General features: G+C 67.7%; 115 protein-coding genes and 4 tRNA genes (2 of these 119 running past the window's edge). 78 read left to right on the top strand and 41 right to left on the bottom strand.

The window, feature by feature from the left end; translation table 11 throughout:
- Window positions 1–721, top strand: the 3' portion of a protein-coding gene (locus E6G92_04440; protein ID TMJ19065.1) for a methionyl-tRNA formyltransferase. 185 nt of this gene lie to the left of the window's left edge; the window shows 721 of its 906 coding nt (coding positions 186–906); its start codon lies beyond the left edge, outside the window; the stop codon is at window positions 719–721.
- On the top strand, window positions 718–1,467 hold the full coding sequence (gene truA / locus E6G92_04435; protein TMJ19064.1) for a tRNA pseudouridine(38-40) synthase TruA: 750 nt from the start codon (window positions 718–720) through the stop codon (window positions 1,465–1,467). The genes E6G92_04440 and truA overlap by 4 nt, the downstream gene beginning before the upstream one ends.
- Here truA and E6G92_04430 read toward each other — a convergent pair.
- From E6G92_04430 to E6G92_04375, 12 genes are all read right to left on the bottom strand, one after another.
- Entirely contained in the window at window positions 1,409–3,355 is a 1,947-nt protein-coding gene (locus E6G92_04430) for an amidotransferase 1, exosortase A system-associated (GenBank protein ID TMJ19063.1), read from the bottom strand. The two genes, truA and E6G92_04430, sit on opposite strands and share 59 nt — an antisense overlap.
- 13 nt (window positions 3,356–3,368) lie before the next feature.
- Window positions 3,369–4,871 carry an exosortase A gene (gene xrtA / locus E6G92_04425; GenBank protein TMJ19062.1) on the bottom strand — a complete coding sequence of 501 codons (1,503 nt, stop codon included), beginning with the start codon at window positions 4,869–4,871 and terminating at the stop codon, window positions 3,369–3,371.
- Window positions 4,868–6,061, bottom strand: a complete 1,194-nt coding sequence (locus E6G92_04420) for a TIGR03087 family PEP-CTERM/XrtA system glycosyltransferase (GenBank protein TMJ19061.1) — start codon at window positions 6,059–6,061, stop codon at window positions 4,868–4,870. The genes xrtA and E6G92_04420 overlap by 4 nt, the downstream gene beginning before the upstream one ends.
- Window positions 6,058–7,059 carry a FemAB family PEP-CTERM system-associated protein gene (locus E6G92_04415; protein TMJ20706.1) on the bottom strand — a complete coding sequence of 334 codons (1,002 nt, stop codon included), beginning with the start codon at window positions 7,057–7,059 and terminating at the stop codon, window positions 6,058–6,060. Before E6G92_04415 ends, E6G92_04420 begins: the two co-directional genes overlap by 4 nt.
- Before the next feature lie 23 nt (window positions 7,060–7,082).
- On the bottom strand, window positions 7,083–7,928 hold the full coding sequence (locus E6G92_04410) for a DUF3473 domain-containing protein (protein TMJ19060.1): 846 nt from the start codon (window positions 7,926–7,928) through the stop codon (window positions 7,083–7,085).
- A 13-nt stretch (window positions 7,929–7,941) separates the two neighbouring features.
- Window positions 7,942–9,009 (bottom strand): general secretion pathway protein, encoded by a 1,068-nt coding sequence (locus tag E6G92_04405; protein ID TMJ19059.1) that lies wholly within the window; start codon window positions 9,007–9,009, stop codon window positions 7,942–7,944.
- A gap of 21 nt (window positions 9,010–9,030) precedes the next feature.
- Window positions 9,031–10,725 carry a hypothetical protein gene (locus tag E6G92_04400; GenBank protein TMJ19058.1) on the bottom strand — a complete coding sequence of 565 codons (1,695 nt, stop codon included), beginning with the start codon at window positions 10,723–10,725 and terminating at the stop codon, window positions 9,031–9,033.
- The gene (locus E6G92_04395; GenBank protein ID TMJ19057.1) at window positions 10,718–11,695 is read right to left on the bottom strand and encodes a hypothetical protein; all 978 of its coding nucleotides are present in this window, start codon (window positions 11,693–11,695) and stop codon (window positions 10,718–10,720) included. The genes E6G92_04400 and E6G92_04395 overlap by 8 nt, the downstream gene beginning before the upstream one ends.
- Window positions 11,692–13,227 carry a chain-length determining protein gene (locus E6G92_04390; GenBank protein TMJ19056.1) on the bottom strand — a complete coding sequence of 512 codons (1,536 nt, stop codon included), beginning with the start codon at window positions 13,225–13,227 and terminating at the stop codon, window positions 11,692–11,694. Before E6G92_04390 ends, E6G92_04395 begins: the two co-directional genes overlap by 4 nt.
- Before the next feature lie 3 nt (window positions 13,228–13,230).
- Window positions 13,231–13,881 carry a polysaccharide export protein gene (locus E6G92_04385; GenBank protein ID TMJ19055.1) on the bottom strand — a complete coding sequence of 217 codons (651 nt, stop codon included), beginning with the start codon at window positions 13,879–13,881 and terminating at the stop codon, window positions 13,231–13,233.
- A 164-nt stretch (window positions 13,882–14,045) separates the two neighbouring features.
- On the bottom strand, window positions 14,046–15,278 hold the full coding sequence (locus tag E6G92_04380; GenBank protein TMJ20705.1) for a pyridoxal-dependent decarboxylase, exosortase A system-associated: 1,233 nt from the start codon (window positions 15,276–15,278) through the stop codon (window positions 14,046–14,048).
- A gap of 8 nt (window positions 15,279–15,286) precedes the next feature.
- A complete protein-coding gene (locus tag E6G92_04375; GenBank protein ID TMJ19054.1) occupies window positions 15,287–16,783 on the bottom strand; it encodes an acyl-CoA ligase (AMP-forming), exosortase A system-associated in 1,497 nt (498 codons plus the stop codon).
- 55 nt (window positions 16,784–16,838) lie between these two features.
- Between E6G92_04375 and E6G92_04370 the strand changes: the two genes are divergently transcribed.
- Genes E6G92_04370 through E6G92_04355 form a run of 4 tightly spaced genes read left to right on the top strand, consistent with a single transcriptional unit; the run spans window position 16,839 to window position 19,591 of the window.
- Window positions 16,839–17,831, top strand: a complete 993-nt coding sequence (locus E6G92_04370) for a GNAT family N-acetyltransferase (GenBank protein ID TMJ19053.1) — start codon at window positions 16,839–16,841, stop codon at window positions 17,829–17,831.
- 37 nt (window positions 17,832–17,868) lie between these two features.
- Window positions 17,869–18,147 (top strand): acyl carrier protein, encoded by a 279-nt coding sequence (locus E6G92_04365; GenBank protein ID TMJ19052.1) that lies wholly within the window; start codon window positions 17,869–17,871, stop codon window positions 18,145–18,147.
- A complete protein-coding gene (locus tag E6G92_04360; GenBank protein TMJ19051.1) occupies window positions 18,144–18,812 on the top strand; it encodes a hypothetical protein in 669 nt (222 codons plus the stop codon). Before E6G92_04365 ends, E6G92_04360 begins: the two co-directional genes overlap by 4 nt.
- Window positions 18,719–19,591, top strand: coding sequence for a hydrolase 1, exosortase A system-associated (locus E6G92_04355; GenBank protein ID TMJ19050.1), 873 nt, complete (start codon window positions 18,719–18,721; stop codon window positions 19,589–19,591). Before E6G92_04360 ends, E6G92_04355 begins: the two co-directional genes overlap by 94 nt.
- 144 nt (window positions 19,592–19,735) lie before the next feature.
- Here E6G92_04355 and trxB read toward each other — a convergent pair whose 3' ends face one another.
- A complete protein-coding gene (gene trxB / locus E6G92_04350) occupies window positions 19,736–20,716 on the bottom strand; it encodes a thioredoxin-disulfide reductase (GenBank protein ID TMJ19049.1) in 981 nt (326 codons plus the stop codon).
- A 58-nt stretch (window positions 20,717–20,774) separates the two neighbouring features.
- On the opposite strand from trxB, the gene hppD reads away from it, so the two are divergent.
- Both hppD and E6G92_04340 read left to right on the top strand, forming a co-directional pair.
- Entirely contained in the window at window positions 20,775–21,824 is a 1,050-nt protein-coding gene (gene hppD, locus E6G92_04345; protein ID TMJ19048.1) for a 4-hydroxyphenylpyruvate dioxygenase, read from the top strand.
- Window positions 21,825–22,011: 187 nt separating this feature from the next.
- A complete protein-coding gene (locus E6G92_04340) occupies window positions 22,012–23,238 on the top strand; it encodes a hypothetical protein (protein ID TMJ19047.1) in 1,227 nt (408 codons plus the stop codon).
- A gap of 134 nt (window positions 23,239–23,372) precedes the next feature.
- On the opposite strand, the gene E6G92_04335 is transcribed toward E6G92_04340, so the two are convergent.
- Window positions 23,373–23,708, bottom strand: a complete 336-nt coding sequence (locus E6G92_04335) for a hypothetical protein (protein ID TMJ19046.1) — start codon at window positions 23,706–23,708, stop codon at window positions 23,373–23,375.
- A gap of 393 nt (window positions 23,709–24,101) precedes the next feature.
- On the opposite strand from E6G92_04335, the gene E6G92_04330 reads away from it, so the two are divergent.
- From E6G92_04330 to E6G92_04320, 3 genes are all read left to right on the top strand, one after another.
- A complete protein-coding gene (locus E6G92_04330) occupies window positions 24,102–24,854 on the top strand; it encodes a hypothetical protein (protein ID TMJ19045.1) in 753 nt (250 codons plus the stop codon).
- Window positions 24,855–25,055: 201 nt separating this feature from the next.
- Window positions 25,056–25,436, top strand: coding sequence for a hypothetical protein (locus tag E6G92_04325; protein TMJ19044.1), 381 nt, complete (start codon window positions 25,056–25,058; stop codon window positions 25,434–25,436).
- A gap of 247 nt (window positions 25,437–25,683) precedes the next feature.
- The gene (locus E6G92_04320) at window positions 25,684–26,184 is read left to right on the top strand and encodes a hypothetical protein (protein ID TMJ19043.1); all 501 of its coding nucleotides are present in this window, start codon (window positions 25,684–25,686) and stop codon (window positions 26,182–26,184) included.
- Here the strand turns inward: E6G92_04320 and E6G92_04315 are convergent, their stop codons facing one another.
- A complete protein-coding gene (locus tag E6G92_04315; protein ID TMJ19042.1) occupies window positions 26,185–27,216 on the bottom strand; it encodes a phage portal protein in 1,032 nt (343 codons plus the stop codon).
- Window positions 27,217–29,049 (bottom strand): hypothetical protein, encoded by a 1,833-nt coding sequence (locus E6G92_04310; GenBank protein ID TMJ19041.1) that lies wholly within the window; start codon window positions 29,047–29,049, stop codon window positions 27,217–27,219.
- A gap of 188 nt (window positions 29,050–29,237) precedes the next feature.
- On the opposite strand from E6G92_04310, the gene E6G92_04305 reads away from it, so the two are divergent.
- From E6G92_04305 to E6G92_04255, 11 genes are all read left to right on the top strand, one after another.
- Window positions 29,238–30,104, top strand: a complete 867-nt coding sequence (locus E6G92_04305; protein ID TMJ19040.1) for a GPO family capsid scaffolding protein — start codon at window positions 29,238–29,240, stop codon at window positions 30,102–30,104.
- Window positions 30,105–30,161: 57 nt separating this feature from the next.
- Window positions 30,162–31,283 (top strand): P2 family phage major capsid protein, encoded by a 1,122-nt coding sequence (locus tag E6G92_04300; protein ID TMJ19039.1) that lies wholly within the window; start codon window positions 30,162–30,164, stop codon window positions 31,281–31,283.
- A gap of 35 nt (window positions 31,284–31,318) precedes the next feature.
- On the top strand, window positions 31,319–32,074 hold the full coding sequence (locus E6G92_04295) for a terminase (GenBank protein ID TMJ19038.1): 756 nt from the start codon (window positions 31,319–31,321) through the stop codon (window positions 32,072–32,074).
- Between the two features lie 155 nt (window positions 32,075–32,229).
- Window positions 32,230–32,706 (top strand): head completion/stabilization protein, encoded by a 477-nt coding sequence (locus E6G92_04290; GenBank protein ID TMJ19037.1) that lies wholly within the window; start codon window positions 32,230–32,232, stop codon window positions 32,704–32,706.
- A gap of 17 nt (window positions 32,707–32,723) precedes the next feature.
- Window positions 32,724–32,921, top strand: a complete 198-nt coding sequence (locus E6G92_04285; GenBank protein TMJ20704.1) for a phage tail protein — start codon at window positions 32,724–32,726, stop codon at window positions 32,919–32,921.
- Between the two features lie 2 nt (window positions 32,922–32,923).
- Window positions 32,924–33,277 carry a hypothetical protein gene (locus tag E6G92_04280; protein ID TMJ19036.1) on the top strand — a complete coding sequence of 118 codons (354 nt, stop codon included), beginning with the start codon at window positions 32,924–32,926 and terminating at the stop codon, window positions 33,275–33,277.
- Window positions 33,278–33,386: 109 nt separating this feature from the next.
- Window positions 33,387–34,016: a secretion activating protein gene (locus E6G92_04275; GenBank protein TMJ19035.1), complete on the top strand. Its 630-nt coding sequence runs from the start codon at window positions 33,387–33,389 to the stop codon at window positions 34,014–34,016.
- Window positions 34,013–34,222 (top strand): hypothetical protein, encoded by a 210-nt coding sequence (locus E6G92_04270; GenBank protein TMJ19034.1) that lies wholly within the window; start codon window positions 34,013–34,015, stop codon window positions 34,220–34,222. Before E6G92_04275 ends, E6G92_04270 begins: the two co-directional genes overlap by 4 nt.
- Window positions 34,219–34,653 carry a hypothetical protein gene (locus E6G92_04265; GenBank protein TMJ19033.1) on the top strand — a complete coding sequence of 145 codons (435 nt, stop codon included), beginning with the start codon at window positions 34,219–34,221 and terminating at the stop codon, window positions 34,651–34,653. The genes E6G92_04270 and E6G92_04265 overlap by 4 nt, the downstream gene beginning before the upstream one ends.
- Window positions 34,654–34,727: 74 nt before the next feature.
- Window positions 34,728–35,408: a phage tail protein gene (locus tag E6G92_04260; GenBank protein TMJ19032.1), complete on the top strand. Its 681-nt coding sequence runs from the start codon at window positions 34,728–34,730 to the stop codon at window positions 35,406–35,408.
- A complete protein-coding gene (locus E6G92_04255) occupies window positions 35,405–35,884 on the top strand; it encodes a phage virion morphogenesis protein (protein ID TMJ19031.1) in 480 nt (159 codons plus the stop codon). Before E6G92_04260 ends, E6G92_04255 begins: the two co-directional genes overlap by 4 nt.
- Here E6G92_04255 and E6G92_04250 read toward each other — a convergent pair.
- Complete coding sequence (locus tag E6G92_04250) at window positions 35,881–36,171, bottom strand: DUF2158 domain-containing protein (protein TMJ19030.1); 291 nt, start codon at window positions 36,169–36,171, stop codon at window positions 35,881–35,883. The two genes, E6G92_04255 and E6G92_04250, sit on opposite strands and share 4 nt — an antisense overlap.
- Before the next feature lie 11 nt (window positions 36,172–36,182).
- Here E6G92_04250 and E6G92_04245 point away from each other — a divergent pair, with 11 nt between their 5' ends.
- The 11 genes from E6G92_04245 (at window position 36,183) to E6G92_04195 (ending at window position 46,450) form a co-directional block, all read left to right on the top strand.
- Window positions 36,183–37,091, top strand: coding sequence for a baseplate assembly protein (locus tag E6G92_04245; protein TMJ19029.1), 909 nt, complete (start codon window positions 36,183–36,185; stop codon window positions 37,089–37,091).
- A gap of 2 nt (window positions 37,092–37,093) precedes the next feature.
- Window positions 37,094–37,714 (top strand): phage tail protein I, encoded by a 621-nt coding sequence (locus tag E6G92_04240; protein ID TMJ19028.1) that lies wholly within the window; start codon window positions 37,094–37,096, stop codon window positions 37,712–37,714.
- A gap of 3 nt (window positions 37,715–37,717) precedes the next feature.
- On the top strand, window positions 37,718–39,196 hold the full coding sequence (locus tag E6G92_04235; protein ID TMJ19027.1) for a hypothetical protein: 1,479 nt from the start codon (window positions 37,718–37,720) through the stop codon (window positions 39,194–39,196).
- Window positions 39,193–39,678 (top strand): hypothetical protein, encoded by a 486-nt coding sequence (locus E6G92_04230; protein ID TMJ19026.1) that lies wholly within the window; start codon window positions 39,193–39,195, stop codon window positions 39,676–39,678. The genes E6G92_04235 and E6G92_04230 overlap by 4 nt, the downstream gene beginning before the upstream one ends.
- Window positions 39,675–42,422, top strand: a complete 2,748-nt coding sequence (locus E6G92_04225; protein TMJ19025.1) for a hypothetical protein — start codon at window positions 39,675–39,677, stop codon at window positions 42,420–42,422. Before E6G92_04230 ends, E6G92_04225 begins: the two co-directional genes overlap by 4 nt.
- Window positions 42,419–42,934, top strand: coding sequence for a DUF4376 domain-containing protein (locus E6G92_04220; protein TMJ19024.1), 516 nt, complete (start codon window positions 42,419–42,421; stop codon window positions 42,932–42,934). Before E6G92_04225 ends, E6G92_04220 begins: the two co-directional genes overlap by 4 nt.
- 148 nt (window positions 42,935–43,082) lie before the next feature.
- Complete coding sequence (locus E6G92_04215; protein ID TMJ19023.1) at window positions 43,083–43,931, top strand: DNA adenine methylase; 849 nt, start codon at window positions 43,083–43,085, stop codon at window positions 43,929–43,931.
- Between the two features lie 129 nt (window positions 43,932–44,060).
- Window positions 44,061–44,360: a hypothetical protein gene (locus tag E6G92_04210; GenBank protein ID TMJ19022.1), complete on the top strand. Its 300-nt coding sequence runs from the start codon at window positions 44,061–44,063 to the stop codon at window positions 44,358–44,360.
- Entirely contained in the window at window positions 44,357–44,596 is a 240-nt protein-coding gene (locus E6G92_04205; protein ID TMJ19021.1) for a hypothetical protein, read from the top strand. Before E6G92_04210 ends, E6G92_04205 begins: the two co-directional genes overlap by 4 nt.
- A gap of 10 nt (window positions 44,597–44,606) precedes the next feature.
- Window positions 44,607–45,140, top strand: a complete 534-nt coding sequence (locus E6G92_04200; protein TMJ19020.1) for a hypothetical protein — start codon at window positions 44,607–44,609, stop codon at window positions 45,138–45,140.
- A 2-nt stretch (window positions 45,141–45,142) separates the two neighbouring features.
- Window positions 45,143–46,450, top strand: coding sequence for a cadherin repeat domain-containing protein (locus tag E6G92_04195; GenBank protein ID TMJ19019.1), 1,308 nt, complete (start codon window positions 45,143–45,145; stop codon window positions 46,448–46,450).
- On the opposite strand, the gene E6G92_04190 is transcribed toward E6G92_04195, so the two are convergent.
- Entirely contained in the window at window positions 46,437–47,099 is a 663-nt protein-coding gene (locus tag E6G92_04190) for a hypothetical protein (protein TMJ19018.1), read from the bottom strand. The genes E6G92_04195 and E6G92_04190 overlap by 14 nt on opposite strands.
- 116 nt (window positions 47,100–47,215) lie before the next feature.
- Between E6G92_04190 and E6G92_04185 the strand changes: the two genes are divergently transcribed.
- From E6G92_04185 to E6G92_04135, 11 genes are all read left to right on the top strand, one after another.
- The gene (locus E6G92_04185) at window positions 47,216–47,797 is read left to right on the top strand and encodes a phage baseplate assembly protein V (GenBank protein TMJ19017.1); all 582 of its coding nucleotides are present in this window, start codon (window positions 47,216–47,218) and stop codon (window positions 47,795–47,797) included.
- Complete coding sequence (locus E6G92_04180; protein TMJ19016.1) at window positions 47,794–47,982, top strand: hypothetical protein; 189 nt, start codon at window positions 47,794–47,796, stop codon at window positions 47,980–47,982. The genes E6G92_04185 and E6G92_04180 overlap by 4 nt, the downstream gene beginning before the upstream one ends.
- Entirely contained in the window at window positions 47,979–48,350 is a 372-nt protein-coding gene (locus E6G92_04175) for an oxidoreductase (protein ID TMJ19015.1), read from the top strand. The genes E6G92_04180 and E6G92_04175 overlap by 4 nt, the downstream gene beginning before the upstream one ends.
- A 15-nt stretch (window positions 48,351–48,365) precedes the next feature.
- Complete coding sequence (locus E6G92_04170; GenBank protein ID TMJ19014.1) at window positions 48,366–49,481, top strand: phage tail protein; 1,116 nt, start codon at window positions 48,366–48,368, stop codon at window positions 49,479–49,481.
- Window positions 49,482–49,527: 46 nt separating this feature from the next.
- A complete protein-coding gene (locus E6G92_04165; protein TMJ19013.1) occupies window positions 49,528–50,112 on the top strand; it encodes a phage major tail tube protein in 585 nt (194 codons plus the stop codon).
- Between the two features lie 90 nt (window positions 50,113–50,202).
- A complete protein-coding gene (locus E6G92_04160) occupies window positions 50,203–50,475 on the top strand; it encodes a phage tail assembly protein (protein TMJ20703.1) in 273 nt (90 codons plus the stop codon).
- Window positions 50,476–50,483: 8 nt separating this feature from the next.
- Entirely contained in the window at window positions 50,484–50,609 is a 126-nt protein-coding gene (locus E6G92_04155; GenBank protein TMJ19012.1) for a GpE family phage tail protein, read from the top strand.
- A 3-nt stretch (window positions 50,610–50,612) separates the two neighbouring features.
- Window positions 50,613–53,192: a phage tail tape measure protein gene (locus E6G92_04150; protein TMJ19011.1), complete on the top strand. Its 2,580-nt coding sequence runs from the start codon at window positions 50,613–50,615 to the stop codon at window positions 53,190–53,192.
- Window positions 53,083–53,544, top strand: coding sequence for a winged helix-turn-helix domain-containing protein (locus E6G92_04145; protein ID TMJ19010.1), 462 nt, complete (start codon window positions 53,083–53,085; stop codon window positions 53,542–53,544). Before E6G92_04150 ends, E6G92_04145 begins: the two co-directional genes overlap by 110 nt.
- Window positions 53,535–53,912, top strand: a complete 378-nt coding sequence (locus E6G92_04140; GenBank protein ID TMJ19009.1) for an oxidoreductase — start codon at window positions 53,535–53,537, stop codon at window positions 53,910–53,912. The genes E6G92_04145 and E6G92_04140 overlap by 10 nt, the downstream gene beginning before the upstream one ends.
- A gap of 163 nt (window positions 53,913–54,075) precedes the next feature.
- On the top strand, window positions 54,076–55,140 hold the full coding sequence (locus E6G92_04135) for a phage late control D family protein (GenBank protein ID TMJ19008.1): 1,065 nt from the start codon (window positions 54,076–54,078) through the stop codon (window positions 55,138–55,140).
- A 37-nt stretch (window positions 55,141–55,177) separates the two neighbouring features.
- Here the strand turns inward: E6G92_04135 and E6G92_04130 are convergent, their stop codons facing one another.
- Window positions 55,178–55,612, bottom strand: coding sequence for a helix-turn-helix transcriptional regulator (locus E6G92_04130; GenBank protein TMJ19007.1), 435 nt, complete (start codon window positions 55,610–55,612; stop codon window positions 55,178–55,180).
- 56 nt (window positions 55,613–55,668) lie between these two features.
- Here E6G92_04130 and E6G92_04125 point away from each other — a divergent pair, with 56 nt between their 5' ends.
- The 13 genes from E6G92_04125 to E6G92_04065 all read left to right on the top strand — a co-directional run bounded on the left by E6G92_04125 (window position 55,669) and on the right by E6G92_04065 (window position 64,764).
- Window positions 55,669–55,998, top strand: a complete 330-nt coding sequence (locus tag E6G92_04125) for a hypothetical protein (protein TMJ20702.1) — start codon at window positions 55,669–55,671, stop codon at window positions 55,996–55,998.
- Window positions 55,995–56,309: a hypothetical protein gene (locus tag E6G92_04120; protein TMJ19006.1), complete on the top strand. Its 315-nt coding sequence runs from the start codon at window positions 55,995–55,997 to the stop codon at window positions 56,307–56,309. Before E6G92_04125 ends, E6G92_04120 begins: the two co-directional genes overlap by 4 nt.
- Window positions 56,306–56,824, top strand: a complete 519-nt coding sequence (locus E6G92_04115) for a hypothetical protein (protein TMJ19005.1) — start codon at window positions 56,306–56,308, stop codon at window positions 56,822–56,824. Before E6G92_04120 ends, E6G92_04115 begins: the two co-directional genes overlap by 4 nt.
- A 31-nt stretch (window positions 56,825–56,855) precedes the next feature.
- Window positions 56,856–57,182, top strand: coding sequence for a hypothetical protein (locus E6G92_04110; GenBank protein ID TMJ19004.1), 327 nt, complete (start codon window positions 56,856–56,858; stop codon window positions 57,180–57,182).
- A gap of 103 nt (window positions 57,183–57,285) precedes the next feature.
- Entirely contained in the window at window positions 57,286–57,714 is a 429-nt protein-coding gene (locus tag E6G92_04105) for a hypothetical protein (protein TMJ19003.1), read from the top strand.
- Window positions 57,704–57,910, top strand: a complete 207-nt coding sequence (locus E6G92_04100; GenBank protein ID TMJ19002.1) for a hypothetical protein — start codon at window positions 57,704–57,706, stop codon at window positions 57,908–57,910. Before E6G92_04105 ends, E6G92_04100 begins: the two co-directional genes overlap by 11 nt.
- Entirely contained in the window at window positions 57,907–58,152 is a 246-nt protein-coding gene (locus E6G92_04095; protein TMJ19001.1) for a hypothetical protein, read from the top strand. Before E6G92_04100 ends, E6G92_04095 begins: the two co-directional genes overlap by 4 nt.
- Window positions 58,149–59,954, top strand: coding sequence for a hypothetical protein (locus E6G92_04090; GenBank protein ID TMJ19000.1), 1,806 nt, complete (start codon window positions 58,149–58,151; stop codon window positions 59,952–59,954). The genes E6G92_04095 and E6G92_04090 overlap by 4 nt, the downstream gene beginning before the upstream one ends.
- A complete protein-coding gene (locus E6G92_04085) occupies window positions 59,951–60,199 on the top strand; it encodes a hypothetical protein (GenBank protein ID TMJ18999.1) in 249 nt (82 codons plus the stop codon). Before E6G92_04090 ends, E6G92_04085 begins: the two co-directional genes overlap by 4 nt.
- Window positions 60,196–60,459 (top strand): hypothetical protein, encoded by a 264-nt coding sequence (locus tag E6G92_04080; GenBank protein TMJ18998.1) that lies wholly within the window; start codon window positions 60,196–60,198, stop codon window positions 60,457–60,459. The genes E6G92_04085 and E6G92_04080 overlap by 4 nt, the downstream gene beginning before the upstream one ends.
- The gene (locus tag E6G92_04075; GenBank protein ID TMJ18997.1) at window positions 60,452–62,116 is read left to right on the top strand and encodes an ATP-binding protein; all 1,665 of its coding nucleotides are present in this window, start codon (window positions 60,452–60,454) and stop codon (window positions 62,114–62,116) included. The genes E6G92_04080 and E6G92_04075 overlap by 8 nt, the downstream gene beginning before the upstream one ends.
- Window positions 62,113–62,322 carry a hypothetical protein gene (locus E6G92_04070; protein TMJ18996.1) on the top strand — a complete coding sequence of 70 codons (210 nt, stop codon included), beginning with the start codon at window positions 62,113–62,115 and terminating at the stop codon, window positions 62,320–62,322. Before E6G92_04075 ends, E6G92_04070 begins: the two co-directional genes overlap by 4 nt.
- A gap of 807 nt (window positions 62,323–63,129) precedes the next feature.
- Window positions 63,130–64,764: a recombinase family protein gene (locus E6G92_04065; GenBank protein TMJ20701.1), complete on the top strand. Its 1,635-nt coding sequence runs from the start codon at window positions 63,130–63,132 to the stop codon at window positions 64,762–64,764.
- Here the strand turns inward: E6G92_04065 and E6G92_04060 are convergent.
- Window positions 64,721–64,797: transfer RNA gene (locus E6G92_04060), tRNA-Met, on the bottom strand. The genes E6G92_04065 and E6G92_04060 overlap by 44 nt on opposite strands.
- A gap of 153 nt (window positions 64,798–64,950) precedes the next feature.
- Here E6G92_04060 and E6G92_04055 point away from each other — a divergent pair.
- Window positions 64,951–65,373, top strand: coding sequence for a DUF3775 domain-containing protein (locus tag E6G92_04055; GenBank protein TMJ18995.1), 423 nt, complete (start codon window positions 64,951–64,953; stop codon window positions 65,371–65,373).
- Window positions 65,374–65,559: 186 nt separating this feature from the next.
- Here E6G92_04055 and E6G92_04050 read toward each other — a convergent pair whose 3' ends face one another.
- Window positions 65,560–66,060, bottom strand: a complete 501-nt coding sequence (locus E6G92_04050) for a 2'-5' RNA ligase family protein (protein ID TMJ18994.1) — start codon at window positions 66,058–66,060, stop codon at window positions 65,560–65,562.
- A complete protein-coding gene (locus tag E6G92_04045) occupies window positions 66,057–67,991 on the bottom strand; it encodes a potassium transporter Kup (protein TMJ18993.1) in 1,935 nt (644 codons plus the stop codon). The genes E6G92_04050 and E6G92_04045 overlap by 4 nt, the downstream gene beginning before the upstream one ends.
- 157 nt (window positions 67,992–68,148) lie before the next feature.
- Between E6G92_04045 and ald the strand changes: the two genes are divergently transcribed.
- Complete coding sequence (ald, locus tag E6G92_04040) at window positions 68,149–69,249, top strand: alanine dehydrogenase (GenBank protein TMJ18992.1); 1,101 nt, start codon at window positions 68,149–68,151, stop codon at window positions 69,247–69,249.
- 134 nt (window positions 69,250–69,383) lie between these two features.
- Here ald and E6G92_04035 read toward each other — a convergent pair whose 3' ends face one another.
- The 6 genes from E6G92_04035 to E6G92_04010 form a co-directional block, all read right to left on the bottom strand.
- Window positions 69,384–70,058, bottom strand: a complete 675-nt coding sequence (locus tag E6G92_04035) for a tetratricopeptide repeat protein (GenBank protein TMJ18991.1) — start codon at window positions 70,056–70,058, stop codon at window positions 69,384–69,386.
- Window positions 70,019–70,513, bottom strand: a complete 495-nt coding sequence (locus E6G92_04030; protein ID TMJ18990.1) for a cytochrome c-type biogenesis protein CcmH — start codon at window positions 70,511–70,513, stop codon at window positions 70,019–70,021. Before E6G92_04030 ends, E6G92_04035 begins: the two co-directional genes overlap by 40 nt.
- Window positions 70,513–71,040: a DsbE family thiol:disulfide interchange protein gene (locus tag E6G92_04025; GenBank protein ID TMJ18989.1), complete on the bottom strand. Its 528-nt coding sequence runs from the start codon at window positions 71,038–71,040 to the stop codon at window positions 70,513–70,515. Before E6G92_04025 ends, E6G92_04030 begins: the two co-directional genes overlap by 1 nt.
- Entirely contained in the window at window positions 71,037–72,956 is a 1,920-nt protein-coding gene (locus tag E6G92_04020) for a heme lyase CcmF/NrfE family subunit (GenBank protein ID TMJ18988.1), read from the bottom strand. Before E6G92_04020 ends, E6G92_04025 begins: the two co-directional genes overlap by 4 nt.
- Complete coding sequence (ccmE, locus tag E6G92_04015) at window positions 72,953–73,390, bottom strand: cytochrome c maturation protein CcmE (protein ID TMJ18987.1); 438 nt, start codon at window positions 73,388–73,390, stop codon at window positions 72,953–72,955. Before ccmE ends, E6G92_04020 begins: the two co-directional genes overlap by 4 nt.
- 124 nt (window positions 73,391–73,514) lie before the next feature.
- Complete coding sequence (locus E6G92_04010) at window positions 73,515–74,237, bottom strand: heme ABC transporter permease (protein ID TMJ18986.1); 723 nt, start codon at window positions 74,235–74,237, stop codon at window positions 73,515–73,517.
- A gap of 134 nt (window positions 74,238–74,371) precedes the next feature.
- Here E6G92_04010 and E6G92_04005 point away from each other — a divergent pair, with 134 nt between their 5' ends.
- Entirely contained in the window at window positions 74,372–75,199 is an 828-nt protein-coding gene (locus E6G92_04005; GenBank protein ID TMJ20700.1) for a DMT family transporter, read from the top strand.
- Between the two features lie 44 nt (window positions 75,200–75,243).
- Here the strand turns inward: E6G92_04005 and E6G92_04000 are convergent, their stop codons facing one another.
- Window positions 75,244–76,293 carry a Glu/Leu/Phe/Val dehydrogenase gene (locus tag E6G92_04000; protein TMJ18985.1) on the bottom strand — a complete coding sequence of 350 codons (1,050 nt, stop codon included), beginning with the start codon at window positions 76,291–76,293 and terminating at the stop codon, window positions 75,244–75,246.
- Window positions 76,294–76,322: 29 nt separating this feature from the next.
- Window positions 76,323–76,399: transfer RNA gene (locus E6G92_03995), tRNA-His, on the bottom strand.
- Between the two features lie 293 nt (window positions 76,400–76,692).
- Between E6G92_03995 and E6G92_03990 the strand changes: the two genes are divergently transcribed.
- The 5 genes from E6G92_03990 (at window position 76,693) to clpX (ending at window position 84,433) form a co-directional block, all read left to right on the top strand.
- The gene (locus tag E6G92_03990) at window positions 76,693–77,073 is read left to right on the top strand and encodes a GFA family protein (GenBank protein TMJ18984.1); all 381 of its coding nucleotides are present in this window, start codon (window positions 76,693–76,695) and stop codon (window positions 77,071–77,073) included.
- Between the two features lie 93 nt (window positions 77,074–77,166).
- Window positions 77,167–77,586, top strand: a complete 420-nt coding sequence (locus E6G92_03985; GenBank protein ID TMJ18983.1) for a hypothetical protein — start codon at window positions 77,167–77,169, stop codon at window positions 77,584–77,586.
- A 487-nt stretch (window positions 77,587–78,073) separates the two neighbouring features.
- Window positions 78,074–78,718 (top strand): ATP-dependent Clp endopeptidase proteolytic subunit ClpP, encoded by a 645-nt coding sequence (gene clpP, locus E6G92_03980; GenBank protein TMJ18982.1) that lies wholly within the window; start codon window positions 78,074–78,076, stop codon window positions 78,716–78,718.
- 202 nt (window positions 78,719–78,920) lie between these two features.
- Window positions 78,921–82,397: a class I SAM-dependent DNA methyltransferase gene (locus E6G92_03975; GenBank protein TMJ18981.1), complete on the top strand. Its 3,477-nt coding sequence runs from the start codon at window positions 78,921–78,923 to the stop codon at window positions 82,395–82,397.
- 776 nt (window positions 82,398–83,173) lie between these two features.
- Window positions 83,174–84,433, top strand: coding sequence for an ATP-dependent Clp protease ATP-binding subunit ClpX (gene clpX / locus E6G92_03970; protein TMJ18980.1), 1,260 nt, complete (start codon window positions 83,174–83,176; stop codon window positions 84,431–84,433).
- Between the two features lie 16 nt (window positions 84,434–84,449).
- Here the strand turns inward: clpX and E6G92_03965 are convergent, their stop codons facing one another.
- Window positions 84,450–85,154: a hypothetical protein gene (locus tag E6G92_03965; GenBank protein ID TMJ18979.1), complete on the bottom strand. Its 705-nt coding sequence runs from the start codon at window positions 85,152–85,154 to the stop codon at window positions 84,450–84,452.
- A gap of 13 nt (window positions 85,155–85,167) precedes the next feature.
- Window positions 85,168–85,713 (bottom strand): hypothetical protein, encoded by a 546-nt coding sequence (locus E6G92_03960; GenBank protein ID TMJ18978.1) that lies wholly within the window; start codon window positions 85,711–85,713, stop codon window positions 85,168–85,170.
- Between the two features lie 167 nt (window positions 85,714–85,880).
- Between E6G92_03960 and E6G92_03955 the strand changes: the two genes are divergently transcribed.
- The 4 genes from E6G92_03955 (at window position 85,881) to E6G92_03940 (ending at window position 89,947) form a co-directional block, all read left to right on the top strand.
- Window positions 85,881–88,289 (top strand): endopeptidase La, encoded by a 2,409-nt coding sequence (locus tag E6G92_03955; GenBank protein ID TMJ18977.1) that lies wholly within the window; start codon window positions 85,881–85,883, stop codon window positions 88,287–88,289.
- Between the two features lie 134 nt (window positions 88,290–88,423).
- A complete protein-coding gene (locus E6G92_03950; protein TMJ18976.1) occupies window positions 88,424–88,699 on the top strand; it encodes an HU family DNA-binding protein in 276 nt (91 codons plus the stop codon).
- 62 nt (window positions 88,700–88,761) lie between these two features.
- Window positions 88,762–88,836, top strand: a tRNA-Val gene (locus tag E6G92_03945).
- A gap of 58 nt (window positions 88,837–88,894) precedes the next feature.
- Window positions 88,895–89,947 carry an NAD(P)-dependent alcohol dehydrogenase gene (locus E6G92_03940; protein TMJ18975.1) on the top strand — a complete coding sequence of 351 codons (1,053 nt, stop codon included), beginning with the start codon at window positions 88,895–88,897 and terminating at the stop codon, window positions 89,945–89,947.
- A gap of 13 nt (window positions 89,948–89,960) precedes the next feature.
- Here the strand turns inward: E6G92_03940 and E6G92_03935 are convergent, their stop codons facing one another.
- The gene (locus tag E6G92_03935; protein TMJ18974.1) at window positions 89,961–90,488 is read right to left on the bottom strand and encodes a hypothetical protein; all 528 of its coding nucleotides are present in this window, start codon (window positions 90,486–90,488) and stop codon (window positions 89,961–89,963) included.
- 133 nt (window positions 90,489–90,621) lie between these two features.
- On the opposite strand from E6G92_03935, the gene E6G92_03930 reads away from it, so the two are divergent.
- Window positions 90,622–92,505, top strand: coding sequence for an ABC-F family ATP-binding cassette domain-containing protein (locus E6G92_03930; protein TMJ18973.1), 1,884 nt, complete (start codon window positions 90,622–90,624; stop codon window positions 92,503–92,505).
- Between the two features lie 97 nt (window positions 92,506–92,602).
- Here E6G92_03930 and E6G92_03925 read toward each other — a convergent pair whose 3' ends face one another.
- Both E6G92_03925 and E6G92_03920 read right to left on the bottom strand, forming a co-directional pair.
- Window positions 92,603–94,399 carry an acyl-CoA dehydrogenase gene (locus E6G92_03925; protein ID TMJ18972.1) on the bottom strand — a complete coding sequence of 599 codons (1,797 nt, stop codon included), beginning with the start codon at window positions 94,397–94,399 and terminating at the stop codon, window positions 92,603–92,605.
- Window positions 94,400–94,571: 172 nt separating this feature from the next.
- Complete coding sequence (locus E6G92_03920; protein ID TMJ18971.1) at window positions 94,572–94,994, bottom strand: MerR family DNA-binding transcriptional regulator; 423 nt, start codon at window positions 94,992–94,994, stop codon at window positions 94,572–94,574.
- 113 nt (window positions 94,995–95,107) lie between these two features.
- Here E6G92_03920 and E6G92_03915 point away from each other — a divergent pair, with 113 nt between their 5' ends.
- Both E6G92_03915 and E6G92_03910 read left to right on the top strand, forming a co-directional pair.
- The gene (locus E6G92_03915; protein ID TMJ20699.1) at window positions 95,108–96,565 is read left to right on the top strand and encodes an amidophosphoribosyltransferase; all 1,458 of its coding nucleotides are present in this window, start codon (window positions 95,108–95,110) and stop codon (window positions 96,563–96,565) included.
- A gap of 10 nt (window positions 96,566–96,575) precedes the next feature.
- Window positions 96,576–97,286: an SDR family NAD(P)-dependent oxidoreductase gene (locus E6G92_03910; protein ID TMJ18970.1), complete on the top strand. Its 711-nt coding sequence runs from the start codon at window positions 96,576–96,578 to the stop codon at window positions 97,284–97,286.
- A gap of 194 nt (window positions 97,287–97,480) precedes the next feature.
- Here E6G92_03910 and E6G92_03905 read toward each other — a convergent pair whose 3' ends face one another.
- The 3 genes from E6G92_03905 to E6G92_03895 all read right to left on the bottom strand — a co-directional run bounded on the left by E6G92_03905 (window position 97,481) and on the right by E6G92_03895 (window position 101,925).
- Window positions 97,481–98,734 (bottom strand): class I SAM-dependent methyltransferase, encoded by a 1,254-nt coding sequence (locus tag E6G92_03905; protein ID TMJ18969.1) that lies wholly within the window; start codon window positions 98,732–98,734, stop codon window positions 97,481–97,483.
- 9 nt (window positions 98,735–98,743) lie between these two features.
- Window positions 98,744–99,766, bottom strand: coding sequence for a 2-oxoacid:ferredoxin oxidoreductase subunit beta (locus E6G92_03900; GenBank protein TMJ18968.1), 1,023 nt, complete (start codon window positions 99,764–99,766; stop codon window positions 98,744–98,746).
- A 281-nt stretch (window positions 99,767–100,047) separates the two neighbouring features.
- Window positions 100,048–101,925 (bottom strand): 2-oxoacid:acceptor oxidoreductase subunit alpha, encoded by a 1,878-nt coding sequence (locus tag E6G92_03895; GenBank protein ID TMJ18967.1) that lies wholly within the window; start codon window positions 101,923–101,925, stop codon window positions 100,048–100,050.
- Window positions 101,926–102,013: 88 nt separating this feature from the next.
- Here E6G92_03895 and E6G92_03890 point away from each other — a divergent pair, with 88 nt between their 5' ends.
- The 5 genes from E6G92_03890 to E6G92_03870 all read left to right on the top strand — a co-directional run bounded on the left by E6G92_03890 (window position 102,014) and on the right by E6G92_03870 (window position 107,179).
- The gene (locus tag E6G92_03890; protein TMJ18966.1) at window positions 102,014–103,012 is read left to right on the top strand and encodes an alpha/beta hydrolase; all 999 of its coding nucleotides are present in this window, start codon (window positions 102,014–102,016) and stop codon (window positions 103,010–103,012) included.
- The gene (locus E6G92_03885; protein TMJ18965.1) at window positions 103,009–103,485 is read left to right on the top strand and encodes an RNA pyrophosphohydrolase; all 477 of its coding nucleotides are present in this window, start codon (window positions 103,009–103,011) and stop codon (window positions 103,483–103,485) included. Before E6G92_03890 ends, E6G92_03885 begins: the two co-directional genes overlap by 4 nt.
- 213 nt (window positions 103,486–103,698) lie before the next feature.
- The gene (locus E6G92_03880; protein ID TMJ18964.1) at window positions 103,699–104,907 is read left to right on the top strand and encodes a hydrolase; all 1,209 of its coding nucleotides are present in this window, start codon (window positions 103,699–103,701) and stop codon (window positions 104,905–104,907) included.
- Window positions 104,904–105,929 (top strand): arginine N-succinyltransferase, encoded by a 1,026-nt coding sequence (locus E6G92_03875; GenBank protein ID TMJ18963.1) that lies wholly within the window; start codon window positions 104,904–104,906, stop codon window positions 105,927–105,929. Before E6G92_03880 ends, E6G92_03875 begins: the two co-directional genes overlap by 4 nt.
- A complete protein-coding gene (locus tag E6G92_03870; GenBank protein TMJ18962.1) occupies window positions 105,929–107,179 on the top strand; it encodes an N-succinylarginine dihydrolase in 1,251 nt (416 codons plus the stop codon). Before E6G92_03875 ends, E6G92_03870 begins: the two co-directional genes overlap by 1 nt.
- Here E6G92_03870 and E6G92_03865 read toward each other — a convergent pair.
- Window positions 107,176–108,792 carry a hypothetical protein gene (locus E6G92_03865; GenBank protein TMJ18961.1) on the bottom strand — a complete coding sequence of 539 codons (1,617 nt, stop codon included), beginning with the start codon at window positions 108,790–108,792 and terminating at the stop codon, window positions 107,176–107,178. The two genes, E6G92_03870 and E6G92_03865, sit on opposite strands and share 4 nt — an antisense overlap.
- 99 nt (window positions 108,793–108,891) lie before the next feature.
- Window positions 108,892–108,968: transfer RNA gene (locus E6G92_03860), tRNA-Arg, on the bottom strand.
- 103 nt (window positions 108,969–109,071) lie between these two features.
- Between E6G92_03860 and E6G92_03855 the strand changes: the two genes are divergently transcribed.
- Window positions 109,072–109,566, top strand: a complete 495-nt coding sequence (locus tag E6G92_03855) for a hypothetical protein (GenBank protein TMJ18960.1) — start codon at window positions 109,072–109,074, stop codon at window positions 109,564–109,566.
- Between the two features lie 108 nt (window positions 109,567–109,674).
- Here the strand turns inward: E6G92_03855 and E6G92_03850 are convergent, their stop codons facing one another.
- Window positions 109,675–110,022 carry the 3' portion of a gamma carbonic anhydrase family protein gene (locus tag E6G92_03850; GenBank protein ID TMJ18959.1) on the bottom strand. The gene runs 195 nt beyond the window's last position, so 348 of the gene's 543 nt are visible here — the last part of the coding sequence; its start codon lies off the right edge, out of view — the gene reads right to left on this strand; the stop codon is at window positions 109,675–109,677.

Here is a 110,022-nt window from a genome sequence, read left to right as displayed (position 1 = left end):
GGCCTCGCTCAAGGGCGCCGAGGAGCAGCAGGCGTTCATCGCCCTCGATCTCGACGCGGCGGTGGTCGCCGCCTACGGGCTGATCCTGCCCGAGCCGATCCTCGCCGCCCCGCGCCACGGCTGTCTCAACGTCCACGCCTCCATCCTGCCCCGCTGGCGCGGCGCCGCACCGGTCCAGCGCGCGATCCTCGCCGGCGACAGCCTGACCGGCGTGACCATCATGCAGATGGAGAAGGGCCTGGATACAGGGCCGATGATGGGCATTCTGCCCGCTGCGGTGGACGGCAAGACGGCGGGCGAGCTGACCGCGGAGCTGGCCCGGACCGGCGCGGTCCTGATGCGCCGAGTCCTCGAGCTTCTGCCCGAGGTCGGCCGGGTGGCGCAGGACGAAGCCAACGCGACCTATGCGCCGAAGATCGCCAAGGAAGAGGCGCGGCTCGACTTCAGCCGGACGGCGGTCGAGGTCGAGCGGCAGGTGCGTGCGTTCAACCCTGCCCCAGGGGCGTTCTTCGAACATGAAGGCGAGCGAATCAAGGTGCTTGCGGCGACTCTCTCAGACCGAAGCGGAACGCCGGGCGAGGTGCTCGACGCGGATCTCGCCATCGCCTGCGGCGCGGGTTCGCTGGTCCCGACCCTGATCAAGCGCTCGGGCCGGGCGGCGATGACCCCGGCGGAGCTTCTGCGCGGCTTTCCCATTCCTCCCGGCGCAAGGCTCGCGTGACTCGATTCCGGCTCATCGTCGAATATGACGGCGGTCCCTTCATGGGCTGGCAGCGCCAGGCCCACGGTCCTTCCGTACAGCAGGCCATCGAGGAAGCGATCCAAGCCATCACCCACGAGGAAGCGGCCGTCCACGCCGCCGGACGCACCGACGCGGGAGTCCACGCGCTGGCGATGACCGCCCATGTCGACATCGACAAGCCAATCAGCGCCCACCGGCTGGCGGACGGCGCCAACGCCAAGCTTCGCCCACTACCGGTCGCGATCCTCTCAGCCCGTGAGGCCGAGCCCGATTTCCACGCCCGCTTCTCCTGCATCGGCCGGCGCTACGTCTACCGGATCGCCAACCGGCGCGCGCCGCTCGCGCTGGAGGCGGGTCGCGCCTGGCGGGTGCCGGTGGTTCTCCACGCCGATGCGATGAACCGCGCCGCGCAGGTGCTGGTCGGGCGCCACGATTTCACCACCTTCCGCTCGGCCCATTGCCAGTCGGAAAGCCCGGTCAAGACGCTCGACCGGCTGACCGTTCGCCGCCTCGGCGAGACGATCGAGATCGAGGCTGCCGCGCGCAGCTTCCTCCACCACCAGGTGCGCTCGATGGTCGGCTGCCTCGAGCTGGTCGGCCGCGGCAAATGGACGAAGGCGGATCTGAAGGCGGCGCTGGAGGCGAAGGACCGCGCCGCTTTGGGCTTCAACGCGCCGCCCGACGGGCTCTATTTTGTCGAGGCGCTCTATCCGGGCGAGCGCTGACGGCGCCGAAGCCGAACAGGCGCCGGAGCGACTTTTCCAGCATCAGCAACTGCCAGAGCAGCCGGCCATGGTCGGCGCGGCCCGAGCGGTGCGCTTCGGCGATCCGTGAAATGGCCTCGGGGTCGAACCAGCCGGTTTCCGCGAGCGCGGCGCTGCGCGAGATCGCGGCGGCCTCCGCCGCCAGCGGGCCGCGGAACCAGGCGGAGAGCGGCGTGACGAAGCCCATCTTGCGGCGCTGCAGGATATGCTCCGGCAAGCGGCCGGCCAGCGTTCGCTTGAGCAGCCATTTGCCGCTGCCGCCGCGCAGCCGCATGCTCGCGGGCAGGCTCGCGGCGAATTCGACCAGGCGGTGGTCGAGCAAGGGCTCGCGCGCTTCCAGGCTCACCGCCATCGAGGTCCGGTCGACCTTGGTCAATATGTCGCCGGGCAGCCAGATTTTGAGATCGGCATATTGCGCGCGCGACAGCGAATCCCTTGCCGGAGCGTCGCGCATCGCATCGACGTAGCGCGCCTCCGCATTGTGGCCGTGCAGGTTGGCGGTGAAGATCCGGCGGCGGATCAGCGGCGGCGTGACGCCCACCGCCTGGGCGTAAGCCTCGCCGCTCCCCTGCCCCAGCGCCTGCAGCGTGGTCTTGGCGCGCAGATAGCGCGGCGCCCAGTCTAGCTTCGGATAGACTCCGCCGAGCGCTCCCGCCGCGCGGCCGAGCGGCCCCGGCAGCAGCGCCCTCGCCCGCTCCTCAGCCATGAACATCCGGTGGCGGCGATAGCCGGCGAAGGCCTCGTCCGCGCCGTCGCCGGATAGAGCGACCTTCACTTTCTCGACCGCGAGCTCGGAGACGCGATAGGTCGGCAGCGCCGAAGCGTCGGCGAAGGGCTCGTCGAACGCATCGGCGAGCGTGTCGATCAGGCCGAAATCCTCGGCGTCGACGATTCGCGAGCGATGATTGGTGGCGAACAGGGCCGCGATCTCTGCGGCGTAGCGGGTTTCGTCATGATCGGCCTCGTCGAAGCCGATCGAGCAGGTCTCGACCGCGCCGCGGCTCGCCTCGGCCATGAAGGCGACCACCGCCGAGCTGTCGACCCCGCCGGAGAGGAAGGCGCCGAGCGGCACGTCGGCGACCATCCGCGAGCGCACCGCCTCCCCGAGCCGGGCATCCAGCTCCTCGGTCAGCGCCTTGACCGGCCGCGATACCGGGTTCGAAAAATCGACGTCCCACCATTGAACGGGCCGCGACACGGCCCGCCCGCGGCGGACGTGGAGATAATGGCCGGCGGGGAGCTTTTTCACGCCCTCGACGATCGAGCTATCGTCGGGGACGTAGCCGTAAGCGAGGAAGTCCTCGATTCCCTGCGGGCTCGGCGACCGGCGCAGCAGCGGGTGGGCGAGCAGGCCCTTGAGCTCGGAGGCGAAGATCAGCGCGCCGTCGGGGAGCTCCGCGTAGAAGAGCGGCTTCACGCCGAGCCGGTCGCGGGCGAGGAACAGCGTATCGTCCGCGGCGTCGTAGAGCGCCAGGGCGAACATGCCGTTTAGCCTCGCCAGGCAGTCCGGGCCCCATTGAAGCCAGGCGGCGAGGATCACCTCGGTGTCGCTCTCCGTGCGGAAGCGATGGCCTTTTGCCTCCAGCGCGGCGCGCACCTCGCGGAAATTGTAGACCTCGCCATTGTAGCTGATCGCCAGCCGCCCGCCCTCGGCCAGCATCGGCTGCGCGGCGGCGTCGGAAAGGTCGATGATCGACAGGCGGCGGTGGCCGAGGCCGATGCCGGGCGCGGTCCAGATGCCGCTGCCGTCGGGGCCCCGATGGGCGAGCACCTCGGTCATCGCCGCGATCCGCGCCGGATCGACCGGCTTGGGGACGTCCGGATGGAAGAGGCCGGCGATGCCGCACATCAGGTTTGAACCGTCACAGCCCGGCGGCGCGGTCGGCGAGCGGAGCGATCGGGCCGAGCGCGCGCAGGAAATCGTCGATCGCCGCGCGCGAATCGCTGGAGACGAGCAAGGCCACCGCGCGCTGCGGGCCGCCGAGCAGCCGCACCTTCATCGTCTCGATCTTCACCCCCACCCCGCTTCCGGTCACGATATCGCCGACACGGTAGAAGCTGACGACCTGCCGCTCCAGCCCGTGCGAGGCGATCCGTTCCGCCCGTCCGTTCGGCGGTGCGGGAGCATCCGCGGTCCACGCCCAGCGCCCGTTGGGCGCAGCGGCGCCCTGCCCGAAGCCGACCAGCTCCCGCCCCTCCTGCTGGCGGACGAAGACGGCGATGGCCAGGTCGAGGCTTCGGCCCCGCGAGTCGCGGTAGCGCTGGATCGTGAGCCGGTCGGCGCCGGCGAAATGCGGCTGCCAGGGAATGCCGCCACGGGCCGGAACGGGCTGCCAGCCCGCAACCAGCGGAACGACGGGCTGCGGGGGCAGCGGGACCGTGCCCGTCGCGGCGACCAGGCTCACCCAGGCCAGCGGCGCGAACGCCAGAGCGAGCAGCGCCGGCGCGATCCGGTCGAGCCGCGCGGAGTGGAATGATTCGCATTGCAGCGCCTCGGGGTCGAACCACGGCTCGCCGACCCGACGGTCGAAGAAGCGCCAGCCGATGCCGAGGATCAGGGCGATGACGATCGCGAAGAAGAAGAAGCCGTAGAAGACGTGGTCGAAGCCCTCGGCGAAGCTTATGTCGGTCCAGTGGGCGATGAAGATCGTCCCCCAGGCCCGCACCCCGTTGGCGAGGACGGGGACGGCCATGGCGACGGCGACGAACGCGGCCCGGCGCTTCCACGAGCGGTAGCAGGTGTTGGCGACCAGGGCGGCGAAGGCGAGCATGGCGATCAGGAACTTGACGCCTGCGCAGGCCTCGGCGACCTCGAAATAGCCCGTCGGCGTGGTGATGAAGATGCCCTGGAGGTGCGCGGGCACGTTGGAGAGCGCCAGCAGCACCGCAGCGATCTCCGCCGTCGCCGTCTGCATCGCCGGCACGATCTCCGACCCCACCGGAAGCAGAAAAAAGGCATAGAAAAGCGGAAAGGCCAGCCCCCGCGTCACCGCCTTCCCCAGGATCGCGACGGCGCTGCCCTCCAGCATCAGCAGCAAGCCGAGCTGGCGCGCCAGATCGACCCCGCTCGCCTCCCCCGCCAGCCAGGAAAGGGCGCCGGCGCCGGCGATCAGCAGGCCCGGCCACCACGCCGCCGGCGCCAGGCGCCGCAGCTGCGGCAGGCGCTGCGCGACCAGCCAGGCAAGGATCGGGAGGATCAGGAAGCAATGATTGTAGGTCGAATCGTTCGTCCAGATCGAAACCACGTCGGATGCGTCCCGCCTGAAGAGCAGCAGGATCGCCCCCGCGACCGCCGCAAGCACGGCGAGATGGGTCCGCCAGGCCGAGCGCTCGCTGCCCAGAGCGCGGATGGCGAGCGTGCTCATGCCGCCTTCCTCCGCCGGCCGGGATCGACCATTTCGGCCAGCGGAGCGAGCCTGGCCGACCAGCGATAATGGCGCTCCACATGGTCGCGCGCGGCCGCGCCGAGCGCTCCCGGCGCTTCCAGAAGCCGCCGGACCGCCGCGGCCGTCGCCGCCGCGCCGTCGGCGACCAGCAGGTGGCGGCCGGGCTCGGCCTCGATCCCCTCGAACGCGGCCGGCGAGGCGACCACCGGCCGGGCCATAGCCATCGCTTCCAGCACCTTGTTCTGGATTCCGCGCGCCAACTTCAGGGGCGCGACCACCACGTCGGCGGCGGCCAGCCAGGGGCGCATGTTTGGCACCGCGCCGGTGACGATCACCCGCCCGCCCGCCAAAGCGCGCACCGAAGCTGGCGGATTTCGGCCGGCGATGGCGAAGCGCGCATCGGGGACGAGCGGAAGCACCTCCCGCGCGAACCAACCCACCGCCTCGGCATTGGGCGCATAATCCATCTGGCCGGTGAAGAGGACCAGCGGCTCCTTGAAATCGAGGCGCTGGAAATCCGCTGCGGGATCGAAATGGTCGACGTCGATGCCGTTCGAAAGCGCGCGGATGTTGTCGCGACCGGTGGTGCGCCGGAACAGCGCGGCCTCGGCCTCGCTGACGAAGGTGCACAGGTCGGCGCGCTCGGCAACGGCTTTCTCGAAGGCCGACAGCTTCTCCGCCTCGCGCCGGTTGACCCAGCGCATCGGGCCGGAGCCCTCCTCGGCATATTGGGCGAACTTGGCGGAATCGACGTCGCCAAAATCCATGATGAAGCGCTGGCGGGCGCCGGCGGGCACGAACTGCGCCATCTGGCCGGAAAAGGCGAACACGGTGCCTACCGAAGGGTCCGCCAGCTTGGCCGCGACGAAGGCGCGAAGGCGCGGGCTGTCGAAGAGGGCCAGCGAGATCGGCCTGCCCTCGGCCAGCGCGAGCGCCCCGTCCATCGCCTTCGAGCGGCTGCGAACCTCGACTTGCGCCTCGCCGAGCCGATCGCCGAGCGCGGCGCGAAGCGCATCGATGTGCGCGGCGTCGGCCCGGTCGTCGGCGAAGCAGGCGAGATGGACGCGCGCGAGACCGGCGAGGTGCTTGAGCAGGTTCCACGAGCGTATCTTGTCGCCCCGGTCGGGCGGGAACGGGATTCGGTGGGCGAGGAACAAGATGTCTTTCATCCTAGCCCTCGAGCGATCAAAGGGCCGATCCGGTTGGCGAGCCACAGGGGGAGCCGCGACCAAGCCGCGATCTGCAGGCGGTATTTGGGGTTGAGCGGGTTCACCTCGCGCCTTTCGCCGCGCACCGCGTAGGTCAGCGGCGTCTCCTCGAAGCCCCAGATCCGCTTTCGCGACCAGGGGCCGGTGCCGATCTTGGAGCGGCCGAAATCGGCGCGCGTGCAGCCGCGCTCGATCGCCCGGCGCATGACGTCGAACTGGACGAGGTCGTTGGCTCGCGCCTTGCGCGCCGCGGAGACTCCGCCGCCCCAATAAGGATGGACCGCGCCCTTGAAGTAGAAGTTGAGCAGCGCCGCGAGCGGGCGGCCGTCCAGCCAGGCGATGGTGACGTCCGCCTCCTCGCCGAATTCATCGAGCGCGGCAGCGAACAAAGCGCGGGGAAAGACCGGAGTTCCGAGGTTTCGGACGCTTTCCGAATAGACCCGGAAATGAGCGTCGCGGTGGCGCCGGTCGCGTCCGGCGGATGTCGCGAGCGTCGTCTCCAGCGCCTTCCTGACCTCCGCCCGCTGGCGCTTGGGGATTGCGGCAAGCAGGGTCTGCGCGTCGGCGGGAAGGTCGCGGGTGAAGCCGGCATAGGTGCCGCTCGCCGCTTCCCAGCCGTCCGGGACCGGGCCGCCGCGCAACTCGACTCCGGGATAGCCGAGCGCCCAGGCGGCATCGGCGAGCGCCCCCGCTCCGTCGCCGAGGATCCCGCCGCCGGTGCCGAAGCCCGCCGAGACCAGCGCATTGCCGAACAAAAGCGAGCGGATCTCGGTCAGCGGCAGCAGCCCCACCAGCGCCCCGCCGCGCTCGGCGAGGAGAAAGTGGGCGCGCTGGCCGCATCCGCGCTCGACCGCCCGGCTCCATTGTGGGCGGTGAAAGATCGTCCCGTCCGGATGCTCCGCGACGAAGCCGTCAATCCGCGCCCGCTCGGCGTCGAGATCGGCCCTTCGGACGGCGATTCGAAGCTTCGGCGCCGGAGCGTTCACTGAAGCCGCTCCTGCTCCGCCGCAGCCACCTCGTCGGTCCGGCCCCAGGCGTGGGCACGGAACAATTTCAGCAGCTTGGGGCGCATTCCCGAAAGATTGGTGTAATGGCGAAGGTTCGATTTCAGCGGCGCACCGGGCACTCGCGGCTGGCCCGGATCGATCTCCCAGGGATGGAAATAGAAGATTGCGGGCCGCTCGTCGCGGCGGTTGACCCGGGCGACCGCCCAGTTCGACAGCGCGTAGGGCATCAGCCGGAAAAAGCCCCCGCCGCCTGCCGCATAGCGCCGCCCGCCAAGCTCGAATGTGGTCACCGGAAGCTCGATCAGGGGCGATCCCTCGATCGGGCGCCAGGCGAAGCGCGGCGCGCCCGGCCAGCCATAATGGTCGTGTCGGATCGGAGCGACGCTGGAGGAATAGGCATAGCCTTCCGCGGCGAGCGCCTCGTGCGCCCAAGGCGTGCGGTGGTCGATCGAAAAGCTCGGCGCGCGATAGCCGCGAACCTCCGTGCCGGCCGCGTCCTCGATCGCCGCTCGCGCCTGGACCAGGTCGGCGCGAAACGCCCTGACGTCGAGCGTGTGGACCCGGCGATGGTCCCAGCCGTGGCTGGCGACCTCGTGGCCGGCTTCGGCGATTCGGCGGATCAGGGCGGGGTGGCGCGCGGCGACCCAGCCCAGGGTGAAGAAGGTCGCCTTGACCCGCGCTTCCTCGAAAAGCGCGAGCACCGCGTCGGTGTTGTGCTCGACCCGGCGCGGCAGGCTGTCCCAGTCGGCGCGGTGGATCACGCGCTCGAAGGCGCCGACCTGGAACCAGTCCTCGACGTCGACGGAAAGGGCGTTCTTCACGGCCTTCACGGCGCTAAGCCGCGTGATGACGGTAAGCCGCCTCGGGACCCGATTCCACCCAGTCGATCAGCAGGGTCAGCGTTCGGCGGAGCAAAGCCTCCTGCTCCTCCAGTTGCGCCTCGAGCACGGCGACTCGCCGCTCGAGCCCCGGATCCGGAGCCGCGACGGACGGCTCGGGAGCCGCCGGCGGCGCCTGCTCGTTGGCCGCGACCGGCGTGCGATTGGCGGCGCGCAGCGGAATCACGGGCTCCTCGCGCGGCGCGGGGCGGGCCGCGTCGGCGTTCATCTCGGCGGCGATCGCATCGACGTCCTGCGCGGTGATCCGCTCGGCATTCTCGATCGCGGCACCGAGCAGCACGCGGTGCGCGATCTGGTTGACCCGCCGCGGAATGCCGCCGCTGTGGCGATGGATCGCCTCGAACCCGGCGGAGTCGAAATCGGGCCGGCCCTGCCAGTCGGCGAGCGTCAGGCGGTGGCGGACGTAAGCGGCGACCTCGTCGGCGCCCATGGCGTCGAGATGATGGGTGGCGATGACCCGCTGGCGCAGCTGCTCGAGCCCGGGGCTCGCGAGCTTGTCGCGAAATTCGGGCTGGCCGAGCAGGACGAGCTGGATCAGAGCGCGGCCGGCGATCTGGAAGTTGGAGAGCATGCGCAGCTCCTCCAGCGCCGAGACCGGGAGGTTCTGCGCCTCGTCGACGATCAGCAAGGTGCGCTTGCCGGCCCTCAAGTCCGCCTCGAGCTGGTGCTCGACCGAGTCGAGCAGCCGCGCCTTCTCGACAGCGCCCGTGTTGAGCCCCAGGCCCTGGGCGACCAGCCGAAGCATGTCGTCACCCTCGACCTGGGTCGAAACCAGGCTGATCGCATTGAGGCGCGCGCGGTCGATATTGGCCATCAGATGGGCGACGAGCGTGGACTTGCCGGCGCCGATCTCTCCGGTGACGACGATGAAGCCCTCGCCCTGGGCAAGGCCGTAGCCCAAATAGGCCATCGCCTTTTTATGGGTGCGGCTGTCGAACCAGAAATGCGCGTCCGGCGTCAGCTGGAAAGGCTGTCGGGTGAGGCCGAAGCGATCGGTGTACATGTCTGTCTCCCTCGCCGCGCGTCAGAAGGTGTAGCGCAGGCCGACGAGCGCGGAGAGGACCGCGGTGTCGTCGATGCCGTTATTGCTGTTGTAGAGGCCCAGCGCCGCAAGCAGCTGCAGCCGGTCGAGCAGGAAGCGATGGTCATAGCTCAGCGAGGCGCCGACCGTGGTCACGTCCTGCAAGGCGGCCAGATCGCTGTCGTACCAGCTCGCATAGGCGCTGACGCTGACGCTCGATTCCCTGGTCAGCTGCCGGCCGAGCGACGCATTGACGCCATAAATCTCGTCCTCGCTGGCGAAGGCGACGTTGACCGGGCTGGTCGGCAGGAAATAGCGGTGGTGGGTGTAGCTCGCGCCCATGCCGTAATTCCAAAGGCCGCGCGATCCGGCGTAGATGATGCTTCCGCCGCGCGCCCGGAAAGTGCTCGGGCTGATCCGCTGCAGCGTGTTGGCGAGGCAGGTGCCGCCGCCGTTCGCGCCGAACACGCAACCCGAAAGATTGCCCGTCAGAGGATCGATGTTGATATTAGCATTGGACGGCAAGGCACTGATATTCGTGGAAAGTTGACGGCCAAACGTTTCCACCGTGTCGAACACGACCGCGTTGATCGCCTCGTGCTCGTTGAGCTGGTGGGCGAGCGAGCCGGTGAAGGTCGTTCCGCCGTAGCGATGCCCTGCGCGCGCCTGAAGCTCGGTGCGCGGGCTCGGGCGCCAGATGATTCCGGCGTCGTACATGACGTCGTCCATCTTGTAGACGGAAAGCCGCGGCGCGTTGGGGTTGGGAACGGGAAGTCCGTTGACTCCGATCACGATCGCGCCGTTCACGTCGCGGACGTAATCATATTGCGAGGATTCGATATCCTCGTAGCCGATCCCCGCGGTCAGAGCGAAGGTCGGGCTGACCGGAAAGACCACGTCGCCGCGGATATAGGCCATCTCGAAGCGGTTGCCGAAGAAGCCGCCCGAATCCTCGCGGCTATAGCCGCCGCCGACGGTCCAGCCGAACGGCAGGCCGCCGTTCGTTCCCATGCCGATGCTCGCGGTCAGGCTGTGGGCGGTCGAATCGTCGAACACCTGGTCGAGATTGGCCGGAAGATGGCGGTCGTCGTCGACCTTGACGTAGCCGAAGCGATAGGCGGCGTTGATCGCCACCGGTCCGGCGCTGGTCGAAAGCGTTGGGCCGGCATAGACGCTGTAGACGTTGACCGACGCATCCTGCGCGGTGACGCCCTGGGCGCGCCCCTCGCCCGCCGTATGGGTGGCCATGGCGCCGACATCGAAGGACAGCAGGTTCGGCGCGACCTGGAGATGCGCCTGGGCAACGCCCGAGAGCATCGAATTGTTGGGGAGATCGCCGCTCCACTCGACATTCTGCTGGTAGCGAACGCCGAACTGCGCGGCGACGCGGTGCGATTCGACATGGCCGTTCACGCCCACGGCGACGCTGGTGTAGGTCAGCGTGTCGCCGCCGTTCAGGTCCGCGCTGAGGGTCTGGGCCACCTCCAGATAGGGATGGATCTCGCCCCGGCTGTGGGGCGCGGCCGCCGGTGCGGGCGCCTCGGCGCCGGGAGGCGGCGCTCCGCCGCTGTCGGCCTGGGTCGCGCTCCCCGTGACCGACGGGCTGGGCGCCTCCTGTGCATGGGCGCTCGCCCCCGCCAGAGCGAGGCCGAGCAAGGCGGCGAGCCGCGAGAAACGGTTCAGGTGAAGATCAGTCATGGCCGTACCCATCGTAGGCGCCGTATTTGCGCCCGGTGACGGCGAGGCCCGCTCCGTTCAGGACGAGGCCCAGGCGGCCGCATCCCGAGAGCAGGCCGATCGTCTCGCGCAGATCGGCTTCGGTTGTCTGGTCGGCGCGAACGACGACCAGGGCCTGCCCGACATGTCGGGCCAGGACGGTCGCGTGCGACGCCATCAGGGCAGGCGGGGAATCGATGATGACGATCCTTCGCCTGTCGCCGGCGACGAGATCCGCCAGCACCTCCCGGGTACGATCCGAAGCGAACAGCTCCGGCACATTATTGGTTTTGCGCCCCGCCGGCAGGACCGAGAGGCCCGGCACGTCGGTGCGGATGACGAAGGATTCGGGATCCGCTTGCGGGTCCGCCAGAGCGTCGATCAGGCCGGGGCCGTCGCCCGGGATGCCGAGCTTGCCGAGCGCGTCCGGATTGGGGGCGTCGCCGTCGACCAGGAGCACCTCCACGTCGCGCTCCCCGGCGAGGCTCAGCGCCAGGTTCACGGCGCAGAAGGTCTTGCCGGCCTTGGGCTGGGCGGATGCGACCAGGACCGCGCGGGCGCGCGGATTGCCGTCGGCCGGCGCTTCGCCGATCGCGGCGAGAAGCTGGTGCTTGATCAGCCGGAATTCCTCGGCGATTCCGGTGACCGCGCCTTCGGGCACGACGAAGCCCGCCTCCGCAAGGGCGGCGCGATCGACCGCCGCTTCTGGGCCGCGGGGGCTGGTGCGGCGCACCGAAGCCTCGACCGCCCGAACGGCGCGGTGGACGGGCGACGGCGCTTCGACCGGCTCCGGCGCGATGACCGGCTCGGGATCGGGCTCCGGCTCCGGCTCCGGAGCGGGTGGCGGTTCGCTCACGGCCGCCGCGGGCGCGCGCATGGGCACGCTGAAATCGTAGAGCTCGGCGGCGCGCTCGAGCAAGGATGGCGGCGTGTGCTTCATCTCGTTCCTCATGCCACCATGCTTCGCTGCCAGAATTCGACGACGATCAGGATCGCCCAGCTTGCGGCCAGCGCGGCCCCCGCCCCGCCGAGCCAGATCAGCCGCTGGCGGCGATGGAGACGCTCGGGCCGGGTCACGACCTCGCTCACCGTTCCGAGCACCGGCAGGCCGGTCACCTCGGCGAGCTTGTTCTGGGTCGGGAAGGTGGTCTGGAGCTGGCCGGCGAGGAAGGCGGCGGCGACTCCGGCGCCGATCCCGAGAATCAGGATCGCGGTGAGGAAGACGGGCCGGTTGGGCGCGGCCGGAACGGTCGGAACGCTCGGCGGCTCGACCACCTGGACGGTGATCGGGCTGGTGCGCGCCTGGACGTCGCTGCGCAGGCGGACCTGCTCGCGGTTGGCGAGCAGCTGGTCATATTGCTGCTTCAGGACGTCGTAATCGTGGGTGAGCCGGGTCTGCTCGGCGGCGAGGCCGGGCTCGGTCGACTGGCGCGAGGAGAGCTGCGCGAGATCGGACTGGAGCTGGTTGCGCCGCGCCTGGGCGGCGGCGAGGGTCGCCTCGCGCTCGGCCATCATCGCGCGAAGCGAGACGTAGCTCGGATTGGAGATTCCGCCGGTGTTGCCCGAGCTTCGCTCCTGCGCCGCGAAGGGGCGGAGGCGAGCGATCTGCTGGCGGGCATAAGTGATGTCCGGATGCGATTCGGTCCAGCCGCGGGCGAGCATCGAGGCGACCTGGCCTTCGAGCTGGGCGAGCTGGCCGCTTGCGGTCGCGCCGCCGCTCCCCTCGGCTCCGGGCAGTTGCTGAGGAGTCGCGGCGAGCTGCGAGCGCATCGAGGTGAGCGCTCCGTTGGCCGCGGCGATCTGCTGCTCGAGGCTGGAAAGCTCGACCTGCGCCGCCGACATCCGGTCGGCGATCGATCCGGCGCCGGGAAGCACGCCCATGTAGCGCTGCTCGAAGTCGACCCGGCGCTGCTCGGCCTCCTGGAGCGCGGTCTCGCGCCGGCGAAGCTCCTCGTCGAGCACTTGGGCCGCCTGGCCGGTCTCGCGGCGGTCGCCGGAAAGGTTCTGCTCGATGAACACGTCGATCAGCCCCTGGACGGTCGCCGCCGCGGTGCGGGCGTTCTGGCCGTTGGAGAAGCCGGGAACATTCGATTTTGCGCTGATCTCGATGCCGCCGTCGGGCTGGGCGGTGACCGTGATGCGCTGGCGAAGCCCGGAAACCACCCCGGGCAAATCGGCGTCGCTGGCGACGAGCGTGTTGAGATCGGTGCGGCGGACCACGCGCACCAGATTCTCGTTCGAGGTCAGCGTTTGCTTGAGGCGGAGAAGCTGGTTGTTGCGCTCGTCCGAGGTGATTCCGATCTGGTTGGGAAGGATCGACTGCATCTGGACGAAGAGGCGCCCCTTGGCCTCGTAGCTCGACGGGATCAAAGCGACGACCAGCCAGCCGAGCACGCACACGCCCCAGGCGACGGCCATCGCCAGCCAGCGGCGGCGCCAGACCTGGTGGAGGGCGAGCCTCAGCTGATCGTAGAGCCCGTCCATGTCCTAGAACATGCTCTCGGGAATGATGATGACGTCGCCCGGCTCGAGCCGGACGTTGGCGCGGATATCGCCGCGGCGCAGAAGCGTGGTGAGGTGAAGGTCGTATTCGCGCTGCTGGCCGCTGGCGCGGTCGGCGCGGATCAGCTTGGCGCGGTCGCCCGCGGCGAATTCGGAAAGGCCGCCGGCCGCGATCATGGCGTCCATCACGGTCATGTTGGCGCGGTAGGGCAGAGCGGTCGGCCGAACCGCGGCGCCGACGATTCGGATCTGCTGCGAGAAGCTTCCCTGCGGCCGGTTGACGATCACCGAGACGAGCGGCTCCTGGATATATTGGGCGAGAGCGGCGCGGATGTCGTCGGCGAGCTGGGCCGGAGTCTTGCCGGCGGCGACCATGTCGGTGATCAGCGGGGTGGTGATTCGGCCGTCGGGACGGACCTGGGCGGTGACGCTGAGCTCCTGGTTGCGCCAGACGAACAGGGTCAGCTCGTCGGCCGGGCCGATGATGTAGCTGTCGGCCACGGCGCCGACCGTCTCGTCGGCTAGGCTCGCCGGCGGAAGCAAATTGCCGGCGCGCGGAGCGGTGGCGCAGCCGGTCAGGGCGACGGCGCTGACCGTGGCTGCAAGGGCGGCCCAGGACTTAGCGGATAGGCGCATGGTCATTCCTCTTCACTCGGCTCCCGCTCGCGCCCCAGCCGTCCCGGAACGGGATCGAACGGTGCGCTTTGGGGATGGCTATGGGGCGAAGAGGTAAAATTAGCGTTAGGAACAAGGGGGATTTGGCCGCGCGTCCCAAAGCGGGACTTGAGCCTCGCGAGGCGTTAATCGCCTGCGTTCACGACCATTTCGAGCGCGGGGGCCTGGGCGAGGAAGGCTTGGGGGCTGGCCGAAAGCCCGTAGGCGCCGGCGAGGAAGACGGCGACGAGGTCGCCCGGCTCGGCGCGCGGCGTCATGACGTCATCCGCCAGCCGGTCGAGCGGCGTGCAGAGGCAGCCGACGATCGACACCTCCTCCTCCTCGGGCGCGACGCCGAAGCGGCTCGCGATCGCCACCGGATAGTTGCGCCGCACCACCTGGCCGAAATTGCCCGAGGCGGCGAGCTGGTGCTGCATCCCCCCGTCGCAGACGAGGAAGGTCTTGCCGTGGCTGACCTTGCGGTCGACGATCCGGGTCAGATAGACCCCGCACTCGCCGACCAGCCAGCGGCCGAGCTCGATCGCGAATTGCGTACCGGCGAGGATGGGGGGGCGGGCGGCAAGCGCGCTGGAAAGGGCTCCCGCCACCGCCTCCACGTCGAGTTCCCGTTCGCCGTGAAAATGCGGGATTCCGAAGCCGCCGCCCAGATTGACCACTGGCGGCGTGACGCCGGCGTCCTGGGCCAGGGCCGCGGCCAGCGCGACCGTCGCGCGCTGCGCCTCGATCAGGGCCTCGGCCGACAGCGCCTGAGAACCCGCGAAGATGTGGAAGCCGCGCCATTGTGCGCCGCTCTCCACGATTCGCTGGACCAACGCCGGAACGCGCGCGGCGTCGACCCCGAACGGCTTGGCTCCGCCGCCCATGCGCATGCCCGAGCCCTTGATCTCGAAGTCCGGATTGACGCGAACCGCGATCCGCGCTTGCTTTCCCGTCTTGGCGGCGATGGCCAGCGTCCGCTCGACCTCGCCTTCCGACTCCGCGTTGAGCGTGATTCCGGCCTCGATCGCTTCGGAAAGGTCGCCGTCGCGCTTGCCCGGCCCGGCGAAGCTGATCGCCGCGGGATCGGCGCCGGCCTGAAGGGCAAAGTCCAGCTCCCCCGCCGAGGCGATGTCGAGGCCGTCGACGTGCTTCGCGACATGTTTCAATAATGGAGCGTATGAATTTGCTTTTATGGCATAATGAAGATGCACGTTGCCAAAGGCCGCGCGAAAGCGCGCGATCTTCGCGTCGACCAGAGCGAGGTCGTAGACGAACAAGGGCGTATCGCCCGCCTCCTCCACCAGAGCATCGGCGCGGCGGCCCCCGATCAGCAGCATGCCGTCCGTATCCGCCGTATATCCGCCGGGGATCGGGCCCATCGGCTTGGTCATGACGTCAGCTCTTTCTTCAGCTCCACCCGGTCCAGCTTGCCGTTGGGCGAGCGTGGCAGCTCGTCGCGCCAGATGATAGCGCCGGGCTGCATGAAATTGGGCAATTGGCGCTTGAGGAACGCTCGAAGCGCCTCCTCCTCCCCGCGCCGGTCCGGGCGGACGACCAGCGCGATCCCCTCCCCCAGCCGCGCATCGGGATAGCCGAGCGCCACCGCCTCGTGGACCAGGCCCGAGGCGATCGCCGCCTCCTCGACCTCGGTGGGGCTGACGCGGTTGCCCGAGGTCTTGATCATCCCGTCCTCGCGGCCGACGAAATAGAGCAGGCCATCCGCGTCGCGGCGCACCCGGTCGCCCGACCAGACGGCGGTCCCGCCATAGCTGGAGAAGCGCGGCGCCGGCCTGAACCGCTCGGCGGTGCGCTCGGGATCCTGCCAATAGCCCTTGGCCACCAAGGGCCCGGCATGGACCAGCTCGCCCTCGTCAGAGTCGTTTCCGTCTTCGCCGACGACCATGATCTCGGCGAACGGAATGGCGCTGCCCATTGAATCCGGATGGTCGTCGAGCAAGGCAGGATCGAGATAGGTCGAACGGAACGCCTCGGTGAGGCCATACATCGAATAGATGTCCGCCGTTGGGAACACCTCGCGCATCCGCCGCACCACCGAGGGCGCGAGCTTGCCACCGCTGTTGGTCAGCCTTCGCAGCGAGAGGGCGGCGGCGGCGGGCCAGGGCGCCTCGATCAGCTGCACCCAAAGCGGAGGAACGCCCGCCAAGGTGCTGATTTTATGACGCTCGACCGCGCGGATCACGTCGCGCGCGGTAAGATAGTCGAGCGGCACGACGCTCGCGCCCGCGGCCCAGGCCGAAAGCAACTGGTTCTGCCCGTAGTCGAAGCTCAGCGGGAGCACCGCAAGCACCCGGTCGCGCGGCTCGAGCCGCAGATAATGCGCGACGCTGACCGCGCCGAGCCACATGTTGGCGTGGCTCAGCATCACCCCCTTGGGCCGCCCCGTGGAGCCCGAGGTGTAGAGCAAGGCGGCGAGGTCCTCGGGATCGTGGTCCGACGCACCGATCGGCTCGGCCTGGAACAAGGCCTCGCTATCCGCCTCGTCGAGGACCGCACAGGACAGATCTCCGGGCTCCAACGTCGCGGCGCGCGCCCCGGCCGTCACCAGCAGCGAAGCGCCGCTGTCGGCGAGAATGTGGGCCACCTGCATCCGCTTGAGGAGCGGATTGACCGGCACGTGGATCAGGCCGGCGCGGGCGCAGGCCAGCGGCAGAAGGCTCGTCAGCCGGTTCTTGGGCAGCCACGAGGCGACCCGGTCGCCATGCGCGAGGCCCCTGCCCTTCAGCCCCGCAGCCAGAGCGCCGACCCCGCGCTCCAGACCGGAATAGTCGAGCACGCCCTCGCGGGTCGTCAGCGCCGGAGCGCCGGACTCGCCGCGCAGGGTCAAATGATCGAGCGGACGCGGCGTCGGATCGGGGCCTTGCACCTTCACTCCTGCTTAAATGCCGTCATGATAGTAGCGGCGCGAAGGGGCATAAAGCGTGAGCGTTAATATCGCTTTGTTCGACGATCTCGACGCCGTCGCGGCCGATGCCGCCGGCGCGCTCGACCGCGCCCGCCAGCCCAGCCTCTACGCCCGCCTCGACTGGTTCCGCTTGATCCACGCGCATTGCCCGCCCGAAGGGCGCCTCGCCGTCCTCAGGGGCGAGCGCGACGGCAGGAGCTCCTGGCTGTTCCTCGCCATCGCCGAGCGCAAGGCCCGCGCCTACGGTGCCTGGTACTCGCTGCGCTACGCAGCGCCCGGCGATAGCGAAAGCGACGTCATGACGTCGCTCGCCCGGGATTTGCGCAAACGCGGCATCGTCCAGGTGTCGCTCGCCCCGGTCGAGCAGCCGGAGCCGCTGCGCGATGCCTTCCGCGCGGCCGGCTGGGCGGTTTTCGTCAGCGCGAAGACCGGCAACTGGCGCGTTCGCACCCAAGGGCAGGATTTCGCCGCTTACTGGGCCCGCCGTCCGGGCCGGCTCCGCAGCACGGCAAAGCGCAAGGTCAGGGCCGCCGGCCTCGAAATCCGCATCCACGACCGCTTCGACGGTGCGGCCTGGGCCGATTACGAAGCCGTCTACGGCGCCAGCTGGAAGCCGGAGGAAGGCTCGTTCGCCTTCCTTCGCGCGCTCGCCGAGCAGGAGGGCGCCGCCGGAACGCTTCGCCTCGGCCTCGCCTACAAGGACGGCCGCCCGGTCGCCGCCCAGCTCTGGACGATCGAAAATGGCGAGGCGACGATCCACAAGCTCGCTTATGCCGAAGACGCCAAGGCGTTGTCGCCCGGCACGATCCTCGGCGAGGCGATGTTCCGCCGGGCGATCGACACCGACCGCGTGCGCCTGATCGATTATGGCACCGGCGACGACGCCTACAAGCGGGACTGGATGGAGGAGCGCCATGTGCTCTGGCAGGTCGACGCCTATGATTGGCGGCGGCCCCGAGGCCTTCCGGGCGCCGCGCGGGCGCTTGTCGGGCGCCTTTTCAGCCGTTAGGCCCCAACCTTTCAGCGCCACCACGGACGGAACGAGCATGGCCACCGCACCCGATGACGCCCGCGAGGTCGAGAACACTTTGCGCGCCGTGCTCACCGACGTGCTCGGCCTCGATCCCGCCCGCGTCGCCGCCTTTCGCGAGGAAACGGCCCTGTTCGGCGCCCTCCCCGAATTCGATTCGATGGCCGTCGCCGGCCTTCTCACCGAGCTCGAGGAACGCCTCGGAATCCTGATCGAGGACCATGAGGTCGACGCGGACATGATGGAGACGTTCGGCGCCTTGCTGACCTTCGCCAGGGCCAAGACGCTCGCGTGAGCGCCGCTACCCTCGCTTTCGAGCGCTTCCGAAGCTCGGATCGCGAGGAATGGCTGATGCGGATCGGCCGGCCGAACGCGCCCGCCATCCTGTTCGTACCCCCGCTGTTCGAGGAGATGAACCGCACCCGGGCGCTGATCGTGGCGACGATGCGCGCCGCGGCCGGCAAGGGCCATTGCTGCTGGCTTCTCGACCTCTCCGGCACCGGGGAGAGCGAACGCGACCTGAGCGACGTGACGTGGGACGATTGGCGTCATGACGTCGCCGCCGCCGCCCACCTCGCCGGCAAGGCGAAGAAACCCCTGATCGCCAGCCTGCGCGGCGGCGCGCTGGTCGACGACGCAGCCGAGGCGCGCGGCTGGTGGCGCTTCAGCCCGCTCGACGGCGCCGCGGTCGCCCGGGACATGGTGCGATCGGGCATCGCCGGCGTCGAATGGGCCGGCTACGCGCCTTCCGATGCGCTCAAGGAAGTGCTCGAAGCAGCGGCCCCCGCGACGGTGGCCCCGCTGCGCACCCTCCGCCTGGCCACCGAGCGGGCCGAGGCCGACGCGAAGGTCGAGGGGGCTGCGCTGTGGCGGCGCTCCGAGCCCGGCAATTCGCCGGCCCTGGCCGAAGCGCTCGCCGCCGATCTCGTCAAGTGGAGCCGCTCGTGCGCCGCCTCCTGAGCTTTTCCTGCGAGGGCGCCGCGCTCGCCGCCAGCCTGGACGCTGCCGAAGGCGCCGTCGGCGTGCTGATGGCGACCGGCGGAAGTCAGACCCGAATCGGTTCGCACCGAATGTACGAACGTCTCGTCAAGGCGCTTTCCCAACACGGTTTTTCCTGCTTCCGCTACGATCGGCGCGGAGTCGGGGACAGCGCCGGGGAGGATCCCGGCTTCAAGGGCAGCGCGGCGGACATCGCCGCCTCGGCTACCGCCTTCCGCAAGGAGGTCCCGGCGCTCGAGCGGATCGTCGGCTTCGGCCTGTGCGACGGCGCCACGGCGCTCGCGCTCCATAGCAAGGCGGCGGGGCTGGACGGCCTGATCCTGGTCAATCCCTGGCTGGTCGAGACGGAGGCGGGCGAGCCCGCCCCGGCGGCGGTCCGCGCGCATTATGCCAAGCGGCTCGCCAGCGCCGAAGGCTGGAAGAAACTCATTTCGGGCGCAGTGGATTGGCGGAAGCTGCTCAAAGGCCTCGGCAGGATTTCCTCGAAGCAGATGGGCTCCCCCCTCGCCCGGGAAACCGCCGCCGCCTTGCGGGATGGAGGCATGCGCACCTGGCTTCTCCTCGCCGAAGGCGACGCGACGGCCATCGCCGCCGCCCAGGAGTTGAAAGCCGACGCGTTCCGTGGCCTGATCGAAGGCCGGGAGACGATTCCGACCGATTCCCACACCTTCGCCCGCCCGGGCGACGAGGCCATCTTGCTTGCCGCTACCCTGAGAGCGCTGCGCGCGCTCTCGGACTAGGTTCACGCGGAGGCGCGGAGGCGCGGAGAGGCCCTGCCCGCGGCAACGCCGCGGCTTGAAGTCCAAGTCCGGGATGATGCGCGGCTTGGCCGATTGGGCAGCCCCTCCGCGCCTCCGCGTCTCCGCGCGAACAGATTCCGGCCGTCAGGCGACCTGCGCCTCGGCCGGCGCGTGCTCCTCGAAATCCATCTCGGCGAGGAACTTCTCCGCGTCGAGCGCGGCCATGCAGCCGGTGCCGGCGGCGGTGACCGCCTGGCGGTAGATCTTGTCCATCACGTCGCCGCAGGCGAACACGCCGGGCACGCTGGTCCGCGTCGTGCCGGTCTCGACCTCGATATAGCCGTCGCGGTCGAGCGTCAGATGGCCCTTGAACAGCTCCGTGGCGGGCGAATGGCCGATGGCGACGAACGCGCCTTCGGTGTCCAGCCGCTCGATCGCCCCCGTCACCGTGTCGCGCAGCTCGACCGCCACCAGCCCCTCCGGCTCGCCGCCGCCGACGAAGCTGGCGACCTCGCGGTTCCACATCACCTTGATGCTCGGGTGGGCGAACAGCCGGTCCTGCAGGATCTTCTCCGCGCGAAGCGAATCGCGGCGGTGGATCAGGGTGACGTCATGACTGTGGTTGGTCATGTAGAGCGCTTCCTCGACCGCGGTGTTGCCGCCGCCGATCACGATCACCTTCTTGCCGCGGTAAAAGAAGCCGTCGCAGGTCGCGCAGGCCGAGACTCCCTTGCCCTTCAGCTGCTCCTCGCTCGGAAGGTTCAGCCAGCGCGCCTGCGCTCCGGTGGCGATCACCAAAGTATCCCCGCAATAGACCGCGCCGCTGTCGCCGGTGAGCCGGAACGGCCGCTGCGAGAGGTCGACCGCGGAAATATGGTCCCACTCCATCTTGGCACCGACATGCTCGGCCTGTTTCTGCATCTGCTCCATCAGCCACGGGCCCTGGATCACGTCGGCGAAGCCGGGATAATTCTCGACGTCGGTGGTGATCGTCAGCTGCCCGCCGGGCTGGATGCCCTGGACGACGATCGGCGCCATGCCGGCGCGCGCGGCGTAGATGGCGGCGGTGAGCCCGGCCGGGCCGGAGCCGAGGATGATCATTCGGGAGGAGTGCGTAGCGGTCATTGACGCGAGTTAGTGCCCCGCTTCCCCCCGCGCAATGGCCCTGATATGAGCCCGCCCCATGACCCAGCGCGACAATCCCATCGGCCTCGACGGCTTCGAGTTCGTCGAATTCACCAGCCCCGATCCCGAGGCGCTGGCCGGCCTCTTCACCAGGCTCGGCTTCACCCATATCGGCAACCACCGCGCGAAGGCGATCCGCCATTATTGCCAGGGCGACGTGCATTTCCTGCTCAACATGGAAAACGAAGGCCATGCCGACGAATTCCGCAAGGCCCACGGCCCCTCGGCCAGCGCGATGGCCTTCCGGGTCGCGGATGCCGAGGCCGCCCTTGCCGAAGCCGTCCGCCGCGGCGCCACCGCCACCAAGGGCGATCTCGACCTGCCGGTGATCGAAGGGATCGGCGGCTCCTACCTCTATCTGGTCGACCGGCCCGCGGCCGAAGCGCTCTATGCGCGCGAGTTCGAGACGATCGCCATATGCGGCCCCGGCGCCGGCCTCCACACGCTCGACCACCTCACCCACAACGTCAATCGCGGCCGGATGAACCACTGGGCGTCGTTCTACGAGAAGGTCTTCAATTTCCGCGAGATCCGCTATTTCGACATCGAGGGCCAGCAGACGGGCCTCCTCTCCCGAGCGATGACCGCACCGGACGACAAGATCCGAATCCCGCTCAACGAGAGCCAGGACGATTACAGCCAGATCGCCGAATATCTGAAGGAATATAAAGGCGAGGGAATCCAGCACCTCGCCTTCGCCACCGACGACATCTTCAAGACGGTGGACATGCTCCGCGCCAACGGCGTCCGCTTCCAGGACAGCCCCGAAACCTATTACGACATGATCGACCAGCGAATCCCCGGCCACGCCCACGACGTCAAGGCGATGCGCGAGCGGCGGATCCTGATCGACGGCTCGCCCGAGACGGGCGAGGGCCTGCTGCTTCAGATCTTCACCGAGAACATGATCGGCCCGATCTTCTTCGAGATCATCCAGCGCAAGGGCAACGAGGGCTTCGGCGAGGGCAATTTCAAGGCTTTGTTCGAATCGATCGAGCTCGACCAGATCAAGCGCGGAGTCATCCCGGCGGCGAAGGCGGAGGCCTGACATAAAGCGGTTGTCGTAGGGTTTGGCCGTCATTGCGAGGAGCGTAGCGACGAAGCAATCCAGCGGCCTCCGAGTCCGGACTGGATTGCTTCGCTACGCTCGCAATGACGAGGTGTCGCACGGTGAGCGCCCTCTTCCTTGTGCCGCCCCCCGCCCGCCGATAAGGTCGGCGCATCACCGGGGAGGCATGGGAATGACGGGCGCTGCACTGAAGACGGGCGACAACGATACGGCGGGCCCCTCGCCGAGCTGGGAGGAGGACGCGCTCGGCTTCCTCATCGCCCCGACCACGCCCGAGGATTTCCTGAAGCGCGTCTACGAGCGCGAGGCGCTGATCAACATTCGGAACGAACCGCGCCGCTACGCCGACCTGCTGACGCTTGAGATGCTCGACGAATTCCTCAACAGCGCGGACCTTCGCGAAGGGATGGTCGACCTCACCAACCACAAGAACCGGATTTCGCGCGACGATTATGTCGACGGCCACGGCCGGGTCGGCCGGGTGACCATCGCCGAGGAATATCTGAACGGCTCGACGATCATCCTTCCGCAGCTTCACGATTCGATCTTCCGCCTCGGCGAGTTCTGCCGCGCGCTGGAGGAGATCTTCTCCTGCCACGTCCAGACCAACATCTACCTGACGCCCTCGGGCAACCAGGGCTTCCCGATCCACTACGACAATCACGATGTGTTCGTGATGCAGGTCTCGGGCGCCAAGGCCTGGCGGATGTACGGCACGCCGGTCGAGACTCCGTTCCGGGGCGAGGCGTTCCAGCTCGGCCAGCATGAGCCCGGCGAGATCACCCAGCAATTCACGATGAACCCGGGCGACTGCGTCTACATGCCGCGCGGAATGATGCACGACGCCGAGAATGTCGGCGACGAACCGTCGCTTCACATCACGGTCGGCCTGATCACCAAGACCTGGGCCGATCTCGCACTCGAATCGATCTCGGAGCTGGCGCTGACCTCGCCCGCCTTCCGCCGTTCGCTTCCGCCCGGCTTCGCCTCGCGCGAGTTCGACCGGGAGGAGGCCCGCGCGCATTTCGACCTGCTGAGGCAGGAGATCGCCGACCATGCGAGCATGGATGGCGCGTTCGACCTGCTGGCCGACAATTTCGTCCGCGGCCGCCGCCCCAACGTGTCGGGGGTGATCGCCACCGCCGGCACCGGCAGCCTCGAGACCGACCGCTTCCGCCGCCGCCGCTTCGTGCCGTGGAACGTGGCCGACGACGAAGGCAAGCTGGTGCTGATCGGCCCGGGCGGCGATTCGCAGTTCGAGGCCGACGACGGCGACGCGCTCGACGTGGCTTTGTCCGGCGCGCCCTTCACGGCGGCGGACCTCAAGTGCGAGAAGCCCGTCGAGCTGATCAAGACGCTCTGGTCGGGCGGCTATCTGGAGCGGATCGCTTAAAGGGATGGAGTCATCCCGGCGAAGGCCGGGACCCATGAACACGGTGTTTGAGAGACAGATGAAAGACTCGCTGCATCCTTACAAACGCTTCGGTTCATGGGTCCCGGCCTGCGCCGGGATGACTCCGGGTGAATCTACCGGCGCGAAACGGCCTGGACCGCACCTGCGCGGCAATGGGTCCGCACCGCTTCGAGCAGCGGAAAATCGCCGGCGGCGCGGGCGAGCCGCTCGCCTTCCGCGCAATTTCCGCCGCGCACTTCCTCGCCGACGCGGGCGCCCAGCTCCGGACTTCCGGCGCGATAGACGCCCTCGGCCTGAGCCGGGGCGGCGCGGGTCGTCTCGGCCTGAAGGGATTCGGCGTTGACCCCGGACCAGCGAGTCCACAGCCCCGAAAAGCCCGGCGCGGCCGGCTGCGCCGGCGCGGCCGAGGCGAGCGCGGAGGCGATCAGATATCCGGTCGTCGCGATCATGCGTTGGCCCTTTGCCGTGTTCGTTCTGAACGCTTCAGGAACGGGATGGTAGCGGAGGACTGCTACCTACGTAATCGCCAGAGGCGCTCTATCAAGGTTTGAGGCACCCGCGCGGGACGAAGGCCCTCGGGCCTCGTGGCCCCCCGCGCGGGGAACACGCCCAGGGCGTGGGCCAACCTAATCCAGATTAGCGGGGCGAGCTCACTCCCCTTTTCCCCTGCGCATCAGCGCAGGTTCGCTTGCGAGCCGCGCGGCTGAGGACCCGTCTTCAGCCGGCGGTTTCGTGCATCCATCGACTTCCGCACCGGAGGCCGAAATGAAATCGTTCGCCTTCTCTGCGCGCGGGCGCGCTAGCTGCCCCGTTCGCCAATCCGATTATCAGGAGCGCCGGCCATGACGGCGCCCAGCAAGCGCGAGATCCGCGCGATCACTCAACGCACCGCCTTTGGTCTGGCCGGGAAGACGCGCGGCCCCGATCGAGGCGTCAGACGCAACAGCTACGACGTCGACGATCCCAGGGCGAAGGTGTTTCGGCCGATCGCCGGCGGCTCGACCAATGTCGCGCTGGGGTGGCTCGAGGACCTGGTCAAATGCGCCAAGGAATTCGATGCATGGGGTCGCCGAGACGGAAGCCGGGGGCCCATAACGCCCTACGGCGTTCTCGTGCTCGAGGCTCTATGCTTCGGCAACAAGCTCGACTTCAAGACAGGGCGCCTCGATCCGCCAATCGCGTGGATCGAGAAGGTGACGGGCTTTGCCCGGAAGACCGTCGTCGAGGCGCTCGCAAGGCTGCGGCGGCATGGCTTCCTCGATTGGGTCAGGCGGACGCGCGCAACAGACCGCATTGGGAACGCCGGCCCTCAGCGCGAGCAGGACACCAACGCCTATTTCTTCGACGTCACCAAGCTCACCAGGCGCGTCCTGCAGCGATTCCGCGACCTATGCGAACGTCGGCGCCGACGACGGGCGAACTCTGCCCCGGCGGTGCCCCAGAGAGAACGTCGACAATCCTCGCCCAGCGGCGAGCTGGCCGAGGCCTTGGCCCGCCTCGGCGACAAGGTGGCTGAGCGCGAGTGTTCAATACAGCCAGTGTCCCCACCTCAGGATCTAAATATAAGCGGACGCGCTACGCGCGGCGTTGCTTGATCGGGTGGCGACTTCCCCCAAGGCCGACCAGGCATCCAACGGCGGATCGAACGCGACCGCCGAACCCGCCGGCTTGCGCCGACGGGGGGCTCCCAATGGGCGCCAGCGATTTCCGGCTGCACGAAAAAGCCGAGCTCAGTGACACCGAACGCCGCCGACCGAGACGAAGACGACTACAGGGCTATTTCCTATTCATCTTTCATGACTTACGTTCCGCTCATGCCGTGGAGAAAGAGGATATGGCCCCACTGGGCCAGAACAGTAGAGAAGATGATTGCGCAGAGCGCAGTCGTCCGCGCCGGCTGCGTCAAATGCAGGACGTTTTTCGACGTCGATTTGCCGGCGACGGCACGAGTTCGGGGTGGCGACTTTTCCCTGATCGACCGGACCAGCCAGTGCAAGATCTCGAAATGCCGAGGCACCGCCTACTTCGTCGCCGCGCGATCGATGTGCGATCCAATCATGACGCTAGTAAATTGCAGCATGAATCCCCTGCAGATCGAGGGCGTCACGCCGCTGGATCTGGAACCTTCGGCCGACGACGATCCCCCGCCAACGGAGCCGTCGAGAATCGCCGCGTAGGTGCATCAATCCGCGTCACGCGGAATCGGCGCCGTAAACGCCCCAGAAGCGCGCCGGCGACGCTGAGGTCCTAGGGCTCGGCCGGCGATCGCCTTGCCGCCTGGCGCCGCCCCCAGGCGGGCGGAAGCGGCAATTTGCATCAATAGCGACCCCAAAAGCGAGCAGGCGAGGCGCGGGGGCAAGCGCGGCGCTCGGGGTCGAGCTCCGGCGCCTTGCGCTCCGTTCTACATTCGTTCCATGTGCGGCGATGGCCGCCCCTGTCGAGTCGCTGAAGGACTTCGTCGCCCGCCTCGAGCGGGAGGCGGGCGAGGCAATGCGTCGCACCACTGACAATGGGTATATGACGGTGCGCGCGGCCGACGTCGGCCGCGTGTTCGAGCTACTCAGGGGGTACGGCGGCGTGGCCGGCTGGCGAGCCGACGAGAAGTCGATCGCCGCGCTGCCGCCGCCAGTGCGCGCCTACGTTCACACTCTGCAGGACGAACTGCAGCGCCTCATGCTTCAGGTCGCGGCGATTCGGGCCGACGACCGGGCCGCGGCCGCGCCGGTCGAGCTCGCCGGATTGGTCGATCCTATCGCCACGGTCGTCGACTATGCTGCCTTCTATTCGGGCGCGAAGGCCACATCGGAAGCCCGCGCTCGCCGGCGCCGGGCCCGGGAAACGGCGCGCGAGATCCTCGCGCTGCTAGGAAAATGGCGGTGCCTGGCCGAGCTGGCACCTGTTGCCGAGGAGCGCGACCGGCGCTGACTAGGCCGCGGCCTCGAGCAGGGCCGGCGACTTGGCGAGCTGCTCGAGGTAGGGGAAGCGCACGGCCGGCAAGCCCAGCCAATCGTTGAGCTCGAGGAATCGGATAGCGAGCGGCACGATCTCGAGGCGAAGAAAGACGTCGGCCGCCTTCGCGACGTCGCCGAAGCCGCCGGCGTTGGCCGGCACCACCCCGAGCAGTTGGGGCGGCACCCGATGGGCCGCCAACATCTCGTCGCGCGACACGATCTTGATATTCAGGAACTCGTCCTTGGCCGCGACCTCGCTGATCGGGATGATCTGTACTCCGTCCTTCTTGCCCTTGGGCGCGTGAAGGAAGAGGTTGCGGAAGTTGCCCGGGCCCTTCGCTTCCTTCAGCGCCTTTCGGATCGAATCGACGTCCTCGTTGGTGACGCTCTCTTCCGACATGTAAAAGACGAAGCCGGCATGGCTGCCGTTGAGATAGTAGCGGCGACGAAAGAGGGTCGCTGCCTCGCCGAGCAACCCCGCCTGCAGGGCGCCCAGGAATTCGGGAACGCCGTAGAGCTCCTGCGTCGGGTGTTCCTGGATCAGGTGGAATATCCGATCGGGCTCGAATTCGTATTCTTGGCGCCACCCCGGCGTGAAGAAGTAGCGACCCTCGATCAGGCCGCGTCGAGTGTACCGCGACAGGCTATGGGCGAGGCGCAGCGGCCGGCTGGCGAGATTGTTGCGCTGCTCGAGATAGCCGTTGCCGGTGGCGAGGAAGTCGAGCGCCCATTTCCTGAAGTCGGCCAGGCCGAGCCAGCGCGATGCCTCGAAATGCGCGACGAGCAGATTGACCTTGAGCCGGATACAGCTCGAGTGCGGGCCCGGGATATCGAAGGCGCGGACCAGCGTGTTCATCGAGACCGGAGGCTCGTACCACCGATTATTGTGCCTGGTCTCGACGCAGCCTAGCAAATCGCGGCGATCGAGCACCGGCTCCGGATCTCCAAAGGTGAAGGCCTCGACGCGGGCGCTGCGCGCGCCGGCGTTGCTGGTCTGGTCGGTCATCTAGAATATCTCCACTGTGCTCGAGGAATGGCTGAGCTCGCCGTCGAGCGGCTCGTTATAGAGGACGTGCATGATCGCCCAGGCGACGTCGGCGTGGCCCGTGTCGCCGGCGCGGCTCGCGACGTAGGTGATCGATCGGCCGGCCTTGGTAAGCTCGGGCCGGATCGACATGAAGCTGGCGGTGATATCCTTGTCGCCGGCGTCATACTCGAGGCGGCCCGCCTGGATGACGCTGCGCGCCTTATAGACCATCATCGCCTTGAGCGGCGCCGAATAGTCGATCCCGCGCGCGGCGGGGAATCGCTTGACGACTAGCTGGTAAACGGCGGCGCCCACGCCGGTCTTGTCGATCGCGATGTCGACGACGCTGTAGCGCCCCATTTGCCGGAAGATCGCACCGGCCTGGGCTTCGAAGTCGCCCTTGAGCCGGAATTTCTCGAGAACGCGGAATTTGCCGCCCTTCTTCGTCGGCAGCGCGATCACCGCCAAAGCGGCGTCGTCACCGTCGGCCGATTCCTGAGGATCGTAGCCGATCGCCACGTCGCCTCGCCCGTACGGCCGGAGCTGCAGCCCGTCGAAGTCGCGCCATTTGTCGTAGCTGTCGACCCTGCACGGCGACATCATTGCCAAGGGGAAGGCCGATTGGCTGTCGTCGACGAAGCGACACATATAGAGGTTGTCGAAGACGTCCGGGGCCTTGCGCCGGCGGAGCTCGTCGATATCGAACAGATCGCAGCCGCCCGCGGCCGCGTCCTCGATCGTCACCACATGGCGCCAGATTGCGTCTTCGCCTACCGCGCCGGCCTGCAGCTCCGGCGCGTAGGTATCGATCTTCGTCCAATCCTTCTTCGGCCGGCCCTCGTTGAATTTCTCGCCGGACCATTTCTTGTAGGCCTGATGCGCGACCGTCGACGGCGTCGAGAAGTAGGTTTCCCGATACCGCTTCTGTGAAGCCATGCCGCTCGCAACGTCGTCAGTCGTGTCGAAGTCTTGGGCCCAGAAGCACTCGTCGTAGTAGAAATTCCCGTGCTCGCCCTGGGCGGTGCGATAGTTGGCGCCGAGGAAGAAGATCGTCGGCCGCTCAAGCGGCTGGCCTGATTCCTCGTCGTCGCCGCGGTCGATCATCAGGTGCTCGCCCTTGAGCTGTACGCCCGTCACGCGGAAGACGAACTCGATGATGTAGCGGCGGAAGATCTCGGCCTGTCGCCTCGAGGCGGAAAGGAATATCTGGTTTCGGCCGGTTTCGAGCGCGTCGATCAGCGCCTCGCGCGCGAAGTACCAGGTCGCGCCGATCTGGCGGCTCTTGAGGATGAATCGCGTCCGCTGGTTGCGGGCGCGCCACCACGTCAGTTGATATTCGAAACACTCTTCTTCGAAGGCCTCGCGCAGCTGCTCGACGTGCTCCGGCAGGAGCTGGTTGGGTCGGGGCTTCTTTTTCGGGCCGGAATTTCGATTGGCGACGTTGGGGTTGAGATCGGCCTCGTTACCTGAGTCGCGGTAACGGCGGCATCGCTCGAGACGCTCGATCTGTCGGCCGAGTAGGTCGATCTCCTTGAAGTCGCCGCCGGTCTTTTGATCCTTGGCGACGAGCTGCTGGAATCGGGCGATCACCGATTCCTCTGCTCGCCGGATCGAAGGCGCCTCTTCCCACTTCTCGCGCTGCTTCCAGCTTTCGACGGTCGACCGCTTCAGGGCCTTCCACCCCTCGATCGTCTCGCCGATGCGGTTGAGCTCGTCGACGATCTGCGTCACGCCCCACCCGCGCCAATAGAGGCTGCGCGCCTCGCGGCGCACATCTGCGAATTCAGGCCTCTCGATCGGGGCTAGGAGCATGGGACCGAACGCTAACCGCGTCGGCCGCCGGCGGGCGCTCGCCCGCTGTTGTATAGGCGCCGGTTACAACAGGCCCGGCTTGAGCCGAGGCCGTTCTTTCCTTCCATTCCGGGCTTCGGCGGCGCGTCGGGTTTTCCCCTGTCCCGGCGCGTCGCCACCGAGATTTTTTGGACCGGAGCTCAGCCCAAATGGCAAAACGATCGAAGTTCTTCCGCCTCGCCGTCGAAGGCGCGACCTGTGACGGGCGCACGATCGATCGCAAGCTGATCCAGGAAATGGCCGAGACCTATGATCCGGCCACCTATCAGGCCCGCGTCAATATCGAGCATTTGCGCGGGATCTCGCCCGAACCGCCCTTCAACGCCCAGGGCGACGTCGTCGCCGTCGAGGCGCGCGAGATCAACCTCAACATCGCCGGCAAGACGGAAAAGCGCCTGGCGCTCTACGGCCAGGTCGACGCGCTCGACAACCTCGTCTCCACCAACGCCAAGGGCCAGAAGCTCTTTCCCTCGATCGAGATCAACCCCAGCTTCGCTGACAGCGGCAAGGCCTATCTGCAGGGCCTCGCCGTCACCGACAGCCCGGCTTCGCTCGGCACCGAGATCCTCACCTTCGCGGCGGCCCAGGGCGAAAAGAACCCGTTCGCGTCGCGCAAGATCGATAAGGGCAACTTCTTCAGCGCGGTCGACGAGGCGATCGACTTCGGTTTCGAGGAGGCATCAGCCGAGGAGAAGACCGGCTTCGCGGCCGCGGTGGCGGCAGCGACGGAGTTCTTCAGCCAGTTCAAGCCCGCCGCGCCGGCGCCGGCGACCCCGCCGGTTGTCGCACCCGGGGGCGAGACCGGCGACTTCGCGGCGCTGCAGGCATCGATCGGCCAGGGCTTCGAAAAGCTCAATGCCGCGATGGGCGCCGGACACGCGGAGCTGAAGGCGTCTTTGACCAAGCTCCGCTCCGATCACGACGCGCTCGCCACGACGGTCGAGACGACGGACGGCGGCACCAGTCGTCGGCCGCCGGCCACGGGCGGAAAGAACTTCGCACTCACCGACTGCTGATCTTCAGGGGACCAACCCGCTTTTTCTTCCCGCTAGGCCGCAAGGACACAGACTAAGATGCTCAAAGCAACCCGCCTGCTCTTCAACAACTATGTCGAGCGCATCGCCGAGATCAACGAGGTCTCCGACACCGACGTCACGGCGACCAAGTTCACGATCGCGCCCGCCGTCGAGCAGACGCTCGAGGAGAAGCTGCAGGTCGAGAGCGACTTCCTGTCGAGGATCAATTTCGAGCTCGTCGTGCAGCAGGAAGGCGACAAGGTCGGCGTGAACGTCACCCGTACGATCGCGGGCCGCACCAACACCGCCGCCGGCAACCGCCGCACTCCCACCGATCCCACCGACACGTCGGACGAGGGCCGCTACCGCTGCGAGAAGACCGACTTCGACACGGCGATCAAATATTCGAAGCTCGACGCCTGGCGCCATAAGCCCGAATTCCAGAATCTCCTGACGACGGTGATCCTCAAGCAGCAGGGCCGCGACCGGATCATGATCGGATGGAACGGTGTCGACGTCGCCGTGCAGACCGATCGCGTCGCCTATCCGCTTCTGCAGGACGTCAACAAGGGCTGGCTGTTCAAGATCCGCGCCTTCGCGCCGGCGCGCGTCCTCAACGACGGCGATCTCACCGTCTATTCCAACGGCACCAATCGCGCCGCGCTGAAGGCGATCTACGTCGCCGACGTCGGAGAGCTCTACGACGGCACCAACGCCACCACGGCCGAGGCCGATTACGTCAATCTCGACGCGCTGGTGAAGGACGCGACCGAGCTGCTCGACGAGTGGCATCGTGACGACACCGATCTCGTCGTGATCCTGGGCCGCGACCTCCAGGAGGACAAATATTTCCCGATCATCAACTCGGCGGCCAACACCGCGACCGAGATCGAGGCGCGCGATCGCATCCTCGAATCGGCCAAGAAGATCGGCGGCAAGAAGGCTGTCGCCGTGCCGTTCTTCCCGGCCAACGCGCTCCTGATCACCAGCCTCGATAACCTCTCGATCTACGCTCAGGAAGGCACCCGCCGGCGCCAGATCAAGGACGAGCCGGCGCTGGATCAGATCGAGGACTATCAGAGCGTGAACGAGGCCTATGTCGTCGAGGATTACGGCCGCTCCGCCCTCGTCGAGAATATCGTCATGGGCCCGGCCCCCGCCCGCGCGGTCGCCCCGTAAGCCCTGAGCGATAGGAACCGAGAGGGATGAGAAAGATGAGCCTTGCACGTCGCCACCGCGATCGCTGCCTCGCCACCGCCAGCGCGGCCGCCGCCGCGCTGGCGCCGGAGCAGCGCGGGCCCGAAGGCCCCGAAGCAACGGCTTATGAGCTCATGCGCGCCCAGTTGGGGCAGGATCTCGCGAAGCTGCGCGAGATCCAGTCCACGGAAGGGAAGATCGGGCTGAAGTGCGATCTCATCCCCAACTATTACGCGTGGTGCGCCGGCGTGCTCGACGCGGTCGCGGCCGAGGGCGCCACCGGCGCCCAGGATGACGTTGTGGCCCAGATCATGATTTGGGCGATCGACGTCGAGGATTACCGCCTCGCCCTCGATCTGGCCGCCTATGTGCTGCGGTGGAAAGTGGAACTGCCGTCCCGTTTCGAGCGGACGGCGGGCTGCGTCGTCGCCGAGCAAATCGCCGAGAACGCGCTGAAGACGCTCGGGGCCGGCGATGCCTTCGATCTCGCCGTGCTCCTCGAGGCCGACGATCTCACCGCCGGCGAGGATATGCCGGACCAGGTCCGCGCGAAGCTGGCGAAGGCGATCGGTCTTGAGCTCGCGCGCGCGGCCGATGCGATCGAGGCCGGCGCCGATGGACCCGCCGGCGCGAAGCGGGCCGCGACCGAAGGCGCGATTAGCCGCCTACGGCGGGCGCTCGAGCTCGATCCGAAGGCCGGCGTCAAGAAACAGGTCGAGCGCCTCGAGCGCGAGCGGATCAAGCTCGCCGCCGGCGACGAGGGCGGCGCCTAACCGCCGACGAATTCCGCCGGTGGGGGACACCCGGCACCATAGCTCGCCCCGCGGCGCTCGGGGGGCGGGAGAAGATCGAGGCGGGGTTTTCCCTTTGCCTACGCCTCTGATCGGCTCCCCCACCCCCCGTAAATTTCGAAGGGAAGTCGTCGCCTGTGTCCGGTTTCGTTGCGTCCGAAGATGAAGGCCCTCCCGAGCAGGATGCGGACATGGTCGACGGCGGGGGATTCTTCCCGCCTGTCAGCCTGTCCGGCTTCCGCGATTCGATGCGGCTCGGCGCGATCGTCACCGATCCGCGCGCCCGAGACGCTCTGCGCGGTGGCATCCTCACTGTCAGGCGTGAACTGAGGGCTTGGGCGATCGAGAAGATAGCGGCAGGATTCCCCGCGCTCGACGGCGTCGCGTGCGACGAGGTCGATTTCGAGCCCGAGCTCGTGATCCTCTACCGCCGCGCGGTCTTCGCCCATGCCGCCGCCGATCTGGCAGAGACGCATAGCGATATCAGCGCGACGAAGGACGGCGAGAAACGGAACGACGAGCGAAGTCTCTCGGCCGACGAACACCGCCGCAACGGCATTCATGCGATCCGCGACATCCTGGGCGTCCCCAGGACCAGCGTGGAGCTGATCTAGTGGCCGCCGGCCTCACCGTGGCCGCCCACGCCGGCGAGCCGCTCGACGCGCTCCTTTGGCGCTCGATCGGCACCGTCGCCATCGAGCCCGTGCTCGCCGCTAACCGAGGCCTCGCCGAGCTCGGCGCATTCCTACCCGAAGGGACGTCCGTCTTCCTGCCCGCGATCGCGGCCGCGCCGGCGGCCGATCAACCCCTGATTCAACTTTGGGACTGAAAATGGACCACCCGACTATCCCCGCCGAGATCCTCGCCGCGATCAAGAACCTCGCGGCCGCGCTGGCGCCTTCGGCGATCGGCGCGACGGTGGCCGTCGCGCTGAAGGGGGGGCTGAGCTGGACGCAACGGCTGATTCAGATTGCCATCGGGATCTGCGTCTCCTGGTACGTCCGCCTCGCCTTCGAAGCGATCTTCGATGTCGGCGACTTCATGGGGCAGGCGATCGGTTTCACCGCCGGCCTGATCGCCTACGACGCCCTCCCCCGCTTCCGCGAGCGCGCGATCGCCGTCGTCGCCGAGCTGCCCGACATTGCCCGCGCCTGGCTGCGGCGCCGCAGGGAGGAATCGGAATGATCCTCGCCGGCGCCGATCGGCTTCCCACGCCCGCCAACGACAACGAGCCGCACAGGGACGACCGCCCCGGCGCGGCCGACATGCCCCTCGAGACTGAGAAGGAAGACCAATGACGAACAGGAGTGGTCCCGCGCCGCAGCCCGCCGGAAGGCGCGTCGGCGGAAAGTCGATCGGCGCCGCCGCCCTAGCCATGATCGTGGGCGTGCTCGCGGTCGAGGGCGGCTACGTCAACCACAAAGCGGACCCCGGCGGCGAGACCAATATGGGGATCACCAAGCGAGTTGCGGTCCAGAACGGTTATACCGGGCCGATGCGCCAGCTTCCTCGCGAAGTCGCGCAGAGCATCTACTATCGGCAATATCTGGTGGCGCCGGGCTACGCTCCACTGATCGAGCTCGACGCGGCGGTCGCCGAGGAGCTTTTCGACACGGCCGTCAACATGGGGGCGCAGCGGCCGTCGCGGTGGCTCCAGCAATCGATCAACGGTCTTTGCGGCACGCGAATTCCCGTCGACGGGCGGGTTGCCACCGGCACGGTGGCCGCGTTCGCATCGTGCCAGGCGCGGCTCGGCGCTATGCGGCTTTGCGTCGCGATGCTGAGCAGCCTCGATGCCCGGCAGCGCGATGAATACGGTCGCCTCGTTAGGGTCAATCCCCGGCTGCGCGTCTTCTACCGAGGCTGGATCGCCCACCGCGTCGGCAACGTCGACCGACGCAAATGCTCGGGAGCAGGCCGATGATCCGCCCGATCGCCTATCTCCGCCACCTTGTCGGCGAGGCGCGCGAGTTCGGCCAATGGCTGATCGCCCGAGGCCGGGAGCCGTCCACTTGGACCGGCGTCGTCGGCGCCGTCATCGGGGCGAAGGAGCTGGCCGAGCCCTTTAGCTATGTGGCGATCGCCGCCGGCGTGATCGCCGTCCTCGTGCGCAGGATGCCCGGGCAATGATCGCCTGGCTCGTCGCGAAGCTGGTCGCCCGCGGTGTTGCCAGCGACGTCGCCCCCAAGATCGCGATGCGCATCCTCGTCGCCATCGCGATCCCTCTTACCGCCGGCGCGATCTTCGGCGGCGTCAAGCTGTGGTTCTACTTTCACGACCGCGGCGTCATCCAAAACTACGAGAACGGCGTCACGGCCGAGGTCACCAGGCGCGAGCTCACTTCCGAGCGCGCCGCCAACGCGGAAGACGTCCGCATCGAGCAGCGCAACCGCGCCCGCTCCGAACATCTCGAAAGGGAAATCAATAATGCGGTCACCGAATATCCCGAGCAGAGCGCTCAGCCTGTCGGCCCTGCCACTGCTGCTGTCCTTGACAGCCTGCGGATTGGCGACGTCGATCCGCCCGACGCGAGCGGTAACGATTCCGCCGGAGCGGACTGAGCAGGTTCCCGGGCCCTCCATTCCCCAAGCGTCCGCTACCTGCGCGTTCGATCCGACACGCCTTTGCTACACCGATGCCGACGCCGCCCAGGTCCTGCGCGGCTATGACGGTGCGCTCGCCGAGGCGAATCGCCGCCTCTCCTGGGTGCACAATTTTTCCGCGTGCATGGCCAACCGTCGCTCCGCGCGCCGCTGCGATCGCGAACTCGAGGCCGCGAGGGCGGCGCCGGCTCGGTGATCCGCCGATGCTGAAGCCCGCCAGCCTTCGCAACGTCCTCACCGGGGCGGTCCCGGAGCTAAAGCGCGATCCGGCGCTACTCAGGATCTGGAGCGACAAGGGCCGGATCGCGGGGCGGCTCGGCGGGCCGCTAGGCTTCGAATATCGCTATCGGCTCAATGTCCTGATCATCGACTTCACCGGGAGCGAGGACGCGATCGCGATCGCGATCGTGAACTGGCTTCGCGAGCACCAGCCCGATCTCCTCCTCAATCACGACAGGGGCGATCAGGCCGTGCCCTTCGAAGTGGAGGTAATCGACACGAAGACGGTCGATCTGCTTTTCGAGCTGGAGCTGAGCGAGACGGTGCGCGTAATTCCGCGCGACGCCGGCGGCTTCGACGCGGTGCACGAGCCCGAGCCCTCTCTCGACGATCTACTGCTGGGCGAGCCGATCGGCGGCCTGACGCCGCCGCGGCCGCCGCTGACGCAGATATATTTCGGCGACACGCTTATCCTCGATGCCGGCGATGAATGATGGCCGACGGCCTTGAGGCCCTCGACGACTACCTCGTCGACTTCGTGGGCCGCCTGAAGCCGGCGGAGCGCACCAAGCTCGGCCGAAAGATCGCCGGCGAGCTGCAGAAGGCCAACGCCCAGCGGATCGGGGAGAACGTCGACCCGGAGGGCACCGCCTTCACTCCGCGCAAGCGGGCCCGCCGGCTGCGATCGAAGGCCGGCGGTGGGGCGCTGCGGCGTAAGCAAGGGAAGATGTTTCTGCGCGCCCGCGCTCGGCAGCATCTTCGCGTCCAGGCCACGGCGAGCGAATCGCGGGTTGGCTTCGTCGGGGCGATGGCCCGGATCATGACGGTTCACCAGGAGGGTCTTGAGGACACGGTCACCCGCGACCCCAGCTCGCCCGTCGCTCAATACCCGATGCGGCGCGTCCTCGGTTTCGGGCCCGAAGATCGGCTAAAGGTGCTCGAGCTAGTTGACGCCCATCTTCGCGGCTAGCTCGAGGGCGTAGACCGTCGAAGAACGACCGGGCTGAAGGCCTGCCCTTGAAGGACGCCTTCGCTGCTATGCCAGAGGCAGTAGACCGAATCCTGACTGCCCACCACGCCCGCCGGAGGTGCGATGACCATGGTCGGCCCGCCGCACTTCAGCCGCACGACGTCGCCGGGTTTGAAAACTTCTGTCTCCATGACCTCCGCATAGTCGCCTAGCGTATATTCGCAAGCTGCGCGCCGCCTGTTGTATAGGCGCCGGTTACAACAGGCCTCGCTGGCGGCGGCGCGCATCGGGCGGCGACATGGCGATCGTGTCCGGATCTGCCGCCTCAACCGCCGTCGACCTCTCGCGGCTGCCGCCGCCCGCTGTCGTCGAGAAGATCTCTTTCGAGGAGATTTACGCCGACGGCCTCGCTCGGCTGCGCGAGATCCTGCCCGACTTCGACGCCACGGTTGAATCGGAGCCGGCGGTCAAGATGCTCCAGGTCTTCGCATACCGCGAGACATTGCTTCGCCAGCAATTCAACGATCGCGCACTCTCCGTCATGCTCGCCTTCGCGCGCGGCGCGGATCTCGATCATTTGGCCGCGATCTTCGGGGTGACGCGCCTCGTGCTCGTCGAGGCCGATCCCGAGCATGGCATCGCCGAGCAGCTCGAGGACGACGACGCGCTGCGCGGCCGCGTCGTGCTCGCGCCCGAAAGCTATTCCGTCGCCGGGCCCGAGCTCGCATACGTCTTCCACGCCCGCTCGGCCGACGCCGAAGTGCTGGACGCCAGCGCGACCAGCCCCGAGCCGGGCCAGGTCCTCGTCAGCGTCCTTTCGCGATCGGGCAACGGCGCCGCCGGCGCCGAGCTGCTCGAGACCGTCGCGGCCGTCGTCAATGGGCGTAGCGTTCGGCCGCTCACCGATCTCGTCACCGTCGCGTCGGCCGAGATCGTCGAATATGCGATCGAGGCCCAGCTCTTCGTCTACGACGGGCCCGATCTTTCCGTCGTGCTCGACGTCGCCCAGGCCAGCGTCGAGGCCTATCGCGACAGCGCGCAGCGGCTCGGCCGCGATATCACGATATCGGGCCTCTACGCCTCCCTCCACGTCGAAGGGGTGCAACGGGTCAATCTGGTCTCGCCCGCCGACAATCTGGTGCTCGGCGCCACTCAGGCGCCCTGGTGCACCGGGATCGAGCTCACCGCCGGCGGGGTGGGCGACTGAGCATGACGGAGACGCTCCTCCCTCCCAACGCGCGGCCGCTCGAGCGCGGCCTCGAGGCCGCGGCCGCGCGCGTCTCCGGCGTCCCGATCCCGCTCCCCGATCTGTGGAATCCGGCAATGTGCGCCGCCGATCTCCTGCCCTGGCTGGCGTGGGGCCTGTCGATCGACACCTGGGATTCGGCCTGGTCCGAAGCGCGCAAGCGCGAGGAGACGGCGCGCGCGATCGAGATCCAGCGCCGGAAGGGGACGCCAGCGACGATCGACGCCGTCCTCGGCCGCTTCGATCCGCTCCTCGAGCTGGTCGAATGGTTCGAAGCGGAGCCGCGGCTCGACCCCCACCGCTTCCAGGTGACACTCCCGTTGCTCGCCGGCGGCGGCGATCGATCGACGGCGGCATTCGCTGAGCGGCTCGTGCGCGAGATCTCGCGCGTGAAGCCGCTGCGCTCTCACCTCGAGTTCATCCAGTCGATCACCGCGGCCGCCGGCCTTTCCGTCGTTGGCGCCGGTCGCACCGCCGGCTTCGCCCGCCTCGATCTGGCGGCCGTCGTCGAGGAGGGGAGCTTCCTCACCACCGAGGACGGCGAGCCGCTGCAGGCCGAATCCGGCGATCTCCTGGAGCTCTGACGCATGACCGGCCTTCCGATCTATATCACCGAAGGCGGCCTCGCCGCCTTGCTCGACGCCGAGGAGGGCATCACCAACGCCGTTCGGATCGTCGAGATTGGCCTGACGGCCGAGGACTTCGCTGCGGCGACGACGCTCGAGGAGTTGCCCGGCGAGTTCACTCGGCTCGACACTATCGCCGGCATGGCGGCGAGCGATCGCGTCCTGCACATGGTCGCGCGCGACGATTCGACGGATCTCTACACGGTGCGCGGCTTCGGCCTCTACCTCGAGGGCGGCCAGCTTTTCGCTGTCTACGGCCAGGCGGACCCGATATTCCAGAAGGCGAGCGTTTCGACCTTCCTCCTCGCGGCCGATATCACCTTCGCCCAGGACGTCGCCGAGCTGATCGAGTTCGGCGACACGAATTTCCTCTATCCGCCGGCGACGTCGACGACGAAGGGCGTCGCATTCCTCGCCTCGGCCGCCGAGGTCGCCGCCGGCGCCGACGCCGAGAAGATCGTCACGCCGGCGGCGCTCGCCGGCGTCTACATCAAACTCACCGAGAAGGGCGCGATCAACGGCGTTGCCCCGCTCGGCGCCGACGGGAAGATTCCGCCGGTCTACCTCCCGCCTGTCAGCTCGATCGACACCTTCACCGTCGACAGCGAAGCGGAAATGCTCGCCCTCGCGGCAACCGTGGGCGACTTCGCGCGGCGCACCGACGAGGAAGTCACCTACCAGCTCGCCGCGCTGCCGGCGTCGACCCTCGCCAACTGGCTTGAATTCCTCTCCCCCGGCGCGCCGGTGCGATCCGTCAACGGGCAGATTGGCGACGTCATCCTGACTGCCGGCGACGTCGGCGCGCCGCCGACGTCGCGCACGATCAGCGCCACCGGGCTCGCCGCCGGCGGCGGTAACTTCGCCGGCAACCGCACGATCGACGTCCCCAAGGCCTCGCCCGAGGAGGCGCTCGCCGGCCTCATCGGCGACAAGGCGCTCGCGCCCGATTCCCTCGCCCTGATCCTCGCCTTGATCGCGGCCTCGACGCCGGCGGCGCGTCAGATCCTCACCGCCGGCCTCGCCCAGGGCGGCGGCAATCTGGGCGCCGATCGCACGATCACCGTCCCGAAGGCGAGCTCGGCCGACGTCGTCGCCGGAACCGACGACGAAAAGGCGACGACGCCTGCGGCGCTCGCGGCGGCCGCGACCAGCTTGGGCCCGAACACTGAGCGCCGCGCCGGCGGAACGATTGAGCAATGGGGAACCGTCTTCTGTCCCGCCAGCGGCAGCGCGACGCCGGCGCCGACGTCCAAGAGCTTCAACGTCTCCTTCCCCGTGCAGTGCGACGGCGTCACCCTGCAGGCGCTCGGCAACACCAACAACGGCGACGAATCCGACGAGGATATCTGGGTCAGCTCCTGGACCCCCGCCGGCTTCACAATCAGCTTCCGGGGCGATCGCGCGGCCGCCTCCTACTTCTGGCGAGCGATCGGCAAATGAGCACCGTATTTTTCAGCCCCTCGACGGGCGGTTTCTACACGGCCGAGCTCCACGGCGAGGCAATGCCGGCGGACGTCGTGCGGATCTCGGCGGCGCGTCATGCCCGGCTCCTCGAGGACCAGGCCGCCGGCGCCGAGATCGGCGCCGGATCGAACGGGGCGCCGATCGCGCGCTTCCCTAAGGTGACGCTCGCGGCGGCGCGCAGCGCGGCGGTCGGCGCCGTGAAGCGCCAAGCCCGCGCGCGAATCCTCGCGATCGCGCCCTATTGGCGACAGCTCAATGACGCGGCGGCGATCGCCGAAGCAGCTTATTACGGAGACGCGGGCTCGCGCGAGGCTCAGCGGGCCCTCGAGCGCCAGCGAGCGATCGGCAACATCCGCGGTGCAAGCGATCAGGTCGAGGCGCGGATCTCCGCAATGTCGGCCGACGAGCTCGCCGGCTTCGATCCGGGGGACGATTCCCACTGGAGCGCCGACGCATGAAGATCAGCCACCTTCACGATGACAATCCCGCTGGCGCGCTCGCCGGCGACGAGGCGATCCCGATCGTCCAGGGCGGCCAGACGAAGGGAACGACGATCGGCGCCGTGTCAGCCGCCGCGCGCGCGCCGATCGAGGCCGAGCTCGCTGGCGGCGCCAGCGCCTACGGGACGTGGCTCGCGCAACCGGGCAATGCCGGCAAAAGCCAAGCCGAATTCCTCGAGGCGCTGCGCGGCGACGCCGGGCCCGAGGGACCGGAAGGCCCCGCCGGCGTCGGTCCCGAGGGCCCGCCGGGGGAGGAAGGGCCGATCGGGCCGGAAGGCCCCGAGGGACAGGAAGGCCCGCCAGGCCTGCAGGGAATCGCCGGCCCCCAAGGCAATCCCGGAATTCAGGGACCGCAAGGCATTCCCGGCAATACCGGAGGGCCCGGCCCTGCCGGCGCTGCCGCGAAGACGCTCTATGTCACCGCCGATCGGCAGCAGTTCACCGGCAATGCCTACGGGCTGACGCCGGCGACTCAGGCGATCAAGCTCGACGCTTACCGCCAGAACAACACCGGCGCGCTGTCGTGGACCGCGACGGCCTATGACCTGAACGGGAACGTGCTTAGCGCGACCACCCTGCGCACCACGAAAACAGGCACCGTCGCCGCCACCAACCAGACGACCGTCTACCTTCAGTCGGGTATGCTCCCCCCAGGTACGAAGACGCTAATCGTCGCGGCGTCGAGCAGCGCCCCGGACAATTTGAGCGACCTCGTCTCGATCGTCGTTACCCAGGACGGCGTCGACGGGGCGGATGGCGAGAACGGCACCCCCGGCACCCCCGGCGCCTCGGCGAAGACGCTCTACCTCACCTCCGATCGCCAGCAATTCACCTACGACAGCGCCGGCGCGCTGGCGCCGGCGGGCCAAGTGGTCACCCTCACCGCCAATCGCCAGAACAATGCCGGCGCCCTGAGCTGGGCCGCGATCGCCTACAACGCCGCCGGAGGTAATCTCGGCGGCGTGACGCTGCGCACCACCGCCGGCGGAACGATCGCCGCCACGAGTCAGGGTATTGTCTATCTGCAGTCGGGCCAGCTCCCGGCGGGGACGGCGAGCGTGATCGTCATCGCGACGTCGGGCGCACCGGACAATATCAGCGACCTCCTTAGCGTCGTGAAGGTTCAGGATGGCATCGCCGGCACAGCCGGCACCAACGGCACCAACGGCATTGACGGCGCCCCCGGGGCTCCCGCGAAGACCCTCTACCTCACCTCCGATCGCCAGCAATTCACCTATAACAGTGCGGGCGCCCTCAACCCGGCGACGCAGGTAATCAGCCTCACCGCCAATCGCCAGAACAACGTCGGCGCGCTGAGCTGGTCTGCCGTCGCCTACAATGGCGCCGGGGCCAACCTGGGGGCGGTGACGTTGCGCACCACCGCGGGCGGCACGATCGCCGCGACAACCCAGAACACCGTTTATCTTCAGTCGGGGCAGCTTCCGGCGGGGACGGCGAGCGTGATCGTCACGGCGACGTCGGCCGCGCCGGACAACGTCAGCGACCAGGCCTCGATCGTGAAGGTGCAGGACGGCGCCGCCGGCAGCAACGGCACCCCGGGCACCAACGGGGCCGATGGCGCGTCGGCCAAGACTATCTATCTCGCCTCCGATTTTCAGCACGTCACCTACAACGGTGCCGGCGCGCTTGCCCCGGCGGCCCAGGTCGTCACCCTCACTGCCAATCGCCAGAACAACGCCGGTGCGCTCACCTGGTCCGCGACCGCCTATGACGCTGCCGGCGCCGGGCTCGGCGCGGTCGCGCTGCGCACTACCGCCGGCGGTACGACCGCGGCGACCAATCAGACGATCGTCTACCTGCAGTCGGGCCAGCTTCCGGCAGGATGGCAGCGCCTCGTCGTCACGGCCACGTCTGGCGGGCCCGACAATATCAGCGACCTCCTCTCGATCGTGAAGGCGCAGGATGGCGCGGCAGGCACGCCGGGCACTCCGGGTACGCCGGGCACGAACGGGAACAACGGCGCCAACGGCGTCTCTCCGATCGCCGTCGAGGCGCGCCCGCCGGCGCACACGATCGCCGCCAATGCCGGCGGCGTCCCGAACGCCGATCAACTCCCCTTCGCCACCGCCAATACCGCCACTCAGGCCGGCGTCGTCGTCCCGATCACCGGCGTCACGATCGTCGGCGCCGGGAATTGCACCGCCGCCGTCGTCGGCACTGACGTCCAGGGCAACAACCCGGTCGGCGAAGGCTATATCGACTATGACGTCGCGGCCGCGGGGCAGACGGTGCGCAAGCGGATCACCTTTCTCGTCGTTCCCGCCGGGAGCGGCGGCTCAAGCTCGGCCGCCGGCGGCGCGTCGGGCCCGATAACCTGGCCGAGCTACGCCCAGCACGGCGTTCCCCTTGCGATCAATGCCAGCGGCACCGGCAAGCTGAAGGTCAGCCTCACCGGCACGTACAAATGCGCCCTGGGCGGCGGCGGCCGCGTCCAGGCGAAGATCATGATCCGGCCTACAAGCGGAACGGTCGTCGATGTCGTCGGGTCGGCCGTGACGGGATCTGATTCGGAGGAGACCTTCGAACCTCACAGGCAGAGCACCGGCACTCTTTCGACCGGGGCGATCACCCTCACCGGCCTCACGGTCGGCGGAGCCTACGAGCTTATCGTCGTCGATTATCGGATCGGCAACGACATGGTGAGCTCGACCATGACCCTCTTCGCGGAGCAAGTGACGTGATCCTCATTCGCAGGCGCAAAGGCGGCGAGCTCGCCTCCGTCGAGACGGCCGAAGGTTACGATCTCCGAAAGTGGGAGGTGCTCGGGCCGATCCCCGCCGGCGTCGATCCGATGCTCGCCGTCCACGAGGGCGGCGCGATCGTCAACAATCTCCAGGTGCCCCGCGCCGAGCGCTGGCGCCAGGTCAAGGAGCGCCGCGCTGCGGCCGAGCTCGGCGGCTGCATGATCGCCCAGGGACGGATCGAGACGAGCGAGGCGAGCCAGCGCCGCCTTCACACCTTCGTCACTCAGGCGATCGCCCAGGGCGAGGCCTTCGTGCCGATCGCGTGGAAGTTGGCCGACAACAGGATCGCGGTCCTCGACGCGCAGGCGATCGTCGCGGCGCACCTCGCGGCCGCCGGTCACGTCGCCGCCTGCCATGCCCGCGCCCAGGAGCTGCGTGAGATGATCGGGGCCGCCGGGTCGATCGAGGAGATCGTGGCCGTCGACGTCGACCAGGGCTGGCCTGGCTAAGAAATCCCGATCCCTTGGAAACAGGGGGAGGGCCGGGCTGCGTCAACAGCCTGAACCGCGAGGTTGAGCTCGCACCTTGCGCGGCCCGGGCCGCGCTCAGTCTCCCCACCGGGCACACCGGCGGGGCCGTGTAAGCAGAGTTAGACAAATGGAGTCCACCGCTAATTTCGTTTCCGTAACGCCCGTCACCCCCCCAGCCCCCTACGTGGGCGGGAAAAGCCGGCTGGCGAAGCGCCTGATCGCCATGATCGACGCGATTCCCCATAAGACCTACGCCGAGCCCTTCCTCGGAATGGGCGGCGTCTTCCTTCGCCGCCATCGCAAGCCGTCGTCGGAAGTAATCAACGATCTGTCGGGCGACGTCTCGACCTTCTTCCGCATCCTTCAGCGTCACTACGTCGCCTTCCTCGACATGCTGCGATTCCAGCTCACCACGCGGGCGGAATTCGAGCGGCTGAAGGCGACCAATCCCGAGACGCTCACGGATCTCGAGCGCGCCGCGCGCTTCCTCTATCTACAATGCACCACTTACGGCGGGTTGCGAGAAGGTGTCTTCGGCTTGCGACCGAACCGCCCAGGCAGATTCGACGTGACGCGGCTGCAGCCCGCGCTCGAGGAGCTGCACGAGCGCTTGGCCGGCGTCGTGATCGAGCGGCTGCCCTTCGATGATCTCATGCGGCGCTATGACACCGAGCATACGCTCTATTTCATCGATCCGCCCTACTGGGGGATCGAAGGCCTCTACGGAAAGGAGCTCTTCACGAGGGGCGACTATGAGCTTTTGAGGGAGCGGCTTCGCCGCTTGGCGGGGAGCTTCATCCTGACGCTCAACGACAAGCCCGAAGTGCGCGACTTCTTCGGCGAGTTCTCGATCCTGCCCGTGGCGTTCCGCTACACGCTGGCGCGCAAGCATGGCGGTGGCAACCCCGAGGGCAAGGAGCTCATCATCACCAATCGGCCGCTCGCGCTCGCGGCGATGGCGGCGAACGACGACTGATCGGCGCCGATCGACAGGGCCGGCGATCGTCGCCGGCCCTGTTGTAACCGGCGCCTATACAACAGCCGAAATGGGCGCGGCGGCGCGCGATCGACCAATATCGAGCGACCCGATCTCCAAAGGACCGTGATGCTCGATTTTCGCCGTGGCGAAACGCCGGAGTGGGCGCTCGCCTTCTACCAGGACAACGCTCGCACCCTCGCCCTCGACTGCACGGGCGGGACGCTCGAGGTGATCGCGACCGATCTCCCCTTCCCGCCCGCGCTTGCCTGGGATGACCGCGCCGGCGGTCGAGCGCGCCTGTCGATCAGTGAGGCGCAGGGGCTGAGCTGTACGGAGCGCCGCCGCTACTTCGTGAAGCTCCGCTATACCAGCGCCGGCGGCCAGATCACGATCCCGCATAACCTCCCGATCCTGGTCGAGCCGTGACGGGCGCCCTCTTCGTCGAGAGGCGCGGCCCGACGATCGTCGTCGACCGCATCGATTCCGCCACGCCGTCGACGACGCTCGATACCGGGGTCGCGGCCGTGGCGATCGCGAAGATGGGGCAGCAAGGCCGCCCCGGCATCGACGGGCTTCAAGGGCCCGCGGGCCCGCCGGGGGAGTCGGCCACGAACGAAGATCCCGGCGATCTCATCCTGATCTTCGACAACAAGCTTATCTGAGGAGACACTTATGGCGACCCTTCAAGTCCGCCTGCAGGATCTGGCGACCCGCGTCGCCACCGAGTGCAAGACCCTTCGCACCGCCATCAACGGCAACGTGGCGGATCTCGCCGCGCTCACCACCACGGCGAAGGCCAACCTGGTCGCGGCCCTCAACGAAGTCCGCGCGATGGTCGTCGCGATCGATCTGACGGATCTGATCGACGACACCGCCGGCGCCGGCGACGATATCACCTGGTCGGTCGACAAGATCGCGGCCGAGCTCGCCGCCACCGGGGCCGCGGTGAAGGCTGAGATACTCGGCGGCGCGAGCGCGGCCTATGACACGCTCCTCGAGCTGCAGGCCTACCTCGAGGGCGACGGCGCCTCGATCGCGACCATCAACACCGCGCTCGCCAATCGCGTCCGCACCGACACGGCCGCCCAAGGCCTCACCGCGCCGCAGCAAGCCAACGCGCGGACCAACATCGGCGCCCAGGCCGCGGCCGAGATCGGCAACCCGGACACCAACTTCGTCACCACCTTTGAGGCGGGGCTGGTCTAGGAATGTCCGACCTCGCCCAGCGCATCGCAGATCTCGCCGATCGCCTCGCCGCCGAGTTCAACGCTGTGCGCGACGAGGCATCGCTCGCGGCCCTTACCCAAGCGGCGATGATGGATCTCGCTCTCGACGGCGAGTTGACGCCAGGAAAGGTCTACGTGCTCACCGATGAAGATCGCGTCGTCGTCGCTTTCACGTCGACCAGCTACGCCGACATGCCGATCGGCCCCGTCGCCTACGGGGGCCCACCCGCGCAGATCGTGGCTGGCGGCGCATTCAACGACGCCTCGGGCTGGACGGTCTCCGGAGCGGGCGCATCGATCACAGGCGGGCAGCTCGTCTTCGGTGCCGGCGGGGGCTTGAAGCGGGCATATTGGGTGGCGGGCGAAACGCTGGTCCAGGATCAGGCCTATGCCTACAGCTTCGACATTGTCAGCCGCACCTCGGGCCTTTGCTTGCTCTCGATCGGCGCGGATGGAATCTCCGCCGGAACTTCGACGGCCAACTTTTCAGCCCCCGGCAATTATTCCGGCGTGATAGAGCTGGCCGGTTTGATCGGCCAGGACATATTGATCTTCGCGAGCAGTGGCGCCGTCCTCACCGTCGACAATGTCAGCGTCACCCGCGCGCTCAACTCCCTTGTTCTTTCCGAGGGCAGCATTTCCGAGAACTCGCCCGCCGGGACCGTCGTCGGCGCGTTTTCGAGGACTTTCGAAGGGTCGGTGCTCAGCCTCTCCGACGACGCCGGCGGCCTATTTGAGGTCGTGGGCCACGAGCTGCGCGTTGCCGGTGGTCTAAATTTCGAAACCGCCTCGAGCCACGAAATTACTGTCGTGGAGACGAGGCCCGGCGTGGCCAACTCGCCGCGGTCGACCGACCTCACCGTTACGGTCACCAACGCGCTGGACGGCACCCTCGGCCCCGAGCTCAACCCAGATCCGGAATTCAACAATCCGGGCCTGTGGACGTGCTCAAACGAAGGCGGCAATCCCGTTCCCGAGATCACCGGCGGAAAAGCGATCTTCACGGTCGGCGGCTCGATCGAGATACCGACGACGGACACACTCGGCCCGGGCATCTACCGGGTCACTTGGACGATCGACGACATTGTCGGTGAGTGCGAAGTCTGCCTCGGATATGGCACCCTTCCGTCGACGATCGCTCAATCGGTCGCGGCCACCTACGCGGAAGACGTCGATTGCACCGAGACCGGGACGCCCCCAGGTGCCGACGTCATCCGGATCGCCACCTCTGGCGCCGGCTTCTCCGCCCAGATCGACAATATCTCGGTGAAGCTCGTTACTTTCCCCTGAGCCCTCGGTTGAGCTCCTCGGCCGCGGCCGAGCCCTGATCGATGTGCTGTTGCAAGGCCCACTCGAGGGACAGCACGGTTTCGGCGATATGCCCCATCTCGGCCGAGAGCCGGTGATCGACGTGGGGATGGACGCCGGCGGCGAGCAGCTTGTCGTGAAAGTGGGTGTCCTCGTTGACGCCGGCGAAGAAGGGCGGCTCGATCGCCGCGAGCGCGGCCGTCTCGACCAGGCAGAAGCCAAGCCCCAGACTGGCGACGGGTTCGACGACGCCGGCGGCCGCCTTCTCGGCCGTCGTCCAGAGCGGCCTGCGCTTTCCGCTGACGAAGACGGCCGCGCTTGGCAGGTGGGGCGGCGTCCGCCGGGGCTGGCTGCAACCGACGACGGGCAATCGGTGGGCGAGCAGACGCTTCAGGGCGTCGGGGGGAAAGACGTGGTCCGCATCGGCCCAAAGGATGTGCGTCGCTTTGCACTTGAGCGCCGCCTCGAGCAGGATTCGTCGAGCCTCGATTATAGGGGTGCTCTGCACCATCAACGGAACGAGGTCGACGTCGGGCATTGCCTTGGCAGTGAACGCGAACATCTGCAGGAGGCTCAAGGTGAACTTGGCTTTGGTGTCGCCATAGACGGGGATGCAAACCGCGATCTTCATAGGCCGGGCTTAGCAGCCGCCGCCGCGGTGGGCCACTCTGCGGCTCTGTTGTAACCGGCGCCTATACAACAGCCAGGCCGCGCACCTCGGGCCGTCCTCCGCCACCATGCGCGGAAATGCGCGAGGATCACAACTTCGAAGGCGACATGGGCGACCTGGTCAACTTCGGCACCATTGCCGAAGTCGATCTCGCGCGCGGCATGGTGCGCGTCGACACCGGCGACGTCCAATCGGATTGGGTTCGCTTCTCGACGGGGCGCGCCGGCGCGACGCGGATCTGGTCGCCGCCCACCGTGGGCGAGCAGGTCGCGCTGCACGCGCCGAGCGGGGATCTCGCCGGCGCCTACGCAATCGGCGGCTTCCATTCCGACGACTTCCCTCCAGCGGGCGATTCCCTGCGCGAGCTGATCCAGTTCGGCGACGGCGCGCTGATCGCCTACGATCCCGAGGCCCACGCGCTCGAGGCTCACCTTCCCGACGGCGCCACCGTCAGCATCATTGCCGCCGGCGGCGTTACGATCGACGCCAGCGACGGCGGCCTTTCGATCGTCGGCGACGTCACGATCGAGGGCGAGCTCCACGTCACCGGCGATATCGGATCGGACGCCGACGTGCTCGCCGACACCGTCAGCCTGAAGGATCACAAGCATACCGGCGTTTCCGCCGGCGGCGGGATCTCCGGGAAGCCCGTGCAATGAACGTCACCATCTGCGCCATCATCCTGGTCGTCGCCCTCGTGATGATGTGGGCGAAGCCTCGTCTTCAGCCGACCACGTATGACAAGATTGGCCGCTTCCTGGTTGGGGCGGCCGCCGTCAATTTCCTCTCGGCTCTCTGGTCCCTCGTCGCGACCTGCCTCGATATCGCGGGAGGGAGGCCATGAGGGGGATGAACGCCGTGACCGGCGCCGCGATCGAGGGCGAGGATCATCTGGCCCAGTCGATCGCCGACATTCTTACGACGCCGATCGGCAGCCGCGTCATGCGGCGCGATTACGGCTCGCTCCTCTTTGAGCTGATCGACAAGCCCTTCAACGCCGTCACCCGCGCCCTGCTTCACGCCGCGACCGCGATCGCGCTCGGGCGATGGGAGCCCCGGCTCCTGCTTCGCCGCGTCCTGATCAGCAAGGGCGACGTCGCCGGCGCCGTCGTCGTGGCGATCGAGGGCGAGCGGCTCGATCGCCCGTCGCCCAACAGCCTCACCCGCCTCACCATCCCCATTCGCCTCAGCGGCGCGATGCAAGCCGCGTAATCCCAGGAGCACCCGATGCACGGAATCACGGTCAACGAACCTCTCGCCGGCACCCGCCCGATCGCGGCCGTCGCGACCGCGGTGATCGGTATCGTCGGCACCGCGCCGGCGGCGCCGAACGACGACTATCCGCTCGACAAGCCGATCCTGATCACCGACGTCCGCGCCGCACTAGCGACGATCGGCGCCACGGGCACGTTGCCGAAGGCGCTCGAGGCGATCGCGCTGCAGTGCAGCCCCATCATCATCCTCGTCCGCGTTGCGCCTGGCGCCGACGACGCCGCCACCGAAACGGCGATCGCCGGCGACGTCGGCACCTATACGGGCGTTCACGCCCTGGTCGCGGCCGAAAGCCAGCTCGGCGTGCGCCCCCGAATTCTCGGCGTTCCTGGCCTCGACACCCAAGCCGTCATCACCGAGCTCGTCACCGTGGCGAAGAAGCTGCGCGGCTTCGTCTACGCGAGCTGCGACGCCGCGAACACCGTTGCCGAGGCCGTCATCTATCGGGGGGAATTCGGCGATCGCGAGCTGATGCTGATCTATCCCGATTTCAGCGGCTTCCCCGGCCATGCCGTCGCGGTCGCGCTCGGCACCCGCGCGCGGATCGACCAGGAGACGGGCTGGCACAAGACGCTTTCCAACGTCGCGGTCGCCGGCGTCACCGGCCTCAGCGCCCCGATCGGTTTCGATCTGCAGAGCGGCGACAATGACGCCGGGCTGCTCAACGCGGCGCCGGTGACGACGCTGGTCCGCATGAACGGCTATCGCTTCTGGGGCAATCGGACTTGCTCCGACGACCCCCTCTTCGCCTTCGAAAGCGCGGTCCGCACCAGCCAAGCGCTGCAGGACGCGATTGCCCGGGGCCTGATCTGGGCGATCGACAAGCCGGTAACGCGGAACCTGATCGGCGACGTCATCGAGACGATCAACGCCAATTTCCGGGCCTTGGTCGCCCAAGGCCGGATCGTCGGCGCCCGCGCTTGGTTCGATCCGGCGCTCAACGCCGCCGACCAGCTCGCCCAGGGCAAGGTGACGATCGACTACGACTTCACGCCCTGTGCGCCGGCGGAGAACATCATCCTCAATCAGCGGATCACCGATCGCTATTACGGCCAGCTTTTGGGCCAGTAGCGCCATCCCGATCGCCCCAGAACGAACCTAGTCAGGAGTGCCCCAAATGCTGCCCCGCAAGCTAAAGCAGTACCACGTCTTCAGCGACGCCCAGTCCTACCTCGGCGAGGCGAAGGAAGTCGCGCTTTCCAAGATCGCCGCCAAGATGGAGGAATATCGGGGCGGCGGGATGCTGGGCCCGGTCAAGGTGGACATGGGCCTCGAGGGGCTCGAGATCGAAGTCACCTATGGTGGCCTCGTCGTCGGCATCTTGCGCCAGATGGGGATGGTTCGCCACGACGGCGTACTGCTCCGCTTCAATGGCGCCTATCAGAGCGACGACACCGGCGGCGTCACCGCGGCCGAGCTGATCGTCCGCGGCCGTCACGAGGAGATCGACCCGGGCAATGCCAAGGCCGGCGAGGACACCGAATGGAAGGTGAAATCGACGCTCTCCTACCTCAAATGGACGATCGGCGGCCGCGTCGAGGTCGAGATCGATCTCGTCAACTGTATCTACATCGTCGGCGGCGTCGACCGCATGGCCGAGATCCGCGCGGCGATAGGCGTCGATAGTAGCCCGCTCGCCAGCCTGATCTCTGGCCCGAACGTCCAGGTCCCCGGCCTCGGCGGCTTTGGACTGGATCTCTGATCACACCTCGCGGCGCCGTTAACGCTGCGCCGCCAACCCTAGAGGGGAAAGCAAGTGTCCGATTTTAAAGCCACGGTTTCCGATGCGGTCATGCTGTCGGCGCCGGTCGTGCGCGGCGAACAGAAGATCGAGTCGGTGCAGATCCGCAAGCCGAAGTCCGGCGAGCTGCGCGGCCTCTCGCTTCACGATCTTCTGAAGTTCGACGTCGATTGCTGCCGCCAGGTTCTGCCGCGCGTCACCATGCCCCCATTGCTCGCGCATGAGATCGACGAGCTCGATCCGAGCGACCTCATCGCCTTGGCGGGAGAGCTGGGAAATTTTTTCTTGCCGGCGGGGATGAGGCCGGAATCCCAGCCCGCGTAGAGGAGGCGATGGCCGATATCGCCTTCGTCTTCCACTGGCCCCCGGATCGCCTCGACGAGATGGAGCTCGGCGAGCTTATCCACTGGAGGGCGCTCGCCGTCCAACGATTCAACGACGTCCACAAAGGCGAGTGATCGATGGACCGCGACCTTCGCCTTCGGGTTATCTTCGACGCCCTCGATCGGCTGAGCGCGCCGCTGCGATCGATCGCCGGGGGATCGCGCGCTACCAAGCAGGCCCTCGCCGCCACGACGCAGGAGGTCGCCAACCTCAGGCGGGCACAGGCGCAGCTCACCGCGTTCAAGGGCCTCGAGACCCGGCTTAGGGGCACGAACGTTAAGCTCGAGGAGGCGCGCCAGAAGACGGCAGCGCTCCGATCGGAGATCGCCCAGGCCGAGGCGCCGACTAACAAGATGAGGGCGGCGCTGGCGCGCGCCGAGGCGCAGGAGAAGAAGCTAACCGAGCAGCACGAGAAGCAAGGTCGCGAGCTGCAGGATCTCGGCGGCAGACTCGAGCGCGCCGGCGCCGACGTCGCCGAGCTCCATCGCTACGAAGACCGGCTGGCGAACAGCACTCAGGACGCCACGCGCCGCCTCGCCGAGCAGAGGACGCAGCTCGAGCGCATTCAGCGCCTTCAGCAACGCGGCCAGGCGATCCAGAACGCCGGCGGGCGGATTATGTCCGCCGGTGGCCGCGCCTCGCTATTCCTTACGGCCCCGCTGCTCGCTCTGGGCGCCGCGGCCGATGGCGCGGCGACGCAATTCGAAACATCGATGTCCAACGTCTCGACGCTGATCGACAACAACGTCGAGAACATCGACCAGATGGGCGAGCGAGTGCTGGCGATCGGGCGGCGGATGCCCAAGCCGATCGTCGAGCTCGGCGACGCACTCTACCAGGTCCGGTCGGCGGGGATATCTGCCAACGATCAGTTCCGCGTCCTCGAGGGATCGGGGCGCCTTGCTGTGGCCGGCCTCGGCCAGACCAGCGAAGCGGTCGACCTTGTCACGTCCTCGATCAACGCCTTCAACCTCCACGGCCGCGAGCAGCAGCGCGTCTACGACATCATTTTCCGCACGGTGCGAGGCGGTAAAACTACGGTGGCCGGCCTCGCCCAGGGCTTCGGATCGGTCGCACCTCAGATCGCAAATGCCGGCGTGAAGCTCGACGAATATCTGGCGAGCGTCTCGGCCATGACGGCGCTCGGTGCGCCGGCGGCTCAGGTCCATACGCAGATCCGCGCGGCGGTTGCCGGCCTCACCCGCGAGACGACGCTTTCGAAGCGCGTCTTCCGCCAGCTCGGCGCGACGACATTCCGCGAGCTCGTGCGCGAATCGGGCGGCATGGTTCCCGCCTTCACCCGCATCCGCAACGCGCTGCATGGCAACGACGCCCAAATGATCGAGCTGCTCGGCTCGACCGAAGCCTATGGCGCGATGATCGCGCTCACCGGCACGCAAAACCGCATGTTCACCGACACGCTCGCGGGGATGCGATCGGGCCAGGACCAGCTCAACGCTGCATTCGATCGCCAGCAGCGGACCCGAGGCGGCCAACGCCAGATGATGCGAAATCAGATGTTTGCGTCACTGGCCCAGGCGGGCGATCGGATGCTTCCCGCCCTCTCGCGAATCGCCGAGATCGTCGCCGGCCTCGCCGAGCGTTTCAGCCGACTTTCGCCGGGAATGCAGGAGACGATCATCAAGGGCCTGGTGCTGGCGGCGGCGCTCGGCCCGGTCGTTACCGTCCTCGGCGCGACGGTTTCGGGGATCGGAGCGCTCGTCCGAGCATTCGCCTGGCTGCGCGGCGTCGGCGGCGTGATCGGGATCATGACGAGGATTGGCTCGGCGCTGCGGATCGCGGGGACGGTGATCCTGTGGCTCGGCCGCGCTCTTATGCTCAATCCGATCGGCCTTGCGATCACCGCGATCGCGGTCGCGGCCTACCTGATCTGGACCTACTGGGACGAGATCAAGGCAGCCTTCTTCGCCGCGATCGGCTGGCTCGGCCGCGCGTGGCAATCGATCCGCTCCATCTTCAGCGGCGTCGGCAATTGGATCTCGGGCGTTTGGCGCCAGATCGGCGGCTATGTCGCCTTCGGTGTCGGCCTCTTCCTGTCACCGATACAGACGCTCCTAGCCGTCTTGCCCGCAATCTGGCGCGGCATCATGAATATCTTTTCGTCCGTCGGCGGATACTTCGCCGGCTTGGGGTCGCGCTTCTACGCCTGGGGCCAGTCGATCGCCCGCGGCTTGGCGAATGGCATTCGGTCGGGCGCCGCCTGGGTACGCGACAGCGTGACCAGCCTCGCCGAGCGAACGGGCAACTGGTTCCGCCGCAAGCTCGGGATCAACTCGCCCTCGCGCGTTTTTATGCAACTCGGCAACTTCGTCACCGAGGGCCTCGGGATCGGCATCGATCGTGGCGCCGGCGGGCCGATCGAAAGGATCTCCAGTCTCGCCCGTCGCATGACGGCGGCCCTGGCCATCGGCGCGGCGGCGCCGGCGCTCGCGGCAGGCGTCCCGGCGGGCGCCGGCGGCGCCGGCGCCGCCGGCGGCCGCGGGCCGATCGCGGCACCGATCTCAATGAGCGTGGCGATCACGATCAATGCCCCCGGCGGCGATCCCGTCGCGATCCGGCGCGCCGTCGAAGAGGCACTGGCCGAGGCCCAGCGCCGCGCGGCATCGGCCGCGCGCTCCAGCTACGACGATGATTGAGGCTCTCGCCTTCTGCCCGGGCTGCGGCTGCAATCTCGAGGCTGAGCGGCCCGTCTTAATCGGCGAACTCGCCCATGATCCGCGCGGCTTCACCCGCTGGCGCGGATCGATCCTTTCCTTCACGGCGGCCGAGCACTTGGTTTTCGGGAGCCTCGCCCAGGCCGGCGGCGCGATCGTCGCCCGCGCGGTGCTTTGCGAGCGCGTCGGCAACGAGACGCTCGGCAACGTGATCGAGGTCTTCATGACAAGGATTCGCCGCAAGCTGCGCGATGCAGGCGCACCGGCGACGATCGTCCAAACAGTGATCGGTCGCGGCTATCGCCTGAATGTCGAGGTGATCCAATGCCGATGATGTCGCTCGGCATGTTCCTCTTCGCGCTCGACAGCGTCCCTTATCAGGAGCTGTCGCGCAAGATGAGCTGGCGCCACGGCCGAACCGAGCGCGTGGGCGCCTTCGCGGCGGCGCAGTTTCTTGGGCCCGGGGAAGATTCGGTCTCGATCGCGGGCGCGCTGATCCCGCCGCTCGCCGGCACCTATTCCAATCTCCGCGTCCTCGAGGCGATCGGCGAGCAGGGCGAGGCTCAACCCCTCGTCGACGCCGAAGGCGTGGTCTGGGGCCACTACACGATCGAGCAAATCGACAAGAAGCAAACCTTCATCATGGCCGACGGCATTCCCCGCAAAGTCGATTTCACTATCGAATTAAAGAGAGTGAGGTAAGCGATGGCGGACAAACGCATTATCGCCGTCGATTTGAACGCTCTTCGCGCTTTTCATAATCCGTCGATCTGCGGCTGCTATGATTGCCAGATCGTCCGCGCGCGAGTGATCGGCAGTGGTTCGCGCGGGCCCGGTGCCGATCGCTGGCGCGGCCGCGACCGCAATGTCTGACGCCTCCAACATTCCCGCCTTCCGCGTCACGCTCGACGGCCGCGACCTCACCGACGCGGTCGCTCCCCGTCTGATCCAGCTTTCGATCACCGAGAAGCGGGGTGGCGAGGCCGACGAGCTCGAGCTGGTGCTGCACGATCACGACGGAGCGATGGCGATTCCGAAGAAGGGCGCCCGCCTGCAGGTGTCGCTCGGCTACACGAAGGCGGCGGAGGGCGAAGGCATTTCCGCTGGGATGGTCGACAAGGGGACGTTCAAGGTCGACGAGCGCGAGTGGGGTGGGCCGCCCGACTTGATCACGATCAAGGGACGCTCGGCCGACCTGACGGGCGGATACCGCCAGCGCCGGGAACGATCGCACCGCAATACGACGATCGGCGCGATCGTGCGCCGCGTAGCCGCAGCCCAAGGGCTCACGCCCCACGTCGCGCCCGAGCTGGCGTCGATCGAGGTTCCCGTGCTCGCCCAGGACCAGGTCAGCGACATGGCGTTGATCCGCCGTCTGGGGCGCCGGCACGACGCCGTCGCCCAGGTCAAACGCGGTCGGCTGATCTTCGCGCCGATCGCCGCCGGCGTGACGGCCAGCGGCCGCGCGATACCTGCCGCCGCACTGACGAAGCGGGATGGCGACAAATACAGCTACCGCGACGCCGATCGGGGCCAGTACGGCGCCGTCGAGGCCCGCCACCACGACCAGGCGGGCGCAAGACGGCGCACGGTGCGCGTCGGCGCCGATGGCACGGATCAACCCGAATCGGCGGGCTCGGCCGACGCCGGCGGCCGCGATCGCGGCGTTCGCCGCATTCGCCGCGTCTTTCACAACGAGGCCGACGCGCGCCACGCGGCGCGGTCGGAAGCGCGGCGAATGAGCAGAGGCTCGGCCGAGTTCACCTATACGCTCGCGCTCGGCCGCCCCGACCTCTATCCCGAGCGTCCGATCAGCCTCAGCGGCTTCAAGCCCGAGATCGATGCGAAGAAGTGGCTGATCGCGGAATGCTCGCACAGCTTTACGCCGAGCGAGGGCCTGAAGACGGAATTGAAGCTAGAGACGCGCTAGCTGAGGGCGGCCGGTGTCTGAAGCCCGATCCTCCGCCTTATATCCCGTGGTTGCGATAGTGCTGTTGATCTTCACGCATCTGGATGGTGCCGCCACCTTTATCCGGATCGCCAAGGGCGAGCGCGCGAATCACTCCGATTGCCGCCGTGCGAAGGTGCGGCGCCAGCAATTCAAAGTCGCGAAGGAGCGACGTCGATTCGCCATCGAGGATGTGGGATCGCTCCCGAAGTCCGGTCAAAAGATAATTCACATCGACGCCGACCGCCGCCAGCGCGGCTAGGTATTCAGCGTTAGGGACGGTCTTCCCCGTCTCGTAGCGACTTTGGGAATCGAGGGTGACGCCAGCGCGCGCGCCGAAGTCCTTTTGTGTTGCCCCGAAGCGCCCCCGTTCCTCCGCGAGCCGCTTACCAAATTCGACAGAAGTGCCGAATCTCGCTTGACTCTTAGACTGATCTGTCGAATGTCCTGCCATTCGACACTTTAGGCGAATGTGAGATGCAAGCCGATTCTCTTTTCGATCCAATCCCGATGAAGGCAATCCGCTCTGCGCGGGCGAGGCTCGTCGAAGCCGGCGAGACAATCGGGGAATGGGCGAATCGGCACAACTTCAAGCCGGCGGTCGTTTACAAGGTGCTGGAGGGAAAGCGGATGGCGATACGCGGCGAATCGCTGCAGATCGCGATTGCCTTGGGCCTTCGCCCAGAACCTGCCAGCGTCGCCAGACAACTTGATCCCCCCATTTCTCGGACCCCCACTGGGCACACCGTAGGGGTAGGGGCGGCGGTCGACGAGTGCGATCGTCGCCCCGTTTTGCAAGGTGCGCGTCACGCCGCCCGCCTGGGCGAGGCGGTCCGATGATCGCCGCCCGAGGGGCCAACGGCACCGCCGGCGAGACGCCGGCGGCCGACGCCGCGGTCTTGGATGCCGACACGATCCTCCTGATCGAGGCCGCGCGCGCCGTGCTGGCCGGCTTCCGGATCAGCTTCGACGCGGGGCGATTGCAGCCCTCACAACACGCTTCGCTTCTGCTCCTCGAGAACGCCCTAGTTCCTTTCGCCGATAACTCGAGCGGCCCCCCGCTCGGGGGGACTGTCGGCGACGCGCCGGGTTGCCTTGACGGCCAACATGGCAGCCCGGCGTCTGCCCTAAATGGCAGTGCCGCCGCATGACGAAGCGGCGAGCTCCTCTCACCTTCGAGCTCGCGCTCACCAAGATCGCCGGCGTTATCGGATGGCAAGTGGCGGCGGAGATTGTCGGCCAATCGGAGCGGGCGGTGCGCAACTGGAGCGATCCCGACGCGGCCGCGGGCATCAGGCTCGACGCCGCGCTGAAGCTCGACGTCGCTTATCGCTCCGCCGGCGGCGATGGCTTCCCTTTGCTGCAATGCTACTCCCTTCGCCTCGAGGCCGATACGGCCGAGGCCTGCGCGGATCTCGCGCTTCTCAATCACAAGATCGCGAAGGCCGCGCGGGAAGGCGGCGAAGCGATCGCCGCCGTGATCGCGGCGGCCCAGCCTGGTGCCACCGATTCCGCGCTCGCCATAGCAGAGGCCGAGCTCGAGGAGTCGATCGCCGCCAGCACAGACACGCTTGCAACCCTTCGCGCGGGGCGAACGGGCAAGGTGCAAACGGAAACGGCGCAGTCAGGGGACATGCCGAGATCCGCCCCGGGGAGGGGGAAATAACGTGACGAGAGTGTTACCTGTTGTACCTAGATTGCGTTCGATCGACTGTCCCCATTGCGAGGCGCCGACGCGCGTTCGGACAAGCCGTGACGTGGCGCCAACCTACCGGCAGCTCCAACTGCAATGCTCCAACATCGAATGCGGCGCGACCTATGGCGCCGCCGTCGAGATCACCCACGGAATCTCGCCGAGCGCGATGTCTAACCCAGCGGTGACGCTGCGCATGGCCCCGCCCCGGCAGCGGCTAGTCGCCGCCAACGACGACGGGCGCTTTGGCGCCAGCGCCCCGGGGGTGGCGCCGCTCCGCGCAGCGAATGACGACGGCGGTGTTGGCGAAGCGGTCAACACCGCAAGCTGACGGGCGGGGCCTCGGCCCTCTCCGCAATTATCACCTGAACGCCAATCAGCCACCCGCCGACCAACCGGCGGGACGGCCTTTCTGTTGCCTGGAAAGGACCATCATGACTGACACCACGCCTCTACCGCCCGCGATGACGCCGGGGCGCTATATGCGCCTTCGGCGTTCGGCGCGCGGCCTGTCGATCGACGCGCTCGCGACCATGCTCGGCTCCACGCCGAGGGAGACCGCCGGCTTCCGCAACGAGATTCACATGCTCGAATGCGGCGACCCCTCGCCGGACGACTATCGTCCCCTTGTTGATCGCATGGCCGGACTCTTTCGCTTCGACGCCACGATTTACTCGCTCCTCGTCGATCGCTCGCACGATCCCGAAAGCGAGCTGCCGCTACCGGCGATCTGCCGCGTCTGCGGCTGCACCTGGTGCGATCCATGCGACCCGCCTTGCTCCTGGGCCGAGATCGATCTCTGCACCGCCTGCGTCGGCAAATCGCCGGCCAACGACCACGGGGAGGCCAGCCATGCGGCATGATCTCACGCTCATCGCGGCGATCCCCCACGCGTCGGCCTGCCAGTGCGGCAGGTGCATGGCCGAACATCGCCGCCAGATCCGCGAGGGCAAGCGAGACGCGCTGCTCGGCCTGGCCGTGGGCGCGGTCATTTCGATCGTGCTCATCGCGATCCACTTCTGGCCCGCAATCGAAGCGACCTTGGGGGTGCGGCCATGAACGCGCCCCAGCTCGTCACGCCCACGCTGCTTGCCGCAGCCCGGCTCGCCCTGCCCGCGATGCAGGAGCAGCTCGTCACGATCCTCGAGATCGGATGCGACGAATTCTGTGAGGGCGTCCCCGATCGCGACGCCCTCGATCCCGCGCTCGAGGGAGAGGTTCGCCGCCTCGAGGCGGCGATCGACGCCACCGAGGCGGCGATCGCCGTCGCAGCGGCGGCAACGAAAGGAGCGTCGTCATGAGCGACCAGGATAAGGCTCGCGTCAAAGCGGCCGTCGCGCGATTCATCGCCGAACCGGGGAATACGAAGGTGCTCCCCGGCGATCTCGCCGCCCTCGTCAAAGCCGAAACCGGGATCGATTTCGGCGCGACGACGATCGCCCGCTACCTATCGGCCGAAGGCTGGCAGCGCGAGCCCCACCCCGCGAAGGGCGGCGTCCATTACTTCCGCCCCACCCCTAAAAAAGGAAGGGCCGCCGGCTCGCGCCGCGGCCCTTCCCCGAACTCCGAAACGACGTTGCCTGACGTCGCGGGCGAGCAAGCCGCCCGATCGAAGCGCGATCGGCCCGGCACCAATCCAACTGGAACCGGAGATACCCATATGAAGACGACAATCCCTTTGAACAAGCTGATCCTCTCTCCGCTCAACGTCAGAAAGACGGACGGCGAGGTCGGGATCGAGGCGCTCGCCGATTCGATCCACGAGAAAGGCCTGCTCCAAAATCTCGTCGTAGCCGAAGCCCTTGGCGGCAAGGGCCTCCATGAAGTCGGCGGTGGCGGCCGTCGCTGGCGGGCCCTCAGCCTCAACGTCAAGAAGAAGCGAATCGCGCGCGACTGGGACGTGCCGGTCAAGATCGTCTCGCGTGAAGCCTTAGCGGAGGCGAGCCTCGCCGAGAATCTTCGGGAGGACATGAATCCTGCCGACGAGGTCGAGGCCTTCGCGGCGATCATCCAGGGCTATGCCGAAGGCGGGATGAACGATCGCCGGGAGCAGCTCGCTCATTGCGCTCGCCGGTTCGGCACCACCGTCCGCTATATCGAGCAGCGTGTCAGGCTCGCGGATCTGGCGCCGGCGATCCTCGATGCGCTGCGCAAGGGCGAGATTACGCTTGATTCGGCCAAGGCCTATGCCGGCCACCCCGATCAGGCGGTGCAGCTCAAAATCTTCGAAGCCGAGAAGAAGAAGCCCTATAACGCGCACAGCCCCGGCACGATCCGCGATGCGATCGCCGGCAAGGTCTACGCCGCCGACAATAAACTGGTGATCTACGTCGGGCTCGACGCCTATCGGGACGCCGGCGGCCGCGTGGAGGCTGATCTCTTCTTTGGCGCCGAAGATCGCGAAGTGCTGCTCGATCCGTCGATCGTCGACCGCCTCGCCCGCGAGAAGGGCGATATCGAGGTCGGCAAGCTCGCCCAGGGCGAAGGCTGGGCCGACGGCGTGTTGAGCCTCGCGAAGCAAAGCTGGCAGCTCCCCGATCCCCCGGCGGGCTTCAAGGCCGCTTACAACGCCGCCGATCGGCTGACGCCCGATCAGCGCGACGCCTCGATTGCGATCTTCGAAGTCAGCGCCGCCGGCGGCCTGAGGCGCGTCGAATCGTGCTTCATCAAGGCCGAGCCCGCGCCGCCGGCAAATCCCGGGAAGCCTTTCGATCAGGCGGCATGGGAGGCCGAGCAGCGAAAGGAGGCGATCGAATATAAGGCGGCGCGCCTGGCGGCGCCGCCGGTGGCCGGGACGCCGCTCGAGGGCCGCACGTTCTGGCCCGACAACGCCAACGACGACTATGTCCCGTCGATCGCGAAGGAAGAAGACGGCACCTTCGTCGTCGCCTTGCTCGTCAGGATTCCGGCGGCCGACGTCCAGGAGCGCTTCGCAGAGGCCGAGGCACTCTACGAGCGGGAACTCGCGGCGAAAGCCGAGGAGGAGGAGGCCAAAGAAGCCGGCGCCGAACCCACCGCGGACGAGGATGCCGGCGGCGAGGCCGCGGGCACCCCGCCCGCCGAAGTGCCGGCGGCCGAGACGATCGCAGAGACGGCGTCGTGAAGTGGCGACGTCGCGCTCGGCCGACGCGGCCGGTCCATTGCATGACGCCCGGCTGCGCCGGACGGGCGATGGGCCGGCGCAACCTCTGCCGCTCATGCTGGTATCAGATCGGCGGCGCCTTCCGCCTCGCTATCCAGGAGGCGCTCTGGGCGCGCTGGTGGGCCGTGGCCTACGGCCTAAGCCAGGACGCGGCGGCAATGCTGGCGCGGCGCGCTGGCGCCGCCCAGGACGGCTCTGCGGTATGAGGCCGGGCACGATCGCCGCGATCGCCGGGGAGAGGATGCCCCACGGCTCGCCCGTTAAGATCGACGGGCGCCGCCGGTGCTTCCTCGAGTTCGACGAACGGAAGATGGGGGGCGTCACCCGACGCCCCCCGCAGACCTTCGCCACGCACCACGAAAAGGGCGAGCCGCTCGACGTCGCCACGGACGGCGGAATCCTCGCCGACTTTGGCGGCACGATCCGCTTCGTCGATCTCCGCAACGGAAGACCCGACAATGACTGATCGCGCCTATATCGACGAGCACCACGCGATCGTCGGCAACAGCGGCGCCGGGAAGACGGTGACGGCCAAGGAAGAGGCCGAGCAGCTCCTCACCGAGCGCCGACACTTGGCGATCATCGATCTCACCGATGTTTGGTACGGGCTGCGGTCCGATCGCGCCGGCACTGGCGCCGGCTTCGACATTCCGATTTTCGGCGGCGCCCACGGCGACGTCCCGATCGGCCCTTACGACGGCGACGCTATCGCGCGGATCGTGATCGAGCAGCGCGTTTCGGCGATCGTCAGCCTCGCCCATATCCACGACGACGCCCTGCAGCGCGTCTTCCTCGCTGCCTTCATGCGGCGGCTCCGCGCCAAGCCGCGCGGGAATTTCCACCTGATCGTCGACGAGGCCGAAGAGGTCTGTCCGCAAATGGCGCCCGACGACGTCGCCTTCGGCCTGACGCGCGACATGATCTGGATCGCGAAGCGCGGCCGCGTCGCCGGCTTCGTGCTTCACCTGATCACTCAGCGCCCCGCTGACGTGTCGAAGGCCGTCCTTTCCCAGGCTCAAACGATCATCGCCCACCAGCTCGTCGATCCGCGCGATCAGAAGGCGATCGACGACTATCTCAAGGCCAAGGGCGATAAGGACGTCCGAGCCGAAGTCATGCGATCGCTGCCCTCGCTAGGGCGGGGCGAGCGGTGGATCTATAGCCCCCGGCTCGGCATCCTCGAGCGCGGCTTCACGCCGGCGATCGCCACCTTCGATTCGAGTAGAACGCCGGCGCCTGGCGAAGTGCATGTCGAGCCGAAGCTGCTCGCCGAGCTCGACGTCTCGGCGATCGCGGCCGCCCTCGCGAAGCCGGCGGCCGACGCGCCGATCGCCGCGGCCGTCGTGGGCGCCGACGTCGCGGCGCAGCTCGCCGGGAAGGATGTGGAGATAGGGCGCCTGCGCTGCGCGCACCGGGACCTGGCCCAGCGTCTGGCGTCGGCCGAGCAGCTCCTCGATATACGAACCGCGGCGCTGGCGACGATCGGCAGAGCTGTCGCGGAGATCCATCTCGAAACGGTTTCCGCCGGCAAGGAACGGCCCAGGGCCCCCTCTGAGCCCGTTCCACCCGCCGGTGGGGGGGAGGCGGCGAGGACACCGGCCAAGGTCCGTCCTCCCGCCTCCCCCAACCCTAAGCCGAACGGCGACGATCAGGCGCTTCGCCGCGGTCGAAAGGCTTTGCTGCCGCTGGCGCGAATTTACCCGGCGCGCCTCAGCGAAGCACAGTGGGCGACCCTCGCCGGCTTCTCGAAAAGCGGCGGGACGTGGGGAACCTACAAAGGCGCGCTGCGCGGCGCCGGTTATATCGAGCAGGACGGCGAAAAATGGGGCGCCACTCTCACCGGCGTCGAGGCGAGCGGGATCGAGATCGAGCCGCTGCCGGCGGCCGGGCCCGAGCTCGCCCGCTTTTGGGGCGCCAGAATTCCCGGCGTCCGCCGCATGGTAGACGTCCTGATCAAGCGAAGCCCGCACTTCACCACCCGCGAAGGCCTCGCCGCTGATCTGGGAATGTCGGCCGATGGCGGCACCTTCGGGACGTATCTCGGCCGACTGCGCAGCAATGGGCTTCTCGAGGCGCAGGGGAAGCGTGTCCGCCTGGCTCCTTCGATCATGGGTGACGAATGATGACCGACGCCTTTGAACGCGCCGTGCGCGCCCTGTCAGGACTACCCGCCGAGATTGCCCGCATCCCTGCCCTCGCCCGCGGCCGCGTGTGGTGCCGATCGTGCGGCGCCTCGAGGGAGGTCGCCGCGGCCCATTGCCTTCGCTCAGGCTGGCCGCGGTGCTGCGGCGTTACAATGACGATCGACGCCCCGGGAAAAAAGCCGTGAGCGCCGCGACGTCCAAGCCCGAAAGGCAGCGGCGACGTTGGCAACGCGTCGCTGACCTGCGGCCCACGTCGTGCGGGCGCTGCAGGGGGCCGCTGTCGGCCACCAACAAGAGCGGCGTATGCCTCCTCTGTAAGCGCGCAGCCAAGGCCGCCAAGGCCGCCGCCGGCTGCCTCGATTGTGGCCGGTCCAAAGGCTTCAGAGCCAAACGCTGCGACCCATGCTCGAGGAGATTCCTGAAGACCGATCCGCGCGCGAAGGCCCTACGGGGCGCGAAGATATCACGCCGGCGCCGTGATCGCCTGGCCTCCGACCCTGATTTCGCCGCCCAGCTCAGCCGGCACGCCCACGCCTTGGGGAAGGCGAGCCGCGGATCCAGGCGGAAGCTGCGGCCCGAAACGATCGCTCGCCGCACGGCAACGAGGCTGGCCTGGTGCCCCGAAGAATATCGCGGTCTGTATCGCGAGCTCCGTAAGGGCGCCGGCGCCGGTGAGGCACGCCGCTTGGTCGAGGAGCAGATCCGCGCCGATCGCGCGCGCATGACACCTTTCGATCGTCAGATGGCGGCCGTGAAGGCGGGAGCGGCTGTACGTCCAAAAATGGATCTGCGCCCAGCGACGATTGACCCGGCGAGCGGATCCTCGCTCGTCCAATTTGAGGCCGTCTGGTGAGCCCCGGCCTGCACCCGGCGATCGCGGGCTTAGTCCGGACCATTGCCCGCGAGATGGCGGCCGAGGACGCCGCCGCGCTGGACCCGGTGCGGAGGCCCCGACAGGATGCGCCCCTGGACCAGAATAAGGGGATTCGACCATGTCCGCCCGCCGCTGCGCGATCTACGCCCGCTTCTCAGACGACAAGTGCTCGCCCACCTCGGCCGAAGACCAGGAGCGAGAGTGCCGGCGTCACGCTGAGCGCGAAGGCTGGGAAGTCGTCAGGGTCTATGCCGACCACGCGATCTCCGGCGCCGATAATAGGCGGCCCGGAATGACGTCCCTCCTCGCCGACGTCCCCCGCGGCCTCTTCGAGATAGTCCTCGCCGAGGATCTCGATCGCATCGCCCGCGATCAGGAGGATAGCGCCGGCATCTTCAAGCGCCTTCGCCATCACGACGTCGGCCTGATCACGCTCTCCCAAGGCGATGTCGACGAATTCAAGATTGGCTTCAAGGGCACGATGGACGCGCTCGAGCTGCGCAAGATGGCCGACAAGATCAGGCGCGGCCAGCGCGGCGCCCTCGCCCGCGGCCGTATCCCGGGCGGCCTCTGCTATGGCTACGAGGTCGTCAGGGAGTTCGACGAAAGAGGGCAGGTTGACGCGGGGCGCCGCCGGATCAACCTGATGCAGGCAGCCGTCGTAGTCCGCGTCTATGAAGAGTACGCGGCGGGCCGCAGCCCGAAGGCGATCGCCAAGGGCCTCAATGCCGACGGGATCAAATCCGCCAGAGGCGGCGAGTGGCGCGCGCCGGCGATCATCGGTCATCGCGGACGTCAGATCGGCATCCTTCAAAACCCGATCTATGTCGGCCGCTTCGTCTACAACCGCGTCAACATGCGGCGCGATCCGGACAGCCGGAATCGCGTTTCGAGGCTCAATCCCGTCAGCGAGCGGGTGACGATAGACGTCCCCGAGCTGCGTATCGTCAGCGATGAGCTGTGGGAGCAGGTCCAGGAGGTGCTACGGCGCCGCGCCGGCCAGCCCCTCGTCTATCGCAAGCGCCCGCGCCACCTCTTCTCGGGCTTGATCCAATGCGGCCTCTGCGGCGGCTCGATGACGATCGTCGCCGATACGCGGCTCGCCTGCAGTCGCGCCCGCGAGGCCGGCACCTGCGGCCACAACCGCCGCCTGCAGCTGGGGGAGCTGCAGGCCCGCGTCCTCGCCGGCCTCGAGGAGCAGCTGCTCTCTCCTGAAGCGGTGTCGATCTTGGTGCGCGAGTTCCACCTCGAGCGCGAGCGGAAGCTTCGCGAGGGCGGGCGGGCCCGGGCCGCGCGGGAAAGGCAGCTCGCCAAGGCCGTGGCCGCCGTTGAGCGCCTCGTCGCCGCGATCGCCGACGGCGGCGGCGAGTTCGCCGAGCTGCGCCAGGCGCTGGCCAGGAAGATCGAGGAGCGCGATCGCGCGCGCGCCGAGCTCGGCGAGGAGGACGCGGTCCCGGTGATCGTCCTTCACCCGCAAATTGTCGAAGCCTATCGCCAGCACGTTCGCCGCATCACTGCGGCGATCGCCGCCGGCGAGCCTCTTTCCGACCAGGTAAAAGCCGACATTCGCGGCCTCGTCGAAGCGATCCACGTCACCCCGGCCGAAGCCGGAGGACATGCGATCGAGTTTACTGGATCACTTGAATCGGCGGTCGCCCTCGCGACAGGTCGACCAGCGGCGCGAAGGGGTGCGCCTCTGGCGGTTACGGTGGTAGCGGAGGAGGGACTTGAACCCCCGACACGCGGATTATGATTCCGCTGCTCTAACCAGCTGAGCTACTCCGCCCCGTTGAGGCCCCGCGCCGCCTGGGCGCGCGCGCCGCGGGGCTATAGGTATCGGCGCGCACCCGGTCAACTGGAGTGGCGGCGGCGCGATTTCAAGGCCGGAACCCGCCGCGCCTCCCTGTCGTTTCGCCAAGCGTCACGGAGACTCGAAGCCATGGAATTGCTGACGCCGCTCGACTCGATCTGCCGCCTCATCCTTCGCGCCAAGGAACTGGAGGCTCAGGTTCCGGCCGCCGATCCCGAGCAGGAGGCGGACAATGTCGACGATCTCGACGACGAGGACGGCGCCGCGCTTTCCGTGCTCGAGGACGAGCTCAACGACAGCGTCGAGGAGGAGGTCCAGGCGATGCTCGACGATCTCGCCGACGACCAGCTCGCCGAGATCGTCGCTTTGGCCTGGGTCGGCCGAGGCACCTACGACGTCAGCGAATGGGACGAGGCGATGGCCGAGGCGACCGAGCTCGACACCGAGGAGAGGATCGACGAGCTGACCGACATGCCCTTGCTCGGCGGCCATCTCGAAGCCGGGCTCGCCGCGTTCGATTACAGCTGCGAGGGCGTCGGCCAGATGGATTGAGGCGGCCGGTCCGGACTTCGCTTGATCGTTCCCCGGCGAAGGCCGGGGTCCAGGAGCCGGAGGCTTTTGGAAGATCGCCGCACCCGAGCCCGGCGAGCGCCGGGCCTGGACCCCGGCCTTCGCCGGGGAACAGCATGGGGAGACTGGTCGAACGCCCTTCTATCTCCCTCTCCCGATGGGGGAGGCCTAACCGCGAAAGCTCCAGCTCCTGATCGGCTCCCAGGGCCCATCAAGATAGCGCCAGGCGGCAAGCCCGCGGATCGCCAGCGGCCGCGGCTCGAAGCCGGCCCGCAGCCGCTGCTGAAGCGCACGCGCCTCGCGCGGGGCGACCTTGTTCTGGATCGTCACATGCGGCCGCCAGGGCGCGAAATCCTGCGGCGTCAGGAGGCCGTGAAAGGCTTCGGCGAGGTCCGCGCGAATCTCCTCCAGCGCCTCGCTCTCCACCTCCAGCGCCGTCCCCTCCCCCAGATCGACGATCCGGGCGATCGTCGCTCGGGGCGGCCTGGCCGCGGCGGTTCGGGCGAGGCGCCCTGAAAGCTCGCTCTCGATGCTCGGCGGAAGCTGGCGGAAGAGGGTGAGGTGCGCCGGAACGCGGTTGCGCTCGGCGGGATAATGATCGCGCCGGAGCTGCTGGAGCCAGCCATTGTCGCCGTCGCCGAACGTGGCGGTGACGACGATCGGCCTCAAATCTCGACCTGGCTGCCGAGCTCCACCACGCGGTTGGGCGGCAGGTTGAAGAATTCCATCGCGCTTTCCGCGTTGCGCAGCATCCAGGCGAACAGCTTCTCGCGCCACACCGCCATTCCCGGCTTGGGGCTGGTGATCAGGGTCTGCCGGGCGAGGAAGAAGCTGGTGTCCATCATCTTGAAGGTCGGGCCGCAATTGTCGATCCGCGCCAGAGCCGCCGGCACGTTGGTCTCCTGCATGAATCCGTAGCGGACGATCAGCCGGTAGAAGCCCTGCCCCAGCTCCTCGAGGTGGAAGGTCTTCTGCTCCTCGACATAGGGGACGTCCTCGATCCTGACGGTCAGCAGAAGCACGCGCTCGTGGAGCACCTTGTTGTGCTTCAAATTGTGCAGCAGCGCGTGCGGGACGCCGTCGGACGCGGTGGTCATGAACACGGCGGTGCCCGGCACTCGGGTGGCGCTGGAGGCGGCGGACTTGATGAAGATCGAGGCCGGCATCGCCGCCTCGTTCATCCGCTTGATCATCAGCTGGCGGCCCTTCGCCCAGGTGGTGAGCATGGTGAAGGCGAACAGGCCGACGAGCAGCGGGAACCAGCCGCCGGCCGGGACCTTGGTGAGGTTGGCGGCGAAATAGGCGATATCGACGGTAAAGAAGACCGCCAGCGTCGGGATCGCCAGCCACGGCTTCCACCGCCACAGCGAGAAGAGGACGACGCTGAGCAGGCAGGTGTCGATGAACATCGCGCCCGTAACCGCGATCCCGTAGGCGGCGGCGAGGTTCGACGAATTCTGGAAGAACAGGACGAGCAGGATGACCATCACCATCAGCGCCCAGTTGACCACCGGAATGTAGATCTGGCCCATCGCCGATTCGCTGGTGTGCTGGATCCTGAGGCGCGGGATGAAGCCGAGGTGCATCGCCTGCTGGGTGACCGAAAAGGCGCCGGAGATCACCGCCTGGCTGGCGATCACCGTGGCGAAGGTCGCGAGGATGACGAGCGGCAGGCGAAGGCTTTCGGGTGCGAGGAAGAAGAACGGATTCTCCAGCGTCGCGTCGGCCAGCGCCGGGTCCATCGACAGGACCATCGCCCCCTGCCCCATATAGTTGAGCATCAGGGCGGGCACGACGAAGAACAGCCAGGAGATTCCGATCGGCTTGCGCCCGAAATGGCCCATGTCGGCGTAGAGCGCCTCGGCCCCCGTCACGGCCAGGACCACCGAGCCGAGCGCGAGAAAGGCGTGGAGCTTGTCGTTGAGGAAGAAGCGGACCGCATTGGCCGGATTGATCGTCTCGACGATGATCCAGGGATCGTCGACGATGTGGATGATTCCGAGCACGGCGATGGTCACGAAATAGACGATCATCACCGGCCCGAACAAGGCGCCGACCTTGGCCGTCCCCGTCGCCTGGATCGCGAACAGGCCGACCAGGATTCCGATGGCGATCGGCACGACATAGGGCTGGAAGCCGTCCTGAACCGTCGTCAGGCCCTCGACCGCCGAGAGGACGGAGATGGCCGGGGTGATCATCGAATCGCCGTAGAAGAGCGCGCAGGCGAACACGCCCAGAAGGACGATTCCCCTCGTCCACTTGCGCTTGCCCGAATCCGACTTGCGGTTGATCAGCGCCAGCAGGGCCAGGCTTCCGCCCTCCCCCTTATTGTCGGCGCGCATGATCACCGCGACATATTTGAGGGTCACGACGATCATCATCGACCAGAAGATCAGGCTGAGCACGCCGAGGATCTCGGTCGGGCCGTTGGGCAGCTCGTGATGGCCCGAGAAGGTCTCGCGGAATGCGTAGATCGGGCTGGTGCCGATGTCGCCGAAGACGATGCCGATCGCCGACACCGCAAGGCCCATCAGTCCCGATTGAGGATGGTGCCCGGCCGATTGCTCGGCGGGCTGCTCTGGGGCTGGGCTATCGCTCATCGGTCAGGAACGGAAACGTCCCACATCCTCTTGTCGTTGCCCAGGCCCCTGCCAAGGCGGCGCGGGGATTAGCACCGCGCCGGTGCCTTCGCAACGGCGACAAAGCGATATTGGGTCGTTATAGGAGCGCCCGAAATCACCAGCCCGGGAGAGCAAGATGCGCGTCGGCGTGCCGAAAGAGATCAAGGTTCACGAATATCGCGTCGGGCTGACCCCGGCCTCGGTCAAGGAGCTGATCCAGGCCGGCCATGAGGTGGTGGTCGAGACCAGGGCCGGGCTCGGCATCGACTTTTCCGACCAGGACTATGTCGACGCCGGAGCGACGATCGCCCCGACGGCGGCCGAGGTCTTCGCCCAGTCGGACATGATCGTGAAGGTGAAGGAGCCGCAGGCGCAGGAGATCGCCCTCCTGGAGCCGCGCCACCTCCTCTTCACCTACCTCCACCTCGCCCCCGATCCCGAGCAGACCAGGGGCCTCATCGCTTCCGGAGCGACCTGCATCGCCTACGAGACGGTGACGGCCAATGACGGCTCGCTTCCGCTCCTCAAGCCGATGAGCGAGGTTGCCGGCCGGATGTCGATCCAGGTCGGCGCCCACTATCTCGAGAAGGAGCAGGGCGGCCGCGGCGTGCTTCTGGGCGGCGTTCCGGGCGTCGCCCCGGCGCGGATCATGATCCTCGGCGGCGGAATCGCCGGGGTCAACGCGGCGCAGATGGCGGTCGGAATGCGCGCCGACGTCACCATCTACGACATCTCCAACGCCCGCTTGGCCGAGCTCGACATGTTCTTCGGCAGCCAGATCAAGACCGCCTACGCCTCGCGCGCGGCGATCGCCGAAGCGGTGAAGAAGGCCGAAGTGGTGATCGGCGCCGTTCTCATCCCCGGCGCCGCCGCGCCCAAGCTGGTTACCCGCGAGATGCTGAAGACGATGAAGCGCGGCTCGGTGCTGGTCGACATCTCGATCGATCAGGGCGGCTGCTTCGAGACCAGCCACGCCACCACCCATTCGGATCCGGTCTACGAGATCGACGGCGTGATCCATTATTGCGTCGCGAACATGCCGGGCGCGGTCGCCCGAACCTCGGCCTTCGCGCTCAACAACGCGACCCTGCCGTTCGTCCTCAAGCTCGCCAACCAGGGCGCCGAAGCGGCGATGAAAGCCGATCCCCACCTCGCGAACGGCCTCAACGTCTCCGCCGGCAAGATCCGCCACAAGGCCGTCGCCGACGCTTTGGGGCTGGACTACGAGCCTGCGTAAAGCGACGGAGTAGTGGTAGTCACCCCGGCGAAAGCCGGGGCCCATGAACCGAAGAGGGCGAGGACGAGCGATAACGCCTTGGCCCGCTTCATACATAGGTGTTCATGGGTCCCGGCTTTCGCCGGGATGACTCTTCAGCGCGGAATCTGCCCCGCCGCCCGCGCCTGCTCGATCGCCCGCAGCCTCTCCTCGACCACCGCGCGATATTCCGCGCCCGGCGGCGCCTCGGCGACGATCTCCCGCCAGATGCGCTCGGCGGCCGCATAATCGCCGCTCTGGGCCAGAGCGAGGCCGTAGAAGAAGCGCGGCGCCGGATGGCCTGGGGCGAGGGCCGCGGCGCGCTCGAAGGCGAGCTCAGCCGCCGGGTTCATGATTCCGCCGCCGTGGAGCAGCAGGGCGTTGCCGTAGCCGACCCACAGGTCGGGATTGTCCGGCGTGCGCCTGACGGCGCCCTGGAGAAGCTCCGCCGCCGTCTGCGTGTCGCCGCGCCGCTGGAAGCTGTCGGCCATGTTGAGCCAGGCCGAGGCCTGGTCGAACCGCCCGAGCATGTCGCCGCGAGTCTTGGCGAACTCGCTGTCGGGAAGGCTGATCCGGCCCGGCGCGACCCTCGGCGCGCCGGCGAAGCCCGGATGGCCCTGCCAGGCATAGCCGGCCAGGGCGAGCAGAAGCGCCGCCGCGGTGAACTGAAGCGCCCCCTTGTCGCCGCGGACGAAGATGGCGAGCCCGCCGCCGGTAAGCAGCGTCAGCACGGCCATGACGATCCAGCCGGTCACCGCGCCCTCCGCCTGAAGCGCCCGCGCGCGAGCCACAGGCCGGCGAGGATCAGCAGCGCCGGAAGCGCCCAGAGCGGCCAGGTCACCGGCTCCAGCGGCGGATCGTAGCTGACCCAATCGCCGTAGCGCGCGATCAGCCAGGCGCGGATCGATTCGGCGCTCTCGCCGCGCTGGATCCGGCTTCGGATCAGAGCGCGCATGTCGCCGGCCATTTCGGCATTGCTGTCGGCGATCGACTGCCCCTGACAGACCAGGCAGCGAATCTCCTCCATCAGCGCCCTGGCCTGCCGCTCCTGGCGGGGATCGGGGAGCTGCGTGTCGGCGAGAGCGGCGGGCGGGAGGGCGGAATCGGCGAGGGCGGGGGCTGCCCATAAGAGCGCCAGAGCAAGCACCACGTCATTGCGAGCGAAGCGAAGCAATCCAGCGCGGCCTCCGAGGCCCGCTGGATTGCCGCGTCGCTTCGCTCCTCGCAATGACTGCTTAAGGAACATCACCGCGCCGCCTCCCAGGCCGCGTAGATCCCCCCCACGTCGCTGTCGGCGATCGCGCCGATATGCTGGTGGCGGATGATCCCCCGGCCGTCGACGACGAACGTCTCGGGCACACCCGCAGATCCCAGCTCGATCTGCACGCGCCGGTCGCTGTCGGCGCCGATCGCCTGGAACGGGTTGCCGTAGGCGGCGAGGAAGCGGGCGAGGTCCTCGGGCCGGTCGCGAACGGCGATTCCGACGATCGGCACGCCCCGGCGCGACAAAGCGGCGAGCTGCGGCGCCTCGACCCGGCACGGCACGCACCAGCTGGCGAAGACGTTGACCAGATGGGGCCTACCGTTGCGCAGGTCCGCGCTCGAGGCGCCGGACCGCCCGGCCGCGCCCGGCGCGAGGCTGAACTCGGGCACCGGCTGGCCGATCAAGGCGGAACGGATCTCGCGGTCGGCCGGCGCGAAGAGGCCCGCCGCCACCACCGCCAGGAAGGCGACGAACAGGCCGAGCGGCACCCACAGGATCAGCCGCCTCATGCCAGCGCCTCCCGCAATCTCGCGCGCCGCTCGCGCAGCAGCCGCCCGAGCAGCGACAGGAAGCCGCCGAAGGCGACCATAGCCCCGCCGAGCCAGATCAAAGTGACCATCGGCTTCCACCACAGCCGCAGCTGCCAGCGACCCTGCGAGTCCGTCTCGCCCAGCGAGACGTAGAGCTGACCGTCGAGCACCGTCTCGATCGCCGCCTCGGTGGTCGGCGTCGGCGGCGCGCTGAACATCCGCGCCTGCGGGTGGAGATCGTAGGACGAGCCGCCGCGAATCGCGGTCAGCCGCGCCTCGATCGCCGTCCAGTTCGGCCCGGCCACCGGCTCAACGCCGTCGAAGCGGACCGCGAAGGGCCCGGCCTGAACGACTTGGCCCGGGCGGGCCGCGACCAGCGTCTCTCGCGTGAACGCACTCTCGCAGGCCATTCCGGCCAGAGCGACGGCGATGCCGAGGTGGGAGACGACCATGCCGTAGGTGAACAGCGGCGTTCGCCGCAAATTGCGCTTCCACAAGGGCGCGAGGCTCGCCGCCGCCGCGCCCGCGGCGAGAGCCAAGCCGAGCCAGGGCAGGATTCGCGTCCCCGGCGCGAGGAGGGCGAGGGCCAAGGCAGCGGCGGCGCAGAGCGTCGCCGGAACGGCGATCCGGCGAAGGAGCGCCCGCGAATCGTCGCGCCGCCAGCGCAGCATCGGGCCCGCCCCCATGATCGCGACGAGGATCAGGGCGATGGGCCCGACGGCGAAGTTGAAATAGGGCGAGCCGACCGAGATCTTGGCTCCGAGCGCTTCCGTAATCAGCGGGTAGATGGTTCCGACGAAAACGACGCCGAGCGCCGCCGACAGAAGCAGGTTGTTGGCGACCAGCGCGCCTTCCCTGCTGAAGAAATCGAAGCGCGATCCTTCCTTCACCGTCCCGACTCGCAGGGCATAGAGCGCCAGGGCGCCGCCGATGTACAGCAGCAGCAGGACGAGGATGAAGGCGCCGCGGCTCGGATCGACGGCGAAGGCGTGAACGCTGGTGAGGATTCCCGAGCGGACCAGGAAGGTGCCGATCATCGACATCGAGAAGGCGACCACCGCGAGCATCACCGTCCATGCCCTGAGCCCGTCGCGCGTGGCCAGCACGGTGACGCTGTGCAGCAGTGCGGTGGCCGCGAGCCAAGGCATCAAGGAGGCGTTCTCGACCGGGTCCCAGAACCACCACCCGCCCCAGCCGAGCTCGTAATAGGCCCAATAGGAGCCTGCGGTGATGCCAAGCGTGAGGAAGATCCACGCCCCCAGCACCCAGGGGCGCATCGCCCGCGCGAAGGCGGGGCCGACGTCGCGGGTCACTAAGGCGCCGACCGCGAAGGAGAAGGCGATCGAGATCCCGACATAGCCGAAATAGAGCGTGGGCGGATGGAAGGCGAGGCCCGGATCCTGCAGCAGGGGATTGAGCCCGTTGCCCTCGAACGGGACCGGGCTCAGCCTTGCGAACGGGTTCGAGGCGAACAGCAGGAAGGCGTAGAAGCCGAGCGCGATCAGCGCCTGCGCGGCCAGCGTCGCGGTCAGGGTCGCGCTCGGCAGCCGCCGCTCGAACAAGGCGACCGCGCCCCCGGCGAGTGCGAGAACGGTGACCCACAGCAGCATCGAGCCTTCGTGATTCCCCCATGCGCCCGCGAACTTGTAGAGCCAGGGCTTCATCGAATGGCTGTTCGCGGCGACGAGGGCGACCGAAAGGTCTGTGCGCAGGAACAGCCAGATCAGCATGAGGAAGGCGAACCCGGCGAGCAATCCCTGCGCCACGGCGATCGGGCGGACCAAGGGCCGCAATTCGACTCCGTCCGCACGCGCGCCCGCCGCGCCGAGCACGAGCTGGAGCAGCGACAGCGCCGCCGCCAGCCACAAGGCGCCGAGGCCGGCCTCCGCGATCAACGGACCCGGTCCGTCTTGTGCATGCCCTCGGGCCCGAGCACCGGCGGCTGGTAATTCTCGTCATGCTTGGCGAGGATTTCGGTCGCGACGAAGCGTCCGTCCGGCTGAAAGCGCCCCTCGGCGATCACCCCGCTGCCCTCGCGGAACAGGTCCGGCGTGATCCCGGTATAGGTGACCGCGATCGTCGCGCGCGTCTCGTCTCCGACGACGAAGTCGATCGTCACCCCATCCGCGTGGCGGCGGATCGACCCCGTCCGCACCATTCCCCCGATCCTCACCGGCCGGTCGAGCGGCAGCCCTTTCGCCGCGACGTCCGCCGGCGCGTAGAAGAAGCTGGCTTGGGCGCGCATCGCCGACATGGCGAGCAAGGCGGCGCCCAGCATCGCAGCCAGCGCGACGAGGATCAGGACCAGCCGCTGGTTCTTGGGCTTCACGCGCGCTCGCTCAGCCTGGCGGCCCCGGCTTCGGCGCGCCGCATCGCAAGCCAGCTCCACGCGGTCAGCACCACCGTGCCGCCGACGGAGAAAGCGTAAGCGCCGTAGACGAAGGGCCAGGGGTTCATTCCGCGGCCCTCCGCCGCATCCGCGCTTCGACCTTGCCGCGCGCAAGCTCGGCCCGCATTCGCATCAGCACGATGCCCCCAAAGAGAAGCGAGAAACCGAGCGCCGAGGCGAGCAGCGGCCACAGCATCGGCGCGGCGATGGTCGAGGTGCCGCGAACGAAGCTGATGCTCTCGCCCTGGTGGAGCGTGTTCCACCACAAGACCGAATAATGGATGATCGGCAGGTTGACCGCGCCCACCAAGCCGAAGATCGCCGTGATCCGCCCTTCCGCGCCCTTCTCCTTCTCAGCCCCGGCGAGGGCGATATAGCCGAGATAGAGGAAGAAGAGGATGAGCATCGAGGTCATCCGCCCGTCCCATTCCCACCAGGTCCCCCAGGCCGGGCGTCCCCAGAGCGAGCCGGTGACGAGGCAGATGGCGGTGAAGGCCGCGCCCGGCACGGCGAGGGCGCGCCCCGCCACCGCCGCCAGCGGGTGGCGCCAGACGATCTGCATCAGGCTGGCGATGGCGATCCCCGACCATCCGGCCATCGCCAGCCAGGCCGCGGGGACGTGGACGTAGAGGATCCTGACGCTCTCGCCCTGAAACCGCTCGGGCGGCGCGTAGAACAGGCCGACGGCGAGCGACACCGCGACCAGAAGCGCGCCCGGCCCGGTGAGCCAGAAGGTCAGCGGTCGCGCGATCTTGAGGAAGCGGGCGGGATTGGCGAAGGCGTGCATGTTCTTGGGCGCGGTGTAGCGAAGCCTTGGGCGGCGCGAAAGCTTGTGCTTAAGGCGGGGAGGTGGGCATCCTTAAGCAGAACCGGCTCTTGGGCATAGGCTTGCGGATCGGCGCGGCGACCAGCTTCGGCTTCATGGCCGCGGCGATCAAGCTCGCCGCCGCGCGCGGCGTGGCCCTGCCCGAGCAGGCCTTCTACCGCTTCGCCTTCGGCCTGCCGCCATTGCTGGCCTGGATCCTCATCACCCGCAATTACGGCGCCTGGCGCACGAAGCGCCCGCTCGCCCACCTCGCCCGCGGCGCGCTCGGCCTTTCGACGATGGCCTGCGCCTTCGCCGCCTTGGCCTGGCTGCCGCTCGCCGAGGCGGCCACGATCGGCTTCGCCGCCCCGCTCTTCTCGGTGATGCTCTCGGCCCTGGTCCTCAAGGAGCCGGTCGGCCGGCACCGCTGGAGCGCGGTCGCTCTGGGCCTCGCGGGCGTTCTGATCGTCATTCAGCCGGGGAGCAGCCACCTGCCCGCGCTCGGCCTCGCCCTCGCCTTGCTCGCGGCGCTCGGCACCGCGGCGGTGACGATCACCATCCGCCAGATCGGCCGCACCGAGGCGACTCCGACCATCGTCTTGTGGTTCACCTGCTTCTCGATCCTGGTCGCCGGCCTCTTCATGCCGGTCTACGCCCTGGGCCACGACGCCGCGACCTGGGCGATCCTCGCCGGGCTCGGTCTCGCCGGAGGCCTCGGCCAGCTGTTCCTCACCTCGGCGCTTCGGTTCGCCCCGGTCGCCGTGGTCGTGCCGTTCGACTACGTCCAGCTGATCTGGGCGGTGCTGCTCGGCTGGGCCCTGTGGTCGACCCGCCCCGCCCCCGGCACCTGGGCCGGCGCCGCGGTGATCGTCGCCAGCGGCCTCTACACCATCCACCGCGAGCACAAGCTCGGCCGCGACAAGCCGAGGCCCGAGCCGCTCTGAGGGGACAGTTACTAGTAACTGTCCCCGACTTACCTAGCGGGGCTCTACCCCCGCCCGATCAGCCGCCGCGCCATCGCGTCGGCCACCTCCGCGGGGTTTTCGCCGCTCGCCTCGCTCTCGTCCCAGATCGCTTCGAGCCGGCCCGGTATGCCCTCGATCCGCTCGCGCACCTTCTCCCGGTCGCCGTCCTTCACATATTCGGTGGAGACGTTGATGATCCCGCCGGCGTTGATCACGTAATCCGGCGCATAGAGGATTCCGCGCGCCGCGAGGCGGTCGCCGTCGGCGCGGGTGGCGAGCTGGTTGTTGGCGCCCCCGGCGACGACCGGCACGTTGAGCGCGGCGATCGACTCCTCGGTCAGGATCGCGCCGAGCGCGTTGGGGCTGAGCACGTCGGCCTCCAGAGTCATGATCTCGCCGGTGCCGACCACATTTCCCCCGACCTCTTCGGCCAGGGCGCGCGCCTTGGCCTCGTCGATGTCGGCGATGCTGATCCGGGCGCCTTCCTCCGCCGCGCGCCGCGCCAGCCCGGAGGCGACGCTGCCCGCGCCCTGGATGGCCAAGTGGAGGCCCGAAAGGCTGTCCTTGCCCAGCTTGCGCTTCACCGCGGCCTTCACGCCCAGGAACACGCCGTAGCTGGTGTGCGGCCCCGGATCGCCGCCGACCGCGCCCTCGGCCACCGGCAGGCCGGCGACGAAGCGCGTCTGCTTCGAGATCGCGACCATGTCCGCCACATTGACCCCGACATCCTCGGCGGTGACGTAGCGCCCGCCAAGCCCGTCCACCGCCCGGGCGAAGGCGGCGAGCATGTCGGGAGTCTTGGTCTTGGCGGAGTCCGCCAGGATCACCGCCTTGCCGCCGCCGAGCGGCAGCCCCGCCATCGCGTTCTTGTAGCTCATCCCCCGCGACAGCCGGAGCACGTCGGCCACCGCCTGCGCCGGATCGGCATAATGCCAGAAGCGCGTGCCGCCCGCGCCGGGCCCCAGATGGCTCGAATGGACCGCGATCACCGCCCTCAGGCCGGTCTTTCGGTCGGTGACGAAATGAACGAGCTCGTGCTCGTCGAAATCCGGATAATTCCAGAGCGAGTCCATCGGGCGCCTGTCCTAAGTCTTTGCAGGAATGGGGCGACCAACGGGATTTGAACCCGCGACCCCCGGTACCACAAACCGGTGCTCTAACCAGCTGAGCTATGGTCGCCACGCGTCATTTGAGTGCGCGCACATAATGGCGCGTGCGGGCCAGCGTCAAGGCAGGCCCCCGCCCCCGCCCTCCTCCCGTTCCCCGGCGCAGGCCGGGGCCCAGGCCGGGGCGAAGCCGCGGTCTCAGCAAACGCTTCGCGCCTGGGCCCCGGCCTCCGCCGGGGAACGGCCTTCCGCAACATCGGCGGGAGGTCGGCCCGAAGCCGGCCGAGCCCGTCCCACGTCCCGGCTCAAGGGTCCCGTGACGGCCCCAGCCGACCCGTGCTATCGCGCCGCCCGGGAGGAAAAAGAATGCCCCAGGGATCCTGCCTTTGCGGCGCCGTCCGATTGACCGTTTCGCAGCCGCTCGCGCCGGCCGACGCCTGCCACTGCACCCAATGCCGCAAGCAGACCGGCCACTATCTCGCCTCGACCAACGTGCCGCGCGACGCCCTGGCCATCGAGGGCGAGGACAAGATCGGCTGGTACCGCTCGTCGGAGAAGGTCCGCCGCGGCTTCTGCACGATCTGCGGCTCGACCCTGTTCTGGGACCCGCTCGAGCGCGACTGGACCAGCATCGCCATGGGCTGCTTCGACAATCCGACCGGCGCGCACCTCGAAATGCACATCTTCGTCGCCGACAAGGGGGATTATTACGAGATCTCCGATGGCCTGCCGCAGCACGAGCATTAGCGCGGCCCGCGTCTCCGCCAGGACTTGCAGCTTCTCTCCAATGCGCCGATTGTAAGGCGTACGCACTCTGGCGGAGCTGAAGACATGGCTCGAATGAAACGCGCAACAGGCCCGGCCGCCGTCCTGGCGATGGCGTTGACGGCCGGCTGCAATTTCACCCAGCCGCCGCCCGGCAACGCCGCCGACGAGCGGCCGGCGCCCGCGGCGGAACCCGCACCGTTTCGGCTCCGCACGCTGATCGTCACAGAGCGCAGTTTGACCATCACGCCGGATCTGGCGGCGGATCTCATCATCGTGCAGCGGGAGGCACAGATCGTTCTGCCGCCGATCGCGGATGTCCCGCAGGGCCGCGCCTTCGTCATTCGGGCCGTCGAACTCGCCGCGATCCGGCCAAGCGGCAGCGACAGGATTGAGGGCAGCCGGGCGGTGGGGCTGGAGGCCGGCGAGAGCCGCATGTTCGTCGCCGCCGGAAACGGAAGCTGGCTCGCCCTCCTCGACGGCGACCTGCGCTAGCCGAGGCCGACCCGGCGGCAGCACCGCGGACGCGCAGCGGCCAAGGCGCCGCGGCCGGAGGCGGCCCGGCCGGCCGACAGGTGGGCGAGGCCCAGCCTGATTAAGCCTGTCCCGGACTCGATCCCGGATCGCAGCACAATGGTGCCGTGGCGGACTCACCCAACTGTTCCCCGGCGAAGGCCGGGGCCCAGGCCGGGGCGAAGCCTCGGTTCCGACACGCGCTTCACACCTGGACCCCGGCTTTCGGCTCCGCCGAAGTTTATCCTGGGCGCCGCCGCAGGCGGCGTCGAAGGGCCGGGGAACGGGTCCGCCACGGCACCATTGTGCCGCGACGTCGATCAGGCTCCGCTGCGCGGACCTGTCGGCCGGCGTGCGCCGACAGCGTTCGCTGCGCTGCGCGCTGCTCACCTGCGGCTTCGCACTTGAACCTCCGCGCCGAACCGCCGATGTATCCCGCACGCCATTCGCTCCAAGAAGGACCCTCCCCGTGCCCGATCATCAGGACATCGTCTCCCAGCTCATCCCCGTCGTCGTCGAGCAATCGAACCGCGGCGAGCGCAGCTTCGACATCTATTCGCGGCTGCTGCGCGAGCGGATCATCTTCGTCACCGGCGGGGTCGAGGACCACATGGCCTCGGTGATCACCGCCCAGCTCCTGTTCCTCGAGAGCGAAAACCCCAAGAAGGACATCTACATGTACATCAACTCGCCGGGCGGGGTGGTGACTGCGGGCATGGCGATCCACGATACGATGAACTACATCCGGCCCAAGGTCGGCACGGTGTGCATCGGCCAGGCCGCCTCGATGGGCGCCTTCCTCCTTTCCGCCGGCGAGCCCGGAATGCGAGTCGCGCTCCAGAACGCGCGGATCATGATCCACCAGCCCTCGGGCGGCGCCCAGGGCATGGCCAGCGACATCGAGATCCAGGCCAAGGAGATCCTCCGCATCCGCCACCGGATGAACGAGCTGATGGCCCAATATACCGGCCAGCCGATCGAGGAGATCGAGAAGAACGTCGAGCGCGACAAGTTCTTTTCGGCCCACGAGGCGAAGGATTTTGGTTTGGTGGATGAGGTGTTCGAGCGGCGGCCCAGTCCGGCGGAGGACGGCGAGACGGCCAAGGCGGCTTAGGCCGAAGCCGCGCTTGCGTAGTGCCGCAGCGCTACGCACGCAGACGGCGACCGCCCGGACGGCGCGCCGGCGGATCGAGAGTCCGGCGAACCCGTCCGACGAGTCAGAGGACAATGGTCCTCTGACCACTAGCGAAGCAGCAGTTGGGTAGCAGCGACGCGGGCCATGTTGCCAATGCGCGCGACGCGACTAAACCGATGGCATGACCGCTACGCCCGAGCAGATTGACGCCTTTATCGCTGAATGGGCACCGACCGGCGGCTCGGAGCTGGCCAATACGCAAAGCTTCGTCAACGGCCTCGCTGCGCTGATCGGCGTCGATCCGCCCAAGGGTAGCCGCGCCGACGACGCCCACAATGATTATGTGTTTGAGCGGCGGGTGTTTCAGAAGGAAGCCGACGGTTCGGAGAGCTTCGGAAGGATCGACGCTTACAAGCGCAACTCTTTCGTGCTGGAGGCCAAGCAGGGATCGGAGGCGGATCGAACTGCGGCGGAGAAAGGCGAAGCTGACCTCGACATTTTCGGCCAGACCGCCGCCGTTAGGGTAAAGCGCGGCACAGCGCGGCGGGGCACGCCGGGCTGGTCCAAGGCCATGGATTCGGCCCGCGGCCAAGCGGAGCGCTATGCCAAGGCGGTGCCGGTGGAGCATGGCTGGCCGCCGTTTCTGCTGGTCACTGATGTCGGCTATTGCATCGACGTCTATGCTGATTTCTCGGGGACCGGGAAGCAGTACACCCAGTTCCCCGACGCGGCTCGCTTCCGGATCATGCTCGACGACCTTCGTGATGGCGAGGTGCGGGAGCGGCTGGCGAAAATCTGGACCGAGCCGCACAGCCTCGATGCGTCGAAGGAAGCGGCCAAGGTCACGCGCGAGATCGCCGACAAGCTCGCCGAGCTTTCGAAGCGGCTCGAGGCGCGCGAGAATAATCCAACCCGGGTCGCGGATTTCCTTATGCGCTGCCTGTTCACGATGTTCGCGGAGGACGTCGATCTGATCCCTAAGGGCAGCTTCACTGAGCTGCTCGAAAACCTGCGCGACGACCCGGATAATTTCGCGCCGGCGCTCTCCGCGCTTTGGGCCGGCATGGATTCGGGCGGCTATGTCGGCGTTCTCGGCAAAGTCGGAACCACGGTGAAGAAATTCAACGGCTATCTGTTCAAAGACAAAACAGTCATCGCTCTCAAGCCCGACGAGATCGGTCTGCTGCTGGCGGCGGCGGAGAAGAAATGGGACAAGGTCGAGCCGGCTATCTTCGGCACCTTGCTGGAACGGGCGCTGGAAGCGAAGGAGCGAGCGAAGCTGGGCGCTCACTATACGCCCCGCGCCTATGTCGAGCGGCTGGTGATGCCGACGGTGATCGAGCCCCTCCGCGCCGATTGGGATGGGGTGCGTGCCGCAGCTGGACAACTGATCGAAGCGGGTTCGGCCGACGAGGCGAAAAAGGCAGTTGAGGATTTCCACCGCAAGCTGGCGCAGACCTACGTGCTCGATCCCGCCTGCGGCACCGGCAATTTCCTTTATGTCGCCATGGCCCAGATGAAGGCGCTGGAGGGCGAGGTCGTCGCGCTGCTGATTGAACTCGGCGATCGGCAATATGTTGCCGAACTTTCCGGACACACGATCACCCCAGAGAATTTCCTCGGGATTGAGATCAACCCGCGCGCGGCGGCGATCGCCCAGCTCGTATTGTGGATCGGCTATCTGCAATGGCATTTCCGGGTGAATGGCGCCGACCGCATGCCGAGCGAGCCTATCCTGCGTGATGTCCGGACGATCGAGAACCGGGACGCGCTGATGACCTGGGACAGAACCGAGCTGGTGCGCGACGATCGGGGTCAACCGCTCCATCGTTGGGACGGGATCACCAAACTCAAAGACCCTGTAAGCGGCCGCAAGGTGCCTGATCCCTCGGCACGGATGGAGCGACTACGCTATATCAATCCGAAGGCGGCGAGATGGCCAAAAGCCGATTTCATTGTCGGAAACCCGCCTTTCATCGGCAACAAGCTTATGCGTCGCCGTCTTGATGACGGGTACGTTGACGCTCTCCGCCGATGCTGGGGCAAGGTACCGGGAGACGTAGATTACGTGATGTACTGGTGGCACGTTGCTGCCGGCGCCGTTCGGGCCGGAACCGCGCGCTCATTCGGTTTTATATCCACGAATAGCATCAAACAGGTTTCCAATAGGAAGGTGCTGCGGGCCGCGCGTGAACACATTCAGCCCGTCAGCATCACTTTTGCCATCCCGGATCATCCTTGGCGAGATGAGGAGACCGACGCCAAGGTACGCGTAGCAATGACGGTTGGGCAAAGCGGTGATCTACTTGGGCGACTTCAAACTGTGGTCGCCGAGAAGTCCGTGCGTTACGAAATCGCGGAAATTGAACTCAAAGAGCGGGTCGGTCGGATCAATAGCGATCTCACGATCGGGCCGGATGTGAGTGCTGCCGCGCCACTCAAAGCCAATCGTAAGCTCGCCTACATGGGTGTAATACCCGTTGGAGAGGGTTTCCGCGTAACTCCTGCCGATATGGATCGCTTCAGCGCCGAAGAGCGAGCGCGTGTGTTCCCGTATTTGAACGGCGAGAACCTAACGGACAACGTCGGCGTGGAGCGAATTATCGACGTTAGCCTTCTTACCGAAACCGAGCTTCGTGATAGGTTTCCGAACATTTACCAGCATTTGCTAATTCACGTTCGTCCCGCACGAGCCGCAGCAGAGCGCAAGAACCATCGCATCAAATGGTGGGTTTTTGGTGAGGCGCGCGTCGGGATGCGAAAAGCGCTTGCGGCGCTACCTCGCTTCATCGGAACAGTGGAAACGGCCAAATTTCGACTCTTCCATTTCATTGGCAGCCAAGTCCTGCCGGACCAAAAAATACGTGTGATCGCGTCTGATGATGCGCTGATTCTAGGTATTCTGTCCTCGCAGCCTGGCTTGGTGTGGTCTTCAGCAGCGCAAAGCACGCTTGAGGACAGGCCAGTCTACGTAAACGAGACCTGCTTTGACCCATTCCCTTTCCCCGCTGACGTGCCCCAAGCCCTGACGGACAAGATCCGCGCCGAAGCCGAAGCCCTCGATGCACTGCGCAAGAAGGTGTTGGCGGAGCACGACAACCTAACGTTGACCGGGCTCTACAATGTGCTTGAAGCGCTGCGCCAAGGGCGGGCGCTGACGGACAAGGAACGCGCCATTCACGATCGGGGGCTGGTGACGCTCATCAAGCAGCATCACGATACGATCGATGCGCTGGTCGCCCAGGCTTATGGCTGGCTTGCGGATCATGAGGCGGGCACGCTGACCGACGCCGTGATCCTCGAACGGCTGGTCGCGCTCAACAAGGAACGGGCTGCGGAGGAAGCGAAGGGAATTGTGCGCTGGCTACGGCCCGATTTCCAGGCGCCCGGTGCGGCCAAGGCGCCAGTGTTGGCCGATCTGGACCTCGGCGAAATGCCGGCCGCGCCCACTGCATCGATGCTGCCTTGGCCTAAGACACTGCCGGAGCAGGTCAGCGCGGTCGCGGCGGTTCTGGCAAGTGCGTCCACTCCAATGACTCCGCGCGATGTGGCGGCGGCGTTCAAGGGTAAGCGGGCGGCATCGGTTGAGCCCGTGCTTGGAGCGCTTGCCGCGATCGGACGGGCGCGCAAACTCGCCAATGGCCGCTACGCAGCCTAGCCGCCACCCCGAAATCAAAGGGGGATTTTTTCCTACACCCCCCTCGCCATGCGCCCTAATCGCCCAAGGGCCCCGCCCCGATTCGCCGGCTCCGTAGCCGCACCGTTTCACCACCTCACCAAATTAGCTAAAAATCACAAAAGCTTACCCTACCCCCTGTCCTACACCCCCCGAACTGGCATATCTAAATCGCCTTCGGCGCAGGAGGCGATTCGCGGACATGGCTGGGCTTTTCATTCACGCTAAGCGCGCGTCGCACCGCGCGTGGCGGCTCGGCGGGCTTTGGAGGCCGTGGTCCGCTCCATCCCATGGGCAGTGCGAACATTGGGACCATTCGCGCCGGATCGAGCCCCGGCGGCGGGATGGGTTTGGAAGGTTCTGTTTTTCTTCCCTATGGAAGCGGAAACTTCGGAAACTTCGGCGCACGCATCGCGCCGAACCCCGGACTGGATCCGGGATCCAGCACCTCGCTCGGCCGCCGAGGCTCCGCCACGGAACCATTGTCCCGTGACGTCGATCAGGCTCCGCTGCGCGGACCTGTCGGCCGGGCGGGCGCCGGCTCCGGGCCTGGCGCTGCGCGCTACGCCTGGGCGGCTTCGCCCCTTGCGCCGCCGCTCCCGCCACGCCACATGCCCCTTGACGCCGCCGCAACACCCCGGGACGGAACCGTCCCCGGGCGAAGCGCTTAACGAATAGGCCATTGTCCTGATATACATTTGCCGTCAGGATGGTCGATTGAAGACAAGGATGGGGCCCGGGCGCCCCAAAGGGACGATATGACCAAGCTTACCGGCGGCGACAGCAAGAGCACCCTCTATTGCTCCTTCTGCGGCAAATCGCAGCACGAGGTGCGCAAGCTGATCGCCGGCCCGACCGTGTTCATCTGCGACGAATGCGTCGAGCTGTGCAACGACATCATCCGCGAGGAGACCAAGTCCGCCTTGGTCAAGACCCGCGACGGCGTCCCCACGCCCTCGGAGATCTGCAACGTCCTCGATGATTATGTGATCGGCCAGACGCATGCGAAGCGCGTGCTCTCGGTCGCCGTCCACAACCATTACAAGCGCCTCGCCCACGGGGCCAAGGGCGCCGAGGTCGAGCTCGCCAAGTCGAACATCCTGCTCGTCGGGCCGACCGGCTGCGGCAAGACGCTCCTTGCCCAGACGCTGGCGCGGATCCTCGACGTGCCCTTCACCATGGCCGACGCGACCACGCTGACCGAGGCCGGCTATGTCGGCGAGGACGTCGAGAACATCATCCTGAAGCTGCTCCAGGCGTCGGACTACAATGTCGAGCGGGCGCAGCGCGGGATCGTCTATATCGACGAGATCGACAAGATCAGCCGCAAGTCGGACAACCCTTCGATCACCCGCGACGTCTCGGGCGAGGGCGTCCAGCAGGCCCTGCTCAAGCTGATGGAAGGCACCACCGCCTCCGTTCCGCCACAGGGCGGGCGCAAGCATCCGCAGCAGGAATTCCTGCAGGTCGACACGACCAACATCCTGTTCATCTGCGGCGGCGCCTTCGCGGGGCTCGAGAAGATCATCGGCGACCGCATGGAGGGCAAGTCGATCGGCTTCGGCGCCCATGTCGCCGCGCCCGACGAGCGGCGCACCGGCGAGGTGCTTCGCCATACCGAGCCCGAGGATCTCCTGAAGTTCGGCCTGATCCCCGAATTCGTCGGCCGCCTGCCGGTCATCGCCACGCTCGAGGATCTCGACGTCGACGCGCTGGTGAAGATTTTGCAGGAGCCGAAGAACGCCCTCGTCAAGCAGTATCAGAAGCTGTTCGACATGGAGGACGTGCGCCTCACCTATACCGACGACGCTTTGGTCGCGACCGCCAAGAAGGCGATCGAGCGCAAGACCGGCGCCCGCGGCCTTCGTTCGATCATGGAGAATATCCTGCTCGACACGATGTTCGATCTGCCGAGCATGGACGGGGTCGACGAGGTGCTGATCGACAAGGACGTGGTCGCCGGCACCAAGGATCCGGTCCGCGTCTACGCCGAAGAGAAGACCGAAGACGCCGCCTGATCGGGCGGAGCGCCGCTCAGCCGGTGCGCCTCCAGGGCACTGTCGCGACGTTGTAGCGGTTGACCTCGGCCTGGGTCAGGCAGCGGCGGGTCGAGCGGTTGGCGGCGTCGGCGACCGCGCTCTGGCGGTACATCACCTCGGTCAGCAACGCGCGCGAAATGCCCATGCGGATCAGGAAATCGTTGTCCTCGCTGGCGAGCAAGGCCGATTGCTGCTCGATCTCGCCGATCAGGCTGACCGTATTGTCCTCGCCGCGCGCGACCTCCTGGCGGATCGCCGCGCGGTCGCCCGTGTGGGTGAACATATGGACGATGAAGAGCCCGCCCTGATCGACGTAGCGGACGACTCCGCCCATGAACAGAAAGTTGCAGGCGGAAAAGCAGGCCCAGCCCGCCGGGATCCGCGTGGTCATATTGTTGTCGCGCAGGAACCGTCCGGCCTGATTGCCGACCCGGGCATTGCCGCCGGGCGAACGGAGCCAGATTTCATCGCCCTGGAAGCTGCGAACGGCCTCCTGCAGGCGCGGCAGCATGTCGTCGTCGATCATACCCTCGGCGAGCAGCACCTGCCGGCCATCCACCTCCTGCACCGTGAACCGCATCTGGCGGTAGGTCGATACGTTGGGGTTAAGCGGACAGGTCGGGTTGTCGGGATCCCTGGTCTGCGCCGCCGCGCCCTGCGCGCTCGCGAGCGCGGCCAAGGCGAGGAAGGACGCGAACATGCGGGGCATATTGCTAGACCCGGACGTACCTGTTGGTCGGCGGTCGGCGGCACATCGTTTTCGGCGCGGTCGTTTCCTGGCCGTCGATGATCACGACGTCGGTCACCGTCATGCAATCGTCGCCGCCCGTGCGGTTGACCGCGGTGACCGTCGAGCGCCCGGTCACGCCCGGGCGGGTTTCGCTCTCCCAAGTGGCCGTGGTGCCGACGGCACTGCCGCCCCGCTCGGCCTGCACCGTCGCCTGTTCGGTGACCTGCTCGGTCGCCTGCGCGGCCTTTTCCTGCTCGCGGCAGTCGAGCAGGTTCATGAGCTCGCCGCCGAGCACCGATCCCATCGGAACGACGATGCTCGCCGCCCGTCCGCCGAACCCGCCGAGCAGGGCCCCGCCGATCGCGCCGGCGGCGCCCAGGCCGCGGCGGCGTCCCTGGCTGCGCCTTTGGCAATCCTCGCCGGTGCGCGACTGCTCCGCGGCTGCGGCGGCGGCCGAAGCAGGCGCGGGCGCCGAGGCCGCGAGCGGCGTCAGAACGATTGGAATTGCCAGCAAAAGATGACGAAACATCAGACCGATACTCCCCGCACGGACGTTGAAATCCTAGAGCCCGCGTCCCGCAGGGTCAATGCACGGCGCCCATGAGCAACGCATGAACGCAGCTTCATTGATGCTTCAGGCCTTTCGCCCCATATAGAGAGCGAGCCGGCCCCGTCGGTCCGGCCTGTGGAGTATCCATGTCCGAAACCTATCCCGTCCTCCCCTTGCGCGACATCGTCGTCTTCCCGCACATGATCGTGCCGCTGTTCGTCGGCCGCGACAAATCGGTGGCGGCGCTGGAAAGCGCGATGGCGGCGGACAAGTCGATCTTCCTCGTCTCGCAGCTCGATCCCGCCGAGGACGATCCCGACCGCGAGGCGCTCTACGATCTCGGCGTTCTCGCCACCGTCCTGCAGCTGCTGAAGCTTCCCGACGGCACGGTCCGCGTGCTCGTCGAGGGCCGCCACCGCGCGACTTTGAGGACTCTTCGCGAGGAAGGCGGCCATCTCGTCGCCGAGATCGACGAGGTCGAGACGGTCGAGCCCGAGGGCGTCGAGGTCAAGGCTCTGGTCCGCTCGGTGATCGACCAGTTCGAAAATTACGCCAAGGTCAACCGCAAGCTGCCGGCGGAGACCGCGGTCCAGCTCGGCCAGATCGAGGAGCCGTCGAAGCTCGCCGACGCGGTCGCCGCCAACGTCAACATCAAGGTCTCGGACAAGCAGGCCCTGCTCGCCGAGCTCGATCCCGTGCGCCGCCTCGAAATGGCCTTCGCCTTCATGGAGGGCGAGCTCGGCGTGATGCAGGTCGAAAAGAAGATCCGCAGCCGCGTGAAGCGCCAGATGGAGAAGACCCAGCGCGAATATTATCTCAACGAGCAGCTCAAGGCGATCCAGCGCGAGCTCGGCAATGAGGGGGAGGAAGGCGGCGGCGACGAGCTCGCCGAGCTCGCCCGCAAGGTCGAGCGGACCAAGCTTTCCAAGGAGGCGCGGACCAAGGCCAACCAGGAGCTGAAGAAGCTTCGCGCCATGGCGCCGATGTCGGCCGAAGCGACGGTGAGCCGCAACTATCTCGACGTTCTTCTCGGCCTCCCCTGGGGCAAGAAGACCAAGCTCAAGCACGACATCGCCGAGGCCGAGCGGATCCTCGACGAGGACCATTATGGCCTCGAGAAGGTCAAGGACCGGATCGTCGAATATCTCGCCGTCCAGGCGCGCACCAACAAGCTCAAGGGCCCGATCCTGTGCCTCGTCGGTCCGCCCGGCGTCGGCAAGACCTCGCTCGGCCGCTCGATCGCCCGGGCGACGGGCCGCGAGTTCGTGCGCCAGTCATTGGGCGGCGTGCGCGACGAGGCCGAGATCCGCGGCCACCGCCGCACCTATATCGGGTCGCTTCCGGGCAAGATCGTCTCCAACCTCAAGAAGGCCGGATCGTCCAACCCGCTCTTCCTGCTCGACGAGATCGACAAGCTCGGCCAGGATTTCCGGGGCGATCCCGCCTCGGCACTGCTCGAGGTGCTCGATCCCGAGCAGAACGCGAAGTTCCAGGACCATTATCTGGAGATCGACTACGACCTCTCGGACGTCATGTTCGTGACCACCGCGAACACGATGGACATGCCCCAGCCTTTGCTCGACCGGATGGAGATCATCCGGCTCGAAGGCTATACCGAGGACGAGAAGGTGGAAATCGCCCAGCGCCACCTGATCCCCAAGCAGATCGAGGCGCACGGCCTCAAGGACGGCGAGCTGACTCTGACCGAGGAGGGCCTGCGCGCCCTGATCCGGCACTATACGCGCGAGGCGGGCGTCCGAACGCTCGAGCGCGAAGTGGCCAAGGTTGCCCGCAAGGCGCTTCGCCAGATCCTCGAGGGCAAGGCCGAGAAGATCGAGGTCGGCCCTGAAAATCTCGGCGAGTTCCTGGGCGTGCGCAAGTTCCGCCACGGCATGAGCGAGGAGGAGGACCAGATCGGCGCCGTCACGGGCCTCGCCTGGACCGAGGTCGGCGGCGAGCTTCTGACGATCGAGGCGGTCACGGTCCCCGGCAAGGGCCAGATCAAGACCACCGGCAAGCTCGGCGACGTGATGCAGGAATCGATCCAGGCCGCCTTCTCGTTCGTCAAGGCCCGCGCGCCCTCCTACGGAGTCAAGCCGAGCCTGTTCGGCCGCAAGGACATCCACGTCCACCTGCCCGAAGGCGCGGTGCCTAAGGACGGCCCGTCCGCCGGCGTGGGCATGGTCACCGCGATCATCTCGACTCTGACCGGAATCCCGGTCCGCCGCGACGTGGCGATGACCGGCGAGGTCACGCTGAGAGGCCGCGTGCTGCCGATCGGCGGGCTCAAGGAGAAGCTCCTGGCCGCGCTCCGCGGCGGAATCACCAAGGTGCTGATCCCGGCGGAGAACGAGAAGGACCTCGCCGAAATCCCGGCCAGCATCAAGGCGGGGCTGGAGATCGTCGTCGTGGCTCATGTCGACGAGGTGCTCGGCGCCGCTCTGGCGACTCCGGTCGTCCCGATCGAATGGACCGAGGCCGACGAGCTCGCCACGCTCCCGCCATCGGAGATCGCCGGTCCCGACGAAGCGGCCGGAGCGGCGGTCCGCCATTGAATTGATGCAGATCAGGCGCGGTTCTTGCGAGGCCGCGCCTCTTTCCTTTTGACTCCTTGTCAACGCATGGCATTTAATCGCGGTTTCGTGGGTTCGGTCGGGCGAGTCCTTTTCAACGCAGGGGTGCGGGACAGATGAACAAGCAGGAGCTGATCGGTCAGGTCGCGGACGGAACCGGCCTTAGCCGTGGTGACGCGTCGCGCGCGGTCGAGGCGGTGTTCGACACGATCAGCGCGGCGTTGAAGCGCGGGGACGAGGTTCGCCTCGTCGGTTTCGGCACCTTCACCTGCTCGCGCCGCAAGGCCTCCACGGGCCGCAATCCGCGCACCGGCGAGCCGATGCAGATCAAGGAATCGACCCAGCCCAAGTTCAAGGCCGGCAAGGGCCTCAAGGATTCGGTCAACACCTGACTTGGCGGCCGCTGGACAGCTTTCCGGCCGCTCGCTATCAGCCGCCTTCCGCCGCGCGGCATGGGCGCGTAGCTCAGTGGTAGAGCACACCCTTCACACGGGTGGGGTCGTAGGTTCAATCCCTACCGCGCCCACCATGCCGCATCCGGCGCACGCCGTCCCGATCCGTCTTCCCACCGAGCGAGGGCCTGCCCAATGACCGTCAAAGCCTATGGCGCCCACGCCGCGGACAAGCCGCTCGAGCCGCTCGACATCGCCCGCCGCGCGCCCGGCGCAGACGACGTCCAGATCGAGATCGCCTATTGCGGCGTCTGCCATTCGGATCTGCACACGGTCCGTTCCGAATGGCCGGGCACGCTCTACCCCTGCGTTCCCGGTCACGAGATCGTCGGCCATGTCAGCGCGGTCGGCGCGAACGTCACGAAGTTCAAGGAGGGCGACACGGTCGCCGTCGGCTGCATGGTCGGCAGCTGCCAGAGTTGCGACGCCTGCGCCGAGGGGCTCGAGCAATATTGCGAAGTCGGCTTGGTCGGCACCTATAACGGCCCGACGCCCGACGCGCCCGGTCACACGCTTGGCGGCTATTCGCAGCGGATCGTCGTCGACGAGAAATTCGTCCTCGCCGTCCGTCACGACGAAGACCGGCTTGCCGCGGTCGCGCCTCTGCTCTGCGCCGGAATCACCACCTGGTCGCCGCTCCGCCACTGGAAGGCGGGGCCCGGCAAGAAGGTCGGCATCGTCGGCATCGGCGGGCTCGGGCATATGGGGATCAAGCTCGCCCACGCGCTGGGCGCCGAGACGGTCGCCTTCACCACCTCGGAGGACAAGCGCCAGGACGCGCTTGATCTCGGCGCGGATTCCGTGGTCGTCTCGAAGAATCGAGACGAAATGAAGGCTCATGCGAACAGCTTCGACCTGATCGTCAATACCGTCGCCGCGAGTCACAATCTCGATGCCTTCACCCGGCTCCTGAAGCGCGACGGAACGATGTGCCTGGTCGGGGTCCCGGCGCATCCGCATCCGACGCCCGACATCTCCGCTTTGATCTTCAAGCGCCGGGCGATCGCCGGCTCGCTGATCGGCGGCATCGCCGAGACCCAGGAGATGCTCGATTTCTGCGCCGAGCGCGGAATCGTCTCGGAAATCGAGACGATCGACGCCCGGCAGATCGACGAAGCCTACGAGCGGATGCTGCGCAGCGACGTCAAATACCGCTTCGTCATCGACTGCGCGTCGATGGCGGGCTGAGGCGGCCCGGTCCTCAGGCCGAGAGGGCCTGGACCACGAAGGCGATGGCCGTGGCGACGATTCCGACCAGGAAGGTTCGGTAGGCGTAAGCCAGATAGCGGTATTTGTGGCGCTGGAGCACGGCGCCGTTCTGGTAGAGATCGCGCGCGAGCATCCGGTAGACCTTCTCCTCCGAGCGCATCTGGCCGACGACCTCGTCGACGAACGCCTGCTCCTCGAGCCTCGAGAAGACTCCGAAGAAGAGCATGTTCGGCCGGCCGCTCTTCGACTTGCCGCCGATCTCGGGCAGGACCGCAAGCACCGACAGGACGGTCGCGGCGAAGGAGAACACCCCGAGCAGGAGCAAGGGCAGCGAGATGGCGTCCGACTGCATCTGGCCGAGAGTCAGCGAGAAGACGACGAACGAGGCGCCCATCAGGATGTTGGCCTTGCTGTCGGCCATGGAGCTCAGTTGCACGTGCGCGGCGTGCGCCGCGAGCAGCATGTTGTGAACTTCCTTGGGAAATTCGTAATCCTCGCCGAATTCGGTCTCTTCAGCCATCGCGCGCCTCCAGTCGTCGCTTTGTGCCCCAAGCGGGCGCAAACGGGAAGCGGGACGGGGCGAAGATTGCCCTGGCGCGGACGGCCGCCTTTTGCCGCTGACAGCGCCGCCCCTTCGCTGTAGGGAACCGGCCATGCTGACCATCAACGGAATCACCGTGCGCCTCGGCGGGCGCACCATCCTCGACCGCGCCGCCGCCGCTCTGCCGCCGGGCGCGCGGGTCGGGCTGATCGGGCGCAACGGCGCCGGCAAGTCGACTTTGATGAAGGTCGTCGCGGGCCTGATCGAGGCCGACGAGGGCGCCGCCGAAATCCCGCGCGCGGCGCGGATGGGCTATATCGCGCAGGAAACGCCGTCCGGCCCCGGCACGCCGTTCGAGACCGTGCTCGCAGCCGACACCGAGCGCGCGGCCCTGCTCCACGATTCCGAGACGACCAGCGACCACCACCGGCTCGGCGAGATCCACGAGCGGCTCAACGCGATCGGCGCCCACGCCGCCCCGGCGCGCGCCGCGCGGATCCTCGTCGGCCTGGGCTTCGACGAGGAGATGCAGCGGCGCCCGCTCGACAGCTTCTCGGGCGGCTGGCGGATGCGGGTCGCGCTCGCCGCCTTGCTCTTCTCGGGGCCGGACCTGCTGCTGCTCGACGAGCCCTCCAACCACCTCGATCTCGAGGCGACCTTGTGGCTGGAGAATTTCCTTCGCTCCTACCGCGCGACGATGCTGATCGTCAGCCACGAGCGCGACCTGCTCAACAACGTCGCCGACCATATCCTGCACCTGCAGGGCGGCAAGCTGACGCTCTATCCGGGCGGCTACGACGCGTTCGAGAGCCAATATGCCGAGCGGCTCGCCTTGCTCGAATCGGCGCGCGCCAGCCAGGCCGCCCAGCGCGCCAGGCTTCAGGATTATGTCGCCCGCAACTCGGCCCGCGCCTCGACCGCCAAGCAGGCGCAGTCGCGCGTGAAGATGCTCGCGAAGATGGCGCCGATCGCCGCCGTCGCCGAGGATCCGAGCCTCAGCTTCGACTTCCCCAGCCCCGCGGAATTGAAGCCGCCTCTGGTCACGCTCGACATGGCCGCGGTCGGCTACGCCCCGGGCGAGCCGATCCTCCAGCGGCTCAACCTGCGCCTCGACCCGGACGACCGGGTCGCCCTTCTCGGCCGCAACGGCAACGGCAAGACCACGCTTGCCCGCCTGCTCGCCGCCCAGCTTCCGGCGATGGACGGGCAGATGACCGCCTCGGGCAAGCTTCGGGTCGGCTATTTCACCCAGTACCAGGTCGAGGAGCTGGACGGCGAGGACAGCCCGCTCGAGCATATGAGCCGCCTGATGCCCAAGGCGACGCCCTCGGCGGTGCGGGCGCAGCTCGGCCGCTTCGGCTTCTCCGGCGACAAGGCCGTCATGCAGGTCAAGAAGATGTCTGGCGGCGAGCGCGCCCGGCTCGCTCTGGCGCTGATCACCCGCGACGCGCCGCACATGCTGATCCTCGACGAGCCGACCAACCACCTCGACGTCGACGCGCGCGAGGCGCTGGTCCAGGCGCTCAACGCCTATACCGGAGCGGTCGTCGTCGTCAGCCACGACCGCCACATGCTGGCGCTGACCGCCGATCGCCTGGTCCTCGTCGACGGCGGCACGGCGAGCGACTATTCCGGCAGCCTCGACGACTATACCGACCTGATCCTCAAGGGCGGCGGGGACGGCGGAGCGGCGGCGAAGGACCCGCCGCGCGGCAACCGCAAGGACGAGCGCCGCGCCGCCGCCGAGGCGCGCGAGAAGAGCCGCAACTTGCGCAAGGAAGCCCAGGCGGCCGAGCAGGACATCGCCAGGCTCGAAGCGCGCAAGACGGAGCTCGAACGAGCCCTGTTCGATCCTGCCGGGGCCGGTCCCGCCGACTCTGCTTTGCCCACGAGCGAGCTGATGAAGCGCCACGCCGACACGCTCGCCGCCCTCGCCGCCGCCGAGGCGCGCTGGCTCGCGGCGAGCGAAGCGGTCGAGCAAGCGCTTGCGGCCTAGAGTCCCGGCCCGCACTTGGTCTTTATGCTGCTTGCGCGATCGCTCGTTCTCGCGAAGCCCTGACAGGATCGAGGCGAACGGTCGCGCGCTGGCAGTGCTAGAAGGCCTCGGCCGGAAGCGCCATGATGCTCTCCGCCCCGGCCTCCAGCTTTCGGCGCTCGGCGTTGGTCTGGGGCATGATCCGGTCCGCGAAGAAGCGGGCGGTGAGCAGCTTGCCCTGGTGGAAATCGGCATTGGCGGCGCCGTTCGCCAGCGCCGCGGCGCTCGCCTTGGCCATGCGCAGCCACATCAGGCCGAGCGCGACCGTCCCCATCAGAATCATATAGGGATAGGCCGCGGCGCCGGCATTGTTGGGGTTGACGAGCCCGTTCTGCATCAGCCACATGGTCGCGGTCTGGAGATCGCCGAGGCCCCGCTCGAGCGCGCCGGCGATCTTCTCCAGCTCCGGATCGCTTTTCCCCGCCGCCGCTTCCTCGCCGGCCAGCTTGAAGAAGGCCTGGATCGCCCGGCCATTGTCCTTGCCCAGCTTGCGGCCGACCAGGTCGAGCGCCTGGATGCCGTTGGTGCCTTCGTAGATCTGGGCGATCCGCGCGTCGCGGACGAACTGCTCCATGCCGTGCTCGCGAATATAGCCGTGGCCGCCGAATATCTGCTGGCTGTTGACCGCCGCCTCGAACCCTTTGTCGGTGAGGTAGCCCTTGATGACCGGGGTGAGCAGGCCGAGCAGGTCGTCGGCAGCGACGCGCTCCTCCTCGCTCTGCGCGCGGCGCGAGAGATCGACCTGAAGCGCGCCCCACAGGACCAGAGCGCGCGCCGCCTCATTGAACGCGCGCGCCTCCATCAGCATCCGGCGGACGTCGGGATGGACGATGATCGGATCGGCGCGGGCGTCCGGATCGCGCGCGTCCGGAACGAGCGCCCTGCCCTGCCGCCGGTCCTTCGCGTAGGCGACAGCGTTCTGATAGGCGATCTCGCCCTGCGCGAGCCCCTGCAGACCGACTCCGAGCCGCGCCGCGTTCATCATGATGAACATCGCCGCGAGGCCCTTCTCCGCCTCGCCGACCAGATAGCCGGTCGCCCCGTCATAATTCATCACGCAGGTCGAATTGCCGTGGATCCCCATCTTCTCCTCGATCGAGCCGCAGGAAAGCGCGTTGCGTTCGCCGAGCGAGCTATCCTCGCCCACCAGGAACTTGGGGACGAGGAAGAGCGAGATGCCCTTCACGCTGTCTGGCGCGCCGGCGATCTTGGCGATCACCATGTGGACGATGTTCTCGGAAAGGTCGTGCTCGCCCGAGGAGATGAAGATCTTGGTGCCGGTCAGCTTGTAGCTGCCGTCGGCTTGCGGATCGGCGCGGGTCTTCAACAGGCCAAGATCGGTGCCGCAATGCGGCTCGGTCAGGTTCATCGTGCCGGTCCACTTGCCGGAGACCATGTTCGGAACCCAGGTCCGCTTCTGCTCGTCGGTGCCCTTGACCAGCAGGGCCGCGACCGCGCCCTGGGTCAGGCCGTTATACATCTCGAACGCTTGGTTGGCCGAGAGGAGATATTCGGTGATCGCGGTGGCGATGACCGAGGGCAGCCCCTGCCCGCCATATTCCTCGGGCGCGGACAGCGTGGTCCAGCCGCCGGCGACGAACTGGTCCCACGCCTCCTTGAAGCCCGGCGGGGTGGTGACCGATCCGTCGGTATTGCGCTTGCAGCCGATTTCGTCGCCGACGCGGTTGAGCGGATGAAGCACCTCGGCGGCGAAGCGGCCGCCCTCGGTAAGGATCGCCTCGATCAGGTCAGGAGTCGCATTCTCGAAGCCCGGCAGGTTCGAATAGCGCTCGATCCCGAGCACCTCCTCGAGCACGTAGCGCGTGTCGGCGACGGGGGCGGTGTAGCTGGGCATCTGATGCGGTCCTTGTATTGCTTGGCGCGTCTATGTTGATCTCGCTCACCCCGAGGAGGGACTGAGTTTGGCGAAGGCCCGTCTCGAAGGACCTCCTTCGAGACGCCGGTTCGACAGGCTCACCGGCTCCTCAGGATGAGCGGAAAGCGAGGCGAATCCGGGCATCCCACCCTCACCCGGCGAGCGTGGCGTCGGACGCCCCGACCATGGCGATGAACCGTTCGAGCTCGTCGATCGTGGCGTCGATATCGAGCTTCTGCTTTGTCAGCTGATCGACCCGCGCGCGGCATTTCTCGAGCGTCACTCGGCGCTGCTCGTGGCGGCCGTCGCCGACGTCGTAGAGGTCGATCATCTCGCGGATCTCGCTGAGCGAGAAGCCGACGCGCTTGCCGCGAAGGATCCAGGCGAGCCGGGCGCGGTCGCGCCACGAATAGATGCGTGCGAGGCCCTGGCGCTGAGGCGCGATCAGCCCCTCGTCCTCGTAGAAGCGAAGCGCGCGGGCGGTGACTCCGAACTCGTCGCAAAGCTCGGAAATCGAATAGGTGCGGACCTGCCGCGGCTTGCGATAGTCCGAATGGAGCGCGGTTTCGGGCATCGGGAAGGGGTAGTTTACGTTAACGTCAGCGTCAAGAACCGCCCCGTAAATCGCCGGGGGCGACAAAGGCCGAAGCGGTGCCTATATGCCTCGACCGCGGCGTGCAGGATATGATGCTGACCACCCATCCCTTCGACGATGACAAGCTCCGCGAGGAATGCGGCGTGTTCGGCATTTGGGGCGCGGACAGCGCTTCGGCCATCGTCGCGCTCGGCCTCCACGCCCTTCAGCACCGGGGACAGGAAGCGGCCGGAATCACCTCGTGGGACGGCCGCACCTTCCACAATCATCGGGCGATGGGCCATGTCGCCGGCAATTTCGACAAGGACGAGGTGATCCGCGCCCTCGCCGGGCGCGCCGCGATCGGCCATGTCCGCTACTCGACCACCGGCGAGACGGCGCTCCGCAACGTCCAGCCTTTGTTCGCCGAGCTCGCCTCGGGCGGCTTCGCCGTCGCCCATAACGGCAACATCTCCAACGCCATGCGGCTTCGCGGCGAGCTCAACCGGCGCGGCTCGATCTTCCAGTCCACCAGCGACACCGAGGTGATTATCCACCTCGTCGCCACGAGCGAATACCGCACCCTGCTCGACCGCTTCATCGACGCCCTGAAGCAGGTCGAGGGCGCCTATTCCCTGGTCTGCCTGACCGCGGAGGGCATCATCGCCTGCCGCGACCCGCTCGGCATCCGTCCGCTGGTCATGGGCCGGCTCGGCGAGGCCTATATCTTCGCCTCCGAGACGGTGGCGCTCGACGTGGTCGGCGCGACCTATTTGCGAACGATCGAGCCCGGCGAGCTGATCGAGGTCTCGGACCAGGGCGTCCGCTCCCACCGCCCGTTCGCGGCGGTGCGGCCGAGGCCCTGCATCTTCGAGCATATCTATTTCTCGAGGCCCGACAGCGTGATCGACGGCCATAGCGTCTACAATGTGCGCAAGCGGATCGGCGCCGAGCTCGCCAAGGAAAGCCCGGTCGAGGCCGATCTCGTCGTTCCGGTCCCCGATTCGGGCGTGCCTGCGGCGATCGGCTACGCCCAGGAAAGCGGCATTCCCTTCGAGCTCGGAATCATCCGCTCGCACTATGTCGGACGGACCTTCATCCAGCCCAGCGACCAGGTTCGCCACCTCGGAGTCAAGCTGAAGCACAATGCCAACAGCGCCCTCATCCACGGCAAGAGCATCGTGCTCGTCGACGATTCGATCGTTCGCGGGACGACAAGCCTCAAGATCGTCCAGATGATGCGCGAGGCCGGCGCGCGCGAGGTGCACATGCGCATCGCCAGCCCCCCGACGCGCCATAGCTGTTTCTACGGCGTGGACACGCCCGAGCGCGCCAAATTGCTCGCCGCGCAGATGGATGTGGCCGAGATGAACAAATATATCCACGCCGACAGCCTAGCCTTCGTCTCGATCGACGGCCTCTACCGCGCGATCGGCGAGGAGCGGCGTGACGGAGCGGCCCCGCAGACCTGCGACGCCTGCTTCACCGGCGACTATCCGACCGGCCTGACCGACCAGGAGGATTTGGAGAGGCGCAACCAGCTGATGCTCGCTGAGGCGCGCGTGGCCTGACGGAGATAGGATGACGGGTTTTCTGGAGACGCAACTCGCGCTGGTGACCGGCGCGAGCGAGGGGATCGGTGCGGCGATGGCCATCGCGCTCGCGCGGGAGGGCGCGCACGTCGTGCTCGTCGCGCGCGACTCGGCCAAGCTCGAGGCCGTCGAGGAACAGATCCATGCAGCGGGCGGCGCAGCGACGATCGCGCCGCTCGACCTCACCGCCCCGGAAGCGATCGGCAAGCTGGCGGCGGCGGTGGGTGGGCGCTGGCACGCGCTTGACGTGCTCGTGCTCAATGCCGCGACGCTCGGCACGCTGACCCCGGTGCCGCAAATCGACGGCAAGGAATTCAACAGGCTGCTGACGCTCAACCTGCTTGCCCAGCAGGCACTGATCGCCGGCTTCGATCCGATGCTGCGGCGAAGCCTTGGCGCTCGCGTGATCGCGATGACCTCCAGCGTCGGCGCGAGCCCGCGCGCCTATTGGGGCGCCTATGGCGCCTCCAAGGCCGCGCTGGAAACCTTGGTGCTGAGCTATGGCGAGGAGATGAAGAACCTCGTGCCGCTCAAGGTCGCGATCGTGGATCCCGGCGCGACCGCGACCCAGATGCGCGCGCGGGCCTATCCTGGGGAGGATCCGGCGACGCTCAAGGCGCCGAGCGCGGTGGCGGACGCGGTAGTGGAGTTGCTGAGCGGGGATTTCGAGAGCGGGTATCGGCTCGAGGTCGGGCGTTAGTCGCGTTTCGCCCAAGTTCGAGCGTTCCCCGGCGAAGGCCGGGGCCCAGGCCCGGCGGTAGCCGGGACCCTGCGGCGAACCTTCAATGTCGCTTTCTCGTCGAGCGACTCTGCCCGGAACCTCCCAAAGCCTTCGGCTCCTGGGCCCCGGCCTTCGCCGGGGAACGGTATCGTCTAATCGGGCCGCGTTCGACTCTAGGACCGAACCAGGGTCACCTGCGCGACGTCGATGCCGCCGCTGCGGAAGCCGCCTTCGCAGTACATCAGGTAATAGCGCCACAGATCGTGAAAGGCCTCGTCGAAGCCGTGCGGGAGTCGCCCCTCGCTCACCGCTTCCTCATAGCGCGCACGCCAGCGATGCAGCGTCTCGGCATAATCGGCGCCGTAGCCGACGCGGTCATGCCAGGAGAGGCCGGCCTTCGCGGCGATGGCGGCGAAGCGCGGCTCGCTGATCAGCAGGCCGCCGGGGAAGATATAGGCCTGGATGAAATCGGTGTTCGCCGCATAATGGTCGAACAAAGCCTCGCGGATCGAGATCAGCTGGATCGCGGCCTTGCCGCCGGGCTTCAGCACTCGGGCGATCGTCCTCAGGTAGGCGGGCCAATATTCCTGGCCCACCGCCTCGACCATCTCGACCGAGGCGACGGCGTCGAACCGGCCTTTCACGTCGCGATAGTCGGTGAGTGCCACCTCGACCTGCCCGGAAAGCCCGGCATGGGCGAGCCGCCCGTCGGCATAGGCCTTCTGCTCGGCGGACAAGGTGAGCGCGGTAACCCTCACACCGTAATCGCGCGCGGCAATCTCGGCGAGGCCGCCCCAGCCGCAGCCGATTTCGAGCAGGTGGCGGCCGGGCTTCAGGTCGAGCCGGTCGAGCAGCAGGCGGACCTTGTGCTCCTGGGCGGCCTCGAGGCTGTCTTCGGGCGCGGCGAAGATCGCGCTCGAATAGGTCATGCCCGCGTCCAGCCAGGCGGCGTAGAAATCGTTCCCGAGGTCGTAATGATGGGCGATGTTGCGCCGCGCGCGGCGCTTGCCGTTGGAGCGCAGTGCGTGGGCGATCCGATTGACCAGCCGCCACGGCCCCTTGGCGCGCGCCGCGTCGCCGAGCGTGTCGGCGTTGCGCATGAACAGGTCGAACAGGGCGACGGGATCGGGGCTCGCCCATTCGCCGTGTGCCCAGGCCTTGTACCAGCCGACCGACCCGGAGGCGGCGAGCCGCGCCAGAGCGCGCCAGCTGCTGATATGGACGGCCGCGACCGGCCCCTGCCCACGCCCGCCAAGGACCCGGAAGACGCCGTCCGGCAAGGTGAGGTCGAGCCGCCCGTGCGCGACTCCGGCGTCGATCCTGCCCAATATGGCGTGGAAGCGCCCGGCGAACAGCCGAGCGAAGACGCCCCCGCCGGTGGCGAGCGCTCGGTCGGCCGCGACCAGATGTCTCCCCCTGTGCAGCATCAAAAGCGCCTAGATCTCGCGCGGCTCCTTATCGACCTGCCACGTCTGGCCCTTGGAGACGAGCGCCTGGAGGTCGGCGGGCTTGCCGGCGGCGGCGGCCGCGTTCTGCTCGCGCACCGCGCTTTCGAAGGTCGGGCGCGGATCGTCGTAGATCACGCCGAGCGCCATCGGGAAGCTGCCGATCGGCATGTCGATCAGCATGTGCGCGACGGCCTTGTTCTTGGGATCGTGGACGATCACGTCGGCCGAGCGCCAGTCGCCGTCCGCGACATCGACGACCTTGAGGTTCAGCGCCTGGCGGTCGAGCGTCAGGCCCTTGCTATTGTTGTCGAACAGCATCGGCTCGCCGGGCTTCAGCCAGAGCTGCTTGCCGGCATTCTCCCTGGCGGTGAACGGCGCGAAGACGTCGTCATTGTAGACGATGCAGTTCTGGAAGATCTCGACGAAGGACGTGCCCTTGTGCGCATGGGCGGCCTTGAGCACGTCGGGAAGGTTCTTGTGAACGTCGATCGCCCGGGCGACGAAACGGCCGCCCGAGCCCAAGGCGAAGGCGCAGGGGCGGACCGGGCGGTCGACCGAGCCGAACGGGGTGGACGGCGAGCGTGTGCCGACTCGCGACGTGGGCGAATATTGGCCCTTGGTCAGGCCGTAAATCTCGTTGTTGAACAGCAGGATTTGGCAATCGAGGTTCCGCCTGAGGATGTGCATCGTGTGGTTGCCGCCGATGCTCAATGCGTCGCCGTCGCCGGTGATGATCCACACGTCGAGATCGGGATTGGCGAGCTTCACGCCCGTGGCCACCGCGGGCGCTCGGCCGTGGATCGTGTGGAAGCCGTAGGTCTCCATGTAATAAGGGAAGCGCGACGAGCAGCCGATGCCAGAGACGAACACGGTCTTCGACGGATCGGCGCCGAGATCGGGCATCGTGCGCTGCACCGCCTTCAGCACCGCGTAATCGCCGCAGCCGGGGCACCAGCGCACCTCCTGGTCGGTGGCGAAATCCTTCGCCGTGAGCTTGGTTATCTCGTTCATTTCTCTTCCTTGTTCACCGGCGAAGACCGATGTCCAGGCCTGGGCCCCGGCCTTCGCCGGGGAACGGAGTTCACTCTTACCTCAAATAATAAATCAGGAACGCGACCAGGATCAGCATCACCACCATCGGGATGACGCGGGGCGGGTTCATGCGGCCTCTCCGCCCATGACACGCCCCTTTTCGTCACCCCCGCGAAAGCGGGGGTCCAGCTTTCCTTCCTGCCGCTCCGGTTCGCAAGCTGGATTCCCGCTTTCGCGGGAATGACGGACGGAGGTCTGGCTCACCCCAGCGCCTCCAGAATCGCCGCCTCGATCTCGGCGATCTTGAACGGCTGGCCGGAGACCTTGTTGACCGGGCGGGCGTCGACCAGGAACTGGTCCCGGAGCAATGTCTTGAGCTGGCCCTTGTTCATCTCCGGAACGATGATCCGCCCGTAAGACCTTAGCAAATCGCCCAAATTATTGGGCAGCGGCCAGATGTGGCGGATGTGGATGTGGCTGACGTCCTTGCCCTCCCGGCGCGCGCGGCGGACCGCCTGGTGGATCGGACCGAAGGTCGAGCCCCAGCCGACCACCGCCAGCTTGCCGCCTTCCTGGCCGAGGCAGACGTCCTGCTCGGGGCAGCTATCGGCGATGCCCGCCACCTTGTCGTGCCGGATGTCGGTCATCGCCTGGTGGTTGGCCGGATCGTAGTCGATATGGCCGGTGCCGACATTCTTCTCGATCCCGCCGATGCGGTGCATCAGCCCTTCGGTGCCGGGCTTGATCCACACGCGCTTCAGCTTCTCGTCGCGCTTGTAGGGGTTGACCGCCTCCCCCTCGCTGAGCGGCGCGTCGTGGAACGCGACCGGGAAGGGCTCGTAGGCGCCCATGTCCGGCACCTTCCAGGGCTCGGCGGCATTGGCGATATAGCCGTCGGTCAGCAGCATGACGGGGGTCATATACTGCACCGCGATGCGGCAGGCCTCGATGGCGCAGTCGAACGCGTCGGCGGGCGAGCGCGCGGCGATCACCGGCATCGGCGCGTCGGCGTTGCGGCCGTAGACCGCCTGGTAGAGGTCCGATTGCTCGGTCTTGGTCGGAAGGCCCGTCGAAGGCCCGCCGCGCTGCGAGTTGACGATCACCAGCGGAAGCTCGGTCATGATCGCGAGGCCGATCGCCTCCGTCTTGAGCGCGATTCCCGGCCCCGAGGAGGAGGTGACTCCGAGCGAGCCGGCGAAAGCCGCGCCGATCGAGGCGGCGATGGCGGCGATCTCGTCCTCGGCCTGGAAGGTGGTGACCCCATATTCCTTGAGCCGCGAGAGATGGTGGAGGATCGCGCTCGCCGGCGTGATCGGATAGCCACCGAAGAACATCGGCAGGCCGGCCAGCCGGGCGCCCGCGACCAGCCCCATCGAGATCGCCTCGGCGCCGGTCACCGTGCGGTAGAGGCCGGGCTCGGCCGGCGCGGGATCGATATGATGCTGGTGAATCGCGCCCAATTCGGCGGTCTCGCCATAAGCGTGACCGGCGTTCAGGGCGGCGATGTTCGCCTCCGCGAGCTCGGGCGCCTTGGCGAACTTGGCCTTGAGCCAGCCGACGATCGGGCCGCGGTCGCGGTCGAACATCCAGAGCGCAAGCCCGAGCGTCCACATGTTCTTGCAGCGCAACGCCTCCTTGTTGCCGAGGCCGAACGGCTTCACCGCGTCGAGCGTCAGCTGCGAGATGTTGAGCCGCATCACATGCCAGCGGGCGAGCGTGTCGTCGTCGAGCGGATTGCCCTCGTAGCCGGCCTTGGCGAGGTTGCGCGCGCCGAACTCGCCTTCGTCGGCGATGATCAGGCCGCCTTGCTTCAAGTCCGCGACGTTGGTCTTGAGCGCCGCCGGGTTCATCGCGATCAGCACGTCGGGCGCGTCGCCCGCGGTCTCGATCGCCGCCGATCCGAAATTGATCTGGAAGGCCGATACTCCGAAGGTCGTTCCCTGCGGCGCTCGGATCTCGGCCGGAAAATCGGGGAAGGTGGCGAGATCGTTGCCGGCGAGCGCGGTGGATAGGGTGAACTGGCCGCCGGTCAGCTGCATGCCGTCGCCGGAATCGCCGGCGAAGCGGACGACGACCGCCTCGAGCGGCGCGTCGGAGCGCGCCTCTTCAGGGGTGAGAAAATGTCTGGCCGTGGCCAAGAGCCTAATCCTTGAATGCTGGAATCGAGCGGACCCTAGCCCCCTGCGCCTCTCACGACAACAGGTGGCGGCGGCTCTCCGTTCGCCTATGGAAACGAAACGCGCCGCCTCGATTCGCAACCAGGAGCATCAACGCGTGACGGAAATCTATGTTCGGCCCGATGTCCGCCGGTTCCTCGATTATCTGAACGCCCTGCCCGGCCCGCGCAGCTGGGAGGTCGGGCCGGTCGAGGCGCGGCGGATGATGCTCGCGGCGCGCGGCGTGGCCGATGCGCCGGTCGGCGAGCTGGCGGTGATCCGAGATTTGAGCTTCGCCGGACCGGCGGGCGAGGTGCCGCTGCGCCTGTTCGACGCGCGCGAGGAGCGCGGGGCCGGACCGCTGCTGATCTTCTTCCACGGCGGCGGCTTCGTCCTCGGCGACCTCGACAGCCACGCGCCCTTCTGCGCCGAGATCGCCCGCCAGCTCGATCTGCCGGTGCTCGCGGTCGATTATCGCCTCGCGCCAGAGCATCCCTGGCCCGCGGGCGTCGAGGATTCGATCGCCGCGGCCTATTGGGCGGCCGGAAGCCCCGCCGAGCTGGGGCGCGAGGTGACCGGCCTGATCGCCTGCGGCGACAGCGCCGGGGGCAATTTCGCGATAATCGTCACGCTGGCGCTGCGCGAGGAGCCGGCCAGGGTGCCGGTGATCGCCCAGTGGCCGATCTACCCGGCCGCCGATCCCGGCGAGCATCACCCGAGCTTCAGGCAGTTCGCCGAGGGCTATTTCCTCACCCGGCCGGGGATGGACTGGTTCGACCAATGCTATCGCGCCGACGTGAAGGACTGGCGCTATTCGCCATTGCTCAAGAGCCAGGCGGGAATGCCGCCGACGCTGGTGATCGCAGCGAGCCTCGATCCGATCCGCGACCAGGGCCGCGCCTATGCCGCCGCCTGTATCGAGGCCGGCGTGCCCACGGTCTTCCGCGAGGCCGAGGGAAACATCCACGGCTTCATCTCGATGCGCCGCGCCATCCCCTCCTCGGACGAGGACATAAAGGGGTGCGTGGCGGCGCTGAAGCTGATGCTCGCGGAAATCGACGCGCGATGACGGACAAGAGCGCCCTCCCCTATCGCCCCGCCGTCGGCGTCATGCTTCTGAACGGCGAGGGCAAGGCGCTGGTCGGCCAGCGGCTCGATTCGACGCTCGAGGCGTGGCAGCTCCCCCAAGGCGGGCTCGACGAGGGCGAGACTCCCGAGCAAGGCGCCTTCCGCGAGCTGGAAGAGGAAACCGGCATTCCCTCGCGGCTGGTCGAGATCGTCGCGTGCTGCCCCGAGGAGCTTTATTACGACCTGCCCGACGACCTGATCGGCAAGATGTGGAAGGGCAAATGGCGAGGCCAGCGCCAGACCTGGTTCCTCGCCCGCTTCCTTGGGCAGGATTCGGACGTCAACATCGCCACCGCCGAGCCCGAATTCCGCGCCTGGAAATGGGCCGAGCCCGCGGAGCTCCCGGCGATGATCGTGCCGTTCAAGAAGGCCCTTTACGGGCAGCTTCTCGAGGCTTTCGCGGACTGGCTATAGGAAGTTGATCCGGGCGCTGGTTCGGGTTATGTTCCTTCCGTGGTGTCTCACTCCTCGCCCCGTTTGATCGCCTCTCTCGATCAAAAGCCGGGCATTGATCGAACCGTTTTTTATTTTGCGGAAACCTGGAAACTTCCATCGCTTCTCCCGTCCGGAAGTGCGTTGCGGAGCGCAGGGGTTTTGTGCCCGGCGATCCCGGGCTAGAGCACCGGCATGCGGGGCCTTTCCAGGATCGAGCAAGACGCGATCGAGGCTTGCGCCGCCTCGCCGATGCTCGATCAGGTGGCCGAATGGGCCACGATCAACAGCGGCTCACGCAATCTTGCCGGACTCGAGACGGTGTCCACCGCGCTCGCGGACGCCTTCTCCGCGCTGCCTGGCGACCTCAGCCGAAAGGGTCCCGCGGCGGTAGAGGCGATGGCCGCCGACGGCGGGTTGGAGCCGGTCGCGCACGGCCGCAACCTGCATCTGGTGGTGCGCCCCGAAGCGCCCGTCCAGATCCTCCTCACCGGCCACATGGATACCGTGTTCGGCGCCGATCACGAATTCCAGAAGGTGTTTTGGCGCGAAGAAGGCGTTCTCGGCGGGCCCGGGGTCGCCGACATGAAGGGCGGGATCGCGGTGATGCTCGCGGCGCTTCGGGCGGTGGAGAGCGCAGGTGTCCAGGGGCTCGGCTACGAGGTGGTGATCAACAGCGACGAGGAAGTCGGCTCGCCGGGCTCCGCGGCGCTGATCGCCGAGGCCGCCCGCGGTAAGCTGGCCGCGCTCACCTACGAGCCCTCGGCGCTTCCCGACGGCACGCTGGCCGGGGCGCGCGCCGGGAGCGGCAATTTCTCGATCCGGATCGAAGGAAGGAGCGCCCATGCCGGCCGCAATCCCGAGGAGGGCCGGAACGCGATGCTGGCCGCGGCCGAGCTGGCGCTGCGGCTGGAACAAGCCATCAGTGCGGGGCTCAGCGTCAACCCGGCCCGGATCGACGGCGGGGGGCCCAACAACGTCGTCCCCGATCATGCGGTGCTGCGCATAAACATGCGCCCGCGCACGCTTGGCGACCAGCAGCGTGCCCAGACCGCGCTCGATGACGCGGTCGCCGAGATCGCGGCAAAGCGCGATGTGCACATAAATATGCATGGCGGCTGGGGCCGACCGCCCAAGCCGCTCGACCCGCGCTCGGAAAAGCTGTTCGCGCTGGTGAAGGGCTGCGGCGCCCATCTCGGCCAGGACATAAGCTGGCGCGACACGGGCGGGGTGTGCGACGGCAATAACATCGCCGCCTGCGGCGTCCCGGTGGTGGACACGATGGGCGTTCGCGGGGGCGCGATCCACTCGGCGCAAGAATATCTGATCGTCGAGAGCCTCGTCGAGCGCGCGCAGCTTTCGGCGCTGACGATCCTTAGGCTGGCCGGCGGAGAGGCCCTGTGAGCTATCGGGTGCGGCCCGCGCGGGGCGAGGATTTCGCCTCGATATACGAGATGGCGCTGCTCACCGGCGGCGGCTTCACCAACCTTCCCGCCGACAAGGGCACCCTGGTCGCCAAATTGGCGCGCTCGGAGGCTGCCTTCTCAAGCGCCGAGAGCGCGCCCGAGGGCGACTTGTTCGTCTTCGTGCTCGAAAACGCCGAAACGGGCGCGGTGCGCGGCACCTGCCAGGTGTTCGGCCGGGTCGGGGTCGAGCAGCCTTTCTATTCCTACCGGATCAGCAAGCTCACCCAGACCTCGCCCGAGCTCGGCCGCACCTTCCACACCGAGATGCTGAACCTGTGCACCGACTTCAACGACTGCTCCGAGGTCGGCGGCCTGTTCCTCCATCCCGAGGCGCGCGCGAGCGGCCTCGGGCTCGGCGTCCTCCTTGCACGCAGCCGCTACTTGTTCATCCGCCGCAACCGCGAGCGATTCGCCGGCAAGGTGGTCGCCGAGCTGCGCGGCGTGATCGACGAGAAAGGCGGCTCGCCCTTCTGGGACGCGATCGCCGGGCGATTCTTCGGCATGGATTTCCAGGAGGCCGACACGTTCAACGGCGCCCATGGCACGCAGTTCATCGCCGATCTGATGCCCAAGACTCCGATCTACACCGCGATGCTGTCGGAGGAGGCGCTGGCGGTGATGCGCAAGCCGCACCCCTCGGGCGAGGCGGCGATGCGGATGCTCGAGGCCGAGGGCTTCAGCGGCGAGGGCTATGTCGACATTTTCGATGGCGGCCCGACCATGTGCGCCGCGACCGACAGGATCCGGACCGTCGCCGAGGCGCGCGAGCTGGTCCTGGGCGGCACGCGCGAAGAGGTGGACGGCGAGCGGATGCTGCTTGCGGGCGGGACGCTCGGCGATTTCGCGGCGGCCTTCGGCCGTCTCGCCCAGACCCCGCAGGAAGGCGCGGTGCTCGATTTCGAAAGCGCCGGCCTGCTCGGCCTCGCGCCCGGCCACCCCTTCCTCGCCGCGGGCCGCTAATGGCCGTCGTCGAGATCAATTTCGACGGGATCGTCGGGCCGACCCACAATTATGCCGGGCTCAGCCTCGGCAACCTCGCGGCGACGGCCAGTGCCGGCAGCGTCGCTTACCCTCGCGCGGCGGCCCTTCAGGGGATCGCGAAGATGCGCCACAATCTTCGCCTCGGCCTCGCCCAGGGCCTGTTGCTTCCCCACCGGCGGCCCAACCGGGCCTGGCTGGCGGCGCTCGGCGCCGGAGCGGACGGCGTCCCGGAGGCGGTGAGATCGCCCGCTTTCTCGGCGTCGGCGATGTGGGCGGCCAACGCCGCGACCGTCTCGCCCGCTCCAGACAGCCGCGACGGACGCTGCCACCTCACGATCGCCAACCTCAGGACGATGGCCCACCGAAGCCACGAATGGCCGGAGACGCTCGCCCAGCTCCGCCTCGCCTTCGCCGACACTTCCCGTTTCGCGGTGCACGAGCCGGTGCCGACGTTCGGCGACGAGGGCGCCGCCAATCACATGCGGCTGTGCCCTGCTCACGGCTCGCCGGGCGTCGAGATTTTCGTCTACGGCCTGCGCGGCGGCGCCTTCCCGGTGCGCCAGCACGAGGAAGCCTCGCGCGCCGTCGCGCGCCTCCACGGCCTCGATCCGGAGCGGACTCTGTTCGTCCCACAATCGGAGGAAGCGATCGCCGCCGGCGCGTTCCACAACGACGTGGTCGCGGTGGCGAACGAGCATGTCCTGTTCGCGCACGAGCAGGCCTTCGCCGACAAGGAGCGCCTCTACGCGGACCTCAGGCGCCTGATTCCCGAGGTCGAGATCGTCGAGGTGCCGGCGAGCGTCGTCAGCCTCGACGAGGCAATCAAGTCCTATCTGTTCAACGCCCAGCTGGTGACGTTGCCCGATGGAGGCGTAGCTTTGATCCTCCCCGAGGAGGCACGCGAGGCGCCGCGGGTCTGGTCCTGGCTCGAGGCGATGGCGGCGGGCAATGGGCCGATCCGCAAGCTCGCGCTGGTCGACGTGCGCCAGTCTATGGCCAATGGCGGCGGCCCTGCCTGCCTCCGCCTGCGAGTCGTCGCCGATCCGGCCACGGTCGATCCGCGCTTCCTCCTCGACGAGGCCAGGCTCGATGCGATCGCCGTTTGCGTCGAAGCGCACTGGCCGAAGGAAATCCGCCCCGCAGACCTCGACGATCCGGCGCTTGCCGTTCGCGCCGAAACCGCGCGCGGCGCCCTGCTCCGACTGCTCCGGCTAGAGGAACTGACCTAGGGCTTGACCGGTTCGGGCTGCATTCGCTGAACCGCCGGGCGGGGCGCAGGCGCCTGGGCGACCTGTGGCCCGCCGGCGAGGCGGACGACGACGTCCTCGACCTGCAGGCCGCCGCGCTCGATCAGCAGATTCTGGTAATTGTGCTCGTCCTCGCGGGTCGTCGCGGGGATGTCGCCCTCGCGGCGGAAGCGGCGGCGGACGTAGGTCGAAAGCTCTCCGGCCGAGACGATCCGGTCGCCATCCTCGTCCGCCTCGCCGGTGAGGCCCGAGCGGAGGAAGTAAGCGAGGAAGCCCCCCGCCTTGAAGCGGCTCGCGACGAGGCTGGTCAGATCCTCCTCGGAGCTGAACAGGCCCATCACGTTCGGCCGGTTGACGAGGTTCCGAAAGCCGCCCGAATAGCAGGCGTCGAGCGCGACGATCGACAGCCGGCCCCGGACTGCGGCGAAGAGCGGCGCGAGCTGGGCGTCGGTCATCGCCGCGTCGTAGAGCTCGATCGTCTCGGCCCGGCCGTCGAGCTCCGCCGCGCTCGCGGGCACGTCGACCTGGTCGCCATGGCCTGAGAAGAAGAACAGGAAGGTGTCGTTCGGGCCGGCGGCCGCGGCCGCGCGCGCGAAGGCTTCGGCGACCGCCTTGGCCGTGGCCTGCGCATTGGTCAGCACCACGCTCGCCGGATGAAGCAGGCCGGCGGTGCGAAGGCTGTTGTAGAGCTGCTGCGCGTCGTCGTCGGTATTGGGCAAATCGTTGGTCCGCCCGCCATAATCGGAGACCCCGACGAGCAAGGCGATGACCCTGGCGCCGCCCGGAACGCCGATCTGGCGCGGATGGCCGGGGCTCGGTGCGAGCGTCAGCTGATAGTCGCCGCTCTCGCCGGCGCGGTACGAGGTGACCGTGACGACATAATCGCCGTCCTCGGCGAGCACCGTGTCGATCCGGCTGTTGGTAGAGGTCTCGCCGTTGACGTTCGTGTCGTCGCTGACGTCCTGGGTACCGTCGGGACGGCTCAGCTGAAGCACCGTGTCCAGCTTGTTCGCGGTCAGCGAGATCGCGACTCGCTGGCCGCGCTGGGCATGGAAGCGGAAGCGATCGGCGAATCCCCCGGATCCCTCGCGCCCGTCCCCCTCCGCGAGGCGGCCGTTGATGGTGCGCCCGATCGCGATCGGCTCCGCGACGACCGGCGCGGTGATCCGCACGTTGGCCGCGGGTGTGCTCGTCTGCAAGCGATAGGCCCCGGTCTCGCCGGCCCGGAACGTGGTCGCGGAGATCCGGTAGGCCCCGTCGGCGGGGAACTGGACGACGAGCCGGCTGTGCAGCGCATCGCTGCCCTCGGCATCGTCATTGGCGAGGTTGAACCCCTCCGGCCCGGTCACCACGAGGTAGGAATCGAATGCATCCGAGGAGAGATCGATCTGGAGCCGCTGTCCCCGGTGGCCCTCGACCAAATAGACGTCTTCATATTTTCCCGAGCGCCGCTGCGCGTCGTTGGGGCCGAGCTCGCCGGCGACCGTCTGGCTCGGCCCGAGGCTCGAAGCGGGCGGCGCGGTTTGCCCGAAGGCGGAAGGCGCCCCCGCCAGCGCCGTCAGCCCAAGCAAGAATGCAAAGCGAATCCCGTTCATCGGCCCCTCCGCATGGGCGTCTAGCACATGACGCGCTCGCGCTACATTTCGGACTTGCACTGAAGCAAGCATGAACGACGTTCGGCGGGGAGGGAGAAGTGGCGCGCCCGGAAGGATTCGAACCTCCGGCCCCCAGATTCGTAGTCTGGTGCTCTATCCAGCTGAGCTACGGGCGCGCGGGAGGCTGCGACATAGGGGCAAGGCGAAGCCCACGCAACCCCCGGGCAAACCGCGCAATGCCGTGTTGCGGCCCGCTCTGGCGGCGCATAGTGAAGGGCGATGAATTCGCCCAGACCGGCCCTCGCGGCGCTCGCCGCCGCCCTCCTCGCAGGCTGCGTTTCGCAGGGGCCGTTCCCGTCGCTGGCGCCGCGGCCGGCCGAGCAGGAGGATTGGAGCGAGGAGCCGGTGCGAACCGCCCCGGTCGTCGCCGACGATCCCGCGCTGCGCGGCCGAATTGCCGCGCTCCTCGACGAGGCCCGCTCCGGGCAGCGCGACTTCGAGGCCGAAGCGCCCGCCGCCGAGCGTAGCGCGGCCAGGGCCGGCGCCCGGGGCTCCGATTCCTGGCTCGAAGCCCAGCAGGCCATCTCCCGCCTCGAGGCCGCGCGCGGCCGAACCGGCGCCGCGCTCGGCGATCTCCAGGCTCTGGCCCTGGCGAGAGCGGCCGCGCCGACCAGCGAGGCCGATCAGGCGGCGCTCAAGGCCGCGGTCGACGAGGCGGAAGCGATCGCCGCCCGCCAGCAGCAGCGGATCGACCGGCTCAGCCCAGGAGCCTGATCGTCTTGGGACGAAACGCCTGCGGCGTTTCGGCGCAGGGCGTGAATCAGGCTCCCGATTCATAGTAAGACCATGATTCACGTTTCAGGCTGATGCAGCCTGAAACGATCATGGTCTGAGCATGGCCATGTGGCGCTTGGCCAGCGCGACATAATGCGCCGCGCCGGCGCGCACTCCGGCAAGGTCGGCTTCGGTGAGGTCGCGGAGATATTTGGCGGGGCGCCCCGCCCAGAGCTGGCCGGACGGGACTCTCTTGCCCGGCGTCAGCATCGCCCCGGCGGCGAGCATCGCGTCGCTTTCGACCACGCAGCCGTCCATCACGATCGTGCCGAGGCCGACGAAGGCCCTGTCGTGGAGGACGCAGCCGTGGATCATCGCCATATGGCCGATCAGCACGTCGTCGCCGATCAGGCAGGGAAAGCCCTCCTCCGGGCCGCCGGGCCGCGGCGGATCGAC

It is taken from the genome of Alphaproteobacteria bacterium, assembly GCA_005883305.1.
Lineage (GTDB): Bacteria > Pseudomonadota > Alphaproteobacteria > Sphingomonadales > Sphingomonadaceae > Allosphingosinicella.
The sequence above is the reverse complement of the archived record's forward strand: the minus strand, read 5'-3'. Positions and strand labels throughout refer to the sequence as shown.

Bases quoted from the DNA above. Each gene is read 5' to 3' on its own strand.
- clpX (TMJ18980.1), top strand. From the start codon at position 83,174: ATGACCAAGCTTACCGGCGGCGACAGCAAGAGCACCCTCTATTGCTCC.
- E6G92_04230 (TMJ19026.1), top strand. From the start codon at position 39,193: ATGAGCACCGTATTTTTCAGCCCCTCGACGGGCGGTTTCTACACGGCC.
- E6G92_04365 (TMJ19052.1), top strand. From the start codon at position 17,869: ATGGCCACCGCACCCGATGACGCCCGCGAGGTCGAGAACACTTTGCGC.
- E6G92_03965 (TMJ18979.1), bottom strand. From the start codon at position 85,154: ATGTTCGCGTCCTTCCTCGCCTTGGCCGCGCTCGCGAGCGCGCAGGGC.
- E6G92_04010 (TMJ18986.1), bottom strand. From the start codon at position 74,237: ATGCACGCCTTCGCCAATCCCGCCCGCTTCCTCAAGATCGCGCGACCG.
- E6G92_03930 (TMJ18973.1), top strand. From the start codon at position 90,622: ATGCTGACCATCAACGGAATCACCGTGCGCCTCGGCGGGCGCACCATC.
- E6G92_04210 (TMJ19022.1), top strand. From the start codon at position 44,061: ATGCTCGATTTTCGCCGTGGCGAAACGCCGGAGTGGGCGCTCGCCTTC.
- E6G92_04255 (TMJ19031.1), top strand. From the start codon at position 35,405: ATGATGGCCGACGGCCTTGAGGCCCTCGACGACTACCTCGTCGACTTC.
- E6G92_04135 (TMJ19008.1), top strand. From the start codon at position 54,076: ATGTCTGACGCCTCCAACATTCCCGCCTTCCGCGTCACGCTCGACGGC.
- E6G92_04150 (TMJ19011.1), top strand. From the start codon at position 50,613: ATGGACCGCGACCTTCGCCTTCGGGTTATCTTCGACGCCCTCGATCGG.
- E6G92_04185 (TMJ19017.1), top strand. From the start codon at position 47,216: ATGCGCGAGGATCACAACTTCGAAGGCGACATGGGCGACCTGGTCAAC.
- E6G92_04165 (TMJ19013.1), top strand. From the start codon at position 49,528: ATGCTGCCCCGCAAGCTAAAGCAGTACCACGTCTTCAGCGACGCCCAG.
- E6G92_04215 (TMJ19023.1), top strand. From the start codon at position 43,083: ATGGAGTCCACCGCTAATTTCGTTTCCGTAACGCCCGTCACCCCCCCA.
- E6G92_04385 (TMJ19055.1), bottom strand. From the start codon at position 13,881: ATGCGCCTATCCGCTAAGTCCTGGGCCGCCCTTGCAGCCACGGTCAGC.
- E6G92_03885 (TMJ18965.1), top strand. From the start codon at position 103,009: ATGACGGACAAGAGCGCCCTCCCCTATCGCCCCGCCGTCGGCGTCATG.
- E6G92_04160 (TMJ20703.1), top strand. From the start codon at position 50,203: ATGCTGTCGGCGCCGGTCGTGCGCGGCGAACAGAAGATCGAGTCGGTG.
- E6G92_04030 (TMJ18990.1), bottom strand. From the start codon at position 70,513: ATGTTCCTTAAGCAGTCATTGCGAGGAGCGAAGCGACGCGGCAATCCA.
- E6G92_04295 (TMJ19038.1), top strand. From the start codon at position 31,319: ATGAGCCTTGCACGTCGCCACCGCGATCGCTGCCTCGCCACCGCCAGC.
- E6G92_04180 (TMJ19016.1), top strand. From the start codon at position 47,794: ATGAACGTCACCATCTGCGCCATCATCCTGGTCGTCGCCCTCGTGATG.
- E6G92_04400 (TMJ19058.1), bottom strand. From the start codon at position 10,725: ATGACTGATCTTCACCTGAACCGTTTCTCGCGGCTCGCCGCCTTGCTC.
- E6G92_03950 (TMJ18976.1), top strand. From the start codon at position 88,424: ATGAACAAGCAGGAGCTGATCGGTCAGGTCGCGGACGGAACCGGCCTT.
- E6G92_04045 (TMJ18993.1), bottom strand. From the start codon at position 67,991: ATGAGCGATAGCCCAGCCCCAGAGCAGCCCGCCGAGCAATCGGCCGGG.
- E6G92_04265 (TMJ19033.1), top strand. From the start codon at position 34,219: ATGATCGCCTGGCTCGTCGCGAAGCTGGTCGCCCGCGGTGTTGCCAGC.
- E6G92_03915 (TMJ20699.1), top strand. From the start codon at position 95,108: ATGCTGACCACCCATCCCTTCGACGATGACAAGCTCCGCGAGGAATGC.
- E6G92_04305 (TMJ19040.1), top strand. From the start codon at position 29,238: ATGGCAAAACGATCGAAGTTCTTCCGCCTCGCCGTCGAAGGCGCGACC.
- E6G92_04000 (TMJ18985.1), bottom strand. From the start codon at position 76,293: ATGGACTCGCTCTGGAATTATCCGGATTTCGACGAGCACGAGCTCGTT.
- E6G92_04340 (TMJ19047.1), top strand. From the start codon at position 22,012: ATGGGAATGACGGGCGCTGCACTGAAGACGGGCGACAACGATACGGCG.
- E6G92_04430 (TMJ19063.1), bottom strand. From the start codon at position 3,355: ATGTGCGGCATCGCCGGCCTCTTCCATCCGGACGTCCCCAAGCCGGTC.
- E6G92_03920 (TMJ18971.1), bottom strand. From the start codon at position 94,994: ATGCCCGAAACCGCGCTCCATTCGGACTATCGCAAGCCGCGGCAGGTC.
- E6G92_04145 (TMJ19010.1), top strand. From the start codon at position 53,083: ATGCCCCCGGCGGCGATCCCGTCGCGATCCGGCGCGCCGTCGAAGAGG.
- E6G92_04250 (TMJ19030.1), bottom strand. From the start codon at position 36,171: ATGCGCGCCGCCGCCAGCGAGGCCTGTTGTAACCGGCGCCTATACAAC.
- E6G92_04335 (TMJ19046.1), bottom strand. From the start codon at position 23,708: ATGATCGCGACGACCGGATATCTGATCGCCTCCGCGCTCGCCTCGGCC.
- E6G92_04380 (TMJ20705.1), bottom strand. From the start codon at position 15,278: ATGGGCCCGATCCCCGGCGGATATACGGCGGATACGGACGGCATGCTG.
- E6G92_04310 (TMJ19041.1), bottom strand. From the start codon at position 29,049: ATGCTCCTAGCCCCGATCGAGAGGCCTGAATTCGCAGATGTGCGCCGC.
- E6G92_04405 (TMJ19059.1), bottom strand. From the start codon at position 9,009: ATGTACACCGATCGCTTCGGCCTCACCCGACAGCCTTTCCAGCTGACG.
- E6G92_03935 (TMJ18974.1), bottom strand. From the start codon at position 90,488: ATGGCTGAAGAGACCGAATTCGGCGAGGATTACGAATTTCCCAAGGAA.
- E6G92_03905 (TMJ18969.1), bottom strand. From the start codon at position 98,734: ATGCTGCACAGGGGGAGACATCTGGTCGCGGCCGACCGAGCGCTCGCC.
- E6G92_04080 (TMJ18998.1), top strand. From the start codon at position 60,196: ATGAGGCCGGGCACGATCGCCGCGATCGCCGGGGAGAGGATGCCCCAC.
- E6G92_04390 (TMJ19056.1), bottom strand. From the start codon at position 13,227: ATGGACGGGCTCTACGATCAGCTGAGGCTCGCCCTCCACCAGGTCTGG.
- E6G92_04120 (TMJ19006.1), top strand. From the start codon at position 55,995: ATGATCGCCGCCCGAGGGGCCAACGGCACCGCCGGCGAGACGCCGGCG.
- E6G92_03975 (TMJ18981.1), top strand. From the start codon at position 78,921: ATGACCGCTACGCCCGAGCAGATTGACGCCTTTATCGCTGAATGGGCA.
- E6G92_04245 (TMJ19029.1), top strand. From the start codon at position 36,183: ATGGCGATCGTGTCCGGATCTGCCGCCTCAACCGCCGTCGACCTCTCG.
- E6G92_04315 (TMJ19042.1), bottom strand. From the start codon at position 27,216: ATGACCGACCAGACCAGCAACGCCGGCGCGCGCAGCGCCCGCGTCGAG.
- E6G92_04395 (TMJ19057.1), bottom strand. From the start codon at position 11,695: ATGAGGAACGAGATGAAGCACACGCCGCCATCCTTGCTCGAGCGCGCC.
- E6G92_04140 (TMJ19009.1), top strand. From the start codon at position 53,535: ATGCCGATGATGTCGCTCGGCATGTTCCTCTTCGCGCTCGACAGCGTC.
- hppD (TMJ19048.1), top strand. From the start codon at position 20,775: ATGACCCAGCGCGACAATCCCATCGGCCTCGACGGCTTCGAGTTCGTC.
- E6G92_04130 (TMJ19007.1), bottom strand. From the start codon at position 55,612: ATGGCAGGACATTCGACAGATCAGTCTAAGAGTCAAGCGAGATTCGGC.
- E6G92_03855 (TMJ18960.1), top strand. From the start codon at position 109,072: ATGAATTCGCCCAGACCGGCCCTCGCGGCGCTCGCCGCCGCCCTCCTC.
- ald (TMJ18992.1), top strand. From the start codon at position 68,149: ATGCGCGTCGGCGTGCCGAAAGAGATCAAGGTTCACGAATATCGCGTC.
- E6G92_03960 (TMJ18978.1), bottom strand. From the start codon at position 85,713: ATGTTTCGTCATCTTTTGCTGGCAATTCCAATCGTTCTGACGCCGCTC.
- E6G92_04195 (TMJ19019.1), top strand. From the start codon at position 45,143: ATGTCCGACCTCGCCCAGCGCATCGCAGATCTCGCCGATCGCCTCGCC.
- E6G92_03925 (TMJ18972.1), bottom strand. From the start codon at position 94,399: ATGCCCAGCTACACCGCCCCCGTCGCCGACACGCGCTACGTGCTCGAG.
- E6G92_04190 (TMJ19018.1), bottom strand. From the start codon at position 47,099: ATGAAGATCGCGGTTTGCATCCCCGTCTATGGCGACACCAAAGCCAAG.
- E6G92_04070 (TMJ18996.1), top strand. From the start codon at position 62,113: ATGATGACCGACGCCTTTGAACGCGCCGTGCGCGCCCTGTCAGGACTA.
- E6G92_03880 (TMJ18964.1), top strand. From the start codon at position 103,699: ATGCGGGGCCTTTCCAGGATCGAGCAAGACGCGATCGAGGCTTGCGCC.
- E6G92_03985 (TMJ18983.1), top strand. From the start codon at position 77,167: ATGAAACGCGCAACAGGCCCGGCCGCCGTCCTGGCGATGGCGTTGACG.
- E6G92_03955 (TMJ18977.1), top strand. From the start codon at position 85,881: ATGTCCGAAACCTATCCCGTCCTCCCCTTGCGCGACATCGTCGTCTTC.
- E6G92_04330 (TMJ19045.1), top strand. From the start codon at position 24,102: ATGACGGCGCCCAGCAAGCGCGAGATCCGCGCGATCACTCAACGCACC.
- E6G92_04095 (TMJ19001.1), top strand. From the start codon at position 57,907: ATGAACGCGCCCCAGCTCGTCACGCCCACGCTGCTTGCCGCAGCCCGG.
- E6G92_03940 (TMJ18975.1), top strand. From the start codon at position 88,895: ATGACCGTCAAAGCCTATGGCGCCCACGCCGCGGACAAGCCGCTCGAG.
- E6G92_04200 (TMJ19020.1), top strand. From the start codon at position 44,607: ATGGCGACCCTTCAAGTCCGCCTGCAGGATCTGGCGACCCGCGTCGCC.
- E6G92_04280 (TMJ19036.1), top strand. From the start codon at position 32,924: ATGGACCACCCGACTATCCCCGCCGAGATCCTCGCCGCGATCAAGAAC.
- E6G92_04420 (TMJ19061.1), bottom strand. From the start codon at position 6,061: ATGAAAGACATCTTGTTCCTCGCCCACCGAATCCCGTTCCCGCCCGAC.
- E6G92_03870 (TMJ18962.1), top strand. From the start codon at position 105,929: ATGGCCGTCGTCGAGATCAATTTCGACGGGATCGTCGGGCCGACCCAC.
- E6G92_04270 (TMJ19034.1), top strand. From the start codon at position 34,013: ATGATCCGCCCGATCGCCTATCTCCGCCACCTTGTCGGCGAGGCGCGC.
- E6G92_03910 (TMJ18970.1), top strand. From the start codon at position 96,576: ATGACGGGTTTTCTGGAGACGCAACTCGCGCTGGTGACCGGCGCGAGC.
- E6G92_04275 (TMJ19035.1), top strand. From the start codon at position 33,387: ATGACGAACAGGAGTGGTCCCGCGCCGCAGCCCGCCGGAAGGCGCGTC.
- E6G92_04090 (TMJ19000.1), top strand. From the start codon at position 58,149: ATGAGCGACCAGGATAAGGCTCGCGTCAAAGCGGCCGTCGCGCGATTC.
- E6G92_04170 (TMJ19014.1), top strand. From the start codon at position 48,366: ATGCACGGAATCACGGTCAACGAACCTCTCGCCGGCACCCGCCCGATC.
- E6G92_04240 (TMJ19028.1), top strand. From the start codon at position 37,094: ATGACGGAGACGCTCCTCCCTCCCAACGCGCGGCCGCTCGAGCGCGGC.
- E6G92_04125 (TMJ20702.1), top strand. From the start codon at position 55,669: ATGAAGGCAATCCGCTCTGCGCGGGCGAGGCTCGTCGAAGCCGGCGAG.
- E6G92_04005 (TMJ20700.1), top strand. From the start codon at position 74,372: ATGGCCGCGGCGATCAAGCTCGCCGCCGCGCGCGGCGTGGCCCTGCCC.
- E6G92_04325 (TMJ19044.1), top strand. From the start codon at position 25,056: ATGACTTACGTTCCGCTCATGCCGTGGAGAAAGAGGATATGGCCCCAC.
- E6G92_04225 (TMJ19025.1), top strand. From the start codon at position 39,675: ATGAAGATCAGCCACCTTCACGATGACAATCCCGCTGGCGCGCTCGCC.
- E6G92_04175 (TMJ19015.1), top strand. From the start codon at position 47,979: ATGAGGGGGATGAACGCCGTGACCGGCGCCGCGATCGAGGGCGAGGAT.
- E6G92_04075 (TMJ18997.1), top strand. From the start codon at position 60,452: ATGACTGATCGCGCCTATATCGACGAGCACCACGCGATCGTCGGCAAC.
- E6G92_04260 (TMJ19032.1), top strand. From the start codon at position 34,728: ATGCCGACGCCGCCCAGGTCCTGCGCGGCTATGACGGTGCGCTCGCCG.
- trxB (TMJ19049.1), bottom strand. From the start codon at position 20,716: ATGACCGCTACGCACTCCTCCCGAATGATCATCCTCGGCTCCGGCCCG.
- E6G92_04105 (TMJ19003.1), top strand. From the start codon at position 57,286: ATGACTGACACCACGCCTCTACCGCCCGCGATGACGCCGGGGCGCTAT.
- E6G92_04065 (TMJ20701.1), top strand. From the start codon at position 63,130: ATGTCCGCCCGCCGCTGCGCGATCTACGCCCGCTTCTCAGACGACAAG.
- E6G92_04055 (TMJ18995.1), top strand. From the start codon at position 64,951: ATGGAATTGCTGACGCCGCTCGACTCGATCTGCCGCCTCATCCTTCGC.
- E6G92_04300 (TMJ19039.1), top strand. From the start codon at position 30,162: ATGCTCAAAGCAACCCGCCTGCTCTTCAACAACTATGTCGAGCGCATC.
- E6G92_04235 (TMJ19027.1), top strand. From the start codon at position 37,718: ATGACCGGCCTTCCGATCTATATCACCGAAGGCGGCCTCGCCGCCTTG.
- E6G92_04115 (TMJ19005.1), top strand. From the start codon at position 56,306: ATGACGAAGCGGCGAGCTCCTCTCACCTTCGAGCTCGCGCTCACCAAG.
- E6G92_03990 (TMJ18984.1), top strand. From the start codon at position 76,693: ATGCCCCAGGGATCCTGCCTTTGCGGCGCCGTCCGATTGACCGTTTCG.
- E6G92_04155 (TMJ19012.1), top strand. From the start codon at position 50,484: ATGGCCGATATCGCCTTCGTCTTCCACTGGCCCCCGGATCGCCTCGAC.
- E6G92_03865 (TMJ18961.1), bottom strand. From the start codon at position 108,792: ATGAACGGGATTCGCTTTGCATTCTTGCTTGGGCTGACGGCGCTGGCG.
- E6G92_04025 (TMJ18989.1), bottom strand. From the start codon at position 71,040: ATGAGGCGGCTGATCCTGTGGGTGCCGCTCGGCCTGTTCGTCGCCTTC.
- E6G92_03890 (TMJ18966.1), top strand. From the start codon at position 102,014: ATGGAAACGAAACGCGCCGCCTCGATTCGCAACCAGGAGCATCAACGC.
- E6G92_04100 (TMJ19002.1), top strand. From the start codon at position 57,704: ATGCGGCATGATCTCACGCTCATCGCGGCGATCCCCCACGCGTCGGCC.
- E6G92_04320 (TMJ19043.1), top strand. From the start codon at position 25,684: ATGGCCGCCCCTGTCGAGTCGCTGAAGGACTTCGTCGCCCGCCTCGAG.
- xrtA (TMJ19062.1), bottom strand. From the start codon at position 4,871: ATGAGCACGCTCGCCATCCGCGCTCTGGGCAGCGAGCGCTCGGCCTGG.
- E6G92_03900 (TMJ18968.1), bottom strand. From the start codon at position 99,766: ATGAACGAGATAACCAAGCTCACGGCGAAGGATTTCGCCACCGACCAG.